The 94,482-nt window shown below is 63.7% G+C and carries 94 protein-coding genes and 4 pseudogenes (1 of these 98 only partly in view); 41 read left to right on the forward strand and 57 right to left on the reverse strand.

From position 1 onward, the window contains the following. The 4 genes in view from GCT19_RS08155 to GCT19_RS08170 are tightly spaced (at most 40 nt apart) and all read left to right on the forward strand, a layout consistent with a single transcriptional unit that may run on beyond the window. Window positions 1-1,252, forward strand: the 3' portion of a protein-coding gene (locus tag GCT19_RS08155) for a TonB-dependent receptor (protein WP_018434135.1). The gene continues 1,094 nt to the left of window position 1, outside the view; the window shows 1,252 of its 2,346 coding nt (coding positions 1,095-2,346); the start codon falls outside the window, past its left edge; the stop codon is at window positions 1,250-1,252. A gap of 21 nt (window positions 1,253-1,273) precedes the next feature. Next, window positions 1,274-1,897: a MotA/TolQ/ExbB proton channel family protein gene (locus GCT19_RS08160; RefSeq protein ID WP_018434134.1), complete on the forward strand. Its 624-nt coding sequence runs from the start codon at window positions 1,274-1,276 to the stop codon at window positions 1,895-1,897. Beyond that, on the forward strand, window positions 1,894-2,292 hold the full coding sequence (locus GCT19_RS08165) for an ExbD/TolR family protein (protein WP_018434133.1): 399 nt from the start codon (window positions 1,894-1,896) through the stop codon (window positions 2,290-2,292). Before GCT19_RS08160 ends, GCT19_RS08165 begins: the two co-directional genes overlap by 4 nt. 40 nt (window positions 2,293-2,332) lie before the next feature. Then, window positions 2,333-2,995, forward strand: coding sequence for an energy transducer TonB (locus tag GCT19_RS08170; protein ID WP_227717651.1), 663 nt, complete (start codon window positions 2,333-2,335; stop codon window positions 2,993-2,995). Window positions 2,996-3,050: 55 nt separating this feature from the next. On the opposite strand, the gene GCT19_RS08175 is transcribed toward GCT19_RS08170, so the two are convergent. Then, the gene (locus GCT19_RS08175; protein WP_152851585.1) at window positions 3,051-4,016 is read right to left on the reverse strand and encodes a GlxA family transcriptional regulator; all 966 of its coding nucleotides are present in this window, start codon (window positions 4,014-4,016) and stop codon (window positions 3,051-3,053) included. Window positions 4,017-4,126: 110 nt separating this feature from the next. Between GCT19_RS08175 and GCT19_RS08180 the strand changes: the two genes are divergently transcribed. Continuing rightward, the gene (locus GCT19_RS08180; RefSeq protein WP_013092268.1) at window positions 4,127-4,417 is read left to right on the forward strand and encodes a hypothetical protein; all 291 of its coding nucleotides are present in this window, start codon (window positions 4,127-4,129) and stop codon (window positions 4,415-4,417) included. 58 nt (window positions 4,418-4,475) lie between these two features. Here the strand turns inward: GCT19_RS08180 and GCT19_RS08185 are convergent, their stop codons facing one another. Together GCT19_RS08185 and GCT19_RS08190 are read right to left on the reverse strand one after the other, a co-directional pair. Then, a complete protein-coding gene (locus tag GCT19_RS08185) occupies window positions 4,476-5,297 on the reverse strand; it encodes a DUF4377 domain-containing protein (RefSeq protein ID WP_321576775.1) in 822 nt (273 codons plus the stop codon). 274 nt (window positions 5,298-5,571) lie between these two features. Next, window positions 5,572-6,105 carry a hypothetical protein gene (locus GCT19_RS08190; protein WP_018434129.1) on the reverse strand — a complete coding sequence of 178 codons (534 nt, stop codon included), beginning with the start codon at window positions 6,103-6,105 and terminating at the stop codon, window positions 5,572-5,574. An 87-nt stretch (window positions 6,106-6,192) separates the two neighbouring features. Here GCT19_RS08190 and GCT19_RS08195 point away from each other — a divergent pair, with 87 nt between their 5' ends. Beyond that, on the forward strand, window positions 6,193-7,122 hold the full coding sequence (locus GCT19_RS08195) for a LysR family transcriptional regulator (RefSeq protein ID WP_152851586.1): 930 nt from the start codon (window positions 6,193-6,195) through the stop codon (window positions 7,120-7,122). A gap of 32 nt (window positions 7,123-7,154) precedes the next feature. Here the strand turns inward: GCT19_RS08195 and GCT19_RS08200 are convergent, their stop codons facing one another. After that, window positions 7,155-7,847, reverse strand: a complete 693-nt coding sequence (locus GCT19_RS08200; protein WP_018434127.1) for a phosphatase PAP2 family protein — start codon at window positions 7,845-7,847, stop codon at window positions 7,155-7,157. 229 nt (window positions 7,848-8,076) lie between these two features. Between GCT19_RS08200 and GCT19_RS08205 the strand changes: the two are divergent. Beyond that, window positions 8,077-8,268: pseudogene (locus tag GCT19_RS08205) on the forward strand (helix-turn-helix domain-containing protein); the annotation flags it as partial. Window positions 8,269-8,281: 13 nt separating this feature from the next. Here the strand turns inward: GCT19_RS08205 and GCT19_RS08210 are convergent. After that, complete coding sequence (locus GCT19_RS08210) at window positions 8,282-9,145, reverse strand: DMT family transporter (RefSeq protein WP_227717650.1); 864 nt, start codon at window positions 9,143-9,145, stop codon at window positions 8,282-8,284. A 203-nt stretch (window positions 9,146-9,348) separates the two neighbouring features. On the opposite strand from GCT19_RS08210, the gene gcvA reads away from it, so the two are divergent. Both gcvA and GCT19_RS08220 read left to right on the forward strand, forming a co-directional pair. Beyond that, entirely contained in the window at window positions 9,349-10,257 is a 909-nt protein-coding gene (gcvA, locus tag GCT19_RS08215) for a transcriptional regulator GcvA (RefSeq protein WP_152851587.1), read from the forward strand. 97 nt (window positions 10,258-10,354) lie between these two features. After that, complete coding sequence (locus GCT19_RS08220) at window positions 10,355-10,858, forward strand: methyltransferase family protein (protein WP_227749213.1); 504 nt, start codon at window positions 10,355-10,357, stop codon at window positions 10,856-10,858. 27 nt (window positions 10,859-10,885) lie between these two features. On the opposite strand, the gene GCT19_RS08225 is transcribed toward GCT19_RS08220, so the two are convergent. From GCT19_RS08225 to GCT19_RS08240, 4 genes are all read right to left on the reverse strand, one after another. Next, window positions 10,886-11,113, reverse strand: coding sequence for a hypothetical protein (locus GCT19_RS08225; protein WP_018434123.1), 228 nt, complete (start codon window positions 11,111-11,113; stop codon window positions 10,886-10,888). 75 nt (window positions 11,114-11,188) lie between these two features. Beyond that, on the reverse strand, window positions 11,189-12,079 hold the full coding sequence (locus tag GCT19_RS08230; protein WP_152851589.1) for a transglutaminase family protein: 891 nt from the start codon (window positions 12,077-12,079) through the stop codon (window positions 11,189-11,191). After that, complete coding sequence (locus GCT19_RS08235) at window positions 12,076-14,667, reverse strand: circularly permuted type 2 ATP-grasp protein (protein ID WP_152851590.1); 2,592 nt, start codon at window positions 14,665-14,667, stop codon at window positions 12,076-12,078. The genes GCT19_RS08230 and GCT19_RS08235 overlap by 4 nt, the downstream gene beginning before the upstream one ends. Before the next feature lie 68 nt (window positions 14,668-14,735). Then, the gene (locus GCT19_RS08240; protein WP_321576776.1) at window positions 14,736-18,221 is read right to left on the reverse strand and encodes a transglutaminase family protein; all 3,486 of its coding nucleotides are present in this window, start codon (window positions 18,219-18,221) and stop codon (window positions 14,736-14,738) included. A 285-nt stretch (window positions 18,222-18,506) separates the two neighbouring features. On the opposite strand from GCT19_RS08240, the gene GCT19_RS08245 reads away from it, so the two are divergent. Further along, entirely contained in the window at window positions 18,507-19,607 is a 1,101-nt protein-coding gene (locus GCT19_RS08245; protein ID WP_152851644.1) for a zinc-binding metallopeptidase family protein, read from the forward strand. 55 nt (window positions 19,608-19,662) lie between these two features. Here GCT19_RS08245 and GCT19_RS08250 read toward each other — a convergent pair whose 3' ends face one another. The 3 genes from GCT19_RS08250 to phaP all read right to left on the reverse strand — a co-directional run bounded on the left by GCT19_RS08250 (window position 19,663) and on the right by phaP (window position 22,326). Then, window positions 19,663-20,952 (reverse strand): DUF3443 domain-containing protein, encoded by a 1,290-nt coding sequence (locus GCT19_RS08250; RefSeq protein WP_193727383.1) that lies wholly within the window; start codon window positions 20,950-20,952, stop codon window positions 19,663-19,665. An 11-nt stretch (window positions 20,953-20,963) separates the two neighbouring features. After that, a complete protein-coding gene (locus GCT19_RS08255; protein WP_152851592.1) occupies window positions 20,964-21,422 on the reverse strand; it encodes a DUF2844 domain-containing protein in 459 nt (152 codons plus the stop codon). Window positions 21,423-21,900: 478 nt separating this feature from the next. Beyond that, entirely contained in the window at window positions 21,901-22,326 is a 426-nt protein-coding gene (gene phaP / locus GCT19_RS08260; RefSeq protein ID WP_013092283.1) for a phasin family protein, read from the reverse strand. 807 nt (window positions 22,327-23,133) lie between these two features. Here phaP and GCT19_RS08265 point away from each other — a divergent pair. Next, window positions 23,134-23,925 carry a DUF4410 domain-containing protein gene (locus tag GCT19_RS08265; protein ID WP_152851593.1) on the forward strand — a complete coding sequence of 264 codons (792 nt, stop codon included), beginning with the start codon at window positions 23,134-23,136 and terminating at the stop codon, window positions 23,923-23,925. 110 nt (window positions 23,926-24,035) lie between these two features. Here GCT19_RS08265 and GCT19_RS08270 read toward each other — a convergent pair whose 3' ends face one another. Further along, window positions 24,036-24,467: a response regulator gene (locus GCT19_RS08270; RefSeq protein WP_026228430.1), complete on the reverse strand. Its 432-nt coding sequence runs from the start codon at window positions 24,465-24,467 to the stop codon at window positions 24,036-24,038. 312 nt (window positions 24,468-24,779) lie between these two features. Here GCT19_RS08270 and GCT19_RS08275 point away from each other — a divergent pair, with 312 nt between their 5' ends. Next, entirely contained in the window at window positions 24,780-26,987 is a 2,208-nt protein-coding gene (locus GCT19_RS08275) for a TonB-dependent receptor (protein WP_152851594.1), read from the forward strand. 128 nt (window positions 26,988-27,115) lie between these two features. On the opposite strand, the gene GCT19_RS42655 is transcribed toward GCT19_RS08275, so the two are convergent. The 4 genes from GCT19_RS42655 to GCT19_RS08295 all read right to left on the reverse strand — a co-directional run bounded on the left by GCT19_RS42655 (window position 27,116) and on the right by GCT19_RS08295 (window position 29,016). Next, window positions 27,116-27,253 carry a hypothetical protein gene (locus GCT19_RS42655; RefSeq protein WP_018434112.1) on the reverse strand — a complete coding sequence of 46 codons (138 nt, stop codon included), beginning with the start codon at window positions 27,251-27,253 and terminating at the stop codon, window positions 27,116-27,118. A 36-nt stretch (window positions 27,254-27,289) separates the two neighbouring features. Next, window positions 27,290-27,787, reverse strand: coding sequence for a universal stress protein (locus tag GCT19_RS08280; RefSeq protein WP_152851595.1), 498 nt, complete (start codon window positions 27,785-27,787; stop codon window positions 27,290-27,292). Window positions 27,788-28,035: 248 nt separating this feature from the next. Then, window positions 28,036-28,572 carry a CBS domain-containing protein gene (locus tag GCT19_RS08285; protein WP_227749214.1) on the reverse strand — a complete coding sequence of 179 codons (537 nt, stop codon included), beginning with the start codon at window positions 28,570-28,572 and terminating at the stop codon, window positions 28,036-28,038. A 126-nt stretch (window positions 28,573-28,698) separates the two neighbouring features. Beyond that, window positions 28,699-29,016 (reverse strand): DUF1840 domain-containing protein, encoded by a 318-nt coding sequence (locus GCT19_RS08295; RefSeq protein ID WP_018434108.1) that lies wholly within the window; start codon window positions 29,014-29,016, stop codon window positions 28,699-28,701. 301 nt (window positions 29,017-29,317) lie between these two features. Here GCT19_RS08295 and GCT19_RS08300 point away from each other — a divergent pair, with 301 nt between their 5' ends. From GCT19_RS08300 to GCT19_RS08310, 3 genes are all read left to right on the forward strand, one after another. After that, entirely contained in the window at window positions 29,318-30,484 is a 1,167-nt protein-coding gene (locus GCT19_RS08300; protein WP_152851596.1) for an HPP family protein, read from the forward strand. Window positions 30,485-30,600: 116 nt separating this feature from the next. After that, a complete protein-coding gene (locus tag GCT19_RS08305) occupies window positions 30,601-31,017 on the forward strand; it encodes a MarR family winged helix-turn-helix transcriptional regulator (RefSeq protein WP_018434106.1) in 417 nt (138 codons plus the stop codon). A 2-nt stretch (window positions 31,018-31,019) separates the two neighbouring features. After that, the gene (locus GCT19_RS08310; RefSeq protein ID WP_026228427.1) at window positions 31,020-32,819 is read left to right on the forward strand and encodes a chloride channel protein; all 1,800 of its coding nucleotides are present in this window, start codon (window positions 31,020-31,022) and stop codon (window positions 32,817-32,819) included. Window positions 32,820-32,885: 66 nt separating this feature from the next. On the opposite strand, the gene GCT19_RS08315 is transcribed toward GCT19_RS08310, so the two are convergent. Beyond that, a complete protein-coding gene (locus GCT19_RS08315) occupies window positions 32,886-33,287 on the reverse strand; it encodes a hypothetical protein (protein WP_176137189.1) in 402 nt (133 codons plus the stop codon). A gap of 127 nt (window positions 33,288-33,414) precedes the next feature. Further along, entirely contained in the window at window positions 33,415-34,317 is a 903-nt protein-coding gene (locus GCT19_RS08320) for a glutamate/aspartate ABC transporter substrate-binding protein (RefSeq protein WP_018434103.1), read from the reverse strand. 257 nt (window positions 34,318-34,574) lie between these two features. Between GCT19_RS08320 and GCT19_RS08325 the strand changes: the two genes are divergently transcribed. Then, a complete protein-coding gene (locus tag GCT19_RS08325) occupies window positions 34,575-35,198 on the forward strand; it encodes a LysE family translocator (protein ID WP_152851597.1) in 624 nt (207 codons plus the stop codon). 21 nt (window positions 35,199-35,219) lie between these two features. Here the strand turns inward: GCT19_RS08325 and GCT19_RS08330 are convergent, their stop codons facing one another. After that, on the reverse strand, window positions 35,220-36,635 hold the full coding sequence (locus GCT19_RS08330; protein ID WP_018433999.1) for an aminotransferase-like domain-containing protein: 1,416 nt from the start codon (window positions 36,633-36,635) through the stop codon (window positions 35,220-35,222). Between the two features lie 190 nt (window positions 36,636-36,825). Here GCT19_RS08330 and GCT19_RS08335 point away from each other — a divergent pair, with 190 nt between their 5' ends. Then, window positions 36,826-38,154 (forward strand): aspartate aminotransferase family protein, encoded by a 1,329-nt coding sequence (locus tag GCT19_RS08335; protein ID WP_152851598.1) that lies wholly within the window; start codon window positions 36,826-36,828, stop codon window positions 38,152-38,154. Window positions 38,155-38,254: 100 nt separating this feature from the next. Here GCT19_RS08335 and GCT19_RS08340 read toward each other — a convergent pair whose 3' ends face one another. Then, window positions 38,255-38,779, reverse strand: coding sequence for a DUF6496 domain-containing protein (locus GCT19_RS08340; protein ID WP_152851599.1), 525 nt, complete (start codon window positions 38,777-38,779; stop codon window positions 38,255-38,257). A 194-nt stretch (window positions 38,780-38,973) separates the two neighbouring features. Here GCT19_RS08340 and GCT19_RS08345 point away from each other — a divergent pair, with 194 nt between their 5' ends. After that, window positions 38,974-39,225 (forward strand): hypothetical protein, encoded by a 252-nt coding sequence (locus GCT19_RS08345; protein WP_013092329.1) that lies wholly within the window; start codon window positions 38,974-38,976, stop codon window positions 39,223-39,225. Between the two features lie 96 nt (window positions 39,226-39,321). Here the strand turns inward: GCT19_RS08345 and GCT19_RS08350 are convergent, their stop codons facing one another. From GCT19_RS08350 to GCT19_RS08375, 6 genes and pseudogenes are all read right to left on the reverse strand, one after another. Then, entirely contained in the window at window positions 39,322-40,530 is a 1,209-nt protein-coding gene (locus GCT19_RS08350) for an ABC transporter substrate-binding protein (RefSeq protein ID WP_026228400.1), read from the reverse strand. Between the two features lie 91 nt (window positions 40,531-40,621). Then, a pseudogene (locus GCT19_RS08355) lies at window positions 40,622-41,003 on the reverse strand (c-type cytochrome); the annotation flags it as partial. 4 nt (window positions 41,004-41,007) lie between these two features. Beyond that, window positions 41,008-41,721, reverse strand: coding sequence for an ABC transporter ATP-binding protein (locus tag GCT19_RS08360; protein ID WP_018433995.1), 714 nt, complete (start codon window positions 41,719-41,721; stop codon window positions 41,008-41,010). Then, window positions 41,718-42,530, reverse strand: coding sequence for an ABC transporter ATP-binding protein (locus tag GCT19_RS08365; RefSeq protein ID WP_321576777.1), 813 nt, complete (start codon window positions 42,528-42,530; stop codon window positions 41,718-41,720). Before GCT19_RS08365 ends, GCT19_RS08360 begins: the two co-directional genes overlap by 4 nt. Continuing rightward, complete coding sequence (locus GCT19_RS08370) at window positions 42,527-44,479, reverse strand: ABC transporter permease (protein ID WP_152851600.1); 1,953 nt, start codon at window positions 44,477-44,479, stop codon at window positions 42,527-42,529. The genes GCT19_RS08365 and GCT19_RS08370 overlap by 4 nt, the downstream gene beginning before the upstream one ends. Before the next feature lie 143 nt (window positions 44,480-44,622). Further along, a pseudogene (locus GCT19_RS08375) lies at window positions 44,623-45,019 on the reverse strand (amino acid synthesis family protein); the annotation flags it as partial. Window positions 45,020-45,393: 374 nt separating this feature from the next. Between GCT19_RS08375 and GCT19_RS08380 the strand changes: the two are divergent. The 4 genes from GCT19_RS08380 to GCT19_RS08395 all read left to right on the forward strand — a co-directional run bounded on the left by GCT19_RS08380 (window position 45,394) and on the right by GCT19_RS08395 (window position 46,878). Then, window positions 45,394-45,765, forward strand: a complete 372-nt coding sequence (locus GCT19_RS08380; protein ID WP_152851601.1) for a tlde1 domain-containing protein — start codon at window positions 45,394-45,396, stop codon at window positions 45,763-45,765. Beyond that, complete coding sequence (locus GCT19_RS08385; RefSeq protein WP_152851602.1) at window positions 45,762-46,151, forward strand: hypothetical protein; 390 nt, start codon at window positions 45,762-45,764, stop codon at window positions 46,149-46,151. Before GCT19_RS08380 ends, GCT19_RS08385 begins: the two co-directional genes overlap by 4 nt. A 14-nt stretch (window positions 46,152-46,165) precedes the next feature. After that, window positions 46,166-46,558, forward strand: a complete 393-nt coding sequence (locus GCT19_RS08390) for a hypothetical protein (protein WP_152851603.1) — start codon at window positions 46,166-46,168, stop codon at window positions 46,556-46,558. Between the two features lie 116 nt (window positions 46,559-46,674). Beyond that, window positions 46,675-46,878 (forward strand): Sec-independent protein translocase family protein, encoded by a 204-nt coding sequence (locus GCT19_RS08395; RefSeq protein WP_176137193.1) that lies wholly within the window; start codon window positions 46,675-46,677, stop codon window positions 46,876-46,878. 230 nt (window positions 46,879-47,108) lie between these two features. Here the strand turns inward: GCT19_RS08395 and pcaC are convergent, their stop codons facing one another. From pcaC to GCT19_RS08420, 5 genes are all read right to left on the reverse strand, one after another. Continuing rightward, on the reverse strand, window positions 47,109-47,510 hold the full coding sequence (gene pcaC, locus GCT19_RS08400) for a 4-carboxymuconolactone decarboxylase (RefSeq protein ID WP_018433988.1): 402 nt from the start codon (window positions 47,508-47,510) through the stop codon (window positions 47,109-47,111). After that, window positions 47,507-48,298: a 3-oxoadipate enol-lactonase gene (pcaD, locus tag GCT19_RS08405; protein ID WP_152851605.1), complete on the reverse strand. Its 792-nt coding sequence runs from the start codon at window positions 48,296-48,298 to the stop codon at window positions 47,507-47,509. The genes pcaC and pcaD overlap by 4 nt, the downstream gene beginning before the upstream one ends. A 5-nt stretch (window positions 48,299-48,303) precedes the next feature. Further along, window positions 48,304-49,683 carry a 3-carboxy-cis,cis-muconate cycloisomerase gene (locus GCT19_RS08410; protein ID WP_152851606.1) on the reverse strand — a complete coding sequence of 460 codons (1,380 nt, stop codon included), beginning with the start codon at window positions 49,681-49,683 and terminating at the stop codon, window positions 48,304-48,306. A gap of 294 nt (window positions 49,684-49,977) precedes the next feature. Beyond that, window positions 49,978-50,637, reverse strand: a complete 660-nt coding sequence (locus GCT19_RS08415) for a 3-oxoacid CoA-transferase subunit B (RefSeq protein ID WP_013092341.1) — start codon at window positions 50,635-50,637, stop codon at window positions 49,978-49,980. 13 nt (window positions 50,638-50,650) lie between these two features. Next, window positions 50,651-51,358, reverse strand: coding sequence for a 3-oxoacid CoA-transferase subunit A (locus GCT19_RS08420; RefSeq protein WP_018433986.1), 708 nt, complete (start codon window positions 51,356-51,358; stop codon window positions 50,651-50,653). A gap of 430 nt (window positions 51,359-51,788) precedes the next feature. On the opposite strand from GCT19_RS08420, the gene GCT19_RS08425 reads away from it, so the two are divergent. The 3 genes from GCT19_RS08425 (at window position 51,789) to GCT19_RS08435 (ending at window position 54,978) form a co-directional block, all read left to right on the forward strand. Then, a complete protein-coding gene (locus tag GCT19_RS08425; protein WP_013092343.1) occupies window positions 51,789-52,718 on the forward strand; it encodes a LysR family transcriptional regulator in 930 nt (309 codons plus the stop codon). A gap of 134 nt (window positions 52,719-52,852) precedes the next feature. Further along, window positions 52,853-53,491, forward strand: coding sequence for a GTP cyclohydrolase I FolE (folE, locus tag GCT19_RS08430; protein WP_018433985.1), 639 nt, complete (start codon window positions 52,853-52,855; stop codon window positions 53,489-53,491). Between the two features lie 377 nt (window positions 53,492-53,868). Beyond that, on the forward strand, window positions 53,869-54,978 hold the full coding sequence (locus tag GCT19_RS08435) for a VTT domain-containing protein (RefSeq protein WP_152851607.1): 1,110 nt from the start codon (window positions 53,869-53,871) through the stop codon (window positions 54,976-54,978). A gap of 64 nt (window positions 54,979-55,042) precedes the next feature. Here the strand turns inward: GCT19_RS08435 and GCT19_RS08440 are convergent, their stop codons facing one another. Next, window positions 55,043-56,638 carry a GGDEF domain-containing protein gene (locus GCT19_RS08440; protein WP_018433983.1) on the reverse strand — a complete coding sequence of 532 codons (1,596 nt, stop codon included), beginning with the start codon at window positions 56,636-56,638 and terminating at the stop codon, window positions 55,043-55,045. Between the two features lie 105 nt (window positions 56,639-56,743). Further along, window positions 56,744-57,589 carry a CHAD domain-containing protein gene (locus GCT19_RS08445; protein ID WP_152851609.1) on the reverse strand — a complete coding sequence of 282 codons (846 nt, stop codon included), beginning with the start codon at window positions 57,587-57,589 and terminating at the stop codon, window positions 56,744-56,746. A gap of 226 nt (window positions 57,590-57,815) precedes the next feature. Here GCT19_RS08445 and GCT19_RS08450 point away from each other — a divergent pair, with 226 nt between their 5' ends. Together GCT19_RS08450 and GCT19_RS08455 are read left to right on the forward strand one after the other, a co-directional pair. Continuing rightward, window positions 57,816-58,409, forward strand: a complete 594-nt coding sequence (locus tag GCT19_RS08450) for a short chain dehydrogenase (RefSeq protein ID WP_018433981.1) — start codon at window positions 57,816-57,818, stop codon at window positions 58,407-58,409. 234 nt (window positions 58,410-58,643) lie between these two features. Then, entirely contained in the window at window positions 58,644-60,230 is a 1,587-nt protein-coding gene (locus GCT19_RS08455) for an inorganic phosphate transporter (RefSeq protein ID WP_152851610.1), read from the forward strand. 98 nt (window positions 60,231-60,328) lie between these two features. Here the strand turns inward: GCT19_RS08455 and ppk2 are convergent, their stop codons facing one another. Both ppk2 and GCT19_RS08465 read right to left on the reverse strand, forming a co-directional pair. Further along, window positions 60,329-61,255, reverse strand: coding sequence for a polyphosphate kinase 2 (gene ppk2, locus GCT19_RS08460; protein WP_018433979.1), 927 nt, complete (start codon window positions 61,253-61,255; stop codon window positions 60,329-60,331). Between the two features lie 163 nt (window positions 61,256-61,418). Then, window positions 61,419-61,817: a VOC family protein gene (locus GCT19_RS08465; protein ID WP_152851611.1), complete on the reverse strand. Its 399-nt coding sequence runs from the start codon at window positions 61,815-61,817 to the stop codon at window positions 61,419-61,421. 183 nt (window positions 61,818-62,000) lie between these two features. On the opposite strand from GCT19_RS08465, the gene GCT19_RS08470 reads away from it, so the two are divergent. Then, on the forward strand, window positions 62,001-63,047 hold the full coding sequence (locus GCT19_RS08470; protein WP_152851612.1) for a S1C family serine protease: 1,047 nt from the start codon (window positions 62,001-62,003) through the stop codon (window positions 63,045-63,047). 23 nt (window positions 63,048-63,070) lie between these two features. Here the strand turns inward: GCT19_RS08470 and GCT19_RS08475 are convergent, their stop codons facing one another. The 5 genes from GCT19_RS08475 to GCT19_RS08495 form a co-directional block, all read right to left on the reverse strand. After that, a complete protein-coding gene (locus tag GCT19_RS08475; protein WP_152851613.1) occupies window positions 63,071-64,474 on the reverse strand; it encodes an MFS transporter in 1,404 nt (467 codons plus the stop codon). 128 nt (window positions 64,475-64,602) lie between these two features. Beyond that, window positions 64,603-65,367, reverse strand: a complete 765-nt coding sequence (locus GCT19_RS08480; RefSeq protein WP_013092354.1) for a phosphocholine cytidylyltransferase family protein — start codon at window positions 65,365-65,367, stop codon at window positions 64,603-64,605. 28 nt (window positions 65,368-65,395) lie between these two features. Continuing rightward, complete coding sequence (locus GCT19_RS08485) at window positions 65,396-66,448, reverse strand: lysylphosphatidylglycerol synthase domain-containing protein (protein ID WP_018433975.1); 1,053 nt, start codon at window positions 66,446-66,448, stop codon at window positions 65,396-65,398. Next, entirely contained in the window at window positions 66,445-67,260 is an 816-nt protein-coding gene (locus GCT19_RS08490) for a HalD/BesD family halogenase (protein WP_152851614.1), read from the reverse strand. The genes GCT19_RS08485 and GCT19_RS08490 overlap by 4 nt, the downstream gene beginning before the upstream one ends. Next, window positions 67,257-67,958 carry a CDP-alcohol phosphatidyltransferase family protein gene (locus GCT19_RS08495; RefSeq protein ID WP_152851615.1) on the reverse strand — a complete coding sequence of 234 codons (702 nt, stop codon included), beginning with the start codon at window positions 67,956-67,958 and terminating at the stop codon, window positions 67,257-67,259. The genes GCT19_RS08490 and GCT19_RS08495 overlap by 4 nt, the downstream gene beginning before the upstream one ends. A 242-nt stretch (window positions 67,959-68,200) precedes the next feature. Here GCT19_RS08495 and GCT19_RS08500 point away from each other — a divergent pair, with 242 nt between their 5' ends. Beyond that, complete coding sequence (locus tag GCT19_RS08500) at window positions 68,201-68,632, forward strand: hypothetical protein (RefSeq protein ID WP_018433972.1); 432 nt, start codon at window positions 68,201-68,203, stop codon at window positions 68,630-68,632. 102 nt (window positions 68,633-68,734) lie between these two features. Here GCT19_RS08500 and GCT19_RS08505 read toward each other — a convergent pair whose 3' ends face one another. Then, window positions 68,735-69,271, reverse strand: coding sequence for a hypothetical protein (locus GCT19_RS08505; RefSeq protein ID WP_152851616.1), 537 nt, complete (start codon window positions 69,269-69,271; stop codon window positions 68,735-68,737). Window positions 69,272-69,805: 534 nt separating this feature from the next. Between GCT19_RS08505 and GCT19_RS08510 the strand changes: the two are divergent. From GCT19_RS08510 to GCT19_RS08520, 3 genes and pseudogenes are all read left to right on the forward strand, one after another. Next, window positions 69,806-69,955, forward strand: a pseudogene (locus GCT19_RS08510) (porin); the annotation flags it as partial. 168 nt (window positions 69,956-70,123) lie between these two features. Further along, window positions 70,124-70,633, forward strand: a complete 510-nt coding sequence (locus GCT19_RS08515) for a hypothetical protein (protein WP_152851617.1) — start codon at window positions 70,124-70,126, stop codon at window positions 70,631-70,633. Between the two features lie 150 nt (window positions 70,634-70,783). Beyond that, window positions 70,784-71,296: a metal-dependent hydrolase gene (locus GCT19_RS08520; protein WP_152851618.1), complete on the forward strand. Its 513-nt coding sequence runs from the start codon at window positions 70,784-70,786 to the stop codon at window positions 71,294-71,296. A gap of 27 nt (window positions 71,297-71,323) precedes the next feature. On the opposite strand, the gene epsC is transcribed toward GCT19_RS08520, so the two are convergent. Continuing rightward, window positions 71,324-72,250 carry a serine O-acetyltransferase EpsC gene (gene epsC / locus GCT19_RS08525; RefSeq protein WP_018433967.1) on the reverse strand — a complete coding sequence of 309 codons (927 nt, stop codon included), beginning with the start codon at window positions 72,248-72,250 and terminating at the stop codon, window positions 71,324-71,326. Between the two features lie 143 nt (window positions 72,251-72,393). Then, window positions 72,394-72,627, reverse strand: coding sequence for a hypothetical protein (locus GCT19_RS08530; RefSeq protein ID WP_013092363.1), 234 nt, complete (start codon window positions 72,625-72,627; stop codon window positions 72,394-72,396). Window positions 72,628-72,955: 328 nt separating this feature from the next. On the opposite strand from GCT19_RS08530, the gene GCT19_RS08535 reads away from it, so the two are divergent. Beyond that, window positions 72,956-73,408, forward strand: coding sequence for a DUF3005 domain-containing protein (locus GCT19_RS08535; RefSeq protein WP_013092364.1), 453 nt, complete (start codon window positions 72,956-72,958; stop codon window positions 73,406-73,408). Window positions 73,409-73,554: 146 nt separating this feature from the next. Then, window positions 73,555-74,160, forward strand: coding sequence for a short chain dehydrogenase (locus GCT19_RS08540; RefSeq protein WP_152851619.1), 606 nt, complete (start codon window positions 73,555-73,557; stop codon window positions 74,158-74,160). A 3-nt stretch (window positions 74,161-74,163) separates the two neighbouring features. Here the strand turns inward: GCT19_RS08540 and araD are convergent, their stop codons facing one another. From araD to GCT19_RS08575, 7 genes are all read right to left on the reverse strand, one after another. Further along, the gene (araD, locus tag GCT19_RS08545; protein ID WP_152851620.1) at window positions 74,164-75,900 is read right to left on the reverse strand and encodes an L-arabinonate dehydratase; all 1,737 of its coding nucleotides are present in this window, start codon (window positions 75,898-75,900) and stop codon (window positions 74,164-74,166) included. Between the two features lie 31 nt (window positions 75,901-75,931). Continuing rightward, window positions 75,932-76,879: an ABC transporter permease gene (locus tag GCT19_RS08550; RefSeq protein WP_152851621.1), complete on the reverse strand. Its 948-nt coding sequence runs from the start codon at window positions 76,877-76,879 to the stop codon at window positions 75,932-75,934. Next, entirely contained in the window at window positions 76,879-77,766 is an 888-nt protein-coding gene (locus GCT19_RS08555) for an ABC transporter permease (protein WP_018433964.1), read from the reverse strand. Before GCT19_RS08555 ends, GCT19_RS08550 begins: the two co-directional genes overlap by 1 nt. Beyond that, window positions 77,763-78,842 carry an ABC transporter ATP-binding protein gene (locus tag GCT19_RS08560; RefSeq protein ID WP_018433963.1) on the reverse strand — a complete coding sequence of 360 codons (1,080 nt, stop codon included), beginning with the start codon at window positions 78,840-78,842 and terminating at the stop codon, window positions 77,763-77,765. The genes GCT19_RS08555 and GCT19_RS08560 overlap by 4 nt, the downstream gene beginning before the upstream one ends. Window positions 78,843-79,018: 176 nt before the next feature. Beyond that, on the reverse strand, window positions 79,019-80,188 hold the full coding sequence (locus tag GCT19_RS08565; RefSeq protein ID WP_152851622.1) for an ABC transporter substrate-binding protein: 1,170 nt from the start codon (window positions 80,186-80,188) through the stop codon (window positions 79,019-79,021). A gap of 252 nt (window positions 80,189-80,440) precedes the next feature. Then, window positions 80,441-81,385 (reverse strand): SMP-30/gluconolactonase/LRE family protein, encoded by a 945-nt coding sequence (locus tag GCT19_RS08570; protein WP_152851623.1) that lies wholly within the window; start codon window positions 81,383-81,385, stop codon window positions 80,441-80,443. After that, window positions 81,382-82,380: a dihydrodipicolinate synthase family protein gene (locus GCT19_RS08575; RefSeq protein WP_152851624.1), complete on the reverse strand. Its 999-nt coding sequence runs from the start codon at window positions 82,378-82,380 to the stop codon at window positions 81,382-81,384. Before GCT19_RS08575 ends, GCT19_RS08570 begins: the two co-directional genes overlap by 4 nt. A 573-nt stretch (window positions 82,381-82,953) precedes the next feature. Between GCT19_RS08575 and GCT19_RS08580 the strand changes: the two genes are divergently transcribed. Then, window positions 82,954-83,658 (forward strand): helix-turn-helix transcriptional regulator, encoded by a 705-nt coding sequence (locus tag GCT19_RS08580; RefSeq protein WP_018433960.1) that lies wholly within the window; start codon window positions 82,954-82,956, stop codon window positions 83,656-83,658. Here GCT19_RS08580 and GCT19_RS08585 read toward each other — a convergent pair. Further along, a complete protein-coding gene (locus tag GCT19_RS08585; protein ID WP_013092374.1) occupies window positions 83,642-83,959 on the reverse strand; it encodes a helix-turn-helix domain-containing protein in 318 nt (105 codons plus the stop codon). The two genes, GCT19_RS08580 and GCT19_RS08585, sit on opposite strands and share 17 nt — an antisense overlap. A gap of 153 nt (window positions 83,960-84,112) precedes the next feature. On the opposite strand from GCT19_RS08585, the gene GCT19_RS08590 reads away from it, so the two are divergent. Continuing rightward, complete coding sequence (locus GCT19_RS08590) at window positions 84,113-84,706, forward strand: acyl-homoserine-lactone synthase (protein ID WP_152851625.1); 594 nt, start codon at window positions 84,113-84,115, stop codon at window positions 84,704-84,706. Window positions 84,707-84,761: 55 nt separating this feature from the next. On the opposite strand, the gene GCT19_RS08595 is transcribed toward GCT19_RS08590, so the two are convergent. Next, window positions 84,762-85,451: a FadR/GntR family transcriptional regulator gene (locus GCT19_RS08595; RefSeq protein ID WP_013092376.1), complete on the reverse strand. Its 690-nt coding sequence runs from the start codon at window positions 85,449-85,451 to the stop codon at window positions 84,762-84,764. Window positions 85,452-85,731: 280 nt separating this feature from the next. On the opposite strand from GCT19_RS08595, the gene GCT19_RS08600 reads away from it, so the two are divergent. The 5 genes from GCT19_RS08600 (at window position 85,732) to GCT19_RS08625 (ending at window position 90,731) form a co-directional block, all read left to right on the forward strand. Then, a complete protein-coding gene (locus tag GCT19_RS08600; RefSeq protein ID WP_013092377.1) occupies window positions 85,732-86,199 on the forward strand; it encodes a universal stress protein in 468 nt (155 codons plus the stop codon). A gap of 333 nt (window positions 86,200-86,532) precedes the next feature. Then, complete coding sequence (locus GCT19_RS08605; RefSeq protein WP_013092378.1) at window positions 86,533-87,189, forward strand: helix-turn-helix domain-containing protein; 657 nt, start codon at window positions 86,533-86,535, stop codon at window positions 87,187-87,189. A gap of 115 nt (window positions 87,190-87,304) precedes the next feature. After that, window positions 87,305-88,600, forward strand: a complete 1,296-nt coding sequence (locus GCT19_RS08610; RefSeq protein WP_152851626.1) for an SUMF1/EgtB/PvdO family nonheme iron enzyme — start codon at window positions 87,305-87,307, stop codon at window positions 88,598-88,600. Between the two features lie 287 nt (window positions 88,601-88,887). Next, a complete protein-coding gene (locus tag GCT19_RS08615; protein ID WP_026228393.1) occupies window positions 88,888-89,478 on the forward strand; it encodes a TetR/AcrR family transcriptional regulator in 591 nt (196 codons plus the stop codon). 518 nt (window positions 89,479-89,996) lie between these two features. Next, window positions 89,997-90,731, forward strand: a complete 735-nt coding sequence (locus GCT19_RS08625; RefSeq protein WP_152851648.1) for a cysteine hydrolase family protein — start codon at window positions 89,997-89,999, stop codon at window positions 90,729-90,731. 36 nt (window positions 90,732-90,767) lie between these two features. On the opposite strand, the gene GCT19_RS08630 is transcribed toward GCT19_RS08625, so the two are convergent. The 4 genes from GCT19_RS08630 to GCT19_RS08645 all read right to left on the reverse strand — a co-directional run. Then, entirely contained in the window at window positions 90,768-92,315 is a 1,548-nt protein-coding gene (locus GCT19_RS08630) for a methyl-accepting chemotaxis protein (RefSeq protein WP_018437080.1), read from the reverse strand. Between the two features lie 262 nt (window positions 92,316-92,577). Then, on the reverse strand, window positions 92,578-92,889 hold the full coding sequence (locus GCT19_RS43285; RefSeq protein ID WP_018437079.1) for a DUF4148 domain-containing protein: 312 nt from the start codon (window positions 92,887-92,889) through the stop codon (window positions 92,578-92,580). Between the two features lie 226 nt (window positions 92,890-93,115). Then, window positions 93,116-93,325 carry a dodecin gene (locus GCT19_RS08640; protein WP_018437078.1) on the reverse strand — a complete coding sequence of 70 codons (210 nt, stop codon included), beginning with the start codon at window positions 93,323-93,325 and terminating at the stop codon, window positions 93,116-93,118. Between the two features lie 702 nt (window positions 93,326-94,027). Continuing rightward, window positions 94,028-94,482 (reverse strand): response regulator transcription factor (locus GCT19_RS08645; protein WP_152851627.1); only part of this gene is annotated, 455 nt, incomplete at its 5' end.

Raw genomic sequence — 94,482 nt, forward strand, 5'->3', positions numbered from 1 at the left:
GCTGGCACTTCAGGGCACCAACGGCGGCGCGCTCGACTACCAGGTCGCCTTCTTCACGCGCTATACGCGCACGAAGTTCAATCCCGATCCGATCGGCGACCTGATGTTCAACGGCGTGGCATCGGAGGACTTTCATAGCAACACGGCCAATGGTGTGCAGGTCGACACGACCTGGCGAATCAGCGACAGTCACACGGTTCGCGCGGGTGTCTTCTTGCAGCAGGAGCACGCGGTATTCGACAACAGCGTGTCGGTTTTCCCAGCCGATGCGGCCGGCAACCAGCTTTCTGACGTACCCGTCAACATCCAGGACAGCAGCAGCAAGACCGGCTATCTGTACAGCCTGTACGCCCAGGACGAATGGAAGCTGACCGATCGGCTCACGCTGAACTATGGCTTGCGCTACGACCGCATGGACGAGTACACGAGCGCGAGCCAGTTGAGCCCGCGCGTGGGCCTCGTCTACACGCTCACGCCGTCGACGACACTGCACGCCGGCTACGCGCGCTACTTCACGCCACCGCCGTTCGAACTCGTATCCGGCTCGACGATATCGAAGTTCAACGGTACGACCAATCAGAGTCCGACAACCCAGAACGATCCCGTACAGCCGGAACGCAGCCACTACTTCGACCTCGGTATCACGCAGAAACTCGGCCCTGCCGTCACACTCGGACTCGACGCGTACTACAAGAAATCGACTGACTTGCTCGACGAAGGACAGTTCGGCTCCGCGCTGATCTTCACGCCGTTCAACTATCAATACGGCAAAACGTATGGTGTGGAATTCACCGCCAACTACAAACAGGACAACCTCTCCGCGTATCTGAACCTCGCCTATAGCCGCGCGCAGGGTAAGAACATCAACTCCGCGCAGTTCAACTTCGACGCGGACGAGCTGGCATTCATCTCGAACCACTGGGTGTTTCTCGATCACGACCAGCGCGTGACGGCATCGTTCGGCGCGGCATACGACTTCCACCAAACCACTTTCACGTTCGACGGCATCGTCGGCTCCGGCCTGCGCAGCGGCTTTGCGAATACCGACCGCCTGCCCGTCTATGCGCAGTTCAACCTCGGCGCGATCCAGCACTTCAACGAGCCGATGATCGGCAAGTTCGACGTCCGTCTGGTGGTGATCAACGCATTCAACCGCGTGTACGAGCTGCGCGACGGCTCGGGCATCGGCGTCGGCGCGCCGCAGTATGGTCCGCATTTCGCCGTCTATGGAGGCGTAACCAAGTACTTCTGATCAACGGCAGGGAGAACCATCATGCAGGAATGGACAGGCTTTATCGCGGCGATGCGCACCGGAGGATGGATTATGTATCCGCTCAGCGTGCTCGGCGTGCTCGCGTTGACGATCATCATCGAGCGGGCTTATGTGTTTGCCCGCTTCGCAAGCGCACCGGCGCGTCTTTTGCAACCCCCGTCAGCCGATGACAACCGTCTCAACGGTCTCGCCCCGCATCACGCGTTCCGGCGCATGGCCGCGCCGTGGCTACCCGAATCGGACTCGCCGCTGTGGCTGCGCGAGGCATCGGCACAATCGATCGCCTCGCAGATCGAGCGCGACATGGGCCGTGGTCTGTGGCTGCTCGAGACGATCGTCACGGCGGCGCCCCTGCTTGGCTTGCTCGGCACGATCGTCGGGATGATGAAATCGTTCCAGCTGTTCGGCGGCAATGGGCTCGTCGATCCGGGCGGTGTCACGGGCGGGGTCGCGCAATCGCTGGTGGCGACCGCGATCGGCTTGATCGTCGCGGTCTTCGCGCTGTTCGCGTTCAACTATTTTTCACGGCGGCTCGAGCGTCTGATGGATGAGCTCGAACTGTTCGCCAACGCGCGGCTCAGCGCGCTGCGCCTGCAACACGAGGCGCGAGGAGAGCGCGGATGAAACTCAAACGCTCGCGCACCTCGCGGCGCGGCCGCATCGAAATCATTCCGATGATCGACGTGATGTTCTTTCTGCTCGCGACATTCATGCTCGCCTCGCTGGCGATGCAGCGTCTCGATGCGGTGCGGATCAATCTCCCGTCGGGACGCGCGCAGCCGATCAGCACGAGCGAGCCGCTGACGATCTCGGTGAATGGCAACAACGAGGTCTCGGTCAATCGCCACCTCGTTCGCGCGGATCAGATCGAGCCCGAAGTGAAGCGCCTGCTGCGTGCGGACGGCAACGTCATCATCGCGGCCGACGATCACGCGGGTCACGGCGCGGTCGTGCAGGCGATGCTCGCGGCGCGACGCGCGGGCGCCGAACACTTTCTGATCGCCGTGCATCGTGATTAAAGGTTGCCGCGAACTGTTCGAGAGGCATGGTGTGGGGACGGTGCGTACCGCCGTCGCCTGTCTGATCGCGCTCGGTATCTGGTTGCTGGTGCTGATTGCGCTGTCTTCCGGATTGCTGAAGCCGAACCAGGCGGCCCCACTGCCTGCTCCACTGGACATGCGCGTGGTCGTGCTCGACGAACCTGCGCCGCCGCCCCCAAGTCCAATCGAAAAACCACCGCCCCATGCTCAAACGCAACCGCATACGCCGCCACATCACGCAATACAGCAAGCTGTGAGCAAGACGGCGACGCTCAGCGCGCCTGCTGTTCCCGCGCCCATGGCAGCTCGCGAGCAACACGAGACGCAACAGAAGCAGGCAGCGCAACCTGCCGCCACCGGATCGCCGCAAACATCCTCGGAGCACACCGCCGCGCCGAGCGCAGCCGCACCGTCGACCGCCACGGCCCGCTCCATTTCACAACCGCTACCGTCCCTGCCCGACGATCTACGCGAGCAGGCCTATCAGACGGTCGCGACAGCACGCTTCACGATCCACGCCGATGGCTCGGTCGATGTCGAACTGATCCAGGCAACGCCGAACCCCCGTCTCAATCAGCTGCTACTCGACACGTTGCGGCGCTGGCGCTTTTTTCCCGCGCTCCGCGATGGCCGCCCCGTCGAGAGCACGCAGGACATCCGCGTGCATTTCAACGTTAGTTGAGCCGTGCCTACCGGCTTGCACATCTGAAATTCGCTACGACGCGCGCTTCCAGCCTTCACCGCAGATCGGCACGCAGGTCCCGCACACCTTTGCCGAGTCGTTGGCGCAACAGCGTGCGTAACGTGGCACCGTCGACATAGCCGACCTCGGCCGCGATCGCGTCGATGCCGAGTCCGCTGCCATGGAGCAGCGACTGCGCATGCTCGACGCGCAGATCCTGAAAGTAGGCCAACGGTGATTTGCCGAGCACGTCCTGGCAACGACGCTGCAACGTACGCGCGCTCGTCGCCAGTGCGGCGGCCGCGTGCTGCAGCGAAAACCCTTCCTTCAGATGATCGCGCGCCCATCGCTCGAAACGCTGAATCAGCGGATCGGCCTGCGCCAGGTGGTTGGGAATGATGTACGGCGCCTGCGATGAGCGCAGATCCGCGAGCAGGTAGCGCGACACGAGCGCGGCCAGTTCGGGGCTCGCGCGACGGATCAGCCACAGCGCGAGATCGAGATGCCCCATCGCCGCCCCCGCCGTCACCCCAACGTCCGTTGGCACCAGCATGCGCGATTCGTCGAGCAGCACCGCCGGATAGCGTTGCCGGAACAATGGACTCAGCCACCAGGTCGTCGTCGCTTCGCGATGATCGAGCAGTCCGGTTTCCGCGACGAGGAACGTGCCGATGCACGACGCGGCAAGCAACGTGCCCTGTGCGTGCCACGCCAGCAATTGCTCCGTGGCGTCGCGCACGTCCGGCCGTTCGAGCGCTGGCACCAGTTGCTCCGGTGTGCCGGTCCCGAGCGCGGGAATGATCACCCAGTCCGGCTTCAGGTTAGCGGTGATCGCTTGCACGGGAATGGCGAACCCCTGCCCCGACTGGACCTTCCTGCGCACGCCGACGATCGACAGATCGAAGTGCGGCCGTCCGCCCATCTTCGCGGCCGCGAACCGGTTGGCGAGCGAGAACGCGTCGAGCATGACGGTGAGGCCGGTGTCGAACAGCCCCTGCAACGCGAGGATGGCGATGCGCATGGCGTAAATGACCCTAAAGTTGTCATTTGCGACGATACAGCTTTTTCCGGCCGAGGGCTACAGTGAACCCCGTTGTACATCGCAACGAACGTCGACCAAGGAGGTCACTGATGAAAGTATTCGCCATCGCATCTGCACAACCGACCCTCACTCCGGACAAGCTCCAGCAGCACATGCCCCACGAGGTGCCGGCCACTCTGCAGCTTTATCTGGACGGCAAGGTCGAGCAGTTCTGGTTCCGCGACAAGGCCGGGCCGATCTTCCTTATGAACGTCGCATCGGTCGACGAGGCCAGGTCGATACTCGACAGTTTGCCGCTCGTGGCCGACGGCCTGATGAAGTACGAGTATTTGCCGGTGGGACCGCTCGCGCCGCTCGGGCGGCTGATTCACAAGGGATGACGTTGCTGGCGGGATGAGCCGTGCCGCCGGCGTGACCGGCGGCACGCTTGCAGAAGCATCACTGCCCGATCTTCTCCGATTCAACGACGAGGTCCAGTACATAAGCCACCGACGGCCCGTCGGCAGGCGGGTTCTTGAGCGTAAAACGCTTGACGCGCACCACGTTACGAATGCCCGGCGTGTGCGTATAGCCTTCGATATTCTGATTGAACGGCTGCCACGGACCCGGTGTGCCGGTGGCCAGTCCCTGCTCGTCGAAGAAGCGTTCGCGCACGAGCAGACATTGCGCGTCGGGCATCAACGGATGCGTGCACGGCACCGACTGCGGCGCCACTTCCAGGAACGCAATTTGACCGGGGCCGCCGTAGCGCGTCTCGGCCGTCGGCACGCCGGTAAAGCTCAGCGTATCGCCGTTATCGGTGACGAGTTGCAGGCGTGGCCCGTTGTCGCGCGCGAGCAGGTTCACGTTGACGCTGCCGCGCACACGCTGCGAGATCGCATCGTCGAGTGCGGCAAGCGCGGCGTCATTGCAGGCCATCATCGTGGTGACCATCGGGCCGATCTGCAGATGCCCCTTCCTCACCGTGTAACCCGCTCCCATGTTGTTGCAGCTATTGACGACGGTGATCCGATACGGACTGAAGTCCAGTTGCACTGGCTTGTCCGGGCGGGCGAACAGCGCATCGATGCGGTTGCCGTTGCTGTCGATCGCGTTGTTCAGCTGCCAGTGGTAGCGGGTCAGCTGATCGGTGCCGGTCGGCGCCGCCGGGTTCGCCGGGTTCGCCGCGGCCGTGGTCGCCGCGGGAGCCGGCGCTGTCACTTCGGGTGTCTGCGCGCAGGCGGCGAGAACGAGCGGCAGCAGGAGCATGCGGAATTTCACGTCGGCACCTCGGTGAGTTCAGTGGTTGTTCCGGGCGTTGGCCCGCGTCGCCTGGCGAGGGGACGCGAGCATCAAGTCGCATGCTCGAAAGCCGGAAAAGCCAGTGAAGGTCACCACCCGGCCACATTACGCCGGGTTTGCGCACCTGCGTCGCTCAGGCCGCGAGCATCGACTCGACGACCGACAGCATAACGCAGGTAGATGGCGGAAATATGCTGTTCGATGTTTGCCGGGATGCTTCGTTAGGTTACCGAACTGCGGCAGGTGACGCCGGCTACGCCTTGGATACGTCGCGATGCACGGCAGGCGTGGCGTGAAGTCTCCTGAGCCGGGGGCGCAGCATCAGATAGAAGGCGGCGACGTGCGTGATCGCCAGCGTCGGTACATAGATGATCGGGATCACGTACAGCGCGCCCAGTTCTCCTGAATGCGCGGGCAGATCGGCCGCTGTCGCGTGGTAGTAGTCGAGAATCAGATCGGCCATACCGACCAGATTGAAAGCAACCACGAATGACCAGAACAGCGGCCGCATCCGCGCAGTCAGTAGGGCCAGCATCGCCAGCACGCCGGTGGCGAAATCCCCATAAGCGGCGAACGCGGCGAAGCTCGCGGACAGTTGCGGGCTGACGACGCCAGGCAGCAGGAACGCGAGCCCGAAGAAACGGAAGCTGTGCAAGGTGGCGATCGCGCGTTGCGCGTCGAATGGGGTCATCGACCTGAGCTTCGGCCACACGTAGGTGCCGAAGCACAACAACCAGGCAACGTAGCCCAGAACGAGATGCATCTGAAAGAGAAGCCGCGCTGACATGATGCCTCCTGTCGAATGTTGGATGCGCAGGTGATAGGTGTACCATCGTCTCGCGCGAGCGACTATTCCTCACAATGTTGACAGGCTATGAAGCAGAACTTCACAGTCAGGCAGGGTGCACTCGACGGCGTCGAGGTCTTCCTCAGCGTGGCCGAGCATCGCAGTTTTCGCGGGGCCGCCGCGGCACTCGGCGTGACGCCGTCGGCCGTCAGTCAGGCGGTGCGTGTGCTCGAAGCGCGCATCGGCGCGACGCTGTTCATTCGCACGACGCGCAGCGTCGGCTTGACCGAAGCCGGCGAGCGCTTTCTGGCGCGCGCCAAGCCCGCTTTCGAGGAACTCGTCGCCGCCAGCGAGGTGGCGCGCGGACTCGGCGAGCGGCCGTCCGGCCTGTTGCGTCTTTCGGTGCCTCGCGCGGTCGTGCCGATCCTGCTGGAACCGCTGATCGCGTCGTTCTGCGAGGCCAATCCCGAGGTCGAGGTGGAGATTGCGGCCAGCAAGGAGCTGATCGATCTCGCGGCGGAAGGCTTCGACGCCGGCATCCGGCTGGGCCAGTTCGTTGCCGCCGACATGGTCGCGGTGCCGCTGACGGCGCCATTCCGCTTCGTCGTGGTGGGGAGTCCTGGCTATTTCGCGGCGCGCAGCCGCCCCGAGCACATCGACGATCTGCGTACGCATGCCTGCATTCGCTGGCGGCGCTCGGGCGGCGCGCTCGCCTTGTGGTCGTTCAACGACAACGGGCAGCCGATCGAAGTCGCCGTCACCGGTCCGTTCATCGCCAGCGATTTTCTGGGCATGCTGGGTGCGGCGAACGCAGGCATCGGCCTTGCCCAGCTACCCGAGCCGATGGCCGCCGAGGGGTTGCGAACCGGAAAGCTCGTGCGCGTTCTGGATGCGTATGCGCCGATGATTCCGGGCGTGTTTCTCTACTATCCGAGCCGCCGCCAGATCATGCCGAAGCTGCGTGCGTTCATCGATCATGTGAAGAGCCGCACGGCAATTACTCAAAATGGACACTGATTGCCTGATCGACGGCAACCGCTACCAGCACATTAGCCCTGTAATATCGACCGCCCAAGAACTATCAACTCGTTGAACTGTGTTACCAGTTCGAAACATAAAACAAACGACAGCGTATAAGACGGCCCGGGACATCTGTGCATCCACCTCAGAATCGGCACCGAAATACGTGTCCTGACGGCGTCCCGAGTCATTATCCATGTGATGGCCGCTCCAATCGCCGCCCCCGCGATTATGTCGGTCGGATAGTGCCATCCGAGATAAACGCGGGGCAGACATATGAAGATCGCGGTGTATAAAAGCGCGAGCACACCGGCGCCGCGCGACACCAGAAAGATCCCGGTTGCGACCGAAATCCACAACATCGCGTGATCACTTGGGAAGGAACTCCAGGCTGGCAACACCGCCGCTTCCAGACCACCCGATGGAAAACTCAGATGTAGCTCGGGATTAAAGAGAGGCCGTACACGGAATGGCAAATAATGGGCAATCACCCTGAATATCGCGAGCGCAAGAAGGCCGCTCGCGATCGTCGCGACGACCATTTCACGCTCCCAATCGCCACGCTGGCTGGGTTTCAACCATATCCACCACAATACGGGCATGAGCACCAAACCCTTGAACGTGTATAGGTCAGCGATGATTCTTATTGCGTGATTCAACATGACGCAACTCAGCGCCATGTGCGTCAAGAAAGTTTGGATTGCGGTATCGAAAGGGTTCATTTGTTACAAGTGTCCGCAAAAACCTTCGAACGATCGGTGCGATAGCGAACGTTTGCGCTACTCGCGACCAGCCAGTCTCCTTCTCTTAAGCAATTCTTCAGCATGGTTACCTTACGATCCCGCCGAACCGACAAGACCAACAACCGACGCGCATTCAAGGGAGCTCTCGCCATGCAGTTGCTGTTGATGGCAAAGGATGAGTTGATCGCTGGGCCGGTCGTCGATACACCCTGCGCGCGTTTTCACTCGCTCGGAACTCGAAGCCAGGATATGCGATCCACGCGAGGAAATCGCCAGCAATGCCATCGAAGTGCAGGTGTGTGGCTTGCGACGAAAAATTGGCGCAGGACGGATCGTGACGGTACGCGGCGCAGGCTATTGTCTGCGAACACCTGACTCGAAAGTCCGCTTCGCTGGCTAGCGGACGTTCCTGTTTAAGCGCGGTTACCCACTTCGTTGCGGGAAACCATCGTGAGGGCGAGTCCGACCAGAACGAGAGCCACTCCGACCACGAACGATGGACCGACCCTGTCGCCGAACATGAACGATGCAGCGGCAATACCGAAGACCGGCTGAATGAACTGCACGCTCGCGGCAACTCGCGCCGGAACGATACGTAGCAGCTTGAGCCACATAAACAGGCCGGCGACAGTCACGATCACGCCGAGATATACGGCGGCTGATACACCCTGCGTGGTAACGTGAAATGGAACGTGCCACATCTCCCACGCCGCCCACGGCAGCAGCGCAACGAAGCCGAACAGCGTACTCCAGGCTGCAACCGTCGCAGTGCCATAGGCGGTCGTGAGCTCGACGCTCCAGACGTAATAGAACGCAATCGCGAGCGCGGACAGCAGCACGCAAATTGCGCCGCCCGCCGTGGTATCGGATAGCATCGCTGCGCCGTGCTCGCGGGCGAACGCGACCAACGCGATGCCCGCGAATGCCGCGAGAAGTCCCAGCTTTTGCCAACCCGATACCTGCTGTTTGAGGCGCAGCGCGGCAAAGAACACGATAAAAACCGGAATCGTCGCGGAGATGATGGTGCCGACAGACGCCGAAGTGCCCGCAACACCAAAAGTCTGCGCGACCTGTCCGATGCCGATGCCCAGCACGCCTAACATGGCGACGCGCGGCCATGCGTGCCGCGGCAACGGATGCCGGCCTACCGCGAAGATGAGCAGTAATGGCACGGCTACGGCAAAGCGCATTGCGGTGAGCGTCAGCGGCGGTAGCGACTCGAGTCCCAGCTTGGTCACCGGTATCGATAGTCCCCACATCACCGCGAGGACTAACAATGCGCCGAAACTCCGCATCGTGATTGTCTTGGCTGCGTGGTCATTGACGACCGCCCCGGAACGGGCATCACTCAGGCTTGGGCTCGACATTGGCGTTGGTGCGGAAAAGACATTGAACGGAGATCTTCGCGGCAGCGCAGATCGTTGACAAACGATTTGTCGTCATATAATGCGTGAGCGAAACTCACACGTAACGACCCGCTATGTTTGATCGGCTTCCACCGCTGCAAACCCTGCGCGCCTTTGAAGCGACCGCGCGTCTTCTGAGCATGACGCTGGCCGCCGAGGAACTGCACGTGACCCACGGCGCAGTGAGCCGGCACATCAAGACGCTCGAGAATCATCTGGGTGTTCCGCTGTTTCGCCGCCTCACGCGCCGGATCATCCTGACCGATGCGGGAACAGAGTTTCACTTTGCTGTAGCCCGGCTACTGGGCGAACTGACGAGGGAAGCCGAGAGCCTGCGCGGACACGATGGCCTTGCAAGCATGACGATCAGTACGAGCGTTTCGTTCGCGACCAAGTGGCTGGCACCGCGCCTTCATCGCTTCAAGGCGATACATCCGGAACTCGATGTGCATCTCGACGTGATCGATCGCAATGTTGATCTGGACGATGGTCAGGTCGATGCAGCCGTGCGTTACGGCGGGGGTCGCTATCCTCGCGTCCAGTCCGAACGGATTCTCGAAGAAACCGTGACACCGGTTTGTAGCCCCAGCTACCGCGAGGAAGTCGGCGGGTTGACGAATCCGGCTAGCCTCACACGTTGCACGCTGCTGCATGAAGACCGGATGTTGGCAAATTGGGAACAGTGGTTCGCTTATGCAGACGTGAACAGGAGTCGCAGGGGTCGAGGGCCCGCGTACAGTCATGGAAGCATGGCCATCGAGGCAGCCATTCGTGGCGAAGGCGTAGCCCTCGGACGCAGTGCGCTGGTAGGCGATGACATCATGGCTGGACGCCTTGTCGCGCCGTTTCCCGAGATTCGGCTCAAAGTCGAGCGCGGCTATGATCTGGTCTATCGCGTCGGCAATCGCGACCACCCCAAGGTCTGCGCGCTGCGCGACTGGTTAACCGCCGAAGTACGACGATTTCTTGCAGACACGAGATGAGTGCTGGCTTCGGCCAGGAGCGGCATCGTGAGCTATGGCGCTAATCCGGGTGCGTCGCAATCCAGGCGTCGAGTCGGAGCGAAAGTTGGAGGCGGATATGGCAAGCGAGGACCGCAACGAAAAGGCGGAGCCAGCGATGGTGCCGCAAGTCGCAAACCCGGGGATCATACGGCCGCCTTTTGTCTACCTGGGTGCAATCGTCGTTGGCGTGTTGCTGCATTTCGCATGGCCAGTTCAGCTTGTGCCTCATTCAGCGAGTGGACCACTCGGGGGCAGTGCAGTGCTGGTCGCTGTCGTACTGTTTGTCTGGGCCGTGCGCACGCTTCGGGCCGCTGACACCCCCGTGCCGGGAAATCGGCCAACCACCGCGATCGTATGCAAGGGGCCCTTTCGATACAGCCGCAATCCCATCTATCTGGCCTTTTCCTTGCTCCAGCTAGGCGTTGCGTTCTCGGTCAACAGCCTCTGGCTACTAGTCACCCTCGTGCCAGCGGTAGCGCTGATGTCGCTCGTGGTTATCCCGCGCGAAGAGCGCTATCTGGAAAGCCGCTTTCCATCGGAATACCTGCCCTACAAGGCGTCTGTGCGTCGCTGGCTGTGACCGCTTTCTAAAAGAGTGGGTTCCGGACTAGCGATAGTTCACGAAGTCGATCAGATCGTTGAGGAACCACGGCAGTATCAATTGCGTGTCGGAATAGCTGGTGCCGACGGTCAGTCGCGGTGGTCTCGCAGCGGCGTCGGGAGCGTGCAGTATGTAGGCGTTCGTATCATGCGCCGCCTGCGGATTCGCCGGCGACGAGGTCGACGCGCAGCCGGCAGCGAAAACGAGAACTGCTGCGAAGCAAAGAGCCTTCATGAGCGGGTGAACTCCGGCGACGTTTTCTCCATTATGGCCGAACTCGGTCGAACACCGGCACAAGCCGCGCCCGCTTCACAACGCCTGCACGGTCACGCCCACTTCCATCCGATGCGCGCCGCCGCCGAGAATCGTCCCGCGCAGCAACGATACGTCGCTGTAGTCGCGCCCGATCGCGAGCGTCACATGATCGAGATCGGCGAGCACGTCATTGGTCGGATCGAGATCGATCCAGCCGCTGCCCGGACAATGCACCGACACCCACGCGTGCGAAGCATCCGCGCCGATCAGACGCGGATGGCCCGGCGGCGGATCGTTGCGCAGATAGCCGCTCACGTAGCGCGCGGGCAAACCGAGCGAGCGCAAGCAGCCGATCATCACCTGCGCGAAATCCTGACACACGCCGCTTTTCAATTCGAATGCGCGTTCGGCCGGGGTATCGAATAGCGTCGCCGACGGCTTGTACGCGAAGTCCTCGTGAATGCGATGCATCAGATCGATCGCGCCGGCGACGAGCGGCCGGCCCGGCGTGAAGCTCGGCGACGCATACGCGCGCAGCGACGGCCGCAGTGCAATATTCGGCGACGTGAAGCAATACTCCGCCTCGGGACGGAACGCCCCGCCAACGCGAAACCGCAGCGCCTCGGCCACCGTCTCCCACGGCGGGGTAGCCTCGGCGTCGAGGTTGGTCCAACGCGGCGTCAGCGCGACCGTGGTCTCGCTGACGAGCTGCAGACGCTCATGCGGTGTATCGAGCGCGAAGTACAGCACGTCGTTGCCGAACGCATCGATGCGGTTGTGCCGATACGACGGCTCCGGCTCGATCCGCTCGCTGCGCGATATCACTCGCTGCCACGGACACGCGAGCGGCCTGATCGTCGCCAGATGCTGCGCGGTTTCGACATACGTCGAGTAGTGGTAGGTAGTGCGATGCGAAACGGACAGCACCGTCGGCGCGTGCTTCATACCCACACCTGCGAGGCGACCGTACTCGCGTGACTGAAATAGCGCGCGCTGATCTCGTGCGCGGCCGCATTGGCGAAGCCGCCGATCTGATCGCACAGCGCAATCAGCTTGCCGTACGACCCGTGTTCGTCGACCTCGCACAGCGATTCGAGCGACGGCAGCATCTCGACCGGCGGCAGCAACTCCGCGAACGGCCGATGCCGAACGCTGCCCGCCGCGACGGCGATCTCGCCGAGCTTGTTGCGCAGCCGTTCGTACACGCCATAAATGCCGCGTGGATTGTGCGGCTCGATCACGAGCAGATCGAGCAGCGCGGGCACTTCGAAACGCCCCGGGTACAGCGACCGATACGTGAGCGTGCTGTCGAACATCTGCAGCAGCAGATCGAAGCCGGCCGGCGTCGCGAGCTGGCCGTTCGCGGCGACGCCGCGCATGAACGCCGCCATCGTCGCGACGCGTTCGATATGACGCCCGACGAACAGCAGCCGCCACGCTTCATCGCGCGTCATGCGGTCGCCCTGCGCGCCGCTGATCGCCGATAGCTGCACCGACAGATGCTCGAGCGCATTCGCGAGCGTCACGCGATCGTAGCGATCGAACGCACTGCCGCTGCTCGCGGCACCCGCGCCGCCATTGCCCGCGCCCACGGCTGGCAGCAACAGCTGCAACGCGTCCTGAAAGTCGTTGCGCGCCGCGAGGATCATGCGCCAATGATCATTCGACAACCGCCCGCGCACTTCGCCGTTCGCGCGCGCCTGGCAACTGAGGTTCTGGCTGATGCTGACACTGCCCGCGCTTTCGCCGAGATTCGCGACGAGCGCGCGCTCGAAGCTCTGCGGCGATACGGGCCCGTGCGGCGACGCCAGGTCGCCAGGCTGCACGAGGCCGCACCATGTCGCGAGTTCGACCAGCGTCGCGAACATCGCGTCGGCGTCGTTGCCTTCGAGGGAGCCGAGAATCAGCCGCAGCAGACGCACGTTGTTTTCCGCGCGCTCGCCGTAGCGGCCGGCCCAGAACAGGTTCTCGGCGGCGCGGCTCGATACCGTCCGATGCTTGCGCGTGAGATCGGCGGGCCGCATCGGTGAAGGCAGCAGCGTGAACGTCGAGCTCGGCTGGCTCGACAGCACCCAGGTATCGACGCTGCTGCCGCCATGCTGCATCGATACCGTGGTCTGACGCTCGGCGGCCATGCGCGTGAAGCCGCCCGGCATCACGTGCCAGCCGCCGTTGACGTCGGCAATCGCATATACGCGCAGCACCGACGGACGGCCGCCGATCGTGCCCTCCTCGTAGCGCGGCGTGCAGGAAAAGCGCTCCTCCTGCTGGATCGTGAACGCGTCGGGCGAGGCGTCGATACGCTCGCGCCATGCCGCGAGCGGCTGTCTGCCACCCTCGATGCCGGGTGGCGCGTCGCGTCCCGCGAGCGGCCAGGTCGGCACGATGAACGCGTTGTCGAGATGCGCGAACGCATGCTCGCGCGCCGCCCGTTCGCCGCACCACCAGGTCGGCACGCCGGGCAGCAGCAGTTCTTCGCCAAGCAACGCTTCGGCGATGCCGGGCATGAAACCGTGCAACGCCGGCGACTCGGCGAACCCCGAGCCCGGCACGTTCGACACGATCACATTGCCCGCGCGCATCACCTGTAACAGCCCCGGCACGCCGATCGTCGAATCGGCGCGCAGTTCGACCGGGTCGCAGAATGCGTCGTCGAGACGGCGCAGCACGACGTGCACGCGTTCGAGGCCTCCCAATGTCTTCAGATAGAGCCGGTCGCCGCGCACGGTCAGATCCTTGCCTTCGACCAGCGTGACGCCGAGATAGCGCGCGAGAAACACATGCTCGAAATAGGTTTCGCTGTACGGCCCCGGCGTGAGCAGCGCGATATGCGGTGAAGCGTCGGCGCTTTCCTCGTCGCGCATCGTCGCTTGCGCGGCCTGCACGAGCGTCGCGATCAGTTGCGAATAGAGCGGCGCGAGCCGGCTCACGCGCAGCGAGCGGAACGGTTCGGCGAGCAGCGTCGACACGATCAGGCGATTTTCGAGCGCGTAGCCGAGACCTGACGGTGCCTCGGTGCGATGCGCGATCACGCTCCACTCGCCGTCCGGCGTGCGCGCGAGATCGAGCGCGACGACCTGCAGATACTGGCCACCGGCCGGCGTGAAGCCCTTCACCGAACGCAGATAGCCCGGATGGCCGAACACCAGCGCGGGCGGCAGTTGGCCATGTTCGAGCAGCGTCTGCGGTCCGTAGATATCGGCGACGATCGCGTTGAGCAGATGCGCGCGCTGCGCGACGCCGCGCTCGAGGCGCGCCCACTCGGCCTCGCTGATCAGGAACGGCAGCAGGTCGAGCGCCCATGGCCGCGACTTGCCGTTGTCCGCGTAGACGTTGTAGCTGATGTCGTTGTCGCGGATCTGCTGCGCGATCGACGCGTGATGGTCCGCCAGCCGCGCCACGCCGTCCTCGTCGAGCAGCGCGAAGAACTGCCGCCACGGTTTGCGCAGCGCGCCCGACGCGTCGCGCAGCTCGTCCCAATGTCCGTCATGACCCGGCAGCAACCGCAACAGGGACGAAGCATCCGCGGGCATCGCGGAAGCTTCGAAGGGCAAGGTCGATTGAAAGGCCAAGGTCGTGTGGTGTCAGTGATGCGTGTTGCTCAACTGTGGCGCAGATCGAGCGTGAATGGAAACTCGAGGCTGCGTTGCGGTCTGTCCACGGCGAGCGGCCCCGGTGTATGACCCGACGCGAAGAAACGCGCGCGTCGCCGGCTTTCCGCCTCGTAGGCGTTGACCGGGAAGGTCTGATAGTTGCGCCCGCCCGGATGAGCGACATGATACTGGCATCCGCCGAGCGAGCGGCCGCTCCATGTGTCGACGAGATCGAACGTGAGCGGCGCGTGTACGCCGATCGTCGGATGCAGTGCCGACGGCTGGGACCACGCGCGAAAACGCACGCCGGCCACGTATTCGCTGACGCGGCCGGTCGGCTGCAGCGGCACCGGCACACCGTTGACGCTCAGCACGTGACGATTACCGTTCAAGCCCAGCGCGCGCACCTCCAGCCGCTCGACCGACGAATCGACATAGCGCACCGTGCCGCCGCCGGTACCCTCCTCGCCCATCACGTGCCACGGTTCGAGCGCGTTGCGGATCGTCAGATCGATGCCGCTCAACGTCATCTCGCCGACCAGCGGAAAGCGGAATTCGAAGTGCGGCGCGAACCACGCGCTATCGAAGGCGAAGCCCGCTTCGCCGAGTTCGGCGAGCACGTCGTCGAAATCCATCTTCACGAAGGTGCCGAGCAGGAAGCGGTCGTGCAGTTCGGTGCCCCAGCGGGTGAGCCGCTGCGTGTACGGGATGCGCCAGAATCGCGCGACCAGTGCGCGCAGCAGCAATTGCTGCACCAGACTCATGCGCGCGTGCGGCGGCATTTCGAAGCCGCGCAACTCCAGCAGACCGAGGCGGCCTGCGGGTCCGTCGGGGGAATACAGTTTGTCGATGCAGAACTCGGCGCGGTGCGTGTTGCCGGTCACGTCGATCAGGATGTTGCGCAGCGCGCGGTCGATCATCCATGGCGGCAGGTTGCTGCTGTCGCGACCGCCGAGCAGATCGACCTGCCGTTGCAGCTCGGCGAACGCGACTTCGAGTTCGTAGACCTGGTCGTTGCGCGCTTCGTCGACGCGCGGTGCCTGGCTCGTCGGTCCGATGAACAGCCCCGAAAACAGATACGACAGCGACGGATGGTTGTGCCAATACGCGATTAGGCTCGCGAGCAGATCGGGCCGCCGCAGGAACGGACTGTCGGCCGGCGTCGCACCGCCGAGCACGAAGTGATTGCCGCCGCCGGTGCCGGTGTGGCGCCCGTCGAGCATGAACTTCTCGCTGCTCAGGTAGCTGTGCGCGGCCGACTGATACAGGTACTCGGTGTGATCGACGAGCTCGTCCCAGTTCGCGGCCGGATGAATGTTGACTTCGATCACGCCGGGGTCCGGCGTCACCTGCAGCACTTTCAGGCGCGGATCGCGCGGCGGCGGATAGCCTTCGAGCACGATCTGCATCTTCAGCTCCTCGGCCGTCGCCTCGACCGCGGCAAGCAGGTCGAGATAGTCGTCGAGATCGGTCAGCGGCGGCATGAACACGTGCAGCAGCGTGCGGCCGCTGCCGAACGCATCGGCTTCGGCTTGCGGCCCGGCCGCGCGCTTCGGGTCGCGTGCCTCGACGCATACCGCGGTGCGCAGCGTGTCCTTCGACGATTCGCCACGCGCCGGCATCCCTTCGTCATGGCGCGGCGGCGCATACGCGAGCACGCCGCCGTGCGGCATACCGCTCAACAGATCGGCGGCCGACAGCGACAGCGCGGCCGCCTGCCGCGCGCTCGCATGTTCCTCGGCGATCGGCCGGCCCTCGCGCCCGCCTTCGTACTGCACGCGCAACTGCGCGGCCGTGCGCAACGGCTGCGGCGGCGCGAACGGATCGTGCGCGTGCTGATACGGATAGTCGGTCTTCGACACCCACGGCAGCGAATCGAGCGGCAGCCGGTAGCCCATCGGCGAATCGCCGGGGATCAGATACATGCGTTCGTCGCGGAAGAACCAGCGGCCCGTGATCCACGTCGGCGCGATACCCGGCATGCCGCGCTCGCGGCCGATCGGCAACACGTAGCCGGCCGGGTTCGCGAGCCCGGCGTCGAACACGCGGCGCAGCCGCACGCGTTCGAGCTCGTCGTCGAGGCGCGCATCGAACGGATCGACGTTGACCGGCAGGCGACGCTCGCGCCACAGGTAGTACCAGGTGTCCTCGTAGCCGGGCTGGATGCAGTCCGCGTCGAGCGACAGCTTCGCCGCCAGATGCGCGATGAAGCGTTGCGCGTCGCCGGCCGTGTAGCGGCCCGGCTCCCGTTCATCGGCGAACAGAGCCGGGTTGTGCCAGCATGGCTCGCCGTCGGCGCGCCAGTACAGCGACATCGCCCAGCGCGGCAGTTGCTCGCCCGGATACCACTTGCCCTGGCCGATATGCAGGAAGCCGTTCGCGCCGTAGCGTTCGCGCAATCGGTCCATCAGCGCGACCGCGTAGCCGCGCTTGCTGGGTCCGAGCGCGTCGGTGTTCCATTCCGCGGCGTCGCGATCGCGCACCGATACGAAGGTCGGCTCGCCGCCCATCGTCAGTCGCACATCCATGTCGGCGAGTTCGTAGTCGACCCGCGCGCCCATCCTCAGCACGTCGTGCCACGCGGCTTCGCTGTACGGCTTCGTGACGCGCGGCGACTCCAGCACGCGTTCGATCGACATCGTGTGTCCGAACTCGACCTCGCATTCGTCGACCGCGCCCGAGATCGGCGCCGCACTGCCCGGCTCCGGCGTGCATGCGACCGGGATATGCCCTTCGCCCGCCAGCAGCCCCGAGGTGGGATCGAGCCCGACCCAACCCGCCCCTGGCAGATAGACTTCGCACCACGCGTGCAAGTCGGTGAAGTCGACCTCGGTGCCGCTCGGGCCGTCGATCGATTTGACGTCGGGCGTGAGCTGCAGCAGATAGCCGGACACGAAGCGCGCCGCGAAACCCAGTTGCCGCAGCGTCTCGACGAGCAGCCAGCCGGTATCGCGGCACGAGCCCGACGCGTTGATCAAGGTTTCCTCGGGCGACTGCACGCCCGGCTCCATCCGGATCAGATAGCGGATCTCGCGTTGCAGCCGCTGGTTCAGCGCCACCAGGAAGTTCGCGGTGCCGGCCGGCGTGCGGTCGATGCTCGCGACGAACCCGGCGAAACGCGGCGTCATCGGCCGCTTCACGCAGTAGGGCGCGAGCTCGGCCGCGAGTTCCGGCGCGTAGTCGAACGGAAACCGCTCGGCCGATGGTTCGAGGAAGAAGTCGAACGGGTTGTAGACGGCCATTTCGGCGACCAGATCGACGCTCACCTTGAACTCGCGCGTCTGCTCGGGAAACACGAGCCGCGCCTGATAGTTCGCGAACGCGTCCTGCTGCCAGTTGATGAAGTGCCTCGCGGGTTCGACGCGCATCGAGTACGACAGAATCGGCGTCCGACAATGCGGCGCGGGCCGCAGCCTCACCACTTGGGGCGACAACGTAACCAGTCTGTCGTAGCGGTAATGAGTAACGTGATGCAACGCGACGCGTATGGACACTCCTGACTCCTCGACGAAAGGTGCAGCCCGCCAAAAAAGCAAGCTCTATGCCGTTGTTGGACAAACCCGCGTGAATCGTTTGGCGCTGCCCGAATTGGCTGTGCGTTTTGCGTATCCGTTGTCTTGCCGATCGGCCGCGTCGGACCGTGCACCAAAGCGGCGCAGCACCGATGCACGATCATGATCGTACTGTGCGTTAAAGCGGTGACGTCTGGCAATCGCGGCATGAAGATTGCGATCGTTCGTCACCGCAAACGATATCGCACCGACAACAAGGCCCGCCCGATGAAAACCTTCCACTGCAATCGCTGCGCGCAACTGGTGTTCTACGAGAACGTCCGCTGCGAGCGCTGCGAGTCGCTGCTCGGCTATCTGCCTGAACTGGGCGAAATCAGTGCGTTCGATGACGCCGGCGACGGCCGCTGGCGCAGCCTGCATCCCGAGGCGAACGGCGCGCTGTTCCGGCAATGCCACAACTACGCGGTCGAAAACGTCTGCAACTGGATGATCCCCGCCGATTCCCCCGACACGCTGTGCCGCGCCTGTCAGTTGACTCGCACGATCCCGAACCTGAGCGAACCGGAAAACCGGCTCTACTGGTACCGGCTCGAAGTCGCGAAACGGCGTCTGCTGTACACACTGGGCGAGCTCGGCCTCGATGTGCAATCGCGCGACGCGGACCCCGAGCGCGGTCTCGCCTTCGAATTTCTCGCCGACGGCGGCAATGGCGAGCCCGTGATGACCGGTCACGACAACGGGCTGATCACGCTGAACATCGCCGAGGCCGACGACGCGCATCGCGAGAAAGTGCGCACCGCGATGGGCGAGCCGTACCGCACGCTGCTCGGACACTTCCGCCACGAGACCGGCCACTACTTCTTCAGCCAGCTGATCGAAAACGAGCCGCGCTGGCTCGAACCGTTTCGCAAGCTGTTCGGCGACGAGCAGGCCGACTACGGCGAAGCGCTGAACGACTACTATCGCGACGGCGCGCCGGCCGACTGGCAGGCGTCGTACATCAGCGCGTACGCAACGATGCATCCGTGGGAAGACTGGGCGGAGACGTGGGCGCACTATCTGCTGATCGTCGATGTGCTCGATACGTCGACGTCGTACGGACTCGCGCTGCTGCCCGACGATCCGAGCGAGCCGACGCTGACCGACCGCACGCCGGTCGAGGATGCGAGCTTCGCCAATCTGATGAAGCGCTGGTTTCCCCTCACCTATGCGCTGAACAGCCTGAACCGCAGTCTCGGCATGCCGGACGGCTATCCGTTCACGCTCGCCGCGCCGGTGGTCGACAAGCTGCGCTTCGTGCATCGCGTGATCGCGGCGGCGGGCGGCAAGCGCGACAAGCGGGGCGACCGCGAGCACATGAGCGCATAAAAAAGCCCGCTGGCGGATCAGCCCGGCAGCGGGCTTTCATCACGCGGTCATCGCTTCAGTACGCCACATAAGGCCCTTTCCCACCCGGCGTCGACTGCTGCTCGATCGCCGCATAGACATTGCGGCCGTAGAAGAACGGCAGCCCCCAGTCGAACACCGTCGACGTGACGAACGCCGGTCCCGCCAGCAGCGGCAATGCCGAGTCGCCGCTATAAGTCTGCGCGATCGACATCGCATTGCCGACGTTGAACGTCACCGGGCTCGTCGTGCCGTTCACACCTTCGATCATCGCGCTCAACTGCTGCGTCGAGCTCGGGCAGTAATACGCGCTGTTCGGGCTCGCGCAGGCCGGCATCAAGGTGGTCTGAAAGAAGAGTCCCGTCGAGCCGCTGTCCATGATGCTGCGCGGATACGTGGTGCCGTTCTGCACCGTCGTGAACGTGCCGTTCGACGGACTCACGCCGATAACCTGCGCCGCGCCGAGCGCATTGTTGCTCTGCGTGCCGATGCCGAATACAAGTTGTCCCGACACCGATGGCGCACCGCCCGACACGGTCGGCAGACTGAGCATCGAGCCGTTGTTGTCGGTCGCGAAGTACGGCACCGGATTGGCGACCTGATACGTCTCCGCGAGCGGAATCGACGTGCAGCTCGCGCCGCTGCAACCGTAGTAGGTAGCGGGAATCGCCTGCTGCACGCAGTTCGCGCCGCAGTCGTGCTTGAACACGCCGATGCCGAGAATGCCGTTCGCCTGCAAGGTGCCCGGCGTGTTGCGCGGCGCGCCGACGGCCGCGCAATCGCCCGGCAGCGACGCGTAGCCCGGGTCGATCACCTGGATCGGCAGCGACGCGGCTTTCTCGCCGGCGATCTGCACATCGGCGAGCTTCACCGCGCCCCACGTATAGCCGTCGAAGAACTGCATGCATTCGGCGACGAGATTGCCCGCGCCGTCCTTCTGCTGCGGCAGGCTCACCGACGCGGGCAGTTGCGACGCGAACACGCGCACGCCCCACGAGCCGGTATCGACGAGCACGTGATCGATCGTCTGGCAGTTGCTGGTGCCGGGCGCGCAGATCGTGATGCTGACGAACGGCATGTTCGGCACGTTGCTGATTCCTGAGTCGACCGTCACGCGCACCGCGTTGGCGGCCAGCACCTGCGGCGACGGCGACGTGTTGGTCACGGTCGAACCTGATGAGCCGGTCGAGTTGCCGGACGTGCTCGAATTAGCCGTGGTGCTCGCACTGCTGCCACCACCCCCGCCGCCGCACGCGCTCAACAGCAGCGCCAGAACCACCACGGGCGTCGCGCCCAGCAGAGTCATCCACGAAGACCTGGATCGCATGATTCGCTCCGTTATTGAATGACGCTGACATCGACGCCCGCAGGCACCGCCTGCGGCAGATACGCGTAACCGGTGAAGGCGCGCAGATGGCCGCTCGAGAACACCACGAGATCACTGTTCGACACCGCGAGCGGCACGCCGCGACGCGTCGCGCTGGCGGCGACGTACGTTTCGAAGGATGCGCCGAGCATCGCCTTCAGATCGGGCAGCGTCGGGCCATCCCATGCGACGCCGAACACGATGCCGTTGGCCGCCACGTATTCGCGCACCTGGGTGCCGGACGGCAGCGTCAGCGCGTGCACCGAATAGGCGCCCTGCGCGCTGGCCTGATGCGCGACTGCGCGCAGGCGCGTCTGATCGGCGTCGACGGTGCGGGCGTTCTGGCCGAGCGTCGCGTGCGCGGCGAACGGCAACGCGCAGCATGCCCCGAGCACTGCGCAGGCAATGCGGGTAAAAAGCTTCGGTTTCAAGAGGTTTCCTTCGAGGTGAAAACGCGAAACGAGGGGCGCACACCTGACCGGCTAAGCGGGGTTGCCTTCACGCCGGTTGGGCTGCGTGAATGCGTCTACGGAAGGGCGGGGCGAAACTTTAAGTCAGGGGAATGGCGCGCGGCAATCGTTTGCTGCGCGATTCAAACCTTTGGAGGTCCCTGAATCGTTCGACTACGTTCGACCAGTGCGGCCAAAGTCCTTTAGCAACAATGCTTTCGATTTTCATCCGACATTTAGAATCATCCGACTGCGGAATCTTCAACCGCCGCGCGTGATAGCCGCGAGTGAGAGCAGCGTTTTTTCACCCATGTAAGCGCCCGCCGAATAACCCGCGAGCGGAGCGTGCATCGCTCCGACTACACGAGGCTTGCGACACCCAAATCGCGCCGGGCAAAAAAAATCGCGGAGGGCCTGGCGGCCCTCCGCGACATAGATCATTCCGAACTCGCGGCGTGCGCTACTTCTTCTGCTGCTGAAGCAGCGACTTCAGTTCCTGCACATTCTCCTCTACGCGTTTCGCGATCACCGCATACGACTCCGCCTGCGTCTGATACGCGGCTTGCGCGAGCTGCTGCATATCGGCGAGCGATTTGTGCAGGCTCTGCTGGATCAGCTCCGCGGTTTTGCTCGACGGCGCGGTGCCGGCCGCGGTGAGCTGCGCGGTCAGCGCCTGCAGTTCGCCCAGCGTGCTGCGCAGCATCTCGGCCTGTTTCTGCGCGAGCGACTGCATCCCCTGGAATGCTGTCTGATTCGCCTGAACCAGCGCTTCCATGTCCTTGCGGCGCGCTTCCATGATGGCGGGCACGTCGAAGCCGGGGAGCTTGAACTGCTCCAGCATTTTGGTCAGATCGCCAAACGGATTGGCTGCATCGGGTCGGTCCATGCGAAATCCTCCTTTCGGTTGAAGACTCATCGCCTCTGCGCCGCCCGCACCAGGCGCGACGCCGATGCCGGCGGCTGCGTGTGCCGCGCGTGCTGCCACGGCGAGGTGCTTTTGAGGGTCGCACGGCACATCGCAGCAATCATGCGCTATCCGGCTGCGTTGCGCCAGCGGCGCTCACCCTGACGGACAGTCGTGCGCGGTGACGTGCGTCGCGTCGAAGTCCGTGACGCGCGCTTCGGCATGCGAGCGCAATCGAGCGATCGGTGTTTTGCCGCCTCTCGCCGACCGGTGGAAGCGCTCCCGCAGCCCCGCTCCGCGCGGCTTTGCGGGACTTCGTGGCCTGTCCCACATTGGCGCTTCACTGGTGCTTTTCATCTTCCGTCAGGTCATTACGATAGGAGCTCCGCAACGTCAGGACAGGGTGAAGGAATGCGCTATCCGATGGACATGGCCATTGCCGCCGCCCTGCTCGTGTTCGTGCTGTGCTGCATCGTCAAACTCGCTTTGAACTGATCGGCAGCTCGACGTCCGCGCCCTCTCTCTTCTTCGTTTTGCTCTTCCGCCGTTTCGTGTCGCGCTTCGCGGCCTGATGTCGCCGTGACATCGCTCGAAATAATTGTTGAATGGAGTTCGGCGGGCCGCTCGCCCATACTTCGTTCGCTGCCGGTGCGTGACGAATCACAGACGCATGAGATCGAAAGGCTTCACGTGCGAATCCCTTCGCCGATGATCGACGATCCCACGGTTGCCCGATCATCGGCGATGGACTCGAACCCACTGGCACCGCGTGCCGACGACAGGACCATCATGTTGACTTCAGTGAACTTCATCAAAAAGAACGCCGCCCGTTTCACCTGCATGGCACTCGTGTGCGGCAGCGCGCTGCTGAGCGGCTGCGCCGGCGCCAGCGTCACGAATCTGAGCGCGACGAGCACGTCCGCGACGGCCGACGCAGGCACGCAGTCGACGATGCATCCGGACACGGTCTACGTGTACACGTTCGATGCCGATCCGCAGCAGGTCAAGCTCGATAACAGCGGCCTGCTGCAGAAACTGAAGACGCAGATGTCGGGTTCGTCGGACGCGCAGAAGCAGGTTGCCGATGCCGCCCAGGTGCGCGAGCAGGTCGCCGACGAGATCGTCCATCAGCTGCAGGCGATGGGCCTGCACGCGGTGCGCACCGACTCGCCGGTGCCCCCCGGCCAGAACGTGCTGCTCGTGCAAGGCAGCTTCGAGACGATCGACGCCGGCAATCGCCGCCGCCGCACGCTGATCGGCCTCGGCGCGGGCAAGAGCGAGGTGAGCAGCGCGGTTCAGATCGTCTACCAACCCGCTGTGGGCGCGCCGCGCGTCGTGCAGAGCTTCACGGCCAACGCGGACAGCGGCAAGATGCCTGGCATGGTCGAAACCGCGGGGGTCGGCGCGGCGGCCGGCACCGTCGCGACCGCGGCAGCGGCCGGCGCGGGCCTGCACGGCGTGACTGAAACGAAGCGCGCGGGCGTGTCGGACGATGCCAAGCGTCTCGCCGATGCGGTCGCGAAACAGATCGCCCAGTTCGGCGTCGAAGCCGGGTGGATGCCGGCCGCGCGGAAGAGCTGAGCGGTCGAGCGCGGCGGGTTGCGCGCCCGACTGAAAGCGCGGATGACAAACGCGGCGGTGTGGATCGATGTCCTCGCCGCCGCGTTTTTTTATCGGCGCGAGCCCCGTCGTTATCCGCGCCACAACCCTCGCAACAGTGCGAGCAGGGCGGCTGGCGCCGTGCCTTTCTGGCAATAGCCGTCGAAATTGTGGCGCTCGCGGCCGGTTTCCCTCACGTGATCTTCGTCCAGCGACGTGAACGCGACGATGCCGAGGCTGTGCGTCGGCAGATAGCGGCGCAGCGCGCTCGCCGTTTCATAGCCGTCGCGCTCCGGCATCATGATGTCGAGCACGACGACGTCGGGAACCCAGTTGCGCACGCAGTGCAGCGCCGCCGTACATCCGGTCGCGGCGCGTGCCTCGACGCCCTCGTAGGAAAGCCAGGTGGCAAGCGCTTCGGCGGCGCTCTCGTTGTCGTCGACGACGAGCACGCGCGGCACGTCGTGCAATATCTGGACCTCTCGGGCGCTCCATCTCTGGCAGGTAGTCGAATTTCGTGACATGTATGGCGGCCTGCGATTAAACCTTTCGGCGGGTAGCAAACGCTGTACCGCCCATGCGGCGCCGTCAAACCCCCATCACGGCGGCCCGACGCCATCAAAAGCACCCACTTTTGCCATCTTTTCTGTAAATCGTTGCATTTCCGCAATAGGAATGATTCGCATTTGCACTATAATCCGGCCGAACCTTTCGTTCCTCGCGCGGACCGCTTGCATAAATGGGTTCGTCCGCGCGTGCAACCAAGAAAAATGCCGCCCGGATTCCAACTAGCGCCCCGGTACGGAAGATCGACGACCACGCCTACTCTCCAATTCATGTCCGTTTCACGCTGGAATCGCCCGCAGGCCACGCCTGCACAAGCCAATCTGCATCGCGCTACCATCCTCGCCGCCATCGCCGTCGCTTTTAGTCCGGCCTGCGCGCTCGCTCAATCGACTGACACTGCCCCCGCCGCTGACGGCACGCTTCCTGCCATCAAGGTTCAGGCGGCCGCCGTCGAGGAACTCCCCGGCGATCTGTCGCCGACATACGCGGGCGGCCAGGTCGCGCGCGGCGCCGACTACGGCGTGCTCGGCAAGCAGCGCAACATCGACATGCCGTTCAGCATGACGACCTACACGGCCAGGCTGATCAAGGATCAGCAGGCGCGCACGCTGTCGGACGTGGTCGAAAACGACCCGTCGGTGCGGACCGCTTACGGCTACGGCAACTTCTCGGAAGTGTTCGTGATTCGCGGCTTCCAGTTGAATGCCGACGATATCTCGATCAACGGTCTCTACGGTGTGACGCCGCGCCAGTTGGTCTCGACCGCTGCGCTCGAGCGGGTCGACGTGTTCAAGGGCGCCAACGCGTTCCTGAACGGCGCTTCGCCAACGGGTTCGGCGATCGGCGGCGGCGTGAACGTACAGCTCAAAAGGGCCGAGGACACGCCCACGACCAACGTGACGCTCGCAACCAGCGGCTCCGGCGAGTTCGGCGCGCACGTCGACGTCGGCCGACGCTTCGGCAGCGAAGGCCAGTTCGGGATTCGCGTGAACCAGGCGAATCGCGACGGTGAGACGAGCATCGATGGCGAACATCGCCGCGACAACACCACGGCTATCGCGCTCGACTGGCGCGGCGAAAAGCTGCGGCTGTCCGGCGACTTCCTGTATCAGCGCGAGCACGTCAGCGACGGCCGCCCGGTCGTCTACTTCACCGACGCGATTCCTGCGGTGCCGCCAGCGACGTACAACTACGGGCAGAACTGGTCGTACACGAACCTCGAAGACACGGTCGGCATCCTGAAGGCCGAATACGACTTCCTGCCCGGCTGGACCGCTTATGCGACCGGCGGCGTGCGTCGCACGGTCGAACAGGGCGAATACTACAACCCGACCTATTCGTCGGCCGGCGTCACCGGCGCGCGTCTGGGCGTGCCGTTCAACCAGAACTCGACCTCCGCCGAAGTCGGCGTGCGCGGCCGCTTCGACACCGGTCCGGTGTCGCACATGGTCGCGGTGGGCGGCGCCATTACGAGCCAGAACACCAGCTCCGCGTGGACCTACGCCTTCATGGGCCCAGTCTCGCTGTACAACACGGTGCAAACGCCCTTCCCGCCCACGACGATGTCAGGCGGCAACCTGGCCGATCCGGGCATGACGGCCACCACGGTGATCCGCAGCGTGTCCGCGTCCGACACGCTCGGCTTCCTGCATGACCGGGTGCTGTTCACGGTCGGCGCGCGCCGCCAGCAGATCGCGACGGCCAATTACGACAACACCGGCATTGGCAGCGGCAACTACAGCGACGGCATCACGACGCCACTGTTCGGCCTCGTTCTGCGCCCGACTCAGAACGTCTCGATCTTCGCGAACCGCAGCGAAGCGCTGGCCGCGGGCAGCATCGCGCCGGCTGGCACGCTGAACTACGGTCAGCAACTGGCGCCGGTGCGCACGAAACAGTGGGAAGTGGGTGTCAAGTACGACACCGCAAGGCTCGGTGCGTCGTTTGCCGCTTTCCAGATCGAACAGCCGTCGGCATTCACCGACCCGGCCACGCATATCTATGGCCTGAACGGCAACGAACGCCATCGCGGCCTCGAAGCCGAAGTGCACGGCGAGCCGCTCAAGGGCCTGCGTCTGCTGGCCGGCGCTTCGCTGATGGACGCGACGCTCGAGAACACGCAAGGCGGAACCCTCAACGGCAACCGTCCGGTGGGCGTGCCGACCTTCCTGTTCAACCTGGGCGCCGATTACGACATTCCGATGGTGCCGGGACTCGCCGTCAACGCGCGCTGGATCCATACCGGCGCGCAGGAAGCGAATGCGGCCAACACGCTGTCGATCCCGTCGTGGAACCGCTTCGACCTCGGCGCGCGTTATGAGACGTCCATCTACGGCAAGAGGACGACATTGCGCGCCACCGTGCAGAACGTGACGAACAAGGCTTACTGGTCAGCCGTGTCGGCCTACGGCGCGACGACGTACCTGACCCAGGGTGCGCCGCGTACGTTCCTGTTGTCGGTCAGCACCGACTTCTGATCGTCTGAAGCGATGTCGGTCGCCCGTGCCGGGCGACTCTCACGCATGACTAAAACGCTGCCAGGCTTTCGGGCCTGGCAGCGTTTTAGTGTTTGCGCTCGAATTGAACGGCGTGACGCCGCCCCGCGTCACTCGACCGGCGGCTCGCCTTCGGGTTTCTTCTTCGGCCGCTGCGCATCGGCGGCGCGCTGCGGCAGCTTGCTCTTTTCGTTATCGCTGTGCTTGACGGGCTGAGGATGATTGAACTGTTCGTCGCCGACTTTCATGGTGTGCCTCCGTGCCAACGCAACACAACACAACGCTCATGAATGTTCGGCGGACCGCTCGGTTTCGCCCGTGCCTGCGACGGCGGCCGGCGCATCGGCCGCCGCGCCCATCGTCACCAGCACACTGCACGTCACACGATCGAGCAGTAGCCCGTCGTGCCGGCCACTCCACCATCGCGCGAGTCCGTGACTGCGACGATGACCGACGACGACCAGATCGGCCTTCAGATCGTTAGCGAAAAACGGAATCTCATCGAGTGGTTCGCCGATCGCGAGATGACCGGTCGCGCGAATTCCGCGTGCGGCGAGTTTCTGCAAGCCCTCGTTGAGCACCGCTTTGGCGGATTCGTTGATGAAATCGACCGGCACCGCGGACGTGATGTCCGCGCCCTGCATCCACGCCGTATTGTTGAGGACGGACAGCAGGTGGACTTCCGCGTTCAGGTCTTGCGCGAGAGCGGCACCGTCCTTCAACGCGTGTTGTCCTTCGCGTGTTCCGTCGTAACAGAGAAGAATGCGCCTGAAGCTCGACATGAGAACCTCCTTGCGCCGCGCGGCAAGTCATCAATTAATTATATGTCAGTTCGTGACATATACCGCGCGACACCAATGCATGCAAATACCTACAGAAACGCCGTTAAACAGGCACTATTCGCGAGGTTCGGTGGCCACCGAATCCCTGCCCTGGAATAGCGAAATGCGCCGGAACCGTTTCCGTTCGCGTTCCTCGTTGAAGATCGACAGCGAGGGTTTGACGAGATCGTGGCGCGACACGATGCCGATCAGCCGATGGCTCTGGTATCGGCGACGACCGGCACGCGATCGAGCGAACGCGCGGCCAGACGCGCGGCGACATGCCGGCAGGTCTCTTCCGGCAACGCGATGTCGAGCCGCTCGTTTGCGAAGTGCGCATCACTCGCGCACAGCTCGCCGACCGTCGCCGTCGCGCGCCCCTCGTCGAGCGCCGCGCTCAGCATCTGCCGATCCGCCATGCCGACAAGCCGCCCCGCCTGCACCACCGGGTACGCGCGATGAATCTGCGTCGAGCCGAAGTATTGCGCGAGCGCGTCGGCGACGCTGAGGCTCGCATCGATCGTCCTCACCGTGCGCGTCATCACTTCATCCACGTGATGACGAGCGTTTGCCGCGGGATCGACGGGCAAACCATGGCCATGCGACCTACCGGTCCATGCCTCGTGCGGCGAACCGTTCGGCCATTTCACGAGCACCACCGCTCCACTGGACAACTGGTCGACAACGGTGCCGCCATACGCGCCGATCACGCGGCTTCGCACCCGGTGTCGCGCGACGCGGCACATGGAGCTCGCATCGGCAGCTGGTATGGGCCAGTTTCCTCTGCAGGTGGGAACCCATAGGCAAGTGGAACGGCGCAAATCGTACTAAGGAGGATTGCGAAGCGTCGACGCGACGTAAGTCGCGACGAACTACAGCCCCCAGATGATGTCCGCGTCCGAGTCGCGCGCCGCACGCATCATGTCCAGAAAAGGCCACGCGCGCTGCGACAGCCGGTTGCGCGACTCGCGTTGATTATTCGTTGAACAGTGCAATGCTTCGAGGGTCGTTTCCGCGGCCGCGTCTTCGGTGATGGCGGCTTCGAGACGATCGATCGCGTGCACCAGCTCGTCGTGGCTGATGACGCCCCGCTCGCCGAGTCGCTTGCCGATCAGGGCCAGCAGATACTGCGCGAGATCCCTGAGCATGACGACATCCGGCGACGCCGTGGATTGAAATGTGATCATCATGATGGCTCCCTTATCGGTCTATCAGGCAACGGCCAACGAACGGTCCCGATCGCGTCTGTCATCATTTTATATCACAACGTGATAAACAAGCACGGGCGGATCGGCGATTAAGGGCCTGGCTGAAGGACGTCGTGCGAGCTGTCGACTGTCTGCGATATGCGACAGATTTCGCGCGCCGCGCAGGGGCTGGAGAACTTTTTATATCATATTGAAATATAATCATGACCAGACTGTATTCGCGTTGCCAGGGTTTCCCCGGTAATGTCGGGCCCGGCATCATCGACTACTTTCCGCTCCTATCTTGTCCCGCTCTCCTGCTCTCGGCTGGCTCGCCAGCTTTCTCCCCGCACCGGTCACCGTGAAATGGCACGAGCGCGCGCGTTCGTGCCTCGGCGCGCTGCTCGGCATCGCGTTCACCGGCGGTCTGATGTATCTGCTGCTCGGTCCCGCCGCAAACATTCCGCTGCTGGTCGCGCCGATGGGCGCTTCCGCCGTGCTGCTGTTCGCGGTGCCCGCGAGTCCGCTCGCGCAGCCGTGGTCGATCATCGGCGGCAACCTGGTGTCCGCGACGGTCGGCGTGACCTGCGCGATGCTGATCGGCGATCCAACGCTCGCGGCCGCCCTCGCGGTGGCGCTGTCGATTTCCGGCATGTTCGCGCTGCGCTGCGTGCACCCGCCGTCGGGCGCGGTCGCGTTGACCGCGGTACTGGGCGGCCCGGTCATTCATGCGCTCGGCTACCGCTTCGTGCTCGAACCGATCGCGATTCAGTCGGCCGCGCTGCTGTTCGCGGCGCTCGTCTATCACGCGGCAACCGGCCACCGCTACCCGCATGCGGGACGCCAGGATCGTGCGACGCCGAACCAGGCCGCCGACGAAGCCGCGCGTGTCGGCTTCACCCGCGACGACGTCAAAGCCGTGCTTCGACGCCGTGACGAAATGCTCGACATCGGCACCGACGACCTCTATTCGCTGCTGCGCGAAACGCAGCTGCAGGCTTTCTCGCGCAGCTTCGACGAACTGCGCTGCGAAGACGTGATGTCCCGCCACGTCGTGTCCGTGTCGCCAGGCACACGCGCCGCAGCAGCATGGGAACTGTTCAGGCGCCACAACGTGAAGGCGCTGCCGGTCGTCGATGTGAAGCAAAAGCTGCTCGGCATCGTCACGCGCGCCGATTTCGTCGACAGGAAAGGCTTCGGCGCGCTCGGTCCTATCCTGAACTACTTCGACGGCTGGCTGCGCGGCGATGCGCTTCGCACGTCGAACGTCGGCAGCTTGATGACCACCGAAGTGTGCACCGTCGCGGCCTCCGATCCGATCACGGAACTCGTGCCGATGTTCGCGAACTACGGCCATCACCACGTACCAGTGCTCGATCGCGTGGGGCGCGTGGTCGGCATGATCACGCAGGTGGACCTGATCTCCGGCCTGTATCGGCAAACCGCCACCCAAGCCCGCAAGGCGGCCTGATTTTCAGTTAAAAAGCAAGGAGACCTGCCGCGCGATGCCGTTGCCACGGCCGCAATCCACCTAAATACCTCATGATGTGATATATTTTTTCGTTTCTTCACATCGGCGGATATCTCATGAAAGTACGGACTCGCAAGCTCGTCAAGAGCGATTTCGAGCAGTTGTCGGAGTTTCGCTACCAGATGCGGCGCTTCGAGCGCTTCTCGGAGCAAGCCGCGCAGAACGAGGGCATCACGCCGTTGCAATACCTGTTGTTGCTGCATATCAAGGGCTATCCCGAGCGCGACTGGGCGACCGTCGGCGAACTCGCGGAGCGTCTGCAGGCGCAACATCATGGCGTCGTCGCACTGGTATCGCGCTGCGAGGCACTGAGTCTAGTGCGCCGCCAGGTCAGCGAGACCGATCGTCGCCAGGTTGAAGTACACATCGAAAAAGCGGGAGAACGGGTACTCGAGCGGCTCGCTGAACTGCATCGCGCCGAATTGAGATCGCTCGAAGGCTCCTTCCGGATTCCTCAGATCGACCTCGACTAACCATGAGCATGGATTCCCACAAACGCGACTTCGCGGCGAATGCACGGCTGCCCGGCATTTTCGCGCTCGCCGCGTGCATCGGCCTCGTCAGTACGTTTGCCGCTTTTGTTCTGCTGAACCTGATTCGCCTGTTCACCAACCTGTTCTTCTTCGGCACGCTGTCGTTCGTCGACCGCTCGCCCGCCACCAATACGCTCGGCATCTGGGTGATCGGCGTGCCGGTGATCGGCGGCTTGATCGTCGGACTGATGGCGCGCTTCGGCTCCGAAAAGATTCGTGGCCATGGCATTCCCGAGGCGATCGAAGCGATCCTGTTCGGCAAGAGCAGGATGTCGCCGAAAGTGGCCGTGCTCAAGCCGTTGTCGTCGGGCATCGTAATCGGCAGCGGCGGGCCGTTCGGCGCGGAAGGGCCGATCATCATGACCGGCGGCGCGCTCGGCTCGCTGATCGCGCAGTGCGTGAAGGTCACGTCGGCGGAACGTAAGACGCTGCTCGTAGCCGGCGCCGCGGCCGGCATGACCGCGGTGTTCGGCACGCCGCTCGCGGCCGTGCTGCTCGCGGTCGAACTGCTGCTGTTCGAATGGCGCCCGCGCAGCTTCCTGCCGGTCGCGGTGGCCTGCGCGGTCGCCGGCTTCGCCCGCGCGATTTTCTTCGGTACGGGTCCGCTGTTTCCGCTGCAGACCGCCGCGCCCGATGGCTGGTCGCTGCTGTCGTGCGCGGTCGCGGGCGTGTTGTCGGGCGCGCTGGCGTCCGGCCTGTCCGCCGCGCTCTACAAGGTGGAAGACCTGTTCGGCAAGCTGCCGATCCACTGGATGTGGTGGCCCGCGCTCGGCGGTATCGTCGTCGGTATTGGCGGCTGGCTCGAACCGCGCGCGCTCGGCGTCGGTTATGACGTGATCGGCGATTTGCTGCATCAGCATATTGCGGTGCAGGTGGCGCTTTTGCTGCTCACCGTGAAGGCGGTGATGTGGGTCATCGCGCTCGGCTCGGGCACGTCCGGCGGCGTGCTCGCACCGCTGCTGATGCTCGGCGCCGGACTCGGCACAGTGCTCGCGCACTGGCTGCCGGGCAGCGAGCCGGCGCTGTGGCCACTCGTCTGCATGGCGGCGACGCTTGGCGCCACGCTCGGCGCGCCGCTGACGGCCATCGTGTTCGCGTTCGGCCTCACGCACGACGCCAATGCGCTGCTGCCTCTGCTGACAGCGACGCTGATCGCGCACGGCTTCTCCACGGTGGTGATGAGGCGCTCGATCATGACCGAGAAAATCGCGCGACGCGGTTATCACATCTATCGCGAGTACGGCGTCGATCCGCTCGAGCGCCACTATGTCGACGAAGTGATGACCGCCTCGGTCGAATCGGTCGATGCCGCCACGACGGTCGGCGCAACGCTGCAGACGCTATTCGGCGCGAACCAGCAGCGCCGCGCGTATCCGGTGGTGCGCGACGGCGCCGTGATCGGCGTGGCCGATCGCCTGTCGCTCGAACGCTTCTGCGCCGAGGACCCGGAGCGCAAGCGCGCGATGACCCTCGCCGACGTGTTCGCGCAGCACAACACCGCATTTGCCTTGTCATCCGAAACCTGCCGCCTCGTCGCGACGCGGCTCGCCGTGCTGGGGCTCGAACGCCTGCCGGTGGTCGCCGATAGCAACAGCATGCGTCTGGTCGGAATCGTGTCGCGCAGCGACTTGGTCAAGCCGTCGCTCGCTCACTTCGAAGAGGAACACAAACGGGAGCGGTTCCGTCGTATCGGGCCGTCGCTCGTCAAGCGGCGCTTCGCGCCGGTTCGCAAAACCAGCTAAAAGACCGCGGCAAAAATCAAAGGCCGAGTCCCATAAGGGCCTCGGCCTTTCTATTCGCGCATGCAGCTATTTGCCCGCACCACGCGACTCGACGCAACCCAGCACGAGCGTGTCACCCGATTTCGCGCCGGGACCCAGCGCCGCGGTGTGGAAGTCCGCGTGGTCGCAATGCCATTCGGCGTGGAAATCGCGTGGGCATGCCAGCGTCGTGCCGCCTTTGTGCAGACCGGGTAGCGGGTAATCGCAAGTTTCCCGTCCGTTGCAATGACGCTCTAGCTCGCGAGTCAGGTTGCCGCGTGGCGCGCCGCAATTCCCGCCATAAGTGCCCGATACGATCGTAATCGCGCGCGTTGGCGCGTCGGCGTTGGCAGACACCATGAATACGCCGCTTGCCAACGCCAACGCGGCAGGAAGGATTCCAGAGAGGAAAATCCGTCCGCGCCGCGAAGTTTCCATCGGCTTCTTCACTTTGCACCTCCGTTCCCGCTATGGGCGACGTTCAACTGAAACGCACCCCCTATAGCCAGGTATAGAGGAAAGAGGCAAAGACCGCCACGCAAAAACCAGTTCCTACACGCAATCGCGGCAAAAGCCGTTATTCGAGCGCCTTGTCGTTCGGCTGCGCGTAAAGCTGCTTTAGCGAATCGCTCATCGGAAAGTCGAAGCTGATGTTCTTCGGCGGCACCGGCTTGACGAACCAACGGTCGTACATCGTGTGGATTTCGGGTCCTTTCATCACCTGTTCGAGCGTGTCGTCGACGAGCTTTCTGAACTCGGGATCGTCGCGGCGCAACATGAAGCCATACGCTTCCGACGATTGCGGCGTACCGGTGATGATCCAGTCCGACGGCTTGGCGGTCAGCGTGCGCGTGCCGGCGAGCAACACGTCATCCATCATGTACGCGACGGCACGGCCGCTTTCGAGCGTGAGGCGCCCTTCGCCGTAATCCTTCGCGCTGATGATCTGCATGTTCATCTTCTTGTCTTCGTTCATCTTGCGCAGGATGCGCTCGGACGTCGTGCCCTGATTCGTCACGACCGTCTTGCCCGCGAGATCCGGGAAGTCCTTGATGCCGGAGTCCTTGCGCGTCAGAAGGCGCGTCGTCGCGACGAAGAAGGTGTCGCCGAACGTCACCTGGCTCTGGCGCGCGGCGAGATTGGTTGTCACGCCGCATTCGAGATCGACCGTGCCGTTCTGTACGAGCGGGATGCGATTCTGCGAGGTGACCGGGATGAAGCGCACCTTGAGGTCCGGATGCTTCGTTTTCGCCTTCACCGCATCGATGATCTTGTTGCACAGGTCCTGCGAAAAGCCGATCACTTCGTTGTTCGCATCGACGTAGGAAAACGGCACCGAGGTCTCGCGATGGCCAATCGCGATCACGCCGCTTTGCTGGATCTTCGCGAGCGTGGACGTCGCGTCCTGCGCGAACGCGCCAGGACTCACCGAGGTTGCCGCCACGAGCACGGCAACAGCGGACCAATTCATCACTTTCATGGGTATCTCCGATCGTGCTGCAGGTTCCTGATGGATGGCGGGCTGCTGTGCCAGCCGTCTACATATGTTGCCATTAAAAAATTAATTGCAACATATGTTAACTACCGAGTGCCGACACGCCGTGCGACGGCGTTTCCCGCTCATCAAGTCATCATAGATCCGTACTGGAGACCATTTTCAAAACCGTACAGGTACTGTACCGGAGCCTCTCGCTAGAATGAACTTCACCGTTTTCTGTTGGCGACACCGGAGCTCCCATGTCTTTCGTCACTCTCAGCGCGCTGCCCGCCGGCATTCTGTTCGCGCTCGTCACCTCGATCACGCCGGGCCCGAACAACACGATGCTGCTTGCGTCGGGCGTCAATTTCGGCTTTCGCCGCACGCTACCGCATCTGTCCGGCATCAGCGTCGGCGTGGTGCTGTTGATGTTGTCGGTCGGCGTCGGCCTCGGCGAGGCGTTCGTGCATTTCCCCGTGCTGTACACGGTGCTCGAAGTCGTCAGCGTCGCTTATCTGCTGTATCTGGCGTGGAAAATCGGCACGTCGGGCGAGCTGAAGCTCAGGAATGGCGAGCGTCGTCCGATGCGTTTTCACGAGGCGATCGCGTTCCAATGGGTCAATCCGAAGGCGTGGATGATGGTGCTGACCGCCGCGACGACGATTCACCTGAGCAACAGCTTCGGCATGAACGCCGTTGCAATGGCCGCGGTGTTCTATGTGATCGGCTTTCCGTGCATCTGCGTGTGGGCCGGTTTCGGCACCGCGATGCGCGAGGTGCTGTCGAACCCGAAACGGCTGCGCATCTTCAACGTCGCGATGGCGCTGCTGCTCGTCGGGTCGTTGTATCCGATCGCGCTGAAGCTGGTCGGGCACGGCGGCTGAGCTTCCGACGCGCCGCCGCGTCTACCACGCCCCCTGCCCGACCCGCTCGATGAAGCGCCACAACGCGTCGTCGGTCGAATACGGCGCGTTGAAGCGGAACCACGCGCTCGGCGCGTCGTCGGGACGGAAGTAGGAGCCCGGCGCGAGCCAGATGCCGTGCGCGAGCGCGGCGGTCGCGACCTCGGCGGCGCGCTCCGCTTCGATCGGCAGACGCGCCAGCATGAAGAGCCCCGCGCGCGGCCGGTGGAACACCTCGAGCCCGAGCGCGTCGAGCCGCTCTTCGAGTGCCACGTGCGCGAGCTTCAGCCGCTCGTTGACCATCTCGACGTGGCGCGCGTAACGCCCTTCCACCAGCACCTTGTCGACGATCCGCTCGATCGCTTCCGACGACGTCAGCCCCACCGCCATCTTCGTGCGCGCGAGTTCGCGCAGCACCGCCTGCTCGGCCACCACGTAGCCGCAGCGCAGCGACGGCGTCACCGTCTTCGAAAAGCCGCCGACGTGCAACACCCGCTGCAAGCCTTCCATCGCCGCCAGCAGCGGCGCGCCGGCCGGCGCGAGTTCGCGGCTCACGTCGTCTTCGATGACCCAGATGCGTTCCCGCTCGGCGATCTGCAGCAAGCGGAACGCGGCCGACATGCCGAAGGTCGCGCCGGTCGGATTCTGCAGCGTGGTGTTGACGAAAATCGCCTTCGGCTTGTGCCGCGCGACCAGCGTTTCGAGCACCTCGGTATCGACGCCGGCCGGCGTGCGCGGCACGCCATGCACGATCAGCCCGGCGAGTTTCAGGATCTGCAGCAGGTTGCAGTAGCCGGGGTCCTCGACGATCACCGCATCGCCCGAACGCAGCAGCGTGCGCACGATCAGATCGAGTCCCTGGGTCGCGCCCTGCGTGAGCAGCACGTTCGCGACGTCGACGGGTAGCCCGCGCCGGTCGAGTTGTTCGGCGATGCGCTCGCGCAGCGGCGCGAAGCCGTATGGATGGCCGTAGTCGCCGAGACGCGCGGCCGGCACCCGGCTCAGCGCGCGCAGCGAGTGCTGCAAGCCGCTCTCGTTGGTCCATTCGCTCGGCAGCCAGCCGCAGCCGGCCTTGATCGGCACCGAGTGATCGGCGAACACGTCGGATAGCAGCCACGTCGCCGTCAGGCTCGGCGGCGTCCAGTCGGCGACGGCCGCGCGCGTGGACGGCGAGCGCGCCGCCACCCGATAGCCGGAGCCGCGCCGCGCGACCACCAGCCCCATCGACACGAGCCGGTTGTACGCCTCGGTCACCGTGAAGGTGCTCAGCGCGTGGCTTTGCGCAAGCTGCCGCACCGATGGCAGCAGCGCGCCGGCGCGCAGCGATTGCGCGTCGATCGCGCGCGCGAAGCCTTGCACGACCTGTTCGACGAGCGTCGGCGCCGCACGCCGGTCGCGTTGAAGGTCCAGTTCGATCATGTTTTCGGGCCAAAAAACCAGGGGCAAAAAGACCGACCGCGGAGCGCCCGCCTACCGGGACAGTTCGCGCCAATCCGCCAGCACAGTTGGCACCACACTTCGTCAACTGTTTATGCCGCCATTAAACCGCGAGGACTACAGTTTGGCTACGCTCAAAGCCCTCAACCGACACCCACTTCGAGGAGATGCCATGACTTCGCGCCCCGTCATCGACGATCTGTCGTCCTTCTGGATGCCCTTCACCGCCAACCGCCAGTTCAAGGCCGCGCCGCGCCTGCTGGAGTCGGCGAAGGGCATGTACTACCGAAGCACCGACGGGCGCGAGATTCTCGACGGCTGCGCCGGGCTGTGGTGCGTGAACGCCGGTCATAGCCGCGATGAAATCGTCGCCGCGATCACGCAGCAGCTGTCGACGCTCGACTTCGCGCCGACCTTCCAGATGGGCCACCCGCTCGCGTTCGAAGCGGCGACCAAGGTTGCCGAGCTGATGCCGGAAGGGCTCGACCGCATCTTCTTCACGAGCTCGGGCTCCGAATCGGTCGATACCGCGCTGAAAATCGCGCTCGCCTATCATCGGGCGCGCGGCGAAGCTCAGCGCACGCGTCTGATCGGCCGCGAGCGCGGCTATCACGGCGTCGGCTTCGGCGGCATTTCGGTCGGCGGCATCGCGCCGAATCGCAAGACGTTTTCGGGCGCGCTGCTGCCGGCGGTCGATCATCTGCCGCACACCCACAACCTTGAACACAACGCGTTCTCGAAGGGCCAGCCCGCATGGGGCGCGCATCTGGCCGAGGAATTGGAGCGCATCGTCGCGCTGCACGACGCTTCGACGATCGCCGCTGTGATCGTCGAACCGGTGGCCGGCTCGACGGGCGTGCTGATTCCGCCGCAAGGCTATCTGCAGAAGCTGCGCGAGATCTGCACGAAGCACGGCATCCTGCTGATCTTCGACGAGGTGATCACCGGCTTTGGCCGTCTCGGCAAGGCGACCGCGAGCGAACACTTCGGTGTCACGCCGGACCTGATCACGATGGCGAAGGCGATCAACAACGCGTCGATTCCGATGGGTGCGGTCGCGGCGAGCCGCACGATCCATGACACGGTCGTCGGTAGCGGCGCGCCGGGCGCGATCGAGCTGTTCCACGGCTACACGTACTCGGCGCATCCGGCCGCGGCCGCGGCCGCGATCGCAACGCTCGATCTGTACCGCCGCGACCAGCTGTTCGAGCGCGCCGCCAGCCTCGCGCCGACGTTCGAAGCCGCCGCGCATGGGCTGCGCGGCGCGAAGCATGTGAAGGACGTGCGCAATCTCGGCCTCGTCGCGGGCATCGAACTCGAATCGCGCGACGGTGCGCCGGGCGCACGCGCTTACGAGGCGTTCGTCAAATGCTTCGAGGCGGGTGTGCTGATCCGCTTCACCGGCGACATCCTCGCGTTCTCGCCGCCGCTGATCATCGACGAAGAGCAGATCGCGCGACTCTTCCGCACGGTTGGCGAGGTGCTGGCGACGGTGCAGTAAGAAGGCGCGCCAGCGCGCCCCCGGCCAACAACGAAAGAGCGGCGGCACGCCCATGCGTGCGCCGCTCTTTTCTATTGCCGCCGCTGTGCGAGCCGCAAGCTCAGTGATGAGCGCGCGACGCCCGCGTTTGCGCGGCCTTTTTCGCGGCAGCGGAGCGTCCGGCCGCGCCCTTGGTCGCCGCGGCCTTTTTGGCGGCGGCGGAGCGGCTCGCGGCAGGCCGCTTGGCCGCCGCCGACTTCGCCTGCTTCGACATCGCCGCCGACGACGCGCCGGCCTTGCTCTCGCGCTTGAGCACGCTCTCCGACACACGCGAGCGTTTAGCGCTCGACTCCTTGCTCGCGCTCTTCTTCGCGGCGCCGACGTGCTTGCCCGCCGCACTGTCCTTCTGCGCTTTCTTGCGGGTCGCCTCGCTCGTCGGCCCCTTCTTGGGCGGCTTTACGTCGACGCCCGCGCGCCGCGCCTCGGACAGCCCGATCGCGATCGCCTGCTTCGGCGAGCGCACGCCGTGCTTGCCGGCGCGGACCTTGTCCACCTGTTCCTTGATGAACTCTCCCGCTTGGGTACTCGCTGATTTGCCCGCGCGTTTATCGGCCGCGGCACGCTTCAAGGTTTTCTGCTCTGGCATGACGGTTCTCCGGTTGTGGTTGAGGCTCTATCGTTCAGCAACGAGCGTGCCGGAGCGCCTATCCGCGCGATGTCCCGGCGGTCGTTGCGCGGCGGGACTCGCGTGCATCGGCGGGACGGCGTATGGTTGTGGACATGGGACGGGAGTAAGCGCCGAGGCGCCAACTCAATTCGACCGCTTGCACGGAGACAGCCATGAAGATAGTTACGGTTCGCGCTGGCGCACATATCGAGGGCGTGCACTGGATCGCCGAGTACGTCGAAGACGTCCACGAGATTCGCGTGTTTCGCGAGGGGCAGGAAGTGGACGTGCACAACGCGCCGTCCACGCTGTTCGGCGACGAAGAAAACGCGGGCTCGAAAAACACCGCCGATCATCGCGCGATGGAAGCGGCCGTGCTCGCTTATCTGAAGCGGTTCGTCACGGAGCACGACGCGGAAGAGTAGGTTTCGCCGGCGGCAAAAGCCGCTGCGCAAGCGCATTCACCGGCACTCACGCGGCCATTGCGCGGCAGTCACGACGGAGCGCCGCGCGCCGCGTCCTCAATCCGCTGGCCGCAGTTTCTTCACCTCGGCGTCCGATGGCTGCACGCTCGCGCCATCCACATAGCGGTACGACGTCATCACACCCTTGCCGTCCTTCACGCCGGTCACGCCGACATACGCGCCCATGGTGGACTGATTGTCCTGCGCGCGGTACGTGATCGGACCGAACGGCGTCTGCACGTTGAGCCCCTTGAACGCGGCGGCGAGTTTGTCCGGATCGGTCGAACCCGCCTTCTTGATGCCGTCCGCGATCGACATCAGCGCCGAATAGCCGACCACCGAGCCCACCCGCGGATAGTCGTGATATCTGGCCTTATACGCGTCGACGAACTGCTTGTTCGCGGCCGTATCGATCGAATACCACGGGTAGCCGGTCACGATCCAGCCGGTCGGCGCTTCGGCGCCGAGCGGATCGAGGTAATCGGGCTCGCCGGTCAAGAGCGACACCACCGCGCGATCCTTGAAAAGCCCGCGTGTATTGCCCTCGCGCACGAACTTGCCGAGGTCGGCGGCGAACAGCACGTTGAAGATCGCGTCGGGCTTCGCGTCGGCGATCGCCTGGGTCACGGCGCCCGCGTCGACGTTGCCGAGCGGCGTCGCCTGTTCGACGACGAACTGCACGTCGGGCTGCGCGGCAGTCAGCAGCTTCTTGAAGGTCGCCACCGCCGATTGCCCGTACTCGTAGTTCGGATACACGATCGCCCAGCGCTTCTTCTTCAGCTTCGCGGCCTCGGGCACCAGCATCGCAACCTGCATGTAGGTCGAAGGACGCAGACGGTACGTGTATTTGTTGCCATCGGCCCAGACGATCTTGTCGGTCAGCGGTTCGGCGGCGAGGAAGAAGATCTTCTTCTGCTTCGCGAAGTCGGCGAGCGCGAGGCCCGTGTTCGACAGGAAGCCGCCGAACAGCAGCTGCACCTGCTCACGCGCGATCAGTTCCTGCGCGACGCGGACCGTGTCGCCGGGGTTGCCGCCGTCGTCACGCGAAATCACTTCGAGCTGCTTGCCGAGCACGCCGCCCGCCGCGTTCACCTGCTCGAGCGCGAGATTCCAGCCTTGCTTGTAAGGCCCGAGAAAGGCGGGCTGAGCCTTGTAACTATTGATCTCGCCGATCTTGATGGTCTGCTGGGCGCTCGCGCCGAGCGCGGCAAACGAGCACACGGTCGACACCATGAGCCGAGAGATCCATCCTGCGCGCGTGGTCATGCGTTAACTCCGTAATCAAAAGAATGGTTTTGTCAGACGTACGAACGGGCGGACGGACAAGCGCGCGGACCTGCGCACCTGCGGCCGCGGCTCATTGCTCGGGCGGCTCCGCGCGGATTCTGGCCACGTTCGCGGCGACGTCCCCCATGCCGGCTTGCCGCCCGCGAGCTGCACGCGCAGGTACGACACGAGCTCGGCGACCTGGGCGCCGTTGAAACTATCGCGGTAAGCCGGCATCGTACCGAGTTCGGGCCGCGCAGGCGAGCCGATGCCGTCGAGGATCACGCGAATCAGGTTGCCCGGTGTCGTGCCGTGCAGGCTCGTATTCAGCGCGAGCGACGGATGCAAGCCGAACAGTTGCGGGCCGCTGCCGGTGTGATGGCACGCCCCGCACGGTCGAAACGCCGCGCGCCCGCCGTGACTGGCGTGCCCGCCATCGTGGCGGTCCGCTCGAATTCCCGCGCGGTCGCGGCGAATTCACACGCTCAGATAGTCGCGCCTCACTGTTTCGTTCTGTGCGAGTTCGCCGATCGTGCCGCTGAAACGGATCTGCCCTTTTTCGAGCACATACGCGCGGTCGCTGACCAGCTCGGCAAAGTGCAGATTCTGTTCCGACAACAGAATGGACAGCCCTTCGCGCTTCAGTTCGAGAATCATGTTTGCCATCTGCTCGACGATCACCGGCGCGACGCCTTCGGACGGTTCGTCGAGCAGCACCAGATACGGATTGCCCATCAGCGTGCGCGACACGGTCAGCATCTGCTGCTCGCCGCCGCTCATCTGGCCACCGGGGCGCTTCGGCATTTCGCCGAGATTCGGAAACAGGCGGAACAGCTTGTCGGGCGTCCATTGCGGCGCGCCTTCGCGCGGCGGCTGGCGGCCCGTGTCGAGGTTCTCCATCACCGTCAGGTCCGCGAACACGCGGCGGTCTTCCGGCACGAAGCCGACGCCCATGCGCGCGATCTTGTACGGCGCAAGCGCGCTGATGTTCTGGCCGCGAAACGTCACTTCGCCGTGGCGGCGCGGCAGCAATCCCATCACCGCTTTCATCGTCGTCGATTTGCCGGCGCCGTTGCGGCCCATCAGCGCGACCACTTCGCCCCGGCCGACTTCGAGGCCGACGTCGAACAGGATGTGCGCGCGGCCATAGAACGCATTGAGGCCGGCGACTTTCAGCATCGGTTCGCTCATTGCTGCGCCCCCTTGCCGTTCTGCGTATTGGCCTGCGCGTCCTGCAGCGACGCGTGCGGCTGGAACGTCTTGCCGGTGCCGAAATAGACCTCCTGCACACGGGCGTCGTTGCGGATCGTATCGGCGTCACCCTCGGCGATCAGCTTGCCGCGCGCGAGCACGATCATCCGGTCGGCGTACGCGAACACGACGTCCATGCTGTGCTCGGTAAACAGCACGCCGATCTGGTGTTCGTTCACCAGACGCTTGGTCAACGCCATCAATTCGTTGCGTTCCTTCGGCGCCATGCCGGCGGTCGGTTCATCCATCAACAGCAGTTTCGGCCGGTTCGCCAGCGCGATCGCGAGTTCGACGCGCTTCACGTCGCCATACGCGAGCACGCCGCACGCGCGTTTCGCGTGCTCGCTCATGCCGACCTGTTCGAGCAGCGCGAACGCTTCGTCGGCATAGTGCGAACCCGCCGGCCTCCAGAGGCCGAAGGTCTTTTTCTCGCGCGACACGAGCGCCATCTGCACGTTTTCGAGCACCGTCATCGAGTTGAACGTCGCGGCGATCTGGAACGTGCGGCCCACGCCGCGCCGCCAGATATCGCGCGGCCGCATGCCGACGAGTTCATGACCGTCGAGCAGGATCGAACCCGAAGACGGCTGCAACTGGCCGTTGACCATGTTGAAACACGTCGATTTGCCCGCGCCGTTCGGCCCGAGCAGCGCCAGCAGTTGACCGGCCTCGAGCTCGAATGAAACGTCATCGACCGCCTTCAGCCCTCCGAACGATCGCGACAGACCGCTTACACGCAGCAGGCTCACAGGCCCTCCTTGACCGCGGCGGTCCGTTGCGATGGCGACGCGGCGCCGCCGTTGGTCCTGTCGGCCTGATCGCCGTTCGCGTCGCCGAAACGCACGCGAATGAAGCCGACGATCCCCTGCGGAAACGCAATCACCAGCAGCAGGATCGCGAGGCCGAGCAGCGCCTGCCAGTAGTCGGTCTGTCGCGCGACCGTGTCCTGCAGCCACGTGAACACGGCCGCGCCGACGATCGGCCCGCTCAAGGTCTGCAAGCCGCCGAGCAGCACCATCACGAGGCCATCGACCGAGCGGCTCACGCTGATCACTTCGGGCGAGATATTGCCCTTCGAAAACGCGTACAGCGATCCGGCGAGTCCGCAGAACAATGCCGCGATCACGAACGACGCCCACTGCACCCGCTTCACGTCGATGCCGATCGCCTCGGCGCGCAGCGCGGAATCGCGCGACGCGCGCATTGCATAGCCGAGCGGCGAGAACAGCATGCGGCGCAACAGCCACACGCCGAGCACCGCGCACGCGAGCGTCAGGTAGTAGAACGAGACCGGCGACGACAGCCAGTTCGACGGCCATAGGCCGAGAATGCCGTTGCTGCCTCCCGTCACATCGTCCCACTGGAACACGACCGACCAGACGATCTGCGCGAACGCGAGCGTCAGCATCGCCAGATAGACGCCGGACAGGCGCACGCAAAACCACCCGAACACGAGCGCGCCCACCACCGCGAGCAGCGGCCCGAGCAGCAACGCGGCTTCCATCGGCAGATTCAGCACTTTGAGAAACAGCGCCGCGCCGTAGGCGCCGAGTCCGAAGTACGCGGCATGACCGAATGAATGCAGACCGCCCGGGCCCATGATGAAATGCAGGCTCGTCGCGAACAGCACCGCGATCAGGATTTCGACGAGCAACACCGGCATATACGGAAACGCGTTGGCCGCGAGCGGCGCCAGCACCAGCACCAGCAACACGAAGGCTGCGAGCCACTTCAGACGCTTGCTCGCCAGACGCAATGGCGTTTCCGGTGCGCCCATCGCGCGCACCGTGGCGCTTGCGCGGCCGAGCAGGCCCCACGGCCGCATCACCAGCACGACCGCCATCACGACGAATTCGGCCACCAGCGTAAAGCGGCTCAGCGACAAACCGATGCCGAAGATCGTCACGTGCCCGATGCCGATGCACAGCGCCTTGATTTCGGCGATCAGCAGCGCCGCGATGAACGCACCCGGAATCGAACCCATGCCGCCGACCACGACGACCACGAACGCATTGCCGATCGTCTCCAGGTCGAGCGACAGGTTCGCCGACATGCGCGGCCCTTGCAGCGCGCCGCCCAGTCCCGCCAGAAACGCGCCGATGAAGAACACGCCGGTAAACAGCCATGCCTGATCGATGCCGAGCGCGCCGAGCATCTCGCGATCCTGCGTCGCGGCGCGCACCAGCGTGCCCCAACGCGTGCGCGTCAACGCGTACCACAGCAGCAGCAATACGACCGGACCGATCACGATCAGCGCGATGTCGTAAGTGGGCAGCGGATGGCCGAGAAAGTCGACCGCGCCCGCGAGATGCGGCGCTCGCGGACCGAACAGATCGTCGGGGCCCCAAAGCCACAGCGCGGCGTCGCGAAAGATCAGCACGAGCGCAAAGGTGGCGAGCAGATGGAACAGCTCGGGCGCCTGATAGATCCGCCGCAGCACGACGATTTCGACTAGCGCGCCCAACACCGCGACTGCGAGCGCGGCGGCCAACACCGACAGCCAGAAGCCGCCCACCGTTTGGCCAAAGCGGCTCGCGATGCTGTACGCGACGTAGATGCCGAACATATAGAACGAGCCATGCGCAAAGTTGACGATGCGCGTCACGCCGAAGATCAACGACAAACCGGCGGCGACCAGAAACAGCGTCGACGCGTCGGCGAGTCCATTGACCAGTTGTACCAGCAGATTCGAAAGCATCGTGACCCTCGGCAGCTCGCCGAACGGCGCCCACGCAACATGCGCTGCGGCCGAACGGCGGACGTTGCAGCGCGGGCGGCACCATGCGCGCCCGCGTCAAAGGCAGGACACTACCAGCGAAACAGCCCGGGCAACAAGCGAAGGGCGTCCTTGTGGGCGAGCGGCACGTCGATCGCGGTGCCGAGCGTGCCGATCTTCTTCGCCGACGGCACCGGAGCCGCGCCTTTCTCGGCCGCCGCGCGCAGCGGCGCACCGAGCTCCGGATGCAGGATCGCGGCCTCATGTTCGAGCTCGCGCGCCTCGCCGACGATCGCCGCCCTTGCCGTAGCTTTGTGCCTCGCCGGGCGCGATGCCGATCGCTTCGACGCAGCGCTTGCCGAGCAGCGTGCCGGGTTCCTCGCGGGCTTCGATCAGCGCGTCGAGCTTCGCCTCGTAGCGGCCCGCATACGCATTATCGATCACCGCGATCGCGACCGCACGGCACGGGACGGCTCGACGGTCTGGCTGCACGACCAGTAGCTTGCGAAGCCTGATTGCCATTTCTGCTCTCCGAGGTTCGTTGCATTGCGGTTTGCTGTGAATTGGTGTGCACCGCTTCGGTTTCAGCGCAAGCCATTCTCGCATTTTTGGACGTTCGTTTCGGCTGCATTCTTCCCGTTCTTCTTCGTCGCCACGTTGCGCGTTCTTTGTGTTGTGTTGCGCCGTCAGTCGTTGCGGCGTGGTTCTTTCTTTTCCCGTCGAATCAGCCCACTGCAAAGTCGAATTGAATAACTACGCGCCCTATGCTTTTTACCAGGTGGTGACGTTAAGCGATATATGGGAATACAGATCAAACTGACGCATATCTTAAAAATTGTGTGCAATCGGCTGATCTGGTTTAATCGTTGGTTCGTACAACCAATGAGAAAAAGACGATGGTTTGGATTTACAAGCATGAGTGCCATTTGTTGTATCACAACGACAAATTAGTCACAGATAAGGGATATTCCGGCAAGGGAGAGCACAAGAACAAGCACAGTAGCCAGTATGTCCGCGACCGCGGACCAATCCCCGTTGGCCTATATGAAATTACCGCACCATTTCCGCACCCTAAAACTGGACCGCATTCCATGCGGCTCAACCCCGTTGCGGGAACCAGCCTGGGCGGGCGCGACGGCTTCATGATCCACGGCGACAGCATGAAGGAACCCGGCAACGCGTCAAATGGATGTATCGTTCTGCACCTCCCATACCGCAAGCAGATCTGGAACAGTGGCGACAGAATGCTTAGGGTGGAACATTCATGAAACACATTTTTGCAGTCCTGCTGCTATCGCTTCCCGCGCTGTGCCTGGCGCAAGGCAGACCGAACCCGCCATGCGACAGGTGGCCGACCAACATCGCCGAAAACAGCCTGAAAGACGCCGGCATGCTTGGCAGTATCGACTATACGAAAACCCAAGCCGTGCAACTGGCGTCCGAGAAAATTGGAAAATCGGAGGATGGTGAACAGTTGTGGCGTGAGGTCTATCACATCACCTTCCACGAAAAAAACGGAAACAAGGTCAAGGTGATTACTGTGGACGACGCTGGCGAATTTGAATGCTCGATGAGTTCCGTAGAGGTCTTTGTCGTTTCGAAGCATTTGTTGCCAAGAGTCGAGAACGACAGAATGTTCAAGCAGATAGAGTGAGGCCGTTTGAATCCATGAAACACGCTTTTGCAGTCCTACTGCTATCTTTTCCCGCGCTATGCCTGGCGGAAACCGGCCCATACCCCCCATGCGGCGACCGATTTCCGGCCTATGTGGCCCAGATGGCGGTGAGAAAAACAGACATCCTCTCCTTGGATTTCGATGCTACGAAAACGAAAGCCGTGCGACTGGCGTCCGAGAAGATCGGTAAATACGAAGATGGCGAACAAAAGTGGCGCGGGGTCTATCAGATCACCTTTGAGGAGCGAAATGGAAATAAGATCAAGCTGGTTGCTGTGTATGAGATAGGCGAACTGGAGTGCACGATTAGTGACGAACAGTTTCTTATCGTTTCGAAACAGTTGCAGCGTATCAGCGGGGACACTCGGTACAGGCAGATCGAGTGACTCGCGCCGGGTCAGACGCGGACCCGCTTCGCGTGGGTCTTTTTTACATTGATCAAGGATCGGCCTTGCGTCGTTATACTTAGCTCTGCCCGTCAATTTTAAAGATGGAGGTAGGCGTGGGCGCTTTTTCCATTTGGCACTGGCTGGTGTTTGTTCTTGTTGTCGTTATCGCGGAGATAATCCCGCTATGGCTGATCCTGAAGAAGGCGGGATATGCGGGAGTCTGGTCGCTGCTTGCCTTCATTCCGGTGGTGAACGTCGTTCTACTGTGGTTCATTGCCTTGGCCCGCTGGCCTGCATTGAACTCGAGACAGTCCTGACCTGTCGCGTCCAGTTCGAACGGAAATACTGAAATGGCCGGCCGCTATCGCAACCCTTACTAACGTGAGCACGTCTCCACTCGCGAGGTGCTCAAGGAGACTGAATTGCGCTCGCTGTGCGTGCAGATGCCGGCAAGCGTCATAGCGACGACCGCCGCATAAAAAACGCGCGACGGAAATATCCGTCGCGCGTTTGCTGATTGGCTCTGAAAACTACGAGCGCGCGGTCTTTACGACTTCGCCGCGGCGACCGCCGCATCGTCCTCGCGGAACAGCTTGTCGGCCAGATGAAACGCCGAGTTGGCCGCCGGCACGCCGACATAAATCGCGGTCTGCAGCAGCACTTCCTTGATCTGTTCGCGCGTCACGCCGTTGTTCTTCGCGGCGCGCAGGTGCAGCGCGAGTTCTTCGCTGCGATTCAACGCAACCATCATTGCGATCGTCAGCAGGCTGCGCGTATGACGCGGCAGACCTTCTCGCGTCCAGATCTCGCCCCACGCATAGCGCGTGATCAGGTTCTGGAACTCCTCGGTCAGCTCGGTGCGGTTCGCGAGCGAACGGTCGACGTGCGCGTTGCCCAGCACCGCGCGACGTACGCCCATTCCGGCTTCGTAACGGTCCTCGTCGTTCATTTTGCCTCCGTCAGGAAGTCGAGCACGGTCTTCGTGAACTCGTCGACCTTTTCGATGTTGGAAATATGCGAGGCGTCGAGCTCGACGTAGCGTGCGCCCGGAATCGACTGTGCGAGTTCGCGGCCCTGCGCGGGCGTGGCGGCGAGGTCGTGCGTGCCGCTGATCACGAGCGTCGGCAGCTTGATGGCCGGCGTTTCGGGACGCAGATCGGCCGCGTCGATCGCGTCGCAGTTCGAAGCGTAGCCTTCCTTGTCGGTATGCACGAACACGTCGCGGATCATCGCCAGCACGACCGGCTCACGCTCGATGAAGTCTGCCGTGAACCAGCGCGGCAGCACCGCGTCGGCGAGTGCGAGCATGCCTTCCGAGCGCGCCTTCGCGGCGCGCGGCACCCAGACTTCCGGCGAGCCGATGCGCGCGGCCGTATTGCACAGCACGACGCGCTCGAAGCGGTCGCCGTGACGCGCGGCGAGCCCGATGCCGGTCAGGCCGCCCATTGAAATGCCGCAGAAATTCGCGCGCGCGATCTTCAGCGTATCCATCAGACCGAGCGCGTCGCCGGTCAGTTGCTCGATCGTGTACGGGCCCTTCGGCGCTTCCGAATGGCCGTGACCGCGCGTATCGTAGCGCAGCACGCGGAAGTGCTTCGACAACGCCGCGACCTGCGGCGTCCACATGGACATATCGCAGCCGAGCGAATTCGACAGCACGAGCCACGGCGCGTGGCCGTGACGGTCGCCGTCGATGCGATAGTGAAGCTCGGTGCCGTTGACTGCGGCGTAGGGCATGCCGGTTACTCCTTGGAATGGGCGCGCTGCGCGCGCGTGGTGTGAAGCGTCAGCGCGGCGTCGACATATGCGTGCGCCTGGCCGACGTATTGAGCGGGATCGAGCAGCTGCTTCAGGCGCTCGATCGAAAGATGTTCGGTGACGGCCGCGTCGGCGGCAAGCACGTCGTACAGCGTCTTGCCGTCGCGGATCGCCGCCTTCGACGCGCGCTCGACCAGATGATGCGCGTCGAGCCGGCCGATGGAATCGCCGAGCGCGAGCATCACCGCTTCGCCGAGGATCAGCCCGTGCGTGACGTCGAGATTCTTCGCGAGTCGCGGCACGTTCACGTTCAAGCCGGACGCGATCTGTTCGATGTTCGCGAGCGCGCCGCCCGCGAGACGCGCGAGATCCGGCAGCGCGTCCCATTCGGCTTGCCAGCCGCCGAGCGCGCGCTCGTGCTCCTGCACCATGCCGGCGAACACGGTTGCGACCAGGCCGGGCGCGCGCGTCGCGGCCGTCAGCACCGCCGCGCAACCGACCGGGTTGCGCTTGTGCGGCATCGTCGACGATCCGCCCTTGCCGGCCGCCGCCGGTTCGGCGAGTTCGTCGATTTCGGTTTGCATCTGCAGCGACACATCGCGCGCGATCTTGCCGAGCGTGCCGATCAGCATGCCGAACAGCGACGCCGTCTCGGCGATGCGATCGCGCTGCGTATGCCACGGCAACGTCGGCACCGCGAGGCCGAGTTCCTCGGCGAGCGACTGCGTGACCTGCGGCGCCGCCTCGCGCAGACTCGCGAGCGTGCCGGCCGCGCCGCCGAATTGCAGCACCAGCACGCGTTCGCGCAACGCATCGAGCCGCTCGCGATGACGCAACAGCGCGTCGAGCCATTGCGCGAACTTCAGACCCAGCGTGATAGGCAGCGCCTGTTGCAGCCACGTACGGCCGATCATCGGCGTCGCGCGATGGGTGGCCGCGAGTTTCGCGATCGCGTCGCAGGTGGCGTGCAGGCCGTTGTCGAGCAGGTCGAAGGTGTCGCGCAGTTGCAGCACCGTCCCGGTGTCGATGATGTCCTGGCTCGTCGCGCCCCAATGCACGTATTTGCCCGCTTCGGCATCGGCGGCTTTGACACGTGCGGTCAGTTGCTTGACGAGCGGAATGGCGAGGTTGCCGCCGAGCGCGGCGTCGCGTGCGAGCGCGTCCGCGTCGAGCTGGTCGGCCTGGCAGGCCGCTTCGATCGCGGGGACGGCGGATTCGGGAATGACTTTGTGCGCGGCAGAGGCACGCGCGAGCGCGGCTTCGACGTCGAGCATTCGCTGCAGCGTGGCACGCGGCGCCCAGATGTCGTTCATCGGCTGTGTGCCGCAAAGAAGGCCAGTCAGACGGGCGCTGGAGTCGAGCATGGTGACGACGATGTTTGAGGGAATCGGAAGTGAAGCAGCGGCGCGGCGCGCAGCGGATCGAAGCAGACACCGCGGTGGACCAGCGCTTGTAGCGCGCTCGTGCCATATGCGTGCCGCACTTTGTGCTGCGTATTGTGCGCCAAACGCGGCCAGGCTGTCGCTGATGTTGCCAGGCCAGCGCTGACGAAGAGTTTGCCCCGTCAGCGCTGGCCCGTTCGTGCAATGCTGCCTTCAGACGAGGCGCCATCGACGCGGCCGCAAAGCGGGCCGCCGCCGCGACGCCTCAGCCAACCATCAGGCCGCGCGCGCGGCCTGCGTGCCGTCGGTCATCGGCACGCCGGTCAGCTTCAGCAGTTCGTCGAAGCCGATGTCCGTGAAAATCTCGCGCACGACGAGGCCTTCCTTCGTCACGTCGATCATCGCAAGGTCCGTATAGATACGGGTCACGCAGCCGATACCGGTGACCGGATACGAGCACTCGGCGGTGATCTTGCTTTCGCCTTGCTTGGTCAGGTGCTCCATCATCACGTAGACCTGCTTCGCGCCGATCGCGAGGTCCATCGCGCCGCCGACCGCCGGAATCGCGTCGGGCGCGCCGGTGTGCCAGTTCGCAAGGTCGCCCTTCGCCGACACCTGGAACGCGCCGAGCACGCAGAAGTCCAGATGGCCGCCGCGCATCATCGCGAACGAATCCGCGTGATGGAAGTAGGCGCCGCCCGTCAGCAGCGTGACGTGCTGCTTGCCGGCGTTGATCAGTTCGTCGTCTTCTTCGCCCTTCGCCGGTGCCGGGCCCATGCCGAGCAGACCGTTTTCGCTGTGCAGGAAGATTTCCTTGTCGGCGCCGAGGTGGTTCGCCACCAGCGTCGGCACGCCGATGCCGAGGTTCACATAAGCGCCTTCAGGGATGTCCTGGGCAACGCGCTTGGCCATTTCATCGCGGGTCAGTTTCTTCATGTCGGTCTCCGGGTCAGGCAGCAGCGTCGTGAGGATTGGGCGTGGGAAGATGCGCCGCTTGCGGCACTTCGATCACGCGTTGCACGAAAATGCCGGGCGTGACGATTTCTTCCGGATCGAGGCCGCCGAGCGGCACCACTTCCGACACCTGCACGATTGCGGTCTTCGCGGCGCTCGCCATGATCGGCCCGAAGTTACGCGCGGTCTTGCGATAGATCAGGTTGCCCCAGCGGTCGCCCTTGTACGCCTTGATCAGCGCGAAGTCTGCGTGCAGCGGCGCTTCGAGCACGTAGTGACGGCCGTCAATCAGGCGCGTTTCCTTGCCTTCGGCGAGCTTGGTGCCGTACGCGGTCGGCGTGAAGAAGCCGCCGATGCCCGCGCCCGCCGCGCGGATGCGCTCGGCGAGATTGCCTTGCGGCACGAGTTCGAGTTCGATTTCGCCGGCGCGATAGAGCGCGTCGAACACATACGAGTCGGTCTGGCGCGGGAACGAGCAGATGATCTTGCGCACGCGCTTGGCCTTCAGCAGCGCCGCGAGGCCGATATCGCCGTTACCTGCGTTGTTGTTGACGATGGTCAGGTCGCGCGCGCCCTGCTCGATCAGCGCGTCGATCAGTTCGGACGGCATGCCGGCCGTGCCGAAGCCGCCGATCATGACGGTCGCGCCGTCGTGGACATCGGCGACCGCCGATTGAAGTGTCTCGAAAATCTTGTTGATCATGTCGAATTTCCTTTGGGGGCGCTACGTGCCGCTGGGCTGACAGCCCTCGCCGAGCTGCTCGCGGCAAAGCTCGCGCGGAAACAGTCTCCGGGCATGCTGGCGACGGCTCGCGAGGGGGGAGCGGGCTGGCGCTTTCGATTGATTCGCCGCTGAATTTGTTCGTTACATGAACAGTGATTCGTTTAGCGAACGCTTCGGCGATTATGGTTGTCCTGTGGGCGGGTTGTCAAGGCAGGGAAACCCCCTTCATCATAGGTCGCCGCTCGCGGCGGCGAAGGTCCGGGTTGCCCTCGTCCAGTGCCCGCCGTGCGTGCGAAAAAGCCGATCGCGCAAAATCCCACTATGCTTACGGGCGATTCTTCAACTAGGCTCTATAGCGATACGGTATAGGCACCGCCTTGCATCGCCCGCGCCGCGAGCCATAACTAGCATGTCCGAGACACATCTGGATCTGAATCTGATCCCCTATCTGGTCGCGATGGAAGACACGCGCAACGTGAGCCGCGCCGCCGAGCAGCTCGGCGTGAGCCAGCCGCGCGTGAGCACCGCGCTTGGCCGCCTGCGTGAATACTTCGACGATCCGCTGTTCGTGCGCACGTCGAAAGGCATGGAGCCGACACCGCGCGCGCTCGCAATCCTGCCCGCCGCACGCGACGCGCTGCTGCGCATCGAGAAAGGCATGCTCGACGTGCAGGACTTCGATCCGGCGACGAGCACGCACACGTTCTCGATCGCGCTGTCCGACGTCGGCGAGATCGTGTTTCTGCCGCGTCTTTTGCAGCTGTTCGCCGAGCGCGCGCCGTCCGCGAATCTGCGCTCGGTCACGCTGTCGCCGTCGCAGGTGGAGCGCGGGCTCGAATCGGGCGATGTCGATCTCGCCGTCGGCTATTTTCCGGACCTTGCGGGCAACAACTTCTTTCAGCAGCGGCTCTTCACCCACCGCTTCATCTGCCTGATGCGCAGCGGACATCCGCTGTCGAAGGGGCCGCTTACCCTCGAGCAATACGTGGCGTCGGGGCATGCGGTGGTGCGGGCCGAGGGACGCAGCCAGGAAGTGCTCGAGCAGTACCTCGAAAAGAAGCGCATCAAGCGGCGCGCCGTGCTCGAAACGCCGCACTTCATGAGCCTGCCTTTCATCCTCGCGCGCACCGATCTGCTCGCGACCGTACCGCACGCGATCGGCTTCGCGTACGTGTCGGAGCACGCGTCGATCATGCTCGTCGAGCCGCCGCTGCCGCTGCCGCGCTTCGACCTGAGGCAGCACTGGCATCGCAAGTTTCATAACGATCCGCGCCTCAGCTGGCTGCGCGGCGTGGTCGCCGAACTGTTCAACGATGCGATGGACGAATGGCCGAAGTAGCCGCTTGAAGCAAGTCCGCGACCGCCCCGGCGAAAGGGGCATCGGCACCTTCGGGCGCAAAACATGGAACAATCACCTGAGTTACTGACCCCGCGCGCCGCGCAGCGTCGACGCGCGATCCAGGAGGACGACGCATGACCAGCAGCAAGGCAAAGAAAACCAAACCCGCAGCGGCCGTCGAACGCCCGAGCCGCGAAGAAGCTGAGGCAGCCGTGCGCGTGCTGCTGCGCTGGGCCGGCGACGATCCACGGCGCGAGGGCCTGATCGACACGCCGGCGCGCGTGACGCGCGCTTACGAGGAGTTCTTCGCCGGCTATCAGATCGATCCGCGCGAAATCCTCGCGCGCACCTTCTCCGAAGTGGACGGCTACGACGAAATGATCGTGCTGAAGGACATCCGCTTCGAAAGCTACTGCGAGCACCATATGGTGCCGATCATCGGACGCGCGCACGTCGCGTATCTGCCGAATCATCGCGTGGTCGGCATTTCGAAGCTCGCGCGCCTCGTCGATGCGTTCGCGAAACGGCTGCAGATCCAGGAAAAGATGACAGTGCAGATCGCCGATACGCTGAACGACGTGCTGCAGCCGGCGGGCGTCGGCGTGATTCTCGAAGCCGCGCATCAGTGCATGTCGACGCGTGGCGTGCATAAGGCGGGCGTCACGATGGTCACCTCACGCATGCTCGGCACGTTCCGCACCGATCCGTCGACACGGCGGGAGTTTCTGGCGATCGTCGGGAATCCGGGCGTGGTGGCCATGCCGAATGCCTGATGTGGTAGACGCAGGGGCTGTTTGGGATTCGCTGACGATGCGGCCCCCCCACCCCTGCGAATCCAGCGTGCGCCCCGCACGCGCACTCTTCACGCGCGCCGGCAACCTCGTGGTGTGCAGGCGGGCTTGACGGTTAGTTGCGTCTCGCGATGAAGGCCAATGCTCGACGCCGGCAGCGACGCGCGCCCTTCTCTCATTGATCACCACGCCGCCCCAATCGATCCGCCCCGCCCCACGCGCACCGCGCACAGGCCATCGGCTATGCTGAATCCACGGTGCGGTGAGAACGCCCTTTGCAATCCGCTGCAGGCGCACCATCCGCGCGAGGCCTTGCGCACGTATGCGCCGGCCCAACAGCAGCAACAGGAGCGGCTCAATTGGTCGAGTTTCCGTTGTCGGCGGTTTCAACCTGGGGCAGCGCGATCGTCTTCGTCAACGTTCTGCTGACGCGCCTCGGCGTACCGATTCCGGCCGTGCCGATGCTGCTGTTCGCGGGCTCGGCAATCGCCGCGGGCACCCTGTCGTTGTGGCCGACCCTCGGCGCCGCGGTGCTAGGCGCATTGATCGGCGACGGCACCTGGTTCACGGCCGGCCGGCTGTATGGCCGCAAGCTGCTTGGATGGCTCGGCCGCCTGTCGCCTGTCGTCGACACGAGGCTCGAAATGGCGCGCTCGCTATTCGAACGCTATGGCATGCCGCTCGTGTCGATTTCGAAGTTCGTGCCTGGGCTCGGCCTGATCACGCCGCCGCTGATGGGCACGACCGCCGTCGACGTCCGCATCTACGCACTATGGGACCTGGCGAGCGTGACCACGTGGGCGGCTTTCTGGCTGCTCGGCGGCGCGGCGGTGGAGCGCGAGGTGCATATGCTGCGCGCATTCGTCGAACGGCGCGGCGGCACATTCGCCGACATTATTCTCGTGGTGGCGCTCGTCTATCTGCTCTACCGGCTGTATCTGCGATATTACGAACGGCGTCGCTTCACGCGAGCCGCGTCGGCCCCAGCCACACCGATGCTGGCCGCGCCGACGCACGCGTCACCGACGAGCGACCCGTCGAGAATGCCGTGGAGCTGGCGGCACTCCGGGCGCCTGAGCCGCATCGCGCCGTCCCGCGTGCTGGATGCGCGTCCCGGCGCACCGCTGCTCGATCTGCGACGCCAGGTTCCCGACGCGCTCGCGCTCGATCCGCATTCGCCCGAACTGATCGACGGCGCGCTGCGCACGCATGACGTGGTCATCTATTGCATCTGTCCGGACAGCGCGACCGCGCTCGAAGTCTCGCAACATATGCGCCGTAACGGCTACACACGGATTCGCGCACTGCGCGGCGGGCTCGATGCATGGCAGCGGCGCGGCTTCCCGGTGGGCTCGCTGGCTTGCGCGGACGGTCCGGCGGCCGACCGGCCGCGCTCGACGTGGCGGGACGAAACGCCAGCGGCGGTGACGTTGCGCGGTTTCGCGCCGCGCGGTGTCGAGCGCGCCTGAATCGCGCGGGTCGCGACCATCTGACCGAAAACGCTCCCACGCTTACGTGAACGAACTTCTGGCGTCAGAGCGCCGCGCCTGTACTCGACGCCCCCTGCGCCGTCGAGTACTCGTCCCACTGCGCCGACCGGGTGCGATTGCGCCCTTCGTTTTTCGCCACATACAGCTGCGCGTCAGCGGCTGCCAGCAGCGCGAGCCCGTTGGCGAAATCCGCAGCGCTGGGCCGCGCCGTCGCGCAGCCGACGCTCACCGTCACCGCCTGCGGCGCCTCGTGTCCACGCACGATGACCCGGCTTTCCACCTTGCGGCGAATCTGCTCCGCGACCGCGAACGCGCCCTGCGCCGTCGTATCCGGCAGCACCACCGCGAACTCTTCGCCGCCGTAGCGCGCGACCAGATCGACCGAGCGCCGCGCCACGGACGCAATGCAATCGGCCACCGCGACCAACACCTCGTCGCCGCTCTCATGGCCGTAGGTATCGTTGAACCGTTTGAAGTGGTCGATATCGATGAACAGCACCGACAGCGGCCTGTTGTCGCGTCGCGCGCGCTTCCATTCGTCGTCGAGCCGCTTATCGAGCATGCGGCGATTGCTGAGCCCGGTCAGCGGATCGGTCGAGGCGAGGCGCAGCAGAGCGGCCTGCGCGCGCTGTTTGTCGCGCAGCGCGAACGCGAGCAGCCACGACACGACCACGAACACCGCACCGAACGCGATGGTCAGCGCAGCGGCCACGTGGCTGCGACGCTGCCACGGCGCGAGGACGTCGTCGACGGCGGGCGCGATCGCCACGATCAGCGGCGTGCCGGGTACGTGCGCGTACGTGAAGATGCGACGCACACCGTCGACCGGCGAAACCGATACGTAGCTGCCGGAGTCGTGCGCGGTCATCGGTAAGAAGGTGGGCGACTTTGCGACGCTCCCGCCGATATCGCGCCCGTCGACCGGCTTGTGCGCGAGCAGCGTGCCGTCCGCCATCCCGATGAAAACCGAACCCTGCTCGCCGGTGTCGATGCTGTCCAGCAGGTGCTGGAAGTACTCGATGCGAATCGCCACCAGCGCGATGCCGGCGAAGTTGCCCTGCGCATCGTCGATGCGCCGCGTCAGCGCGATTGACGGTTTGCCGCCGCGCAGCCGCGACATGAACGGATGCGAGAAATACAGGCCTGCCGCCGGATTGCGCTGCTGCACCTGAAAGTATTCGCGGTCGTCGAGATGGACCGTGGTGTTCGCGTCATCGTACTGTGCGGCCGCCACTTCGCCGTCGGGGCCGACGACATACGCACCGCCGAGAAAGGCGGCGGTGGTCGCGCGATCGAACAGCATCGCCTGGCGTGCGGGGACCGGCAGCGTCCAGGTGTCGGGATTGCGCGCGGCATCCACCATCGACTGCAACGACAGACTATAAATTTCGACGTTGCGCGCGAGATCAGCGGAAATGATCGACACGAGGTTTTGCGAGGTCTGGCGCGCATGTTCGAGCATTTCGCGACGGCCCTCGCCGACCTCCACCGCCGTCAGGATCGACATCGCCAACGCGACGAGCGTCCCGGCGACGCCCGCCACCCACGGCCGGTTACCCACGAAGCGGGTCATCCCGGCCCGGACGGCATGCAACGTCAGGCGCAGCCGATGACGCAGCGAAAGCCCATGCTGTGCCACGCTCCTCGCCTCCTTTGGCGGACAATTCTTTCGGACCGGCAGCGCGGTGCGCCGTGCATGTTGGGCTGCGGGTCCTCCGCGCTAGCGAGACGGGGGCGCGCTCGCTCAGCCCAGTAGCTCCGACGCCGCGCGCAAGCGGCGTTTGCGTTTCCTGTCGAGCCAATCCAACGCGGCTTCGATGTGATCGGCGTCGGCAAGCGACGCCGCATTGTCGCGCAACAGCGCTTCGCTGGCGACGGTATCGTTGAGCAAGCCGAAGCGCTTCTGAAGCTTTTTCAGCCGCTTGAGCGTGCGCTTATGACTGATTTTAAGCACCGGCCCGAAAAACTCGAACAAATAGCGCAGTTTCTTGCCCGCCTTTCTGACATCGTGAAAGGCTGCGTAATTCGAGCGTTTTGCATGGCGCGCGCGTTTGATGCGCTTTTTCAACGAGCGCTCCGATGCGCCTATGCGGCGAGCGGCAAATTTGCGCAGCGCAATATCCGCATCGTGCGTGGCGTGCAGTTCCCCCGACGTGGTGGCCAACGCGTCGCGTAACAGATGTTTGACGTCGGCATTCAGCAGTGTCTCGCGACTGGTCGCCAGCGTGTCACGGCGCGCCTGCTCGAGCTTCGGCATCAACGCTCGTGCATCGCCGTCTTTCTGCTTGAGCAACTCGATCAGGATGTCCCAATCGCGCGTTTTACCCGCCGCGGTGGCGAGGAACTTGTAGACCGCGCGCTGGCGAGAATTTTCGCCCTTGTCGAGCAGCGGTGCGAACGCCCACCACAACGAACGCAACCGCCGCAGTGACACGCGCAGTTTGTGCAGCGCTTCGGGCGACGGGTCGTCGTGTATGTCCTTGGCGAGTCTGATCGCCTGATCGACCAGTGGCGCGGCGTAGGAAGTAAAGGCTCGCTGTGCCGATTCTTCGGGTACCGGCTCGTTGGCTGTCTCACTGTCTTGCTTCATTGATGCTCCCGGGAAACATGACGGTACCTCCAACGTAGCAAAATTGATGCTCACGACGAATTCGCCGCGCATGTCGACGGGCTTTGCCGTCACGCGTTGGCGCGTCGTGTCGGGAGCGCCTATGCTCGACCGATGGGACCATGCATTGCGCGGTCCGGCGAATGCTCCGGCTTGACGATGCAGTGTGCAGCGCGGCAAATGCCGCAAACAGACCCCAGGAGGATGTATGCGAATTCTCGTTGTTGGTGCGACCGGCCTGCTCGGCTCGCACATCGTAAAGCTGCTCGCCGCCGAGCATGACGTGGTCGGCGCGAGCCGCAAAGGCTCCGATCTGCACGTCGACCTGTCCGACAAACGCAGCATCGAAGCGATGTATGCGCAAGCCGGCAGCTTCGACGCGATCATCTGCGCGGCCGGCTCGGCGAAATTCGCGCCGCTCGCGGCGCTTGGCGACGAAGACTTCTCTTTTAGTCTTGCGAACAAACTGATGGGGCAGGTCAATGTTGTGCGCTGCGGCGTGGACCATGTCTCGCAAGGCGGCTCGTTCACGCTGACTAGCGGCGTGCTCGCGCAACAGCCGATGGAAGGCAGCGCCGCCGTCAGCATCGTCAATGCGGGTGTCGAAGCGTTCGCGCGCTCGGCCGCGCTCGAATTGCGCGGCAAGGCCCGCGTCAATGTGGTGAGCCCGGGGTGGGTCGCCGAAACGCTCGAATCGATGGGCCGCGATCCGTCGCAAGGGGTACCGGCGGAAATCGTCGCGCAAGCCTATAAACGCACCCTCGGTGGCAGCGCCAGCGGCGAAGTGGTCAGCGCATCGTAGGCGCAACTGCGGTGCGTCCCCCGGCTGGTTTTACTCATCACTTGCTTGGTCCGCTTCGGACGTCTCAGCATTCACACCCGCCATTGCGCGCAGTATTTACCGGCGTGCGCGGCGCAGCATAAGCGGCGCCGCGTCTTTTTCTGCACCCCATTTGCCGTCACGCAGTTGTCATCATTGCGACACGCAGCGAAAGCAGCATCGAACACTCTGCGACCACTTTTTGGGGCTCACGTCATGCCGGAACTTTCGTATCCGCAACCAGGCGCCGCCAGCGGCAAAGGCCGTAGCGCAGGCCTGGTTATTTTCGCCGGCCTGCTCATCGCCGGCGCCGTGTACTGCGGCGTTCATCTGATAGACGATCTGCAGCCCGTGCGCGAAAGCTCCGTGCTGCCCTATCTGTTGCTCGGCGTCGCACTGCTGATCGCGCTCGGATTCGAGTTTGTCAACGGCTTTCACGATACGGCCAATGCGGTCGCCACCGTCATCTATACCCACTCGCTGACGCCGAATATCGCTGTCGTCTGGTCCGGCGCGTGGAATTTCCTCGGCGTGCTGTTGTCGAGCGGAGCGGTCGCCTTCGGCGTGCTGCAACTGCTGCCTGTCGAGCTGATCCTGCAGGTCGGCAGCAGCGCCGGGTTCTCGATGGTATTCGCGCTGCTGATCGCCGCGATCATCTGGAACCTCGGCACGTGGTCCCTGGGCCTGCCGTCCTCGAGCTCGCACACGCTGATCGGCTCGATCATCGGCGTAGGCCTGATGAATCAGATGATGCATGGTGCGAATGGCACCAGCGGCGTCGACTGGACTCAGGCGCTCGGTGTCGGCAAGTCGCTGCTGTTTTCGCCGATCGTCGGCTTTCTGCTCGCGGGCTTGCTGCTGCTGATCCTGAAGGCCGTCGTGCGCGTGCCCGCGCTGTATGCCGAGCCGAAGGGCAAGGAGCCCCCGCCGTTCTGGATTCGCTGCCTGCTGATTCTGACCTGCACGGGCGTGTCGTTCGCGCATGGCTCGAACGATGGCCAGAAGGGCATGGGTCTGATCATGCTGATCCTGATCGGTACGGTGCCCACTGCGTACGCACTGAACAGAGCCGTCACGCCCGAGCAAACTCAGAATTTCGTCGCGGTCGCGCACCAAACCGCGGCGACGCTATCGCGCTACACGCAGGGCGCGGCGCCTTCCGCGGATCCGCGCGCCGACGTCGAGGCTTTCGTGCGCACCCGTCAACTGGCACCCGCCACGCTGCCGGCGCTGCAGCAATTGACCGAGCAGATCGGCCGCCAGGTCGGCGAATTTGGCTCGATGGCCGCGGTGCCGCAAGGCATCGTCGATAACGTGCGCAACAACATGTATGTCACGTCCGAGGCGATCCGTCTGTTGCAGAAGGCCAATCAGCCGCAGTTCTCGCCCGAGGATGCGAAGGTCATCGCCAACTTCAGAACGCAGATCGATCACGCGACCAAGTTCATTCCGCCGTGGGTGAAGGTGGCAGTCGCGATTGCGCTCGGTCTCGGCACGATGGTCGGCTGGAAGCGCATCGTCGTTACGGTGGGCGAAAAGATCGGCAAACAGCATCTGACGTACGGCCAGGGCGCGTCGGCGGAACTCGTCGCGATGGTCACGATCGGTGCCGCCGACGTCTACGGTCTGCCGGTGTCGACGACCCACGTGCTGTCTTCCGGCGTGGCCGGCACGATGGCGGCCAACGGCTCGGGTCTGCAATGGGCCACGGTGCGCAGCCTGATCCTTGCATGGGTGCTGACGCTGCCCGCGTCGATCGCGCTCGCCGGCGGGTTGTACTGGCTATTCCGTTCAGTGTTCTGAGTTCGCCGATCCGGCGGAATCCAGCACCAAAAAAAGCGCGGTACTTTCTATACGTATCGCGCTTTTTCGTTGGCCAGCGAGTTCATACGATCCGCTTTTTAGTACACCTCGGGCACGATCATCGCGTCGGGCACCGGCTGGCGGCTATAGTCCTCGTGATAGACACGCGACGGCAATTCGATGTGCGGATGCTCGATCTCGTGATATGGCACCTGGCTCAGCAGATGGTGAATGCAGTTCAGGCGCGCGCGTTTCTTGTCGACGGCCTGCACGACCCACCACGGCGCCTCGGGGATATGCGAGCGCTGCAGCATCACTTCTTTCGCCTGCGTATACGCTTCCCAGCGGCGCCGGCTTTCCAGATCCATCGGGCTCAGCTTCCACTGCTTCAGCGGATCGTGAATGCGGTTCTGGAAGCGGATTTCCTGTTCTTCGTCGGTGATCGAAAACCAGTACTTGAGGATCTGCACGCCGCTGCGCACCAGCATCTTTTCGAACTCCGGCACCGAGCGGAAAAACTCTTCGTATTCGTCGTCGGTGCAGAAGTTCATCACGCGCTCGACGCCCGCGCGGTTGTACCAGCTGCGATCGAATAGCACCATCTCGCCGCCCGCCGGCAGATGCGATACATAGCGCTGGAAATACCATTGCGTGCGCTCGCGATTGTTCGGCGCGGGCAATGCGGCCACGCGGCACACGCGCGGATTGAGTCGCTGGGTGATGCGCTTGATCGCGCCGCCCTTGCCGGCCGCGTCGCGCCCCTCGAAGATCACGACGAGCCGATGTCCGGTCGCGACGATCCAGTCCTGCAGCTTGACCAGTTCTCCCTGCAGCCGGAACAGTTCGCGGAAGTACTGCTTGCGCGCCTCGCGATGCTCGGGCGTAAAGCCGGCCGGACCGTCGATGATGCGGTCGTCGACCTCCATTTCGAGTTCTTCGTCGTAGGCATCGATGAGGTCTTCCTCGAAACGGCGTTGCCGCTCCGCCATCAATTCGAAATCGGGTCTCTGGTCCGGCTCTTTCATTGCGGCTCTCCTCGCAACAGGAATGGGATGGCGCGCGGCGGCTAGCGCGACGCGGTCGCGTTCGATTATCGAAGCGCGAGGTGTCAGCCGTGTTACCGCGTAGGCGGGCGCTGCGGATGCGTGGTAACACCCATGATAGCGAGTTTTGCCTCGACTCCCGCCGCTAGGGCAGCGGCCGCGCGAAGCTCAGTTCGTGGCCGTCCGGATCGGTGATATGAAAATAGCGCTCGCCCCACGGCGCATCCGACGGCGCTAACGACGGCTGCAAGCCCGCCGCCAACGCCTTGGCATAGATCGCGTCGACGTCGGACACGTAGATGATGACGCGCCCCCACCAGTTGACCGGCGCGCGCGCATCGGCGATCAGGTTCAGATACGAGCTGCCGAACACGAACGACGTGAAGGCCTCGCGCGGACCGCCGTACTTGAGCGGAAAGCCGAGCGCTTGGTAGAACGCGACGGCACGCTGCATGTCACTGGTGGCGAGCGTGATCGCGCTCAGAGACTCGATGCGTGGGTCCGGCTGCGGGGGTTGCGGCGCTGAAGCGGTAGATGCGGACATGAAGAGGGTCTCCGTGGGCGCGAGTGAGCGGCGAGCGACGGCCCGCCGGAAAAAGTGTCTCACACGCGGTGACAGCCAGTGCGGCGCTGCGCCCGGGACGGCCCCGGGCGCCCCTGCCCAGGATGCCCTTGAAAACCCGCGCGACGCCCCGCATCTCGCAGCCCGTCTATCCGGAGCATCGTTATGGGAAGCCGTCCACGCTTCATCGATGACCTGTCGAGCGCCGCATCCGACGCCCCCGGGCCCCAATCCATCGACCTGTTGACCGACGACGACGCGCTGCTGGACGCCTACTCCCGCACCGTGATCGGCGCACTGGAGCGCGTGCAGCAGGCGGTCGCGTTTATCGCCGTCGAGCGCCGGCTGCCCGGCGACGCGTCCGCGCATGGGCGCGGCGCGCGCGGCGGCACCGGCTCGGGCTTTCTGTTCACGCCCGACGGCTACCTGCTGACCAATAGCCACGTCGTGCATGGCGCGACGCATATCCAGGTGACGCTGGCCGACGGCGCGAAGTTCGACGCCGATCTGGTCGGCGACGATCCCGGCAGCGATCTCGCAGTGCTGCGCATCGGTTCGCCGGAGCCGCTGCCGCATGTCGAACTCGGCGAATCGTCGAGGCTGCGCGTCGGGCAGATCGCCATTGCGGTCGGCAGCCCGCTGGGGCTGCAGCAGACCGTGACGACCGGCGTCGTTTCGGCGCTGGGCCGGTCGCTGCGCTCGAACTCCGGCCGCATGATCTACGACGTGATCCAGACCGACGCGGCGTTGAATCCGGGCAACTCCGGCGGACCGCTGATCAATTCGGCGGGTCAGGTGATCGGCGTGAATACCGCGATCATTCCTGGCGCACAGGCCATCTGTTTCGCGACCGCGATCGATACCGCGAAGTGGGTCATCATGCAAATCTTCGCGCATGGCCGCGTGCGACGCGCGTATATCGGCGTGGCAGGCACGACGGCGCCGCTGTCGCGGCGTGTGCAGCGCTACTTTGGCCTCGGCACGCAAAGCGGCGTGCACGTCATGGAGATCGTCAAAGGCAGTCCGGCTGCGCTCGGCGGCTTGCGCACCGACGACACGATCGTCGCGATCGACGCACAGCCGGTGCAGGATGTGGATGGTCTGCAACGCACGCTCGATGCTTCGCGTATCGACAAGCCGGTCAGCGTGACGGTGTTGCGCGGCGCGCAGCGAGTGGAGTTGACGGTGACGCCGGTGGAGCAGGCGGGGTAAGAAGACTGCGCCCGTGTCTTGACTTACGCGCGCCCGCGGCTGCCCCGCGCGATCTCATCACCCGCGTCTCGCGGCAGCCGCCGGGTAATCGGAATCGACAGGCACGAGAACAGGCCGACGACCAGAAACGCCGGCCAGAAATCGGAGAACACGATGTTCGGATGCCCTTGCAGACGATGCGAAATCAGCAGCACGATGCCCGAGATCGTCACGCCGAGGCCGAGCGACATCTGCTGGATCACGCTCGCAACACTCGTTGCGCGGCCGACGTCGCTGCTCGGAATATCCGCATAGGCCAGCGTATTGAGCGACGTGAATTGCAGCGAGGGAAAGAAGCCGCCCACCAGCACGATGCACCAGATCACCCAATGCGGCGTGCCGGGAAAGAACAACCCGTACACGGCGATCGCGAGACCCGCGCACGCGGCATTGACCATCAGCACGGTGCGAAAGCCGAAGCGTTCGAGAATGCGCGACGCCACCGTCTTCATGAAGATCGAGCCGAACGCGGACGCGCACGTGATCGCGCCGGCTCTGAACGCGGTCATGCCGAGCCCTTCCTGCAACGCGAGCGGCAACAGGAATGGCACCGCGCCAAGACCGATACGAAACAGCGAACCGCCGATCACGCTCGCATGAAAACTCGGAATGCGCAGCAAACGCAGATCGAGCACCGGCAGCGCGACGCGGCTCGCGTACAGCACATAAACCAGCAGCAGCACGATGCCGGCCACGCACATGCCCACCGATTCTCCCGTCGACACCAGTTCGCCGCCAACGAGCGAGAGCCCGAGCATGAACAGCGAAGCGCCACTCGCCGACAACACGAAGCCGAGCCAGTCGAGCCGGCCTGGATGCGGTTCGCGCGTATTGGCGATGTACTTGTTGGTGAGCCAGATGCCGAGCAGCCCGATCGGCACATTGATCACGAAGATCAGACGCCAGTGCAGATAGGTCGTGATAAAGCCGCCGAGCGGCGGCCCGACCACCGGGCCGAGCAACGCCGGCACCGTTAGATAGTTGATCGCGCGAATGAACTCCGACTTCGGCAGCGAACGGAAGATGATGATGCGCCCCACCGGCACCATCAGCGCGCCGCCGATGCCCTGCACGAAGCGCGCAAGCACGAAGGTATCGAGCGAAGTGGAGGCCGCGCACAGCAGCGAGCCCGCCATGAAGATGCCGATTGCGGTGCGGAACACGGTGCGCGAACCGAAGCGGTCGGCGACCCAGCCGCAGATCGGGATAAAGACGCCAAGGCCGATCACATACGCGGTAACCGCAAGCTTCAGCGTGATCGGATCATGACCGAGGTCGCGCGCCAGAACCGGCAGCGACGTCACGATGACCGTGCCGTCCACGTTTTCCATGAACATCGCGCACGCGACGATCAGCGGAACGATGAAAGCGCCTAAAGCGAGCAGCATTGTCATGGCGACGGGCGGCCCGCCATCAATGGAAAGTGCCGATTATGGCATTGCGGCGGCAACAAATGTTGTCGCGCGAGGGGTCTTGCCGCGCGCCGTCATGCGTGCTGGCGCGCGGCACGCACGCCTTAGCGCGATGCGCTGACGAGCGGCTGCAACTGCGGCAGGATTTCGTCGGCCGCGCGCGCGACGTCGTTCGGGAAGTCGATCTCGATCCACGGCGCGCCGGTCACGTCGGCCGTGTCGAATACCTGGCTGCGCTCGAGCAGCAGGTCGCGCACCGCCTCTTCGTGCGGCATGTTCGCGCGGCCGCTGTCGATATAGCCGGCGACGATCTGCGTAAAGCGCCGCGCGGTTTCCTCGCGGAAGCGGAAGAAGCCGACCGACTCGCCGATCGTGTCGAACTCCAGATTGACCGCGAGCTGCTTGCGCAACTCGACCGGCACGCCGTCCTTCAGGCACAGCTTGACCGGTTCGTCGCCCGCTTCGAAATCGCGGTCGATCAGCAGACGGTTGACTGACTCGCCCGCCACCAACGCGTTCAGGATGCGCTCGTCGTACAGCACGTCGGCGTCCATCAGCAGCACGTCGCCGCCGCGCGTCAACGCATCGGCAACGGTATGCACGGTCAGCACGCTGCCCAGATCGAAACGCGGATTGAGCACGGTCTCGACCTTGTGCGGCCAGTTGATGCGCGCGAGTTCCGCCTGCACGGATTCCGGCTGGAAACCGAGCGCCAGCACGACGTCGGTCACGCCGGCGGTTTCGAGCATCTGCAGATGCCGTTCGAGCAGGCTCATGCCGTCGAACTGCAACAGGCATTTCGGAAACTGGGCTTGCGGCGGCTGCTGGAGACGCAGGCCGAGGCCCGCTGCGAGAATGATGGCGCGCATGCGCGGTCCTTTGAAAAAAGTACGGAGGTCAATCGGCAACCGGCACACGCCGCGGGGCGCGCCGACGTTGCCAGCTTCGTTCGCTGAAGTGCAATACCAGCAGGCCCGGCAGGCCCAGCAGGATTTCACGCGCACGCTTGGCGAGCGACAACGCCAGCGCCGCGTCGGGCGGCAAACCCACCAGCGGCGCGAGCAGCAGATAGCCGCCCTCCTGCACGCCGAGCGAGCCCGGAATCATGAAGGCCGCGCCGCGAATCGCCTGGCCGATGCTCTCCAGCAGCAGTGCGTCGATCCAGCCGACCGGATGGCCGAGAAAATGCAGCGCGAGCCATACCTCGACCGTGCCGACGACCCAGCCGACGAGGCTCAGCGCAAAGCTCGCCGCCACGCGGCCGCGCTCGCGGTACAGCGACTGCACCGCGGCATCGACGGCTTCCGCTCGCGTCATCAGAGACGACCAGTCGCGCTTGCCGAACACCTTCGACACCGCGCCGAGCAGCCGGCCGAACAGGCCGCGCCGCTGCGCGAAGTAGAACGCGGCGATCAGCGCGCCGAGCACGCAGGTCGCGATCAGCGTTGCGGTGCGCAGGTCGTGCAGCGTGCCGTGCGCGGCGTACGCGCCGAACATCGCGAGGCCGCCGAGCGCGAACACGATTTGCGCGAGCGCCTGCCAGGTCGTGCTGACGGTGATCGCGGCGGCCGCGTCGCGCAGCAGCATGCCGCGCTGCGACAGTCGCCGCACCATCACCACCGGACCGCCGATCTGTCCGGCGGGCAGCAGGCTATTCACCGATTCGCCGATCCAGCGCGCGGACAGCGCATCGCGCAGCGAGAGTCCGGCTCGCGCGCCGCTTGCCGGACCTTCATGCGCGCGGTCACGCGACGGGTGGCCGCGCTTGAACAGCACCGCGATCGCACCCGCGTCGATCACGAGCGGCACCAGGTGGAACGCGGCGACGACCGCGAGCCCCCAACCGGCTGCGAGCAGGGTCGACGCCACCGAGCCGAAGCCCTGCCACGCGAGCAGGCCGACGAACAGCGCGGAGCCGATCGACAGCAGAAGCAGCGCTGCGCGACTCATGCGGCGTCCTTGCGGCGCGAGGCCATCTGACGGAACACCTGACGGAAACCGAAGTACGCGATCGCGTCCTTCATGTTGGAAACGAAGCGGCGCCACGGCCGCATGTTCGGATCGGTGACGTATTCGAACGTCAGCGACACACGCATCTCGTTCGGGCCCGCCGGCGTGATGCGATGACGCAGCTTGTCGCCGTCGAAAAACACGAGACCGCCCGGCGGAATCTGCACCGAACCCGGCTGATCCGGCACCTCGGGATTGCGCGTATGCAGCTCGTAGTCGAGCCGGCACGACGATTCGTCGATCACGCCGAGCAGCAGCGTGTAGCGGCGCCCGTCGTAATACGAAGTATCGTAGTGCCAGCCGATATGGTCGCCAGGACGCGTGTAGTAGTAGAGCGCGTAGGCGTGCGGATCGTCGGCGGGCGACACCTGCAACTGGTCGCCGCTCAGCTGCTCGAGCCAGCCGATCAACTCCTTCGAGCGGTACAGCTCGGCGATGAACGGCGCGAGACGGTCGATCGTATGGCGGCTGACACTGCCGCCCTGCTTATGGCCCGGCAGATAGTTGCGGTTCACTTCGTCGAGCAGCGAGCGCGCGCTGTGAACCAGCTGCGCGGTGACTTCCGGCGCGAGGAAATCCTCCAGATACAGAAACGCATCCTGCTCGGCGAAGTCTTTACGCAGACGCGCGTTGTCGAACCTGCGGGTACGGCTCGCGACCGCGCGGTCGGCGTCGGGCGCGGGCGCGAGCGCCGCCACGGACGTGCCTGTCGACACGGGCGCGATCACGTCGTCTTCGGCGTGCAGATTCATTTGCTGGCCCACTGTTGACTGGTTTCGGAAGCGCTGGGGGCCTTCGCCGTCGGGTGAACGCTACGGCGAGCGACGCGCCAGTAGTCGATCACCACCCACGCCGCGAACAGCGGCGCGCCGATCGACGCGACCACCACGAACGGCGCAACGACACTCGTCAGCGTGACGATGGGCAACAGGTAGAGCACGTCCTCGGTTTCGAAGCCACCCACCGACGCCTGCTTCGTGCCGGCCTTGCCGACCATCTCCTCGATCCGCATGCGCAAAAAGAAGATCAGGGCAACCGCGACACCCGCCACCGCGCCGAGCACGCCGGGCGCGAGCTTCAAAGCGTCGATCTGCGCGCCGCCGGCACCGATACCCATGCCGACGAACAGCATCACGGTCACGAGTGCATCGCAGGCGAGGTCGTAAAAATGACCGATACGGCTCGACTTGCCGCCGACGCGCGCGAGTTCACCGTCCGTATGATCGACGAAATTCGACAAAACGATCAGCAGTGCGCCGGCATTGGCCCACGCGAATCCCCCGTGTGCAAGGCACAGCGCGCCTGCCACGCCGATCAGCAGGCGCAGCGTGGTCAAATGATTCGGGGTGACCCAGGTATCGATTAGCGGTGTCACGAGCCGGCGCGCGAGCCGGGCGTCCCACGTACGTGGCGGCGGGACGTTTATTGGAGGTCGGGGTTGCGAAGTCATAAGGCGGAAATATATACGGGATTCTGAAAGCTTGCTGTTGTGTCGTATGTTTCTGTTGCACTTGTGCAGATGCCGTTCCTGCGGCCGTCACAAAGCGGAATTTACGGAATCGCTGTAAAGTGCGAATCCAGTTGCGCCAGTCACGCGGAATCAGTTCGATGTGCAGCACCGCTTGCACCCTCCGAGGGATGGCGCAGTGGTTGCTAATCCACGACATCGACTGTGGACGCCCGCCTACACTCATGAACCGTCTTCTCGCCCCTTTGCTGTTTGCCGCAGCCGCCGCGCTGCCGCTGTCCTCTTTCGCCGTGGCGCTCGACGCGCCACTGGTATGCAATGAGAGCGGCCACCAGTTCATTGCTGATCTGATGCAGCAGCAATTGATCAACCCGAAGCCGAGTCACGTCGAAAGCAACTCGATCAACGCGTTCTCGCCGACGCCCGATGCGCATCTGACCGCGTTCGGTTTCCGCGTATTCGCGGTGGTGGGCTTCGAAAAGGACGACCCGATGTTCCGGGTCGGCGACGGCGAACCGGTCGCGCAATCCGCGTACGGCGCCGTCGTGTTCGGCGGCGACGACAAGGTCAAAAGCGCGCTCGAGAACGCCGGCAGCACGGCGATCGTGCATCACGTCGCGCCGCTGATCACCGCGATTTTTTGCAAGCGCAACTAGGGGTCGGCGACACGCCTGACGTCGCAATTCGATCCATCCGAGTTGTGCTCGCAAAGTTGGGCCAAGCCCGCCCATCGAAACCAGCGACGCCCTGGCGACGACTTATCCCGGCCGGCGAAACTCGTTCGCCACCCACGCCGCGGCGCTCGCCTTGCTGAGCTTGAATGTCGGCGCTACCTGCACCTGCGCGATCTGCTCGCCGAACATATCGAGCGCGCTCAATAGTGCGTACGGCTCGTCTTCGTCCGGAACGATATCGAGCGTGATGTCGAGTTCGTCGCTGCCGTCCGCGCTCGGCACGCGCACCGCCTTGTGCAGTTGCGCGCTCAGTTGCTGCTCGTGGCGACGCAGCACTTCCGCCGCCGTTTTAACGAGCGTATTGAACGCCGATACGTCGAGCGGCTTCGGATCCTTCTTGTTGCGACCCATCGTCCAAGGTCCGACGAGCGCGGGCTCCGCCTCGCCGTCCTTGATCATTTCGACGGCCCAGCCTTCGTCGTCTTCGTTCTTGATGATGCGCGCGGTCCAGCCGTTATCGCGCCACAGACGCTCTTCATGCACGCTGTCGTCCGGTCCAGACGAGTCGTCGGTCAGGAACTCGGCATTCGTATCGGTCGAGGGAAAGGGCGTGTCGTTCATCACAGGTTCACTCACTTCGCGGGGCGCACAAACAGATTTCGAACCCGCGATTCTACCTGCCCGGCCCGCTTCGCCCTGCCCGCTCTGACGAACGGACAAGGCGCGTTCGGAGCGGCGAAGATTCTATTCACCCTTACACGACAATTTATAAAACCGCTTTAAATGTCAGATAAAAAAACGCGGCCCGAAAGCCGCGCGTAAAAATGAAAAAGACGCCCTTTGGTCGAAGGGGTCTATTGAAATTATAAGTGGCATCCCACCTCGATTTAACCGTTTCTGCGTAAGACTGCGTTGCGCAAAACGGTGGGAATCGGCGCGACGAGGGCATCCGATGCTTTTCGCGAGGCCTTGTGCCGTAGCCCTCCCGGGGCTTGACAGCGCGACCGCCCATTCGTCGTTAAAAATATTTTTCTTTAGGGATCTGCACTTACACGATTAATTCACATAATCCACGATTCGAAAATAAACTGTTATAAGGCGCGTAATTAAATATCTGCATAGCGGCAATTACACTCCACTGGGAATCGCCCGATCATGCAAAGAACTCTCATCACGGCAGGCTTGCTGAGCGCCTTCGCAATCACCGCACACGCGCAAAGCAGCGTCACGTTGTACGGCTCGCTCGACGCGGGCCTCGTCTACTCGAACAACCAGGGCGGTCACAGCAACTGGCAGCAGGGCAGCAGGGCAGCGGCAGTCGGTGTGCGGCATCGCTTCTGACAGCGGTTCTCATCCCGCTTTCGCGCAGTCGAATCCGCGGGTGACACGATCACGTCGCGAGCTTTTTCATGGGCCTTACGGTTTGCCGTCAGACCGATGAACCGTTCGCCGCGCTAGTGACGACGTCGACGCATGCTCGGTATACTGCCCCGGCCGCCGTGCGACGTCGCGAAAGCGCGCAGCCTGCACGGTAGCTTCGTCGCGAAGCATCGCGCTGTCCGCCAGCGCATCGCGCTTCGCCCGCGCCTCACCTTCCCATGCATGACCGGGAATGCCGACGATCGGACCATGAAAAGACTTCTCCTGCTTGCCCCCGCTGTCGCCCTCACTGCCACCCTCGCCGCTTGCGGTTCGTCGGGCGGCCCCGCGCGCGATGCGTCCGCGCCGCTCGTGTACGTGTCGTCGTCACGCACGCCTGCGTCCATCGCCGCCTGCCTCGAAGAACGTCTGCCGCGCGTGCGTACTTCGCGCACGGGCGCCGCGACCGAACTCGCGGTCGGCGCGGATTCGCACAACTCGTACTTCGTTACGCTGACCCCGCTCAACGGCAGCACGGTCATCAAGGTCATGCATCCGGCCAATGCGCCCGACGATCCGCCCGAAGAGGAAATGCGCTTCGATATCGCGCGCTGCGCGACCTGAGCGGCGCGGCGCACTTGTGAACGCCGTGCGCGTCATCCACGGAAGGCGATGCGCGAATTTCTAACTCGCGCGTCGGCTATTTTTTTACGCGCTCATCTGCGAACATAGCCGCCCTTTGGTTTTCGCGCGGCACCTGTGCCGCGAGTATCGATGGCATCCAGCAAAGCGCATCATGCGACCGGGTTCGCAGCCGGCATCATCGCGGCGTCGATCGTCGCGCGCAGCGGCGGCGGTCCGTTTCATGCCGGCGTGCTGCTGAGCTTCATCACCGGCGTGGCCGGCAGCACCGCGCCGGACTGGCTCGAAGTCGCATGGTGGTCGCGCGCGCGGCGGCTGTGGATCACGCATCGCACGTTGACGCATTGGGGCATCGGCTGGTTCGCGCTGCTCGCGGCGTCGTATCACGTGCTCGGTCATTCGATCTACGCGGCGCCCGCGTTCGGCTTCGCGTGCGGCGGTCTGATGCATCTGCTCGCCGACTGGCCGAATCCGCTCGGCGTGCCGTGGATCGCCGGGCGACATTCGTTGAATCTATGGAATAGCGGGCACTGCGATCTGATCGTCGTCGCGGCGTCGTGGGCGGCCGCGTGGTTCATCGGCGAGCATGTTTGGCTGCATGGCATGCATGCGTTGCCCTGGTTACGGCATTGGCCGATCAGTTAGGCGCAGTGATGCGCCGGCCGCGGCGCATCACTGCCGCCCATTGTCGGTGCGCTCTCCTTCGCGGACCTTGCCTTGCGATACGCTGCTGCCCGGCGGCACGCTATGCGTGAGCCACACGTTGCCGCCGATCACCGATCCGCGCCCGATCGTCACGCGTCCGAGAATCGTCGCGCCCGCGTAGATCACGACGTCGTCCTCGACGATCGGATGCCGGGCGTTGCCCTTGATCAGCGTGCCGTCTTCGTCGGCCGCGAAGCTCTTCGCGCCGAGCGTGACCGCCTGGTACACGCGCACGCGCTCACCGATGATCGCGGTCTCGCCGATTACCACGCCGGTGCCGTGATCGATGAAGAAGCTCGGCCCGATCGTCGCGCCCGGGTGAATGTCGATGCCGGTCGCCGAGTGCGCGATCTCGTTGATGAAGCGCGCGAGCAGCGGCACGCCGAGCCGATGCAGCGCATGCGCGAGCCGGTGATGCGTCATCGCCCACACGCCCGGATAGCACAGCAGGATTTCGGTGATGTGCTGCGCGGCGGGGTCGCCGGTGTACGCAGCCTGAATGTCGCTGACGAGCAGCGCGCGGATGCCCGCCAGCTGCGTCGCGAACTCGCGCGCCACCGCGAACGCGCGCTCGCGCAACTCGGCGTCGGACGTCGCGCCGAATTCGGGCAGGAAACGCAGCGCGCGGCGAATCTGTTCGGCGAGCAGCCGCAACGTGCTTTCGAGCGTATGGCCGACGTAGTAGTCGACCGTTTCGTCGGTCAGATCGGGCGCGCCGTAGTGCGTCGGAAACATCGCAGCACGCAGACCGGTCACGATACTGACCACCGCTTCGCGCGATGGCAACTCGCGAATGCCGAGCGGATGCCGCGTGCGATGCAATTGCTCGCGCGAGGCGCGCAGGTCGGCGACGATCTGTTCAAGGCCCCAGTTCTGGGAAGGCTCGTTGGGCATAAGGGACGGCGCCGTGCAGTGTGCACGGTTCAAAGTGGTTATCCAGCAGAGATTACCGCGTTTTAACGCTGCCCGCCCGGCAGCGCGCAGAGCGGCTCGGATTCATGGCGTCGACGCGCGTTGGCGCGCATCGTTCCCTGACTTCAGATCGTCAGACTGCTCGCGTCGATCCAGCGCACTGCCCAGTCGCGCGCGTGTGCGATCGCGGCGGCTTCGTCGGAGAAGCGCAGTTCCGTAGGGAAGAAACGGTTGGCGACCAGCTCGCCGTCGCTCGAGCGCGAAATCACCACATACGGTTGCCAGGAGCCGTCGCCCGAGCGCGCCGGTTCGCAATTCAATAGATAGCCGCGATGTGTGAATGCAGCATCGAAGTGCATGAGTCACCCGCCCCTGAAGCCCCGTAACATTTTCGCAGTCGCGCGGCCATTTGTTTGTTAATTGTTTCCGACCATGCGGAACAGCCGGAACATGCCGCCAATTTATCCGCGCGTCGATCGCAGGAGTAGAATCATACTCTGTAGAAAATACGCGTCCATTAAAAAAAACGAAATGAATCGCGGACGTCATCGCCATTCAATCGTGAGGGCAACGCCACTCGCATCGAATCATGGCGGACAACGCATCGCGACTCCCGCGCACAGCGGCGCCGTGTCAGTCGGAACGGCTTTTGCTCTTTTCTTCGAATGTCCTCTTAGGAGATGCACGATGAACAGCGCGATCAGCAAACCCGAAAACGCCGGCACGAAACCAGACCCGAAGGACCCACCAACCACGGACCTGCACAACGATCGCACGCACGACAGCACCGTCGACACCGACGGCAAGAACCATGAAGCGGCCCGTCTGGCGGGCCACGGCGCGATCTCGCCCGACGAAATCACAACCAGCAATGCGACGCTCGAGAACAGCGTGCCCGAGGCGCTCGACGGCATGGCGGGCTTCGACAGCCGGCTCGGCGGCAACCATCTGCTGCTCGCGCTCGAGCCCGGCTACGCGGTAATCGACAAGGGCATGGTCGAACCGCTCGCCGTCTACTCGGCCGACAACCAGTACAACGACCCGCGTCCGGTCGGACAGCGCCAGGATCGCGGCCGCATTCACTACGCGCTCAATCATTTGCGGCCCGCACGCGTTATCGAATTACACCGCGTGAAATAGGCGGAAGCGCGTATCATCCCTTTATACGCGCGCGTTTGAATTACTGCGTTTATTCCGATTAAATCAGGCATTCACGTAGCACGCACCGTTTTATTCTGGTGCGTGCTTTGCTTTGTTTAACGTTGGTTCGTTTAACGGAGTTGCGGATGAAAAAAATCGTCGTCATCGGTGCCACGGGCACGCTGGGCCAGGCCGTCAGCGCGGAGCTGAAGGCGCGTCACGAAGTGATCGAGGTGGGCGCGACGCGCGGGCAATATCACGTCGACAGCACGGACCCGGCGAGCGTCGAGCGGCTGTTTCGCGACCTCGGCAAGGTGGATGGCGTCGTCACCGCGACCGGCCACGTGCATTTCGGTCCGCTCGCGCAGATGAGCATCGAGCAGTTCTGGGTCGGGCTGCGCGACAAGCTGATGGGTCAGATCAATGTCGTGTTCGCGGCGCTGCCCTATGTGAACGACGGCGGTTCGTTCACGCTGACGAGCGGCATTCTGGGCGACGAGCCGATCGCGCAGGGCGCGAGCGCGACGACCGTCAATCTCGCGCTGGAAGGCTTCGTGCGTGGCGCGGCGATCGAACTGCCGCGCGGACTGCGCATCAACGTCGTGAGCCCGACCGTGCTGAGCGAGTCGATGGAGGCTTACGCGCCGTTCTTTCGCGGCTTCGAGCCCGTCAGCGCGCAACGTGCGGCGCTGGCTTATCTGCGCAGCGTGGAAGGCGCGCAGACGGGGCGCGTGTATCGCGTGGGGTATTGAGCGTCAGTGAATTTCCGGCTCGCCCGAGCTCTCGGGACTCACGCCCCCGCGCTGCAGGAAGTCGAAATCGCAGCCCTGGTCCGCCTGCATCACGTGCGCCTGATGCAGGGCGCCATAGCCGCGCTCGAAGCGCGCCGCCGGTTTGACCCACGCGGCCTTGCGGCGCGCGAACTCTTCGTCCGATATCAGCAGATTCAGTCTGCGACGCGGCACATCGAGTTCGATCAGATCGCCGCTTCGCACCAACGCCAGCGGCCCGCCGACGAACGCCTCGGGCGCCACGTGCAGCACGCACGCGCCATAGCTCGTGCCGCTCATCCGCGCGTCGGAGATGCGCACCATGTCACGCACGCCTTTTTGCAGCAGCTTGCGCGGGATCGGCAGTTGGCCCCACTCGGGCATGCCCGCGCCGACCGGCCCCGCGTGCTGCAGCACCAGCACACAGCTTTCGTCGATGTCGAGCGCGTCGTCGTCGATGCGCGCGGCCATGTCGTTGTAGTCGCTGAACACGACCGCGCGGCCCGTATGCACGAGTAGATGCGGCTCGGCCGCGCCCGGCTTGATCACGGCGCCGTCGGGCGCGAGATTGCCGCGCAGCACCGCGAGACTGCTGTCGCGCAGTAGCGGATTCGTGCGGCGGCGGATCACGTCGTCGTTGAAAATCTGCGCGCCCGCCAGGTTCTCGCCGAGCGTGCGGCCGTTCACGGTTTTCTGCGAACCGTCGATCAGCTCGCCCAGTTCCGCGAGCAGCCCGCGCAAGCCGCCCGCGTAGAAAAAGTCCTCCATCAGATAGGCGCCGGTCGGCCGGATGTTCGCCAGCACGGGCGTGCGGCGCGCGATCTGGTCGAAGCGATCGAGCGTCAACGCGATGCCCGCGCGCCGTGCAAGCGCGATCACATGCACGACCGAATTGGTCGAGCCGGACAGCGCGACGCAGGTCGTCACCGCGTTATCGACCGAGGCCGCCGTGAGCAGGTCCGACGGCTTCAGATCCTCCCACACCATCTCGACGATACGCATGCCGGTTTTCGCGGCCATCTGCGCATGGCGCGAATCGGCCGCGGGAATCGATGCGAAGCCGGGCAGCGTGAAGCCCAGTGCTTCGGCCGCGCTGGTCATCGTCGACGCGGTGCCCATCGTCATGCAGTGCCCCGGCGAGCGCGCGATGCTGCCTTCGACGCCCTGCCAGTCTTCCGGCGTCAGCGTGCCCGCGCGCAGTTCGGCCCAGTATCGCCATGAGTCGGAACCCGAGCCGAGCGTCACACCGTTCCAGTTGCCGCGCAGCATCGGGCCGGCAGGCAGAAAGATGGCGGGCAGATCCATCGAGATCGCGCCCATCAGCAGCGCGGGGGTGGTCTTGTCGCAGCCGCCCATCAGCACGACGCCATCGGCGGGATACGAGCGCAGCATCTCCTCGGCTTCCATCGCGAGGAAATTGCGGTACAGCATCGTGGTGGGCTTCTGGAACGGCTCGGACAGCGTCTGCACCGGCAGCTCGATCGGGAAGCCGCCGGCCTGCCAGATGCCGCGCTTCACTTCCTCGACGCGCTGCCTGAAATGCGTGTGGCACGGATTGATCTCGCTCCACGTGTTGAGAATCGCGATGACCGGCTTGCCCGCGTATTCCTCCCGGTTGTAGCCCATCTGCGCGGTGCGCGAGCGGTGGCCGAACGAACGCAGATCGTTCGCGCCGTACCAGCGATGACTGCGCAATTCCTCGGCGGTCTTTCTGTTCGTCAACGTCTACTCCACGATTGACGCCGACCACGCGTCAGCGCCGCTGTTCTTTTACGCGAGACACGATCTGCGTCGGGCTCACGAATTGTAGTGCGATCAACACCCAGATCAATGTGATCGCCATATAGATCATCGCCATCGCATCGATCGATTGCGGCGCGCGCACACCGGTCGAAAACACAGCGTAGTACAACGCGACCACCAGCGTTTGCGTGGCGGGACCGGCCGTAAAGAACGTCAGCTCGAACATGCCGATCGTGCGCACCAGCACGAGCAGCCCTGCGGCCAGCATGCCCGGCACGAGCAGCGGCAGCAGCACGTAACGGAAGTAGCGAAACGTGTTCGCGCCGAAAATGCGCGCAGCCGCTTCGAGATTCGGATCGATCTGCTCGATGAACGGCGTCATCACCAGAATCACGAATGGCAGCGCCGGTACGAGGTTCGCAAGAATCACGCCCCATAGCGTGCCGGCGAGGCCGACCTTGTACATCACGGTCGCCATCGGAATGCCGTAGGTGACGGGCGGCACCATCAACGGCAGCAGAAAGATCAACATCGCAAGGCGCTTGCCGCGGAATTGCACGCGCGCGAGGGCATACGCGGCGGGCACGCCGAGCAGCACCGACAACAGCACGACCGCGCCGACCACCTGCACGGTCACCCACAGCACGCTCGCGAGCTGGAAGTCGCGCCACGCCTGCGCATACCAGTGCAGCGTGAAGCCTTGCGGCAACGCGGTGCCGAACCAGCGCGTCGCGATCGAATTCACCGCGACGGTTGCAATCAGCAGCACGACGTTGATCAGGAAGAACGCCATCACGGCCCACACCAGCATCTGCCAGATGCGGCCTGGCAGGTTCGCGCGCTGACGCGCGTGTTGCGCGGGCTCGCGGGCGCCATCGCCGGGCTGCGGCGCCGCGGATGCGGGAGCGGAGGTGGACGCGGGCCAGTCGGGCTGCGTCGCGCGACGATCGGTCGTCATCAGCCTTTGCCTCCCGTGACGGGACCACGATAGAACCAGCGGCGCGCGCCGAGCAGCGCGGCGACCACCAGCAGTTGCACGAAGCCCATCACCATCGCGATCGCCGAAGCGAGCGAATAGTCATAGCTCTCGAACGCGGCTTCCGCCGCCGCAATCGACATCACGCGCGTCGGGCCCGCGGGCGCGCCGAGCAGCACCGCCGACGGAAATACCGAGAACGCCTGCACGAACGACAGGCACGCGGCCATCGTGAGCCCCGGCACGAGCAGCGGGAAATAGATGCGGCGAAACTGCTGCCACGGACTCGCGCCGAGCGTCGCGGCCGCGCTCGCGAGCGTCGGGTCTATACCGGTCACGTACGACAACGTCAACAGAAACGCGAACGGAAAGCCCGACACGATCAGCGACAGCAGCACGCCCGTGAAGTTGTGCGTGAGCCGCACCTCTTGCGTGTACAGATGCAGCGCCTGCAACGCTTGCGGCAGCCAGCCGTGCGGACCGAAATACGTGAGCATGCCGTCGGCGATCAGCACGGTACCGAGCGTCACCGGAATCACCAGCAGCGTCGTGACGATCTTCTGATACCGCGAGTAACGGCGCAGCGCGAATGCGACCGGCACCGACACGCCGACGTTGATCAGCGTGGCCGGCACCGACAGTTTCAGCGTGACGATGATCGTCGGCCACATCGACGTGTCGGTGAAGAACGTCAGATAGTTGGCCCATAGGCCGCCGCCGTTCATCGGCCGGAACGACAGCGCGAGACCGTATGCGAACGGATAAATGAACAGCGCGACGATAAAGAGCAGCGCCGGCGCGACGAGCCAGGCCTTGGCATCGCGCGGCGCGCGGGGAGTAAGCGGGGGGACGAGCGTCGGCGTGTTCATGCGGCCTCTGCATCGTAGACGAGCACGCACGACGGCCGCACGCGCAGCATGATGCGCTCGCCCTCCGCGCATTCACCGGTCACGCGCGCCCACACGTCGCCGAACGCGGTCTTCACGCGCAGCAGCGAATCATGGCCGCCGTATTCGACCGCGTCGATCAGCGCCTCGAACGCGTTGTCGGCGCCCGGCGCGGCGCGCTCCATGTCTTCGGGGCGCAACGCGACGCTCACGCGCTTGCCGTCGAAGCCGGCCATCGGCGTGCCGATCAGCCGCACGCCGTTCGCACTGACTACGACGCCCTCGCCTTGCATGCCCTCCAGCGTGAACTCCGCGACGTTGCGATAGCCCATGAAGCGCGCGACATGCAGATTGCGCGGCCGCGTATAGACCTCTTTCGGCGTCGCGACCTGCTGCACGACGCCCTCCCTCATCACGACGATGCGATCGGCCATCGACAGCGCTTCGTCCTGATCATGCGTCACGTACAGCGTCGCGCGTTCGAGCTGCGTATGGATGCGGCGAATCTCGGCGCGCATTTCGATGCGCAGCTTGGTATCGAGATTCGACAGCGGCTCGTCCATCAGGATCAGCGGCGGCTCGATCACGATCGCACGAGCAATCGCGACACGCTGCTGCTGGCCACCGGACAATTGGCCGGGCAGCTTCTGCTCGTGCCCTGTCAGTTGCACCAGTTTTAACGCCTCGCGTGCACGGCGCGCGATCTCGCTCTTGCCGACGCCGCGCATCTTCAGCCCGAAACCGACGTTGTCGAGCACGCTCATGTGCGGGAACAGCGCATAGTTCTGGAACACCATGCCGAAGCCGCGCTTTTCCGGCGGCAGCACGTCGATGCGGCGCTCGTCGAGCCAGATGCCGCCGCCGGTGAGCGGCTGCAATCCGGCGATGCAGTTCAGCGCCGTCGATTTGCCACAACCCGACGGTCCCAGCAGCGCGATGAACTCGCCGCGCCGGATCGTCAGATCGAGACCCTGCAGCGCGGCGATCGCGTGACCTTGCGCGTTCGTGAAACTGCGGCTCACCGAGTCGAGCCGCAACTGCTCAAAGTGATGCTTCATACGGTTTCCTGATCCGCGTGAGACGACGGGTGTCGCAAGTGAAGTGCCGCGCGTGCGGTGCGCGCGGCGCATCAGGCAATTAAGCCGAGGCGCGCGTGATCGACGCAAACACGCAGCGCGGCGCTACCTCACGCCGCGCTGCGTTTCGCCTCGTTTTCCGGCGCAATGGTGACGGCCTAACGGGTCTTCTGCGCGCCGATGTCGGTATCCCACTTCTTGAAGGCCGCAACCATCGCCGCTGCATTCAGCGGCAACGCATGCGGACGATCGCTCAGCATCTTCGCGTATTCGGGGCGGCCATACTTTTGCAGCACCTCCTGGCTATGCGCGGGCGCCTGCTCGATGGTGACGCCCTTGATCGCCGGGCCGGGATAGAAGTAGCCGTCGTCGTAGGTCAACGCCTGCTGCGCGGGCTCCAGCATGAAGTTCATCATCTTGTACAGCACGTCGAGCTTTTCCTTCGGCACGCCCTTCGGCACCACCATGAAGTGCGCGTCGTTGACCCACGTCATGTTGTCGAACGGCTGTACGCGGAATTCGGCCGGCACGATGCCGAGCGCGCGCGGATTGATGTCCCAGCCGGTCACCGTCACGGTCATGTCGCGCGTGCCTTCGCCCAGTTCCTTCATCACCGCCGAGGTGCCGCCCGGATAGTACGGAATGCAGTCGTTCAACTGCTTCAGGTACGCCCACGTCTTGTCCCAGCCGTGCACCGGGTCCTGCGGGTCCTTGTCGCCGAGCACGTAGGGCAAGCCCATCAGGAACGTGCGGCCAGGACCGGAATTGGCCGGCCGCGCGTAGATCAGCTTGTCGGGGTGGGCCTTACACCATTGCAGCAGTTGCTCGGGTGTCTTCGGCGGATCGCTGACCTTGGCCGGGTTGTATTCGAGCAGGGGACCAGCCGGCATATACGCGACCTCGAGCCCGTAGCCCTGCGCGAGATCCTGCATCTTGCGCGGGCCCGGCGCGTACTTGTCGAGCACACCGGGGAACTGCGCCGCGTTATCGGGCAGCAGCTTGATCCACAGGTTCTGTTCGATGCCGGCCGCGAGCGCGTCGGTGCCGGTCAGCACGAGGTCGATGTCGGAGCGGCCCGCGGCCTGCATCGCCTTGATCTTGCCGGGCAATTGCGGCGACGGAGCGTTCGTGAACGTGATGTTCGCGACGAGATTCGGATTCTTCGCCTTGAACGCCTCGAAGCCCTTCTGCGTGAGTTGAAGATCGCCGGCCACGTCGACGATGTTGATCGTGACCGGATCGGCCGCGTGCGCGGCCACGGTGAACGCCGCGCTCGCGGCGATACAGACGGATACCAGCTTGAACGACAGCCTGTGCGAAACAGTCATTGCGTCTCCTCGCTTCTTGGTATGAAAGCCCGCTGGTCGATGGATTGTGTGCGGGCGGTATCTTTCTACCAAGGGAACATAGCGAAGCGCAACAGCCGATGTCAAGCAAATAGTCGAGAGCGCGGGGCCTGGACGAAAACGGCTTGAATTACGTGAAATCCTTGCCGTTCAACGCCCGGCAACGCGAATTAAGGGCAAACCCGAGCATCCGCTGTAGCGGAAACACGGGTTGTCTAGTTAGCGGACAACCGCTCAACCTCCCCGCACGCCCTGCGTATTGACGAACAGCGAATACAAGCCGTGGCTCGCCGCCATGAACAGACGGTTGCGATGCCGTCCGCCGAAGCAAACGTTCGCGCAACGCTCCGGTAGCGCGATATGGCCGAGCGGCTCGCCTTGCGCGGTGAAGACGCGCACGCCGTCGAGTTCGTCGGTGCCCATGCCCCAGCCGCACCAAAGATTGCCGTGCACGTCTACCCGAAAGCCGTCGGGGATGCCCGGACCCGCGTCGATCAGCACGCGGTTGTTCGACACCGTCGTGCCTTTGCCATTGGCCTCGACATCGAATACGCGGATCTTGCGCGGCTCGCCGCGCGATTGGACCACGTACAGCAGCGACTCGTCCGGCGAAAACGCCAGACCGTTCGGGGCGAGCACGTCGTCGATGACCATCTGTACCTCGCCCGACTGACCGTCGATCCGATACACGCACGGCTTCAGTTCGGACTGCTGCTGCTCGCCCTCGTAGAAACCTTCGATGCCGAAGGTCGGGTCGGTAAACCAGATCGAGCCGTCCGATTTGACGACCACGTCGTTCGGCGAATTGAAGCGCTTGCCCTGATAGCGGTCGGCGAGCACGGTGATCGAACCGTCGTACTCGGTACGCGTCACACGCCGCGTCAGGTGCTCGCAACTGACGAGACGTCCTTCGCGATCACGCGTATGGCCGTTCGCGTTGTTCGACGATTGACGAAACGTGCTGACCGCGCCCGTCGTTTCATCCCAGCGCAGCATACGGTCGTTCGGAATATCGCTCCACAGCAGATAGCGGCCGTCGCCGAACCACACCGGCCCCTCCGACCAACGCGTGCCCTGATACAAGCATTCGACCGACGCCGACGCGATGATCAACGACTTGAAGCGCGGATCGAACACGCGGATGGAGGGATCGGGATAGCGTCGGCTGTGATCGGTCATGTGCTTGCCTGCGTGTCGGAGCGGTTCGATTGGGTGGATGCGAACTCGCGCTCGAGAGCGAGCAGCGTGCGCGCGGTCTGCGCGATCTTCGCATGATGCTCGCGCGGTGTCGAACTGAGCAGCGGCAGCAGCGGCCCCATGTCGGCGAGGCCCGTGAACGTGATCGCATCGTGCAGCACGCGGATCAACGAGATGTCGTGGCGCAATGTTTCGAGCGGCATGAACGCATCGTAAAGACGTTGGGCGGTGTCGTTGTCAGCGCTACCGGCACTATCGGTGCTATCGGTGCTCCGGCCGCGTTGCACCGCGCGCAGCAGCGCCATCACCATGCTCGGCGCGATGCAGCCGCTACCGGTCGTCCACGCTGCCAGCCCGAATTCGCGCAGATGCACGAGCGCCGGCCGCTCACCCATGCCCGATACGATCTTCGCGGCCGGCACGCGTTGCAGCAGCCGGCGCAGATACGGATCGTCGGCGGGATCGTCGCGCGGGATCGCGTATTTGACCGCGCTCAACGTGCCACGCTCGACGAGTCGCGCGAGCGTATCGACTGCGACGTAGTTTTCGCTCTTGATATACAGCGTGAGCGGCATGCCTGCCGTGTCGGCAACTCGCGTGAGGCCCGTCTCGACGCCCTCGGACGTCGTAAAGCCGCCGAGCGGCAGCACCATCGCGGTGCGGTAACGCGTCTGCGCGAGGATGCGCGCCTGATCGAGCATCTTGCCGTAGTCGGGACCGAGCGCCGGAATCACGCGTGTCCCGGGACTCGCGGCGTCGGCAAGCAGATCCAGCAACTCGCGGTATTCGCTGACCGCGACGTGATAGAGATTCGCGTTGCCGCCGTACAGTAGCGTGCGTACGCCGCCCGCTTCGAGATGGCGAATCAGCGCGAGATTCTGGGCAGGGTCGAGCGTATAGTCGGCGCGGCGCGCGAGCGGCGGCACGGCCATCACCGACGCGGTGAACTCGCCGTCTCGAAGCGGAGATTCGTTCATGATGGTTGAGGCGGAAACGTGCTGGGCGGAGATTTCACGGTAGCATCGGCGTCACGATGTTGTCAAACAACCTGCGCGCGGCGATCGCCCTGGCATGCCGTCGGCGGCGAATTGCCCGGACCCGCTCACGAAATTTCCTTTTGTTAACAATGGAGCCGCCGCCCACATGGAAACGGTGCAGGCGCTTTTTTTGGCAAGACGGACGCGACGCGGAATAACCAGATTTCCCAAATAATCGAGTAAATGCGATTAATTCCGAAGCAGGAAGAAATAATGCTGTCAATCAATCACATTAAAATGCGGTTGCGGGATGCCGATTAGCCGCATTTCCTGCCCGAGACCCGGCCGGGTTAAAGATCTATTTCAATCAGCATAATAATAGGCAACGCCGCCCTTGCTATCAGATGGCTGCTATCGTTTACCCCGCGGAGCACCAGCGCATTGCTTTCGAGTTTTTAGTGATAGATTATGCGGACGAAAAGAGCGGACCGACGTTTGTCTGCCAATAACCGCGAATGGGATGTTTGCGAGCCTGAGAGAGCCAAAAAATTGTCGCTACACTTTATCGAGCAGATGGCACCGCTATTGAACGCCGCCGACGAGGCGGAATGGTTCGGCGTGATTACGGGCCTCGCCGAAACGTGGGGCTTCGACAGGATACTGGTCGCGATGTTGCCGCGGCCCACCATGCGTCTGGAGGACGCTTACCTGCGCAGCACTTACGCGCCGGCATGGCGGCAGACGTATGACGAACAGGGCATGGTGCATATCGACCCGACGGTCGCGCACTGCCTGTCACGCTCCGCGCCGCTGATCTGGACGCCAGAGATCTTCGCCACCCCGGCGCAGCAATCCCTGTATGAGGAAGCACGCTCGTACGGCTTGGGTGCAGGGGTGACGCTACCGATTCATGGGCCGAATCAGGAAGCCGGCATGATGTGCTTCGTCAATGACGACAAGCCGTCAGACGGGTTCAGGCGCCATGTGAACGCCGCATTGCCGAACCTCGTGCTGTTGCGCGACCTGGTGATCGACACCAGCAAACAGCATCTGGATTCGCATGCGCAGAGCTTGATGCCGAAGCTGACTCCGCGCGAGCGCGAATGCCTGAAATGGACGGCACGCGGCAAATCCACGTGGGAGATCTCCCACATCCTGAGTTGCTCGGAAGCCGTGGTGAACTTCCACATGAAAAACATCAGGGCGAAGTTCGGCGTGAATTCGCGGCGTGCGGCCGCCGTGATAGCGGCCCAGCTTGGGCTTATTGACCCGGGTTGAGCAGCGCGGCCGCGTCGCGGCTGTACATCACGCGCTCGGCGCGACCCAGATCGGCGTCCGACACGGTTTTCATGAAGTAAAGGCCAAGCAGGATCGACACCGGCGCCGGGATCTCCGCACCCGACTCGAAGCGGCTGCCGCGCGACTGCGTGACGCCGAAGCGAGCCCAGAAACGACGCTGGCTCTCTTTTTTCTTCTTCCGGTAGGCAATGATCAGAACACGATCCACTGCCGAAGAGACCTCCGAAGGACGTGCCTGGAGGTGGGTTTGCGGTTGCCAGTGATTGTCGAGGAGTTCCATTTTGGACCCTTGTAGGTTGGGGGCGGATACGTGTCTGAATTTTGCGATACCCGATAAGCATCCACACCTATCCAGGTAGGTAGGTGGCGCAAAGATTCAGAATGCATAAGTTTTCCTGCGTATCTGGCCCCCCAACACGCACAGGAGAACGACATGCAAACCACGATCCGAATTGGACTCCGGCAGGAATTCGACAACGAACTGATCAACGAGATGTACCGGCTGCGCGCCCGGGTCTTTCACGGCCGGCTCGGCTGGGAAATTCCGACCATCGCGGGAATGGAGATAGACGGCTACGACGCGCTCGGGCCGTATTACATGCTGATTCAGGGCGAAGACGAACGGTTGCGCGGCTGTTGGCGCCTGATGCCGACCGAAGGACCGAACATGCTGAAAGACACCTTCCCGCAACTGCTGCATGGCGCGGCCGCGCCGGTCGGGAGACATATCTGGGAACTGAGCCGCTGGGCGATCGAAACCGACGGGGAGGAACAGTCTTTTGGTTTCACGGATATGACAATCCGCGCAATCCAGGAAGTGATGCGCTTCGCACAACGCATGGGCATCACGCATTACGTCACGGTGACCACCACGCCGATCGAGCGCATGCTGCGGCGGGCCGGGCTCGACATCAGCCGACTCGGGCCGCCGCTGCAGATCGGCGTCGAGCGGGCCGTCGCGCTCGACGTCGCGGTAAGCGCGAAAACGCTGACCTCGCTGTTCGGACCGGTCGCCGACGCGGCTTGAGCCGCGCCGGAGCGTGGCCTCGCCGAAGTCGCCCCCCCCTTCGCCCGCGCGCGACTCAGGAACCGAACATCCGTTCCAGCGCGTTCTCGAGATGCGCGCGCATCGCGGCACCCGCGCCTGCCGAGTCCTTGCGGCGGATCGCGTCGAGCACCGCCATGTGCTCGGCCTGCACCAGCCGCTGTCGCTCGACCGTTTTGACCAGCGACAGATTGCGCGACAGGTTCATGCTGAACAGGATCTGCTCCTCGATGAACGACATCACCGTGATGAAAAACGGATTCTTCGACGCGCGCGCGACCGCCTGGTGGAACAGGAAATCGTCTTTCGCGCCGATGCCCTGCGCCTCGATGATGCGCTCGAGTTCGTCCCACGCATGCTGGATCGCGGCGATGTCGTTGGCGTCGGCCTTCAGCGCTGCCTGCGCGGCCGCGCCCGCCTCGGTCACGATGCGAAATTCATAGCAGCGGCGGATATCGGACAGCGTTTCGAGCGGTGCGAAGCGGCGCACGTCCGGGTCGGGCCGCCGCGCGACTGTCGTGCCAGAGCCGTGCCGCGTCGAGATGATGCCGTCGGCCCGCAATCGCGCGAGCGCTTCGCGCACGGTCGGCCGGGACGTGGCGAAACGCTCCGCCAGCGCATGCTCGGTCGGCAATCGTTCGCCTTCCTTGTACTCGCCTTCGAGGATGCGGTTGAGGATGTCGCCGTAGATCTGGTCGGGTAAGCCCTTGGTTTTTCGATCGTTCATCAGCGCACTGGCCAGCTTGTCTGAATATGGCCTGATTGTAAGGCCAATCTTGTTTCACCTTCACCAAACTTATGCGGTTTGTAAGCATGCAAGGCCACTTGCGCGCGCCGCCGCGCCCGCGATTTTGTCCGCGCCGACCTGAATATTTGGCAAATGTTTGATTTACATCCTGGTCGGCTGCATCTTTTCCGGCAATCTACTAAGCTTCGTTGGTATAAAAGATCAATAAACCCTGCCGCGGCCAGCAATGTGGCAGACGCTTTTTTGACGCGGAGCCGATATGTACAAACGCATCCTTGTAGCGGTCGACGGCAGCAATACCTCGCGCCGCGCGTTCGAAGCAGCGCTCGATCTTGCCAAATCGAATGGCGCCGTGCTGCGGCCATTTTATGTCGTCGAAAACACGCCGATGTACTTCGAGGCACCCGGCTACGACCCGTCGATCCTGCGTAACCGCCTGATCGAGGAAGGCCAGGAGCTGCGCGCGGAGTTTTCGAAAGTGATGGCCGAGCAAGGCGTGAAGGGCGACCCGGGAGTCTCCGAGGCTTCGTCGCTCGGTGATGTCGCCGAGATCGTGCTGCATGCCGCCGCCGAATTCAACGCCGACCTGCTCGTGATGGGCACGCACGGCCGGCGTGGCTTCCAGCGGCTGATTCTCGGCAGCGTCGCCGAACGCTGCGTGCGCCAGGCGACGCTGCCGGTTCTGCTGGTACCGTCCGCCGCGGGCGCCGACAAGGAACCCGCCTGACACTGTCATCATGCGCAAGGCGGTGAGCCACGACGTCGACATAAGCCGCGGCGGCTCACCTTCCTACCTTCGCCCGGAGCACCGCCGTCGCTCGGCAAGCGGGGCAGCGAACGCGTCACTTTGCCACCTGTTGAGGGACATAACGGGTGGGACAATTTCCACACTACCAATAATCGCGCGCAGAACATGCTGAATCCTACCGCTGTGACCCGTTCCTCGACCCGCTCCGCCGGCGATGCCGAGCGCGCCGCCGGCTCTGTCGCCCGCGGCAGCCGCGAGGCCGTGGCGGGACGCGCAACCGCACGCACCGCCGCGCGCTGCTCGAGTTGTTCGATGCGTCAGATCTGCATGCCGCAGGGGCTGTCGGCGGACGAACTGCCGAAGCTCGAAACGCTGATCTGCTCGGCGCGCTCGGTGCCGCGCGGCGAAGCGCTGTATCGCAGCGGCGACCGCTTCGACAGCATCTATGCGCTGCGTTCCGGCTCGATGAAGACCGTGATGGTCCACCGCGACGGCCGCGAGCAGGTCACCGGCCTGCGTCTTGCAGGGGAGCCGCTCGGGCTCGACGGCATCAGCGCGGACATCCATGCGTGCAGCGCCGTCGCGCTGGAAGACAGCACGGTGTGCATCGTTCCATACAGTGCGCTGAAGCAGCTATGCCGCGAAATCGGTTCGATCCAGGAGCGCATGCACAAGCTGCTGGGCGCGCAGATCGTCAGCGAGGCCGCGCAGATGATGGTGCTCGGCTCGCTGTCCGCCGACGAACGCGTCGCCGCCTTCCTGCTCGATGTGTCGCAGCGCAATGCGCAGCGCGGCTACTCGTGGTCGGAATTCAACCTGCGCATGACGCGCGAGGACATGGGCAGCTACCTCGGCATGACGCTCGAAACGGTCAGCCGCACCCTGTCAAGATTTCAAAAGCGTGGCCTGATCGACACGCGGGGCAAGCATATTCACATCGTCGATCTCGAAGGGTTGCGCCAGGTCTGAGCGACCGGACGGGGCTGGACGGTCGCGCGGTTCGTCTTGGCACGCCGTCTGCGAGGGGGTAAAGTTTTCAGACCGTCCCCCCACGGCAACCGTGTTGCATGGAGACCCGGCCCCAATGAATCGCGACCCTGCCCCGCATCATCCGCTCGTGCAGCGCCTGCACGACGCGCGTCAAGTCACCGACGACCTGTTTGCAATCGTCAAGCCCAACTACCTCTATGAACGGCCGATCCGCGAGCGTCACCGGGTCGTGTTCTATATCGGCCACCTGGAAGCGTTCGATCGCAATCTGTTCGACCAGCGGCTGTTCGATCTGCCGGCTTTCGCACCGGAACTCGACCAGCTATTCGCATTCGGCATCGATCCGGTAGACGGCGGCTTTCCCACCGATCAGCCCAGCGATTGGCCGTCGCTCGACGCCGTGCGCGAGTATGCGACGCGCGCGCGCCGGCAGATCGACGCCGCGCTCGACGAACTCGACAACCCGGCGCACGACGAGGCGGCCGTGCAGTTGCTGAACGTCGCGATCGAGCATCGGTTGATGCATGCGGAAACGCTCGCATACATGCTCCATCAGCTGCCGCTCGCGCAGAAAAACACCGCGTTGCGCGAGCCGGTGGTGACACGCGCGGAGCAGCGCGACGCGTTGTCGTCGATGGTCAGCGTGCCCGCCGGCACCACCGTGCTCGGCATGCCGCGCGAGGCCGGCCGCTTCGGCTGGGACAATGAATTCGGCGAGATGGGCGTGGAAGTGCCCGCATTCGAGATCGATCGATACATGGTCACCAACGGTGCGTTCCTCGAGTTCCTCGAAGACGGCGGTTATCGCGAGCCGAAGTGGTGGTCGCCGAAAGACTGGGCGTGGAAGGAAGCGGAGCGCATCGAGCATCCGGCCGGCTGGTCGCAGCAACGCACGGCGCGTGACGGCCGCACCGCATGGACACTGCGCACGATGTTCGACGACGTGCCGTTGCCGCTCGACTGGCCCGTCTATGTGAGCCACGCCGAGGCGAGCGCCTACGCGCGCTGGGCCGGCAAAGCCCTGCCGACGGAGGCGCAATGGCAGCGCGCGGCGCACGGCGCGCCGCACGCGGCATCGGGAAACTTCGATTTCCGTAGCTGGGACCCACGGCCCGTCGATGCGCATCCGGACAACGTCAGCATCTTCGGTGCGGAAGGTCAGTTCGGCAACGGTTGGGAATGGACCTCGACGCTATTCGAAGCGCTGCCGGGCTTCGAAGCGTTTCCGTTCTATCCCGGCTATTCGGCCAACTTCTTCGATGGGCAGCATTACGTGCTGAAGGGCGGCTCGGCGCGAACCGCGCTGTGCATGCTGCGGCCGGAATTTCGCAACTGGTTTCAGCCGCACTATCAGTATGTGTATGCGGGGTTTCGGTGTGTGCGGGGTTGATCGATAAAGCGATGGCTGACGCGAAATCTTGACTATCGCTTTTCTGTCAACCCGCTCATCTATCCGTTAATTTTTTGCGTATGCTCCTTTCTTCAATGTTCGCTCAACACGCTGACGCACACAGTTGCTTGAGCGGCGTCCGAAACCCACTGAAATAGCCCCCCGAAACGCTGCCGACCGCCCGGCCGTCGGAGATCGCGCTGCAACTGGACGCCGAAAAACGTTGACTTGCACGTAGCCGACCAAGTATCTTATTATCGCTCATCGTTGATTCGAGTCGATAACTCATGCCAAGACCCCCCAATCCAGAAGTCCGTTCACGATTGCTGACGTGCGGACGCGACGTCGTTCTCAGCCTGGGGTTCAACGGCTGTGGCGTCGCGGATATCACAGAGGCGGCGGGCGTCCCGAAAGGCTCGTTTTACAACTACTTCGAGAGCAAAGAAGAATTCGCCGCGGAAATTCTGGAGGCGTACTGGCAGTCCATCGAGGACCGGCATGGCTCCATTCTTTATGACGCGCGCGTCAAGCCACTTTCTCGCATTGCACGGTTTTTCCACGCGATCAGCGACGACCATGGACGTGAGGATTTCACGCTCGGGTGCCTCATCGGTAATCTGTCGCTGGAGCTCTCGAACGCCAGCGAGCAAACACGACAACGTGTGTCAACTCTGATACGCCGTTGGGAAGAAACCCTTGCGGTATGCCTTCGCGAAGCGCAGCAAAGAGGCGAACTGGACAAACGACGCAACGCGGACGAACTCGCGGCAATGATGGTCGAGGCCTATGAAGGCGCTGTCATGCGGGGGAAGATCGAACAAAGCGGTCAAGCTTGCGAACGTTTTGAGAAGGTCATGCTGCCTTTGCTCCTTGCCTGATTTTTTTTGATTTGTATGTAAAGCGACTGGTCATTTATATCGCAGTCCACTAAATGGAAGGTGACATTCGATGAGTTCCTCCGAACTGGCGCACCAAGTGAGTCCGTACGCCGATCCCGCCGACCCCGCACTCCCAAAGACGGGGTTCAGACTCGACCGGTCAAAAGCCGCACTGGTGGTGATCGACCCGCAAAACGATTTTCCGAGTCCTGGCGGTGCGAGCTGGCCATTTTTCGGCCAGAGCATCACGGAGAACAACCGTCGAGCACATCGGTCGAGTCGCACCTGCGCGGGTTGATCGAACAAGGATTCGAGGTAGCGGTCGTGCGCGATGCAACGGCGGGACCACGCGTGCCGGAAGGCGACGGCTATCTGGCAGCGATCATTAACTATCGGGTCCTCGCTCATGCATTGTGGACAACCGAGGAAACCATCCGGCAATTGAGGATGTCGGCCCAGAAATGACCAACCAGCGTTCGGGATTCGGCCGCAAGCAGTCCTGGATCGAAGGAAGTCGCATGAGTAATGCAAAAGAAGCGAATGCGGCGAAACTCCGTCAATACGCAGAACAGTCAAACTCCGCGCTACCGGAGACCGGTTTCAGGCTGGATCGAGCTCGCGCTGCGCTGGTAGTGGTTGATCCGCAAATTGTTTTTCTTAGTCCGAGCGGTGCAACGTGGCCATTTTTTGGCGAAAGCATTACAGAGAATGAGATCGTTGCAAATCTTGAGATGCTATTCAAGGCATCAAAGTCCGCGAAGATCTTGGTAGCAGTGTCGCCTCACCACCATCCTCCACGCGAGCACGCGGGGAAGTTTAACGAACCACTCGAAGAGGTCACGCACGACATTCGCTTGTTCGATCGCAGGCAGGCCAGCATGCTCGATTGCTTTGACGGTTCTCGCGCCGATTATCTCGAACAGTACAAGCCGTATATTCTGGATGGCAGAACGATTATCGCGCCGCCTCACAACGCGTACGGGCCAGAGACCAATTACCTGGCGATACAGCTTCGCAAGCATGGAGTGTCGCAGGTAATCTTGGCGGGTATGGCATCGAATATTTGCTTTGAATCCCATCTGCGTGAGCTGATCGCGCAAGGGTTCGAGGTCGTGATCGTCCGCGATGCTATCACCGGCCCTCGCGTGCCGGAGGAAAATGGGTACCTCGCCGCGCTCATCAACTATCGCTTCCTCGCTCACGCTCTCTGGACCACCAAGCAGACTGTCCGGCAATTGACGGAACCATCCTGAAACGGAGAGTGGAAAACGTAGTGCCTACGAGAAACTTCACCGGAAGACGCTCACGGCCTCCACAAGCCTCATCGCCTGCTGCTTAAGGTTATTCGATGCAGCACTGCTGTTCTCGACCAGCGTTGCGTTCTGCTGCGTGATGTTGTCGAGATCGCTCACGGCCTGATCAATCTGGGAGACGCCGCTGCTTTGTTCTTCTGTTGCCGCTGTGATCTCCGCGATCAGATTCGACACTCGCTTCACTTGCGTCACGATCTCGTCCATCGTCTTACCGGCGTCGTCGACCAGGCTGGAGCCCGTCTCGACTTTCTCAACGCTGGTAGAGATGAGGCTCTTGATCTCTTTCGCCGCATTCGCGCTACGTTGTGCAAGCGCACGGACTTCCCCGGCAACGACCGCAAAACCCCGCCCCTGATCTCCCGCCCGGGCAGCTTCAACGGCTGCATTCAATGCCAGGATATTCGTCTGGAACGCAATGCCGTCAATGACACCAATGATGTCCGCAATCCTTCGCGAACTCGCGGTGATTTCGTTCATCGTGTTGATGACCTCCGCTACCGCTTTCCCACCGTTTGCGGCTGCGTCGCTAGCGGAACCCGAAAGCATGTTCGCCTGCATCGCGGTTTCGGCGTTGCTCTTCACCGTCGCTGTCATCTGCGCCATCGAAGCCGCCGTCTGCTGCACATTCGAAGCGGCCTGCTCCGTGCGCCTGCTGAGATCGTTGTTGCCCCGCGCGATCTCGTTGATCTCGCTCTGGACTGTTATGACCTGCTCGCTTACGTCGTCGATGAGCCACCGGAACATGAGGCCGAGCTGGCTGATCGTGCGCAGCGTCATCCCGATCTCGTCGACACGATCGATGTGGACTGCTTGCTGGCTCTCGCCTGACGCCACGCGCAAGGCCTGCGCCAGCACCGCCTCTATCGGGCGGGAAATCTGTCTTTCCAGCCACAACGACACGAATAGCAGGCATCCAAGGGCAATCCCAGAGAACGCCGCCACTAGCGAAATCTCCCTGACGCCGCAGAGCCAGCCCGCGCACAGAATGAACGGCGCAGCCGTAAGCAACGCAGACCGGATGCGCCAGCGCACCGGCATGGTCTTGAGGATAGAAGTCCATCCCATCAGGCCCGTGCGAACAATCAGGCCCTTGTGAAAGCACCGCTTGCCCGCCTTGTGTTCGCGAAACGCGCGGTAAAGGGATTCGGCGGTCTCGGTTTCCTCTCGCGAGGGCTTGGTCCGCACTGACATGTAGCCCGACGTTTGGCCGTTGCGCACGACCGGAATCGCATTCGCGCGTACCCAGTAGTGGTCGCCATCCTTGCGCCGGTTCTTGATCAGGGCGCTCCACGGCTCTCCTCCTTTGAGCGTCGCCCACATGTCGGCAAACGCCTGCTCCGGCATGTCTGGATGACGGACAAGGTTATGAGGCTGACCTTGAATTTCGTCCCGCGAAAAACCGCTAGCCTGAATGAACGCAGCGTTCGCATAGCTAATGTAGCTTTGCGCATCGGTTGTCGACATCAACGTCGCATTGTCCGGAATCTCAAACTCGCGCTGCGTGATTGGCTGGTTGTTGCGCATACCCTTTTTCCCCCGAAAAGAACGATGCGGACTACTCTGATGTGGCTGTGTCGCGAAAGTAGAATCAGGACGAGTACGCCCTCGTTGCGATGAGGATGGCCTACCTCACCAGTGAATGGGGTTTTGCGGCAACTGTTAGATCGGTGTCGTCCGGCATTTGCGGCGTGCCGATCATGTGCATGCTTTCGATAGCGGCGACGATGCTGCGCGCGCACCGGGTGCGAGGACTCGGGGACTCTTGTCAGTACTCGCCCTGTCCATCTCAACCGGGGTGAAGCTGCCGGCATTCTGATTTGAACCAATAGTCGACCAGACGCTGTGCCGCCTGCAGATCATCCGGGTAAATTGGATCGTCATACCACGCTGACGCAGCGTAGCCCGCTTTCCTGAGGGCGGCTAGTTCGCTATGATGCTGCTCCAGCGTAGCGGGCGCGTTTGCCCGGAGCGCCACCAAGTCGCGGCACTCCGTCGAGGAGAGGTGTGGCCCGGCATACGCCATGCCACAGGCGAAACAGCCTGCGAGAAGAATCACCAAACGTGGAAGCATTGACCGCATTCCAGTAGCCTTTCTCATACTGCATCTCCTTTCCTGCGTCGCGCCAACGGAAAGCCCATCAATTTCAGTGCTTCCGTGCAATAGCGGCGGCGCGGGGGACCGTAAAATTTCGGTTCCCGGCGACATCGGCACGAAAGCGGTGCGATGCCACCAATATCACTTCGATTCCCGACTATCGGAGCCACGCTGGATCGTTTTTCCGGCTTGCGCCAGGTAAAGCACCAGCGAGTTGTGGGGTCGCCGCTCAGTCCTCGATTCGCAGGCCGACCTTCAGCGTCACTTGCCAGTACGCGACCTTGCCGTTCTCGATCTGGCCGCGCGTTTCCGTGACCTCGAACCAGTGCAGATTGCGCAGTGTTTCCGACGCTTTGGCAATCGCGGTGGTGATCGCGTCGTCGATCGATTTCTTCGACGAACCGGTCAGTTCGACCTTCTTGTAAACGTGTTCAGACATCAATGTTCTCCTTGGTGTACGCCGTTGATCGGCAAAAAGCTGCTCGGAAACGCGGATAAAAAAATATACGCGACGGTTGACGCAGTCCGACAGACACGGCGCCCGTGCCCCATGGCCTGGTTCAATTCACCGCGAGAAATCTGGATCGCACAACTGGTTTGCCATTCGCTGCGGAGATTGCACAGAGCGCTGGCAGTTGCTGTTTCAAGAAGTCATGCTTCAGCAGCGCAAAACGGATGTTAGGGGGACGTGCCCGCGAGAAGAAGGCGGAAAGATGGCAACACGGTGTTGCATCGAGGAACATCAATCGACGTTGCTCGCGGGGGCCCTTGCGGAAACGAATTTGCGGACCAACTGGAACTCGGTGGCGGCAAAGCTGCGAGTCACCCGGAAAAATGAAACCGAAGTGGCGCGCATTCCTGAGGCATCGCCTCGACGATGGTCTCGCCTAGTGCTTGTGGTGTCCCGGCCATGGGAGCGACGTAGCGGAGTACGCACACGACGGCTTGAGAGATTGTGCGCTCGCAAACAGTCGGATCAAGAATCTGGCGAGCCGTTGACCTTCAACTACATCGGCAGGAAATTTTCAAACTTCCGCGCATTGCCGCATTCGCCAGGCAGTTACATTGCGCCACGGCCGGGTCCTCTTGGCCAGGACCGGCTCGGCTGCGGCCAATCGACTTCACCGCCTGGACGCTAACGTCAATATCGTCCCCGTTCCGCCGACCTGACGATCTCCATCTTTCTCACCAGATCGGCAAGCGATAGCGCTTCAAGCTTCTTCATCGCAGCGCCACGGTACATCTTGATGGTAATTTCGCTCAGGTTCATTTCAGCAGCGATCTGCTTGTTCAAAAATCCCTTCACAACGTACCAGATCACTTCGCGCTCCCGCACCGTCAGCGTGTCGTAACGCGCCATAAGCGAAACCCTGGTCAGAGATTTCTCCAGTTGCTCGGCATGACGACCGATCGCTGATGAAACAGCGTCGATAACACGTTGCTCTCGAACAGGTTTGGTCAGGAAATCAATGGCGCCAGCTTTCATGGCCTGCACCGACATTTCAATATCACCATGGGCAGTCATGACGATAATTGGCATGTCGACCTGATGCCTTCTCGCACTCAACTGGAACGTCAAACCACTCTCCCCCTGCA

The sequence above is a fragment of the Paraburkholderia atlantica genome (assembly GCF_009362785.1).
GTDB classification, from domain to species: domain Bacteria; phylum Pseudomonadota; class Gammaproteobacteria; order Burkholderiales; family Burkholderiaceae; genus Paraburkholderia; species Paraburkholderia atlantica.

Bases quoted from the DNA above. Each gene is read 5' to 3' on its own strand.
- GCT19_RS08165 (WP_018434133.1), top strand. From the start codon at position 1,894: ATGAAACTCAAACGCTCGCGCACCTCGCGGCGCGGCCGCATCGAAATC.
- GCT19_RS08270 (WP_026228430.1), bottom strand. From the start codon at position 24,467: ATGTCACGAAATTCGACTACCTGCCAGAGATGGAGCGCCCGAGAGGTC.
- GCT19_RS08265 (WP_152851593.1), top strand. From the start codon at position 23,134: ATGTTGACTTCAGTGAACTTCATCAAAAAGAACGCCGCCCGTTTCACC.
- GCT19_RS43285 (WP_018437079.1), bottom strand. From the start codon at position 92,889: ATGAGAAAGGCTACTGGAATGCGGTCAATGCTTCCACGTTTGGTGATT.
- GCT19_RS08370 (WP_152851600.1), bottom strand. From the start codon at position 44,479: ATGCTTTCGAATCTGCTGGTACAACTGGTCAATGGACTCGCCGACGCG.
- GCT19_RS08200 (WP_018434127.1), bottom strand. From the start codon at position 7,847: ATGAACCCTTTCGATACCGCAATCCAAACTTTCTTGACGCACATGGCG.
- GCT19_RS08180 (WP_013092268.1), top strand. From the start codon at position 4,127: ATGAAAGTATTCGCCATCGCATCTGCACAACCGACCCTCACTCCGGAC.
- GCT19_RS08385 (WP_152851602.1), top strand. From the start codon at position 45,762: ATGAAACACATTTTTGCAGTCCTGCTGCTATCGCTTCCCGCGCTGTGC.
- GCT19_RS08330 (WP_018433999.1), bottom strand. From the start codon at position 36,635: ATGATCGAACTGGACCTTCAACGCGACCGGCGTGCGGCGCCGACGCTC.
- GCT19_RS08475 (WP_152851613.1), bottom strand. From the start codon at position 64,474: ATGCTGCTCGCTTTAGGCGCTTTCATCGTTCCGCTGATCGTCGCGTGC.
- GCT19_RS08380 (WP_152851601.1), top strand. From the start codon at position 45,394: ATGGTTTGGATTTACAAGCATGAGTGCCATTTGTTGTATCACAACGAC.
- GCT19_RS08305 (WP_018434106.1), top strand. From the start codon at position 30,601: ATGAAAGTACGGACTCGCAAGCTCGTCAAGAGCGATTTCGAGCAGTTG.
- GCT19_RS08480 (WP_013092354.1), bottom strand. From the start codon at position 65,367: ATGCGCGCCATCATTCTCGCAGCGGGCCTCGGCCTGCGTCTCCAGCAG.
- GCT19_RS08195 (WP_152851586.1), top strand. From the start codon at position 6,193: ATGAAGCAGAACTTCACAGTCAGGCAGGGTGCACTCGACGGCGTCGAG.
- GCT19_RS08595 (WP_013092376.1), bottom strand. From the start codon at position 85,451: ATGAACGATCGAAAAACCAAGGGCTTACCCGACCAGATCTACGGCGAC.
- GCT19_RS08295 (WP_018434108.1), bottom strand. From the start codon at position 29,016: ATGATGATCACATTTCAATCCACGGCGTCGCCGGATGTCGTCATGCTC.
- GCT19_RS08175 (WP_152851585.1), bottom strand. From the start codon at position 4,016: ATGCGCATCGCCATCCTCGCGTTGCAGGGGCTGTTCGACACCGGCCTC.
- GCT19_RS42655 (WP_018434112.1), bottom strand. From the start codon at position 27,253: ATGAAAGTCGGCGACGAACAGTTCAATCATCCTCAGCCCGTCAAGCAC.
- GCT19_RS08245 (WP_152851644.1), top strand. From the start codon at position 18,507: ATGAAAACCTTCCACTGCAATCGCTGCGCGCAACTGGTGTTCTACGAG.
- GCT19_RS08190 (WP_018434129.1), bottom strand. From the start codon at position 6,105: ATGTCAGCGCGGCTTCTCTTTCAGATGCATCTCGTTCTGGGCTACGTT.
- GCT19_RS08640 (WP_018437078.1), bottom strand. From the start codon at position 93,325: ATGTCTGAACACGTTTACAAGAAGGTCGAACTGACCGGTTCGTCGAAG.
- GCT19_RS08465 (WP_152851611.1), bottom strand. From the start codon at position 61,817: ATGTCCGCATCTACCGCTTCAGCGCCGCAACCCCCGCAGCCGGACCCA.
- GCT19_RS08425 (WP_013092343.1), top strand. From the start codon at position 51,789: ATGTCCGAGACACATCTGGATCTGAATCTGATCCCCTATCTGGTCGCG.
- GCT19_RS08495 (WP_152851615.1), bottom strand. From the start codon at position 67,958: ATGACTTCGCAACCCCGACCTCCAATAAACGTCCCGCCGCCACGTACG.
- GCT19_RS08500 (WP_018433972.1), top strand. From the start codon at position 68,201: ATGAACCGTCTTCTCGCCCCTTTGCTGTTTGCCGCAGCCGCCGCGCTG.
- GCT19_RS08445 (WP_152851609.1), bottom strand. From the start codon at position 57,589: ATGAAGCAAGACAGTGAGACAGCCAACGAGCCGGTACCCGAAGAATCG.
- GCT19_RS08490 (WP_152851614.1), bottom strand. From the start codon at position 67,260: ATGAATCTGCACGCCGAAGACGACGTGATCGCGCCCGTGTCGACAGGC.
- GCT19_RS08345 (WP_013092329.1), top strand. From the start codon at position 38,974: ATGAAGATAGTTACGGTTCGCGCTGGCGCACATATCGAGGGCGTGCAC.
- GCT19_RS08565 (WP_152851622.1), bottom strand. From the start codon at position 80,188: ATGACTGTTTCGCACAGGCTGTCGTTCAAGCTGGTATCCGTCTGTATC.
- folE (WP_018433985.1), top strand. From the start codon at position 52,853: ATGACCAGCAGCAAGGCAAAGAAAACCAAACCCGCAGCGGCCGTCGAA.
- GCT19_RS08505 (WP_152851616.1), bottom strand. From the start codon at position 69,271: ATGAACGACACGCCCTTTCCCTCGACCGATACGAATGCCGAGTTCCTG.
- GCT19_RS08390 (WP_152851603.1), top strand. From the start codon at position 46,166: ATGAAACACGCTTTTGCAGTCCTACTGCTATCTTTTCCCGCGCTATGC.
- GCT19_RS08335 (WP_152851598.1), top strand. From the start codon at position 36,826: ATGACTTCGCGCCCCGTCATCGACGATCTGTCGTCCTTCTGGATGCCC.
- ppk2 (WP_018433979.1), bottom strand. From the start codon at position 61,255: ATGAAAGAGCCGGACCAGAGACCCGATTTCGAATTGATGGCGGAGCGG.
- pcaD (WP_152851605.1), bottom strand. From the start codon at position 48,298: ATGCCCTACGCCGCAGTCAACGGCACCGAGCTTCACTATCGCATCGAC.
- gcvA (WP_152851587.1), top strand. From the start codon at position 9,349: ATGTTTGATCGGCTTCCACCGCTGCAAACCCTGCGCGCCTTTGAAGCG.
- GCT19_RS08470 (WP_152851612.1), top strand. From the start codon at position 62,001: ATGGGAAGCCGTCCACGCTTCATCGATGACCTGTCGAGCGCCGCATCC.
- GCT19_RS08530 (WP_013092363.1), bottom strand. From the start codon at position 72,627: ATGCACTTCGATGCTGCATTCACACATCGCGGCTATCTATTGAATTGC.
- GCT19_RS08310 (WP_026228427.1), top strand. From the start codon at position 31,020: ATGAGCATGGATTCCCACAAACGCGACTTCGCGGCGAATGCACGGCTG.
- GCT19_RS08580 (WP_018433960.1), top strand. From the start codon at position 82,954: ATGGCACCGCTATTGAACGCCGCCGACGAGGCGGAATGGTTCGGCGTG.
- GCT19_RS08585 (WP_013092374.1), bottom strand. From the start codon at position 83,959: ATGGAACTCCTCGACAATCACTGGCAACCGCAAACCCACCTCCAGGCA.
- GCT19_RS08535 (WP_013092364.1), top strand. From the start codon at position 72,956: ATGAACAGCGCGATCAGCAAACCCGAAAACGCCGGCACGAAACCAGAC.
- GCT19_RS08325 (WP_152851597.1), top strand. From the start codon at position 34,575: ATGTCTTTCGTCACTCTCAGCGCGCTGCCCGCCGGCATTCTGTTCGCG.
- GCT19_RS08555 (WP_018433964.1), bottom strand. From the start codon at position 77,766: ATGAACACGCCGACGCTCGTCCCCCCGCTTACTCCCCGCGCGCCGCGC.
- GCT19_RS08350 (WP_026228400.1), bottom strand. From the start codon at position 40,530: ATGACCACGCGCGCAGGATGGATCTCTCGGCTCATGGTGTCGACCGTG.
- GCT19_RS08570 (WP_152851623.1), bottom strand. From the start codon at position 81,385: ATGACCGATCACAGCCGACGCTATCCCGATCCCTCCATCCGCGTGTTC.
- GCT19_RS08455 (WP_152851610.1), top strand. From the start codon at position 58,644: ATGCCGGAACTTTCGTATCCGCAACCAGGCGCCGCCAGCGGCAAAGGC.
- GCT19_RS08275 (WP_152851594.1), top strand. From the start codon at position 24,780: ATGTCCGTTTCACGCTGGAATCGCCCGCAGGCCACGCCTGCACAAGCC.
- phaP (WP_013092283.1), bottom strand. From the start codon at position 22,326: ATGGACCGACCCGATGCAGCCAATCCGTTTGGCGATCTGACCAAAATG.
- GCT19_RS08575 (WP_152851624.1), bottom strand. From the start codon at position 82,380: ATGAACGAATCTCCGCTTCGAGACGGCGAGTTCACCGCGTCGGTGATG.
- GCT19_RS08610 (WP_152851626.1), top strand. From the start codon at position 87,305: ATGAATCGCGACCCTGCCCCGCATCATCCGCTCGTGCAGCGCCTGCAC.
- GCT19_RS08225 (WP_018434123.1), bottom strand. From the start codon at position 11,113: ATGAAGGCTCTTTGCTTCGCAGCAGTTCTCGTTTTCGCTGCCGGCTGC.
- GCT19_RS08340 (WP_152851599.1), bottom strand. From the start codon at position 38,779: ATGCCAGAGCAGAAAACCTTGAAGCGTGCCGCGGCCGATAAACGCGCG.
- GCT19_RS08450 (WP_018433981.1), top strand. From the start codon at position 57,816: ATGCGAATTCTCGTTGTTGGTGCGACCGGCCTGCTCGGCTCGCACATC.
- GCT19_RS08250 (WP_193727383.1), bottom strand. From the start codon at position 20,952: ATGCGATCCAGGTCTTCGTGGATGACTCTGCTGGGCGCGACGCCCGTG.
- GCT19_RS08230 (WP_152851589.1), bottom strand. From the start codon at position 12,079: ATGAAGCACGCGCCGACGGTGCTGTCCGTTTCGCATCGCACTACCTAC.
- GCT19_RS08605 (WP_013092378.1), top strand. From the start codon at position 86,533: ATGCGTCAGATCTGCATGCCGCAGGGGCTGTCGGCGGACGAACTGCCG.
- GCT19_RS08415 (WP_013092341.1), bottom strand. From the start codon at position 50,637: ATGAAGAAACTGACCCGCGATGAAATGGCCAAGCGCGTTGCCCAGGAC.
- GCT19_RS08320 (WP_018434103.1), bottom strand. From the start codon at position 34,317: ATGAAAGTGATGAATTGGTCCGCTGTTGCCGTGCTCGTGGCGGCAACC.
- GCT19_RS08280 (WP_152851595.1), bottom strand. From the start codon at position 27,787: ATGTCGAGCTTCAGGCGCATTCTTCTCTGTTACGACGGAACACGCGAA.
- GCT19_RS08630 (WP_018437080.1), bottom strand. From the start codon at position 92,315: ATGCGCAACAACCAGCCAATCACGCAGCGCGAGTTTGAGATTCCGGAC.
- GCT19_RS08515 (WP_152851617.1), top strand. From the start codon at position 70,124: ATGCTCGGTATACTGCCCCGGCCGCCGTGCGACGTCGCGAAAGCGCGC.
- GCT19_RS08590 (WP_152851625.1), top strand. From the start codon at position 84,113: ATGCAAACCACGATCCGAATTGGACTCCGGCAGGAATTCGACAACGAA.
- GCT19_RS08550 (WP_152851621.1), bottom strand. From the start codon at position 76,879: ATGACGACCGATCGTCGCGCGACGCAGCCCGACTGGCCCGCGTCCACC.
- GCT19_RS08540 (WP_152851619.1), top strand. From the start codon at position 73,555: ATGAAAAAAATCGTCGTCATCGGTGCCACGGGCACGCTGGGCCAGGCC.
- GCT19_RS08625 (WP_152851648.1), top strand. From the start codon at position 89,997: ATGAGTAATGCAAAAGAAGCGAATGCGGCGAAACTCCGTCAATACGCA.
- GCT19_RS08410 (WP_152851606.1), bottom strand. From the start codon at position 49,683: ATGCTCGACTCCAGCGCCCGTCTGACTGGCCTTCTTTGCGGCACACAG.
- GCT19_RS08420 (WP_018433986.1), bottom strand. From the start codon at position 51,358: ATGATCAACAAGATTTTCGAGACACTTCAATCGGCGGTCGCCGATGTC.
- GCT19_RS08600 (WP_013092377.1), top strand. From the start codon at position 85,732: ATGTACAAACGCATCCTTGTAGCGGTCGACGGCAGCAATACCTCGCGC.
- GCT19_RS08485 (WP_018433975.1), bottom strand. From the start codon at position 66,448: ATGAGTCGCGCAGCGCTGCTTCTGCTGTCGATCGGCTCCGCGCTGTTC.
- GCT19_RS08615 (WP_026228393.1), top strand. From the start codon at position 88,888: ATGCCAAGACCCCCCAATCCAGAAGTCCGTTCACGATTGCTGACGTGC.
- pcaC (WP_018433988.1), bottom strand. From the start codon at position 47,510: ATGAACGACGAGGACCGTTACGAAGCCGGAATGGGCGTACGTCGCGCG.
- GCT19_RS08160 (WP_018434134.1), top strand. From the start codon at position 1,274: ATGCAGGAATGGACAGGCTTTATCGCGGCGATGCGCACCGGAGGATGG.
- GCT19_RS08220 (WP_227749213.1), top strand. From the start codon at position 10,355: ATGGCAAGCGAGGACCGCAACGAAAAGGCGGAGCCAGCGATGGTGCCG.
- GCT19_RS08360 (WP_018433995.1), bottom strand. From the start codon at position 41,721: ATGAGCGAACCGATGCTGAAAGTCGCCGGCCTCAATGCGTTCTATGGC.
- epsC (WP_018433967.1), bottom strand. From the start codon at position 72,250: ATGCCCAACGAGCCTTCCCAGAACTGGGGCCTTGAACAGATCGTCGCC.
- GCT19_RS08520 (WP_152851618.1), top strand. From the start codon at position 70,784: ATGGCATCCAGCAAAGCGCATCATGCGACCGGGTTCGCAGCCGGCATC.
- GCT19_RS08285 (WP_227749214.1), bottom strand. From the start codon at position 28,572: ATGTGCCGCGTCGCGCGACACCGGGTGCGAAGCCGCGTGATCGGCGCG.
- GCT19_RS08235 (WP_152851590.1), bottom strand. From the start codon at position 14,667: ATGCCCGCGGATGCTTCGTCCCTGTTGCGGTTGCTGCCGGGTCATGAC.
- GCT19_RS08560 (WP_018433963.1), bottom strand. From the start codon at position 78,842: ATGAAGCATCACTTTGAGCAGTTGCGGCTCGACTCGGTGAGCCGCAGT.